Origin of the sequence: Glycomyces xiaoerkulensis, assembly GCF_002798405.1 — a bacterium.
Taxonomy (GTDB): domain Bacteria; phylum Actinomycetota; class Actinomycetes; order Mycobacteriales; family Micromonosporaceae; genus Glycomyces; species Glycomyces xiaoerkulensis.
On sequence record NZ_PGGV01000029.1, the window covers coordinates 167724 to 283066 of the forward strand.

At 70.5% G+C, this 115343-nt stretch carries 100 protein-coding genes and 4 pseudogenes (2 of these 104 cut by a window edge); 65 read left to right on the forward strand and 39 right to left on the reverse strand.

Features of this window, described 5'->3' with window-relative positions; all coding sequences use genetic code 11:
- The 4 genes in view from CUT39_RS11415 to CUT39_RS11430 are tightly spaced (at most 4 nt apart) and all read right to left on the reverse strand, a layout consistent with a single transcriptional unit that may run on beyond the window.
- Nucleotides 1–151, reverse strand: partial view of an ROK family protein gene (locus CUT39_RS11415; protein ID WP_100446611.1) — the beginning only. The gene continues 941 nt to the left of window position 1, outside the view; 151 of the gene's 1092 nt are visible here — the first part of the coding sequence; its start codon is at nt 149–151; the stop codon falls past the left edge of the window.
- Nucleotides 152–154: 3 nt separating this feature from the next.
- Complete coding sequence (locus tag CUT39_RS11420; RefSeq protein ID WP_232805711.1) at nt 155–1432, reverse strand: sugar ABC transporter permease; 1278 nt, start codon at nt 1430–1432, stop codon at nt 155–157.
- Nucleotides 1429–2202, reverse strand: coding sequence for an ATP-binding cassette domain-containing protein (locus CUT39_RS11425; protein WP_100447098.1), 774 nt, complete (start codon nt 2200–2202; stop codon nt 1429–1431). The genes CUT39_RS11420 and CUT39_RS11425 overlap by 4 nt, the downstream gene beginning before the upstream one ends.
- Before the next feature lie 4 nt (nt 2203–2206).
- On the reverse strand, nt 2207–3301 hold the full coding sequence (locus CUT39_RS11430; protein WP_100446613.1) for a sugar ABC transporter substrate-binding protein: 1095 nt from the start codon (nt 3299–3301) through the stop codon (nt 2207–2209).
- 167 nt (nt 3302–3468) lie between these two features.
- On the opposite strand from CUT39_RS11430, the gene glmU reads away from it, so the two are divergent.
- From glmU to CUT39_RS11480, 10 genes and pseudogenes are all read left to right on the forward strand, one after another.
- Nucleotides 3469–4908, forward strand: coding sequence for a bifunctional UDP-N-acetylglucosamine diphosphorylase/glucosamine-1-phosphate N-acetyltransferase GlmU (gene glmU / locus CUT39_RS11435; RefSeq protein WP_100446615.1), 1440 nt, complete (start codon nt 3469–3471; stop codon nt 4906–4908).
- Between the two features lie 98 nt (nt 4909–5006).
- On the forward strand, nt 5007–5990 hold the full coding sequence (locus CUT39_RS11440) for a ribose-phosphate diphosphokinase (RefSeq protein ID WP_100446617.1): 984 nt from the start codon (nt 5007–5009) through the stop codon (nt 5988–5990).
- 237 nt (nt 5991–6227) lie between these two features.
- Nucleotides 6228–6833 (forward strand): 50S ribosomal protein L25/general stress protein Ctc, encoded by a 606-nt coding sequence (locus CUT39_RS11445; protein WP_100446619.1) that lies wholly within the window; start codon nt 6228–6230, stop codon nt 6831–6833.
- Between the two features lie 16 nt (nt 6834–6849).
- Nucleotides 6850–7437, forward strand: a complete 588-nt coding sequence (gene pth, locus CUT39_RS11450; RefSeq protein WP_100446621.1) for an aminoacyl-tRNA hydrolase — start codon at nt 6850–6852, stop codon at nt 7435–7437.
- A gap of 76 nt (nt 7438–7513) precedes the next feature.
- Nucleotides 7514–9016 carry a sugar transferase gene (locus CUT39_RS11455; protein ID WP_100446623.1) on the forward strand — a complete coding sequence of 501 codons (1503 nt, stop codon included), beginning with the start codon at nt 7514–7516 and terminating at the stop codon, nt 9014–9016.
- Nucleotides 9017–9099: 83 nt separating this feature from the next.
- Nucleotides 9100–9918 carry a 3'(2'),5'-bisphosphate nucleotidase CysQ gene (locus CUT39_RS11460; protein ID WP_100446625.1) on the forward strand — a complete coding sequence of 273 codons (819 nt, stop codon included), beginning with the start codon at nt 9100–9102 and terminating at the stop codon, nt 9916–9918.
- Nucleotides 9919–9978: 60 nt separating this feature from the next.
- Nucleotides 9979–10884 (forward strand): annotated as a pseudogene (gene cysD / locus CUT39_RS11465) (sulfate adenylyltransferase subunit CysD); the annotation flags it as partial.
- Nucleotides 10884–12170: a sulfate adenylyltransferase subunit CysN gene (gene cysN / locus CUT39_RS11470; protein WP_100446629.1), complete on the forward strand. Its 1287-nt coding sequence runs from the start codon at nt 10884–10886 to the stop codon at nt 12168–12170. The pseudogene cysD and the gene cysN, both read left to right, overlap by 1 nt.
- A 453-nt stretch (nt 12171–12623) precedes the next feature.
- Nucleotides 12624–14711: a glycine betaine ABC transporter substrate-binding protein gene (locus CUT39_RS11475; protein ID WP_100446631.1), complete on the forward strand. Its 2088-nt coding sequence runs from the start codon at nt 12624–12626 to the stop codon at nt 14709–14711.
- 115 nt (nt 14712–14826) lie between these two features.
- Nucleotides 14827–17034: a glycine betaine ABC transporter substrate-binding protein gene (locus CUT39_RS11480; RefSeq protein WP_157930626.1), complete on the forward strand. Its 2208-nt coding sequence runs from the start codon at nt 14827–14829 to the stop codon at nt 17032–17034.
- Nucleotides 17035–17038: 4 nt separating this feature from the next.
- On the opposite strand, the gene CUT39_RS11485 is transcribed toward CUT39_RS11480, so the two are convergent.
- The 4 genes from CUT39_RS11485 to CUT39_RS11500 form a co-directional block, all read right to left on the reverse strand.
- Entirely contained in the window at nt 17039–17386 is a 348-nt protein-coding gene (locus tag CUT39_RS11485; protein WP_100446635.1) for an MmcQ/YjbR family DNA-binding protein, read from the reverse strand.
- 62 nt (nt 17387–17448) lie between these two features.
- Entirely contained in the window at nt 17449–17943 is a 495-nt protein-coding gene (locus CUT39_RS11490) for a hypothetical protein (protein WP_100446637.1), read from the reverse strand.
- A 9-nt stretch (nt 17944–17952) separates the two neighbouring features.
- A complete protein-coding gene (locus tag CUT39_RS11495; RefSeq protein WP_100446639.1) occupies nt 17953–18567 on the reverse strand; it encodes a DUF305 domain-containing protein in 615 nt (204 codons plus the stop codon).
- A gap of 5 nt (nt 18568–18572) precedes the next feature.
- Nucleotides 18573–19379, reverse strand: a complete 807-nt coding sequence (locus CUT39_RS11500) for a DUF3105 domain-containing protein (RefSeq protein WP_100446641.1) — start codon at nt 19377–19379, stop codon at nt 18573–18575.
- Between the two features lie 206 nt (nt 19380–19585).
- On the opposite strand from CUT39_RS11500, the gene argS reads away from it, so the two are divergent.
- The 23 genes from argS to CUT39_RS11615 all read left to right on the forward strand — a co-directional run bounded on the left by argS (nt 19586) and on the right by CUT39_RS11615 (nt 45395).
- Complete coding sequence (gene argS, locus CUT39_RS11505; RefSeq protein WP_100446643.1) at nt 19586–21235, forward strand: arginine--tRNA ligase; 1650 nt, start codon at nt 19586–19588, stop codon at nt 21233–21235.
- Nucleotides 21235–22632 (forward strand): diaminopimelate decarboxylase, encoded by a 1398-nt coding sequence (lysA, locus tag CUT39_RS11510; RefSeq protein WP_100446645.1) that lies wholly within the window; start codon nt 21235–21237, stop codon nt 22630–22632. The genes argS and lysA overlap by 1 nt, the downstream gene beginning before the upstream one ends.
- Before the next feature lie 57 nt (nt 22633–22689).
- The gene (locus tag CUT39_RS11515; RefSeq protein ID WP_100446647.1) at nt 22690–23970 is read left to right on the forward strand and encodes a homoserine dehydrogenase; all 1281 of its coding nucleotides are present in this window, start codon (nt 22690–22692) and stop codon (nt 23968–23970) included.
- Between the two features lie 7 nt (nt 23971–23977).
- On the forward strand, nt 23978–25057 hold the full coding sequence (gene thrC / locus CUT39_RS11520) for a threonine synthase (protein WP_232805714.1): 1080 nt from the start codon (nt 23978–23980) through the stop codon (nt 25055–25057).
- Nucleotides 25058–25112: 55 nt separating this feature from the next.
- Nucleotides 25113–26003, forward strand: coding sequence for a homoserine kinase (gene thrB, locus CUT39_RS11525; protein ID WP_100446651.1), 891 nt, complete (start codon nt 25113–25115; stop codon nt 26001–26003).
- 542 nt (nt 26004–26545) lie between these two features.
- A complete protein-coding gene (rho, locus tag CUT39_RS11530; protein ID WP_100446653.1) occupies nt 26546–28540 on the forward strand; it encodes a transcription termination factor Rho in 1995 nt (664 codons plus the stop codon).
- A 207-nt stretch (nt 28541–28747) separates the two neighbouring features.
- Nucleotides 28748–28978 carry a 50S ribosomal protein L31 gene (gene rpmE, locus CUT39_RS11535; protein WP_100446655.1) on the forward strand — a complete coding sequence of 77 codons (231 nt, stop codon included), beginning with the start codon at nt 28748–28750 and terminating at the stop codon, nt 28976–28978.
- A 111-nt stretch (nt 28979–29089) separates the two neighbouring features.
- Complete coding sequence (prfA, locus tag CUT39_RS11540) at nt 29090–30166, forward strand: peptide chain release factor 1 (RefSeq protein ID WP_100446657.1); 1077 nt, start codon at nt 29090–29092, stop codon at nt 30164–30166.
- Nucleotides 30167–30203: 37 nt separating this feature from the next.
- A complete protein-coding gene (gene prmC, locus CUT39_RS11545) occupies nt 30204–31046 on the forward strand; it encodes a peptide chain release factor N(5)-glutamine methyltransferase (RefSeq protein ID WP_198587068.1) in 843 nt (280 codons plus the stop codon).
- Complete coding sequence (locus tag CUT39_RS11550) at nt 31043–31762, forward strand: L-threonylcarbamoyladenylate synthase (RefSeq protein ID WP_100446661.1); 720 nt, start codon at nt 31043–31045, stop codon at nt 31760–31762. The genes prmC and CUT39_RS11550 overlap by 4 nt, the downstream gene beginning before the upstream one ends.
- Nucleotides 31759–32355: an arsenate reductase/protein-tyrosine-phosphatase family protein gene (locus tag CUT39_RS11555; protein ID WP_100446663.1), complete on the forward strand. Its 597-nt coding sequence runs from the start codon at nt 31759–31761 to the stop codon at nt 32353–32355. The genes CUT39_RS11550 and CUT39_RS11555 overlap by 4 nt, the downstream gene beginning before the upstream one ends.
- Nucleotides 32352–32753 (forward strand): hypothetical protein, encoded by a 402-nt coding sequence (locus CUT39_RS20300; protein WP_100446665.1) that lies wholly within the window; start codon nt 32352–32354, stop codon nt 32751–32753. The genes CUT39_RS11555 and CUT39_RS20300 overlap by 4 nt, the downstream gene beginning before the upstream one ends.
- Nucleotides 32754–32864: 111 nt before the next feature.
- Nucleotides 32865–33101 (forward strand): AtpZ/AtpI family protein, encoded by a 237-nt coding sequence (locus CUT39_RS11565; protein WP_100446667.1) that lies wholly within the window; start codon nt 32865–32867, stop codon nt 33099–33101.
- A 13-nt stretch (nt 33102–33114) separates the two neighbouring features.
- Complete coding sequence (atpB, locus tag CUT39_RS11570) at nt 33115–33924, forward strand: F0F1 ATP synthase subunit A (RefSeq protein WP_100446669.1); 810 nt, start codon at nt 33115–33117, stop codon at nt 33922–33924.
- 88 nt (nt 33925–34012) lie between these two features.
- On the forward strand, nt 34013–34222 hold the full coding sequence (locus CUT39_RS11575) for an ATP synthase subunit c family protein (protein ID WP_100446671.1): 210 nt from the start codon (nt 34013–34015) through the stop codon (nt 34220–34222).
- Nucleotides 34223–34241: 19 nt separating this feature from the next.
- On the forward strand, nt 34242–34784 hold the full coding sequence (locus CUT39_RS11580; protein WP_408611139.1) for a F0F1 ATP synthase subunit B: 543 nt from the start codon (nt 34242–34244) through the stop codon (nt 34782–34784).
- Nucleotides 34784–35605 carry a F0F1 ATP synthase subunit delta gene (locus tag CUT39_RS11585; RefSeq protein WP_100446675.1) on the forward strand — a complete coding sequence of 274 codons (822 nt, stop codon included), beginning with the start codon at nt 34784–34786 and terminating at the stop codon, nt 35603–35605. The genes CUT39_RS11580 and CUT39_RS11585 overlap by 1 nt, the downstream gene beginning before the upstream one ends.
- A 45-nt stretch (nt 35606–35650) precedes the next feature.
- Nucleotides 35651–37285: a F0F1 ATP synthase subunit alpha gene (gene atpA / locus CUT39_RS11590; protein ID WP_100446677.1), complete on the forward strand. Its 1635-nt coding sequence runs from the start codon at nt 35651–35653 to the stop codon at nt 37283–37285.
- A gap of 2 nt (nt 37286–37287) precedes the next feature.
- Nucleotides 37288–38226 carry a F0F1 ATP synthase subunit gamma gene (locus CUT39_RS11595; RefSeq protein ID WP_100446679.1) on the forward strand — a complete coding sequence of 313 codons (939 nt, stop codon included), beginning with the start codon at nt 37288–37290 and terminating at the stop codon, nt 38224–38226.
- 2 nt (nt 38227–38228) lie between these two features.
- Nucleotides 38229–39656: a F0F1 ATP synthase subunit beta gene (gene atpD, locus CUT39_RS11600; protein WP_100446681.1), complete on the forward strand. Its 1428-nt coding sequence runs from the start codon at nt 38229–38231 to the stop codon at nt 39654–39656.
- A gap of 124 nt (nt 39657–39780) precedes the next feature.
- Nucleotides 39781–40959 (forward strand): hypothetical protein, encoded by a 1179-nt coding sequence (locus CUT39_RS11605; protein ID WP_100446683.1) that lies wholly within the window; start codon nt 39781–39783, stop codon nt 40957–40959.
- A 166-nt stretch (nt 40960–41125) separates the two neighbouring features.
- Nucleotides 41126–43240: an acyltransferase family protein gene (locus tag CUT39_RS20785; RefSeq protein ID WP_100446685.1), complete on the forward strand. Its 2115-nt coding sequence runs from the start codon at nt 41126–41128 to the stop codon at nt 43238–43240.
- Nucleotides 43241–43250: 10 nt separating this feature from the next.
- A complete protein-coding gene (locus tag CUT39_RS11615) occupies nt 43251–45395 on the forward strand; it encodes an acyltransferase family protein (RefSeq protein WP_100446687.1) in 2145 nt (714 codons plus the stop codon).
- On the opposite strand, the gene CUT39_RS20310 is transcribed toward CUT39_RS11615, so the two are convergent.
- From CUT39_RS20310 to CUT39_RS11625, 3 genes are all read right to left on the reverse strand, one after another.
- Nucleotides 45379–45525: a hypothetical protein gene (locus CUT39_RS20310; protein WP_157930627.1), complete on the reverse strand. Its 147-nt coding sequence runs from the start codon at nt 45523–45525 to the stop codon at nt 45379–45381. The genes CUT39_RS11615 and CUT39_RS20310 overlap by 17 nt on opposite strands.
- A gap of 159 nt (nt 45526–45684) precedes the next feature.
- The gene (locus tag CUT39_RS11620) at nt 45685–46590 is read right to left on the reverse strand and encodes a glycosyltransferase family 2 protein (protein ID WP_100446689.1); all 906 of its coding nucleotides are present in this window, start codon (nt 46588–46590) and stop codon (nt 45685–45687) included.
- Nucleotides 46587–47630 carry a sulfotransferase gene (locus CUT39_RS11625; protein ID WP_232805715.1) on the reverse strand — a complete coding sequence of 348 codons (1044 nt, stop codon included), beginning with the start codon at nt 47628–47630 and terminating at the stop codon, nt 46587–46589. The genes CUT39_RS11620 and CUT39_RS11625 overlap by 4 nt, the downstream gene beginning before the upstream one ends.
- A 211-nt stretch (nt 47631–47841) precedes the next feature.
- On the opposite strand from CUT39_RS11625, the gene CUT39_RS11630 reads away from it, so the two are divergent.
- From CUT39_RS11630 to CUT39_RS11640, 3 genes are read left to right on the forward strand one after another with little or no spacing between them, the layout of a single operon-like run.
- The gene (locus CUT39_RS11630; RefSeq protein WP_232805716.1) at nt 47842–48579 is read left to right on the forward strand and encodes a WecB/TagA/CpsF family glycosyltransferase; all 738 of its coding nucleotides are present in this window, start codon (nt 47842–47844) and stop codon (nt 48577–48579) included.
- Nucleotides 48580–48609: 30 nt separating this feature from the next.
- Nucleotides 48610–48858, forward strand: a complete 249-nt coding sequence (locus CUT39_RS11635) for a toxin-antitoxin system protein (RefSeq protein ID WP_100446693.1) — start codon at nt 48610–48612, stop codon at nt 48856–48858.
- The gene (locus tag CUT39_RS11640; RefSeq protein ID WP_157930628.1) at nt 48855–49175 is read left to right on the forward strand and encodes a type II toxin-antitoxin system PemK/MazF family toxin; all 321 of its coding nucleotides are present in this window, start codon (nt 48855–48857) and stop codon (nt 49173–49175) included. The genes CUT39_RS11635 and CUT39_RS11640 overlap by 4 nt, the downstream gene beginning before the upstream one ends.
- Before the next feature lie 4 nt (nt 49176–49179).
- Here CUT39_RS11640 and CUT39_RS11645 read toward each other — a convergent pair whose 3' ends face one another.
- The 6 genes from CUT39_RS11645 to CUT39_RS11670 are packed head-to-tail and all read right to left on the reverse strand — an operon-like array spanning nt 49180 to nt 56522.
- On the reverse strand, nt 49180–49911 hold the full coding sequence (locus CUT39_RS11645) for a methyltransferase domain-containing protein (RefSeq protein ID WP_100446698.1): 732 nt from the start codon (nt 49909–49911) through the stop codon (nt 49180–49182).
- A 9-nt stretch (nt 49912–49920) separates the two neighbouring features.
- A complete protein-coding gene (locus tag CUT39_RS11650; protein ID WP_100446700.1) occupies nt 49921–51393 on the reverse strand; it encodes a lipopolysaccharide biosynthesis protein in 1473 nt (490 codons plus the stop codon).
- Entirely contained in the window at nt 51381–52253 is an 873-nt protein-coding gene (locus CUT39_RS11655; protein WP_100447102.1) for a sulfotransferase family protein, read from the reverse strand. The genes CUT39_RS11650 and CUT39_RS11655 overlap by 13 nt, the downstream gene beginning before the upstream one ends.
- Before the next feature lie 56 nt (nt 52254–52309).
- Nucleotides 52310–53518, reverse strand: coding sequence for a protein kinase family protein (locus CUT39_RS11660; protein ID WP_100446702.1), 1209 nt, complete (start codon nt 53516–53518; stop codon nt 52310–52312).
- Nucleotides 53515–54867, reverse strand: a complete 1353-nt coding sequence (locus CUT39_RS11665) for a hypothetical protein (RefSeq protein ID WP_100446704.1) — start codon at nt 54865–54867, stop codon at nt 53515–53517. Before CUT39_RS11665 ends, CUT39_RS11660 begins: the two co-directional genes overlap by 4 nt.
- Nucleotides 54864–56522, reverse strand: a complete 1659-nt coding sequence (locus CUT39_RS11670) for a hypothetical protein (protein ID WP_100446706.1) — start codon at nt 56520–56522, stop codon at nt 54864–54866. The genes CUT39_RS11665 and CUT39_RS11670 overlap by 4 nt, the downstream gene beginning before the upstream one ends.
- 204 nt (nt 56523–56726) lie before the next feature.
- On the opposite strand from CUT39_RS11670, the gene CUT39_RS21485 reads away from it, so the two are divergent.
- Nucleotides 56727–58424: a glycoside hydrolase family 26 protein gene (locus CUT39_RS21485; RefSeq protein ID WP_100446708.1), complete on the forward strand. Its 1698-nt coding sequence runs from the start codon at nt 56727–56729 to the stop codon at nt 58422–58424.
- 21 nt (nt 58425–58445) lie between these two features.
- On the opposite strand, the pseudogene CUT39_RS11680 reads toward CUT39_RS21485, so the two are convergent.
- The 3 genes and pseudogenes from CUT39_RS11680 to CUT39_RS11690 form a co-directional block, all read right to left on the reverse strand.
- A pseudogene (locus tag CUT39_RS11680) lies at nt 58446–58997 on the reverse strand (DNA-3-methyladenine glycosylase); the annotation flags it as partial.
- Nucleotides 58994–59533, reverse strand: coding sequence for a DUF3515 family protein (locus tag CUT39_RS21205; protein ID WP_157930629.1), 540 nt, complete (start codon nt 59531–59533; stop codon nt 58994–58996). The pseudogene CUT39_RS11680 and the gene CUT39_RS21205, both read right to left, overlap by 4 nt.
- Nucleotides 59534–59541: 8 nt before the next feature.
- Entirely contained in the window at nt 59542–59775 is a 234-nt protein-coding gene (locus tag CUT39_RS11690) for an Lrp/AsnC ligand binding domain-containing protein (protein WP_100446712.1), read from the reverse strand.
- Nucleotides 59776–59922: 147 nt separating this feature from the next.
- Here CUT39_RS11690 and CUT39_RS11695 point away from each other — a divergent pair, with 147 nt between their 5' ends.
- Nucleotides 59923–60870: a thiamine-phosphate kinase gene (locus CUT39_RS11695; protein ID WP_100446714.1), complete on the forward strand. Its 948-nt coding sequence runs from the start codon at nt 59923–59925 to the stop codon at nt 60868–60870.
- 75 nt (nt 60871–60945) lie between these two features.
- On the opposite strand, the gene rpmB is transcribed toward CUT39_RS11695, so the two are convergent.
- On the reverse strand, nt 60946–61137 hold the full coding sequence (gene rpmB, locus CUT39_RS11700) for a 50S ribosomal protein L28 (protein ID WP_100446716.1): 192 nt from the start codon (nt 61135–61137) through the stop codon (nt 60946–60948).
- Nucleotides 61138–61441: 304 nt separating this feature from the next.
- On the opposite strand from rpmB, the gene CUT39_RS11710 reads away from it, so the two are divergent.
- The 9 genes from CUT39_RS11710 (at nt 61442) to rnc (ending at nt 69812) form a co-directional block, all read left to right on the forward strand.
- Entirely contained in the window at nt 61442–62530 is a 1089-nt protein-coding gene (locus CUT39_RS11710; protein ID WP_157930630.1) for a hypothetical protein, read from the forward strand.
- 55 nt (nt 62531–62585) lie between these two features.
- On the forward strand, nt 62586–64169 hold the full coding sequence (locus CUT39_RS11715) for a DAK2 domain-containing protein (RefSeq protein ID WP_100446722.1): 1584 nt from the start codon (nt 62586–62588) through the stop codon (nt 64167–64169).
- A complete protein-coding gene (gene recG / locus CUT39_RS11720) occupies nt 64166–66370 on the forward strand; it encodes an ATP-dependent DNA helicase RecG (protein WP_100446724.1) in 2205 nt (734 codons plus the stop codon). Before CUT39_RS11715 ends, recG begins: the two co-directional genes overlap by 4 nt.
- A 28-nt stretch (nt 66371–66398) precedes the next feature.
- Nucleotides 66399–66956 carry a 16S rRNA (guanine(966)-N(2))-methyltransferase RsmD gene (rsmD, locus tag CUT39_RS11725; protein ID WP_100446726.1) on the forward strand — a complete coding sequence of 186 codons (558 nt, stop codon included), beginning with the start codon at nt 66399–66401 and terminating at the stop codon, nt 66954–66956.
- Entirely contained in the window at nt 66953–67447 is a 495-nt protein-coding gene (gene coaD / locus CUT39_RS11730) for a pantetheine-phosphate adenylyltransferase (RefSeq protein WP_100446728.1), read from the forward strand. Before rsmD ends, coaD begins: the two co-directional genes overlap by 4 nt.
- Before the next feature lie 62 nt (nt 67448–67509).
- Nucleotides 67510–68022, forward strand: coding sequence for a hypothetical protein (locus CUT39_RS11735; RefSeq protein WP_100446730.1), 513 nt, complete (start codon nt 67510–67512; stop codon nt 68020–68022).
- Between the two features lie 114 nt (nt 68023–68136).
- Nucleotides 68137–68712 (forward strand): YceD family protein, encoded by a 576-nt coding sequence (locus CUT39_RS11740; protein WP_100446732.1) that lies wholly within the window; start codon nt 68137–68139, stop codon nt 68710–68712.
- Nucleotides 68713–68739: 27 nt separating this feature from the next.
- Nucleotides 68740–68913 (forward strand): 50S ribosomal protein L32, encoded by a 174-nt coding sequence (gene rpmF / locus CUT39_RS11745; RefSeq protein WP_100446734.1) that lies wholly within the window; start codon nt 68740–68742, stop codon nt 68911–68913.
- Nucleotides 68914–69095: 182 nt separating this feature from the next.
- Entirely contained in the window at nt 69096–69812 is a 717-nt protein-coding gene (rnc, locus tag CUT39_RS11750) for a ribonuclease III (RefSeq protein ID WP_100446736.1), read from the forward strand.
- A 4-nt stretch (nt 69813–69816) separates the two neighbouring features.
- Here the strand turns inward: rnc and mutM are convergent, their stop codons facing one another.
- From mutM to CUT39_RS11765, 3 genes are all read right to left on the reverse strand, one after another.
- A complete protein-coding gene (gene mutM / locus CUT39_RS11755; protein WP_100446738.1) occupies nt 69817–70647 on the reverse strand; it encodes a bifunctional DNA-formamidopyrimidine glycosylase/DNA-(apurinic or apyrimidinic site) lyase in 831 nt (276 codons plus the stop codon).
- Between the two features lie 7 nt (nt 70648–70654).
- The gene (locus CUT39_RS11760) at nt 70655–71296 is read right to left on the reverse strand and encodes a helix-turn-helix transcriptional regulator (protein ID WP_100446740.1); all 642 of its coding nucleotides are present in this window, start codon (nt 71294–71296) and stop codon (nt 70655–70657) included.
- Nucleotides 71297–71524: 228 nt separating this feature from the next.
- A complete protein-coding gene (locus CUT39_RS11765; RefSeq protein ID WP_100446742.1) occupies nt 71525–72238 on the reverse strand; it encodes a CAP domain-containing protein in 714 nt (237 codons plus the stop codon).
- A 319-nt stretch (nt 72239–72557) separates the two neighbouring features.
- On the opposite strand from CUT39_RS11765, the gene CUT39_RS11770 reads away from it, so the two are divergent.
- From CUT39_RS11770 to CUT39_RS11785, 5 genes and pseudogenes are all read left to right on the forward strand, one after another.
- Nucleotides 72558–72746: a hypothetical protein gene (locus tag CUT39_RS11770; protein WP_100446744.1), complete on the forward strand. Its 189-nt coding sequence runs from the start codon at nt 72558–72560 to the stop codon at nt 72744–72746.
- A gap of 209 nt (nt 72747–72955) precedes the next feature.
- Nucleotides 72956–76534, forward strand: coding sequence for a chromosome segregation protein SMC (gene smc / locus CUT39_RS11775; protein WP_100446746.1), 3579 nt, complete (start codon nt 72956–72958; stop codon nt 76532–76534).
- Nucleotides 76535–76624: 90 nt separating this feature from the next.
- A pseudogene (gene ftsY, locus CUT39_RS21800) lies at nt 76625–77719 on the forward strand (signal recognition particle-docking protein FtsY); the annotation flags it as partial.
- Between the two features lie 402 nt (nt 77720–78121).
- Nucleotides 78122–78553: pseudogene (locus CUT39_RS21805) on the forward strand (phosphotransferase); the annotation flags it as partial.
- A 371-nt stretch (nt 78554–78924) separates the two neighbouring features.
- Nucleotides 78925–79515, forward strand: a complete 591-nt coding sequence (locus CUT39_RS11785) for a TlpA family protein disulfide reductase (RefSeq protein ID WP_157930631.1) — start codon at nt 78925–78927, stop codon at nt 79513–79515.
- A gap of 28 nt (nt 79516–79543) precedes the next feature.
- On the opposite strand, the gene CUT39_RS11790 is transcribed toward CUT39_RS11785, so the two are convergent.
- The 3 genes from CUT39_RS11790 to CUT39_RS11800 all read right to left on the reverse strand — a co-directional run bounded on the left by CUT39_RS11790 (nt 79544) and on the right by CUT39_RS11800 (nt 84710).
- Entirely contained in the window at nt 79544–80320 is a 777-nt protein-coding gene (locus CUT39_RS11790; protein ID WP_100446752.1) for a cytochrome c biogenesis CcdA family protein, read from the reverse strand.
- Between the two features lie 1410 nt (nt 80321–81730).
- Nucleotides 81731–83134: a cellulase family glycosylhydrolase gene (locus tag CUT39_RS11795; protein WP_100446754.1), complete on the reverse strand. Its 1404-nt coding sequence runs from the start codon at nt 83132–83134 to the stop codon at nt 81731–81733.
- 148 nt (nt 83135–83282) lie between these two features.
- Nucleotides 83283–84710, reverse strand: coding sequence for a cellulase family glycosylhydrolase (locus CUT39_RS11800; RefSeq protein ID WP_198587070.1), 1428 nt, complete (start codon nt 84708–84710; stop codon nt 83283–83285).
- A gap of 495 nt (nt 84711–85205) precedes the next feature.
- On the opposite strand from CUT39_RS11800, the gene CUT39_RS11805 reads away from it, so the two are divergent.
- Nucleotides 85206–86018, forward strand: coding sequence for an AfsR/SARP family transcriptional regulator (locus tag CUT39_RS11805; RefSeq protein ID WP_198587071.1), 813 nt, complete (start codon nt 85206–85208; stop codon nt 86016–86018).
- 17 nt (nt 86019–86035) lie between these two features.
- Entirely contained in the window at nt 86036–87034 is a 999-nt protein-coding gene (locus tag CUT39_RS11810) for an aldo/keto reductase (protein ID WP_198587072.1), read from the forward strand.
- Here the strand turns inward: CUT39_RS11810 and CUT39_RS11815 are convergent.
- Nucleotides 87021–88049 carry a glycosyltransferase family 2 protein gene (locus CUT39_RS11815; protein WP_157930632.1) on the reverse strand — a complete coding sequence of 343 codons (1029 nt, stop codon included), beginning with the start codon at nt 88047–88049 and terminating at the stop codon, nt 87021–87023. The two genes, CUT39_RS11810 and CUT39_RS11815, sit on opposite strands and share 14 nt — an antisense overlap.
- 304 nt (nt 88050–88353) lie before the next feature.
- Here CUT39_RS11815 and CUT39_RS11820 point away from each other — a divergent pair, with 304 nt between their 5' ends.
- The 5 genes from CUT39_RS11820 to CUT39_RS11840 are packed head-to-tail and all read left to right on the forward strand — an operon-like array spanning nt 88354 to nt 94052.
- Nucleotides 88354–89766, forward strand: a complete 1413-nt coding sequence (locus tag CUT39_RS11820) for an aspartate aminotransferase family protein (protein WP_100446762.1) — start codon at nt 88354–88356, stop codon at nt 89764–89766.
- Nucleotides 89760–90896: an NAD-dependent epimerase/dehydratase family protein gene (locus CUT39_RS11825; RefSeq protein WP_408611138.1), complete on the forward strand. Its 1137-nt coding sequence runs from the start codon at nt 89760–89762 to the stop codon at nt 90894–90896. The genes CUT39_RS11820 and CUT39_RS11825 overlap by 7 nt, the downstream gene beginning before the upstream one ends.
- Nucleotides 90838–91788: a UbiA prenyltransferase family protein gene (locus tag CUT39_RS11830; RefSeq protein ID WP_100446764.1), complete on the forward strand. Its 951-nt coding sequence runs from the start codon at nt 90838–90840 to the stop codon at nt 91786–91788. Before CUT39_RS11825 ends, CUT39_RS11830 begins: the two co-directional genes overlap by 59 nt.
- A gap of 3 nt (nt 91789–91791) precedes the next feature.
- On the forward strand, nt 91792–92919 hold the full coding sequence (locus CUT39_RS11835; RefSeq protein ID WP_100446766.1) for an endonuclease/exonuclease/phosphatase family protein: 1128 nt from the start codon (nt 91792–91794) through the stop codon (nt 92917–92919).
- Nucleotides 92916–94052: a glycosyltransferase family 4 protein gene (locus CUT39_RS11840; protein WP_100446768.1), complete on the forward strand. Its 1137-nt coding sequence runs from the start codon at nt 92916–92918 to the stop codon at nt 94050–94052. The genes CUT39_RS11835 and CUT39_RS11840 overlap by 4 nt, the downstream gene beginning before the upstream one ends.
- Here CUT39_RS11840 and CUT39_RS11845 read toward each other — a convergent pair.
- From CUT39_RS11845 to CUT39_RS11880, 8 genes are all read right to left on the reverse strand, one after another.
- Nucleotides 93977–94948: a lysylphosphatidylglycerol synthase domain-containing protein gene (locus CUT39_RS11845; RefSeq protein ID WP_157930633.1), complete on the reverse strand. Its 972-nt coding sequence runs from the start codon at nt 94946–94948 to the stop codon at nt 93977–93979. The two genes, CUT39_RS11840 and CUT39_RS11845, sit on opposite strands and share 76 nt — an antisense overlap.
- Nucleotides 94945–95937: a glycosyltransferase family 2 protein gene (locus CUT39_RS11850; protein ID WP_100446772.1), complete on the reverse strand. Its 993-nt coding sequence runs from the start codon at nt 95935–95937 to the stop codon at nt 94945–94947. The genes CUT39_RS11845 and CUT39_RS11850 overlap by 4 nt, the downstream gene beginning before the upstream one ends.
- A gap of 84 nt (nt 95938–96021) precedes the next feature.
- A complete protein-coding gene (locus CUT39_RS11855; protein WP_100446774.1) occupies nt 96022–97056 on the reverse strand; it encodes a LacI family DNA-binding transcriptional regulator in 1035 nt (344 codons plus the stop codon).
- Nucleotides 97057–97095: 39 nt separating this feature from the next.
- Entirely contained in the window at nt 97096–97983 is an 888-nt protein-coding gene (locus tag CUT39_RS11860) for an ABC transporter ATP-binding protein (RefSeq protein WP_100446776.1), read from the reverse strand.
- 1 nt (nt 97984) lies between these two features.
- Nucleotides 97985–98938 carry an ABC transporter ATP-binding protein gene (locus CUT39_RS11865; RefSeq protein ID WP_100446778.1) on the reverse strand — a complete coding sequence of 318 codons (954 nt, stop codon included), beginning with the start codon at nt 98936–98938 and terminating at the stop codon, nt 97985–97987.
- 2 nt (nt 98939–98940) lie between these two features.
- The gene (locus tag CUT39_RS11870; RefSeq protein WP_100446780.1) at nt 98941–99822 is read right to left on the reverse strand and encodes an ABC transporter permease; all 882 of its coding nucleotides are present in this window, start codon (nt 99820–99822) and stop codon (nt 98941–98943) included.
- Nucleotides 99819–100814 carry an ABC transporter permease gene (locus tag CUT39_RS11875; protein ID WP_100446782.1) on the reverse strand — a complete coding sequence of 332 codons (996 nt, stop codon included), beginning with the start codon at nt 100812–100814 and terminating at the stop codon, nt 99819–99821. The genes CUT39_RS11870 and CUT39_RS11875 overlap by 4 nt, the downstream gene beginning before the upstream one ends.
- A 61-nt stretch (nt 100815–100875) precedes the next feature.
- A complete protein-coding gene (locus CUT39_RS11880; RefSeq protein ID WP_100446784.1) occupies nt 100876–102594 on the reverse strand; it encodes an ABC transporter substrate-binding protein in 1719 nt (572 codons plus the stop codon).
- Nucleotides 102595–103093: 499 nt separating this feature from the next.
- On the opposite strand from CUT39_RS11880, the gene CUT39_RS11885 reads away from it, so the two are divergent.
- Complete coding sequence (locus CUT39_RS11885; RefSeq protein WP_100446786.1) at nt 103094–105526, forward strand: glycoside hydrolase family 2 protein; 2433 nt, start codon at nt 103094–103096, stop codon at nt 105524–105526.
- A gap of 133 nt (nt 105527–105659) precedes the next feature.
- Here CUT39_RS11885 and CUT39_RS11890 read toward each other — a convergent pair whose 3' ends face one another.
- Complete coding sequence (locus CUT39_RS11890) at nt 105660–106685, reverse strand: nicotinate-nucleotide--dimethylbenzimidazole phosphoribosyltransferase (RefSeq protein ID WP_100446788.1); 1026 nt, start codon at nt 106683–106685, stop codon at nt 105660–105662.
- A gap of 51 nt (nt 106686–106736) precedes the next feature.
- On the opposite strand from CUT39_RS11890, the gene dapF reads away from it, so the two are divergent.
- Complete coding sequence (dapF, locus tag CUT39_RS11895; protein ID WP_100447108.1) at nt 106737–107534, forward strand: diaminopimelate epimerase; 798 nt, start codon at nt 106737–106739, stop codon at nt 107532–107534.
- On the opposite strand, the gene CUT39_RS11900 is transcribed toward dapF, so the two are convergent.
- Nucleotides 107531–108919 (reverse strand): NAD-dependent malic enzyme, encoded by a 1389-nt coding sequence (locus tag CUT39_RS11900; protein WP_100446790.1) that lies wholly within the window; start codon nt 108917–108919, stop codon nt 107531–107533. The two genes, dapF and CUT39_RS11900, sit on opposite strands and share 4 nt — an antisense overlap.
- Before the next feature lie 204 nt (nt 108920–109123).
- On the opposite strand from CUT39_RS11900, the gene hflX reads away from it, so the two are divergent.
- Both hflX and CUT39_RS20315 read left to right on the forward strand, forming a co-directional pair.
- A complete protein-coding gene (gene hflX / locus CUT39_RS11905) occupies nt 109124–110533 on the forward strand; it encodes a GTPase HflX (RefSeq protein WP_100446792.1) in 1410 nt (469 codons plus the stop codon).
- Between the two features lie 71 nt (nt 110534–110604).
- The gene (locus CUT39_RS20315; RefSeq protein ID WP_157930634.1) at nt 110605–112308 is read left to right on the forward strand and encodes a hypothetical protein; all 1704 of its coding nucleotides are present in this window, start codon (nt 110605–110607) and stop codon (nt 112306–112308) included.
- A gap of 43 nt (nt 112309–112351) precedes the next feature.
- Here CUT39_RS20315 and lexA read toward each other — a convergent pair whose 3' ends face one another.
- Nucleotides 112352–113008, reverse strand: coding sequence for a transcriptional repressor LexA (lexA, locus tag CUT39_RS11915; RefSeq protein WP_232805719.1), 657 nt, complete (start codon nt 113006–113008; stop codon nt 112352–112354).
- A 371-nt stretch (nt 113009–113379) separates the two neighbouring features.
- On the opposite strand from lexA, the gene nrdR reads away from it, so the two are divergent.
- Together nrdR and CUT39_RS11925 are read left to right on the forward strand one after the other, a co-directional pair.
- Nucleotides 113380–113844: a transcriptional regulator NrdR gene (gene nrdR / locus CUT39_RS11920; RefSeq protein WP_100446796.1), complete on the forward strand. Its 465-nt coding sequence runs from the start codon at nt 113380–113382 to the stop codon at nt 113842–113844.
- A gap of 51 nt (nt 113845–113895) precedes the next feature.
- Nucleotides 113896–115343 carry the beginning of a vitamin B12-dependent ribonucleotide reductase gene (locus CUT39_RS11925; RefSeq protein WP_100446798.1) on the forward strand. Its footprint extends 2596 nt past the window's final position, so 1448 of the gene's 4044 nt are visible here — the first part of the coding sequence; its start codon is at nt 113896–113898; its stop codon lies beyond the right edge, outside the window.

Below are 115343 nucleotides of genomic sequence, written 5' to 3' on the forward strand. Positions count from 1 at the left end.
ACAGGTCGGTGGCGAGCGCGCCGATCGTGGACCGGTTCAGGCCCAGGGCCTCGGTCAGTTCGGCGCGCGTCTGCGGACCGCGGCGGTGGAGCTGGTCGAGGAGGGCGCTGCGGTTGCGTCGGCGCAGTTCCTCCGTTGCTGGTCGGGCCACCGGTCAATGCCTGCCGAAGAACGAACCCCGGCCTCGGGAGAGGGCGTCGACGCCTGCCGCCAGCAGCAGCACCAGCCCGGTCACGCCGAAGCGGACCCCGGCGCTCAGGCCCATCAGGCCCATGCCGTTGTTGATGATCGCCACCACCGCACCTCCAAGCAGGGCCGCCCGAGCCGATCCCTTGCCACCGAACAGGCTAGCACCACCGATCACAGCCGCCCCCACTGAAAGCAGCAGCACATTGGAACCGCCGGTGTTGGGGTCGACCGAGGCGGCCCGCGAGGCCGCGACGATGCCGCCGACGGCGGCCATCGAGGAGCAGATCACGAACGCGGTGATGCGGACCCGGTCGACCGCGACGCCGGCGCGGATCGCCGCTTCCCGGTTGCCGCCCACGGCGTACAGGTGGCGGCCGAACCTGGTGCGCCGCAGCACGAACGACCAGAGCACGAACAGGGCGCCCAGGAGCACGACCACGATCGGGACGCCGGTGAGCGAGACGAGCTGCGGGTTGGCCGAGCGCTCGAGGTTGAGCAGGAACACCGTCGCCGTCAGCAGCCCCCCGAGCGCGACGATCCGGGCGGTCACGACCGCCAGCGGTTCGTGCGAGAGTCCGCGCCGGACCCGCCGGCGCCAACGCGAGACCTGGAGGGCCGTGTAGCCGCCCACGGTCACCGCCAGCAGCAGCCAGCCCTGCCAGCGCTCCAGGTTCTCGCCGGCGATGGCCTTGACCGTCTCGTTGTGGATGGAGATGTTGGTGCCCTCGTCGAGGATGATCAGCGCCAGGCCCTGGAAGGCCAGGAACCCGGCCAGGGTCACCACGAACGAGGGGATGCCGACTTTGACCACCAGCGTGCCGAGGGTGAGTCCGATCAGAACGCCGGTGGCGATGGCCGCGGTGATGCCGACCGGCCACGGCATGCCCCATTCGGTCAGCAGCACCGCCATGATGGCGGCGGCGACGCCCGAGGCGAAACCGGCCGACAGGTCGATCTCGTTGGTGATGAGGACGAAGACCAGGCCCATGGCGATGCAGGCGACCGCCGCGCCCTGGCCGAACAGGTTCGCCAGGTTGCCCACCGACAGGAACACCGGCTCGGCGAGGCCGAAGAAGACGCAGAGGGCGATGATGCCGGCCACCGCCGGCAGCGCGCCCACCTCGCCGGAGCGCACTTTGGACAGGTAGCCGCGCAGGTGGTCCAGGACGGCCTTCACGGGCCCGGGCTCGGCGGATGCGGTCGCCGGTTCGACCGGGGCTTGGGTGCTCACGTCCGGGCTCACGACTGGACTCCGTTCGGGTCGGGGAGGCCGACGGCGCCGCTGCGCCCGCTGGTGATCAGCTCCACCACCTGGGACTGGGTGGCGTCGGCGGCGTTGACGACGCCCGCCATGCGACCGAGGTAGAGGGCGGCGATGCGGTCGGCCACGGCGAAGACGTCGTTGAGGTTGTGGCTGATGAAGAGGACGGCCAGGCCCTGGTCGGCCAGGCGCCGGATGAGTTCGAGGACCTGGCGGGTCTGGGCCACGCCGAGTGCGGCGGTCGGCTCGTCGAGGATGACCAGCCGGGAATTCCACAGCACCGCTTTGGCGATGGCCACGGTCTGGCGCTGGCCGCCGGAGAGGCTGGCGACGTTCTGGCGCAGGTCGCGGAGGGTCCGCACCGCCAGGGAGTCGAGCGTCTCGGCCGCGAGCTGCTCCATGGCGTCGTCGTCGAGGACGACGCCATGGAGTTTCTCCCGTCCCAGGAACAGGTTCTCGACGACGTCGAGGTTGTCGCACAGGGCGAGATCCTGGTAGACGACCTCGATGCCGAGCGCGGCCGCGTCGCGCGGATCGTGGATCTCCCGGGGCGCGCCGTCGACGGCGATGGTCCCCGAGTTGATGTCGTGGATTCCCGCGATGCATTTGACCAGCGTCGACTTGCCGGCGCCGTTGTCGCCGACGAGGGCGCAGACCTCGCCGGCGTCGACGGCGAGGTACACTTCGGAGAGGACCTCGACGGGGCCGAAGCTCTTGGAGATTCGGGAGAGTTCGAGCAGCACCTTGGCTATTTCCTTATCCCTGGAGTCCGGCTTCGTCGCACAGGTCGGCGAAGTCGCCGGAGCACAGTTCGTCGTAGGCGGTGTAGCCGTCGTCGATGACGACCTGGATATTGTCACGGGTGATGGCGACCGGCTCCAGCAGGACCGCCGGGATCTCCTCCTCGCTGACCGGGTCGGTCACGGTGGCCTCGGCCTCGGGCACGTCGCCGGAGGCGAGGGAGGCGGCGAGTTCGGCGGCGGCGTCGGCTTCCTGCTCGATGGCCTTGTAGACGGTCATGCACTGGTCGCCGGCGAGGATGTTCTGCAGGCCCTGGAGGGTCGCGTCCTGGCCGGTGACCGGGACGGTGCCGTTGAGGCCGTTGCGCTCCAGCACGGTGATCACCGCGTGGGCGAGGCCGTCGTTGGCGGCCAGGACGCCGTCGATCTCGGCGCCGGTGTCGGTCATCATCTGGTCGAAGACGGTGCCGGCCTGCGCGTTGTCCCAGTCGGGCACCCACTCGTCCGGGCCCTTCTCGAACTCGCCCGAGTCGTAGAGCGGGTCGAGGACCGAGTCGTAGCCGTTCTTGAACAGGGTGGCGTTGTTGTCGGTCGGCGAGCCGTTGAGTTCGGCCACCAGCGGGGTGTCGACCCCTTCGAGGCACTCGACGAGGGTCTCGCCCTGGAGTTGGCCCACCCGCTCGTTGTCGAAGCTGACGTAGTAGTCGGCGCCGCCGCCCTCGGTGAGGCGGTCGTAGTCGATGGTCGCCACGCCCTGGTCCTTGGCGTTCTCGATCACGGTCGCGCCGGTGCCCGAGTCGAGGTTGACCGTCACCAGCACGTTGACGCCGCTGGTGAGCATCTGGTCGGCGATGGTCTGGAAGTCTTCGCGGCTGCCCTGGGCGTTCTGGATGTCGTAGCGGACGCCGGCCTCTTCGAAGGCGGCTTCGAGGAAGGGCCGGTCGGCGGTCTCCCACCGGTCCGACGAGGCCGAGTCGGGGAGGATGACGCCGATGAGCGGCGCGTCGCCGTCGCCGTCGCCGCCGTTGCCGTCGTCTTCGCCGCCGCATGCCGCGGTGAGGAGGAGCGCGGACGCGGCGCCGGCGGCGAGCGAGGTTCTGAGGATCTTCATAGGGGTACCTCCGATGTTTGTTGTTGTCCGCAACATATGACGGGTGACAGAGATCGCACAAGTCTCGCGAGCATGGTAATGACGTTTCATCGGTAACGATTCGGTAATGGTGCGCAGCGGCGGGTCTGGTCCGTTCATCCCCTCGACACGGTCTAGCATCGTGGATCATGAGCAGTGAGCGTTCGGCGATCATCCTGGCCGCGGGCCTGGGGACTCGCATGAAATCCTCGAAACCCAAGGTCCTCCACGAGCTCCTCGGCCGGTCGCTGGTCGGCCACGTCCTCCGGGCCACCAAGACCGTCGCCACCGACCGGCGCATCGTGGTCGTCGGCGCCGCGGCCGACCAGGTGCGGACCCACCTCGCCGAGCACGCCCCGGGCGTCGAGACCGTCTATCAGGCCGAGCAGTTGGGCACCGGCCACGCCGTCCGCATCGCCTTGGAGGCCCTCCCGGAGCTGGCCGGCACCGTCGTCGTCGCCTGCGGCGACGCCCCGCTGCTGCGCGCCGACACCCTCGACCGCCTGGTCGAGAGCCACGAGAAGGCCGGACAGGCCGCCACCGTGCTCACCGCCGTCGTCGACGACCCGACCGGCTTCGGACGCATCGTCCGAGACGAGGCCGGCAACGTGCTGCGCAACGTCGAGCACCGCGACGCCGACGAGACCGAGCGCGCCGTCCGCGAGATCAACTCCAGCATCTACGCCTTCGACGCCGCCGTCCTGCGCGAGCAGCTCGCGAAGATCACCACCGCCAACGATCAGGGCGAGGAATACCTGACCGACGTGCTCGAACTGGCCCGGGAGGCCGGACACGCCGTCGGCGCGGTGGTCGTCGACGACCCCACCGAGGTCCTCGGCTGCAACGACCGCGCCCAGCTTGCCGGGCTGCGGCGGATCCTGCGCGACCGCATCAACACCGAGCTCATGCGCTCCGGGGTCACGCTCGAGGATCCCGAGACGACCTGGATCGACGCGACAGCCCAGGTCGGGGCCGACGTGCTCATCCGCCCCGGCTGCCAGCTCAAGGGCGCCACCGCCGTCGACGAGGGCGCCGAGATCGGCCCCGACACCACCCTGACCGACACCATCGTCGGCTCCGACGCGGTGGTGATCCGCAGCCACGCCGACCAGGCGACCGTCGGCGAGTCGGCGACGGTCGGACCGTTCTCTTACCTGCGCCCGGGCGCCAAACTCGGCGAGGACGCCAAAGTCGGCGCCTACGTCGAGGTCAAGAAATCCGAGATAGGCCCGGGGGCCAAGGTCCCGCACCTGTCCTACGTCGGCGACGCCACCGTCGGCGCGAAGGCCAACGTCAGCGCGGGCGTCATCGTCGCCAACTACGACGGCGTCGCCAAACACCACACCGTCATCGGCGAGGGCTCGTTCGTGGGCTCGGACTCGGTCCTGATCGCACCGGTCGACATCGCCGACGGCGCCTACGTCGCCGCCGGCTCGGCGATCAACGCCGACGTCGCGCCCGGCGAGCTCGCGATCGCGCGCGGCCGCCAGGCCAACAAGCCCGGATGGGTCGCCGCCAACCGCCCCGGCACCGTGACCGACGGAGCCGCCGGGCGAGCGGAGGACGAACGCCGGCCCGCCGGAGAGTAACGGCACATTGAATGCCCCCACCGGTGCGCGTTCGGAGTTCGGCCGGGGGACACTTGAGGCATCGAGGTTCAGGTGAAGACTATGGGGGATCCATCGCCATGGCGAGCATGTCCGCTGTCAACTCCAAGATGCTCATGCTGTTCTCCGGGAGCTGTTACCCGGAGCTGGCGGAGGAGATCGGCAAGCACCTAGGGGTGGCTCCGACCCCGACCAGTTCCTATTCGTTCAAGAACGGCGAGCGCTTCGTCCGCTACCAGGAGTCGGTGCGCGGCAGCGACGCCTTCGTCGTCCAGGCCATGGCGACGCCGATCAACGACTGGGTCATGGAGACCCTGATCATGGTCGACGCGCTCAAGCGGGGATCAGCCAAGCGCATCACCGTCGTCCTGCCGTTCTATCCGTACGCGCGACAGGACAAGAAGCACCGCGGCCGCGAGCCGATCTCGGCCAGGCTCGTGGCCGATCTGCTGCACACGGCCGGTGCCGACCGCATCCTCACCGTCGACCTGCACACCGCCCAGATCCAGGGCTTCTTCGACGGACCGGTCGACCACCTGTTCGCCATGGGGACCCTCGCCCGGTACGTCGAGGAGCAGTACGCCGACCGCGAACTGGCGGTCGTCTCGCCCGACACCGGCCGGGTGCGACTGGCCGAGCGCTGGTCCGACCGGCTCGGCGGCTGCCCGATCGCCTTCGTGCACAAGACCCGCGACCCGCTCAAACCCAATCAGGTCGTGGCCAACAAGGTCGTCGGCGACGTCGACGGCCGCACCTGCCTGGTCATCGACGACATGATCGACACCGCCGGCACCATCTGCTCCACCGCCGAGCTGCTCCAGGAGGAGGGCGTGGAGGACATCGTCGTCGCCTCCACCCACGGGATCATGTCCGACCCGGCCGCCGAACGCCTCGCCGCCGCGCCGGTCAGCGAGGTCATCGTGACCAACACGCTGCCGCTGCCCGACGAGGTGGCCAGGCTCGAGAAGGTCACCGTCCTCTCGATCGCGCCGCTGGTCGCCAAGGCCATCTGGGAGGTCTTCAACGACGGCTCGGTGACGACCCTGTTCGGCGGGCTGTCTTAGGGATCCGGCCGCCCGCGGCCGTCGCCGCCGCGGGGATCACACCGCCGCGCCCGCGGCCGGTGGCCGGGGGCGCCGGGTGTAAGCTGGTGGGGTTGCCGACGGCGAGGGTGTCCCTCCAGACGGGCGCCGTTATCGACGCGAGGGCGAAGGTCTTTCAGGACGGGTCCGTCCTTCTGATGCCGACGTGAGCGTCGAGCGCCGTGTGAAATTTTTGCTTGAGAAGCAGGGAGTATTTCCGTGTCCGAAGTTCGTATCAGCGCAGAGTCTCGCACTGACTTCGGGAAGGGCGGTGCGCGCCGTACACGCCGGGCCGGAAAGGTTCCGGCCGTGGTCTACGGCCACGGCGAGAAGCCTCGTCACATCTCCCTTCCCTCGCTCGAGTTCGCCGCGATCCTCCGCAAGGGCGGCCTGAACCAGCTCATCGAGGTCGAGGTGACCGACGGCAGCCGCGAACTGGTGATCCCCAAGGACATCCAGCGCGACGCGCTCAAGGACCACATCGTCCACGCCGACCTGCTGATCGTGCGCCGCGGCGAGAAGATCACCACCGACGTGCCGATCCACTGGACCGGTGAGGTCGAGAAGGGCGGCCTGGTGGTCCACGAGCACGACATGCTCAGCGTCGAGGCCGGCGCCTCCTCCATCCCGGAGTCCATCGAGGTCTCCCTGGAAGGACTGGCGGTCGGTTCGCAGCGCCTGGCCAGCGAGGTCGAGATGCCCAAGGGCGTCACGCTGCTCACCGATCCGGAGACGACTCTGGCGTCGGTGACCATTCCGCGCGCCGAGGCCGTCGCCGAGGAGACCGAGGAAGAGGCCGAAGCCGAAGCGGCCGCGACCGAATAGCGGAGAGATCGCATTCATGTCCGACTCGACGACGCTCGTGGCCGGCCTGGGCAACCCCGGTCCGAAATACGCCGCGAACCGTCACAATGTCGGCTTCATGGTCGCCGATGTGCTGGCAGGTCGCGTCGGGGGGCGGTTCGCGGTGAGCCGCAAGGCCCGCGCCGAAGTCTGCGAGGCCCGCTTGGGGGTAGGCGGGCCTCGCGTCGTACTGGTCAAGCCCCTCACCTTCATGAACCTCTCCGGCGAGTCCGTCGGCCCCCTCGCGAGGTATTTCGGCATCGCCGCGGAGTCGGTGATCGCCGTCCACGACGAGCTCGACCTGCCCTACGGTCGGCTGCGGCTCAAGCGCGGTGGCGGCGAGGGCGGCCACAACGGCCTGCGCTCGCTGTCGAAGGCGCTCGGCTCCAAGGACTACGCGCGGGTGCGTTTCGGCGTCGACCGCCCGCCCGGCCGCCAGGACGCGGCCGGTTACGTCCTCAAGGACTTCTCCAAGGCCGAACGCGCCGAGCTGGACCTGAACCTCGAACTGGCCGCCGACGCGGTCGAGGCCATCATCGAAAAAGGCCTCGAAGCGGCGCAGAACACCTTCAACGTCGCAAAGTGACGCCGCGTCCGATGCCCGGCGGCGCCGGAAGGTAACCCGGCCGTCACCCTTCGTTCCGTCGCTCGTTAGATGCGTTGTGACGGTTACAGAGGCACACGGGGAAGCGCGGTCCCCGCGGCAGGTCCGCTCCGAAGGCCAGGTCTACTCGATCAACCCGCCAGGGCACCGCTACAGCTCCCCTCCGGCTTGGCAGCGCAAGTACTTCGCCGGGATCGTCGCCAGCGACGTCGCCGGCGGGGTCGTCGGGGCCGCGGTGGCGTTCTTCGCCCGCTTCGGGAGCCTCAACGACCACAGCCAGATCTACGCGCTCGGCCTGGTCGCCATGCCCTTGGTGTGGATCGCCGTCCTCGGACTGTCGCGGGCCTTCGAGAGCCGCTACCTGTTCGTCGGCACCGAGGAGTACCAGCGGGTCGTCCACGCCGCGGTCGCGCTCACCGCGGCCGTCGCCCTGGTCTCCTACGGCCTCGAGCTGCCGACCTCGCGGGTGTTCGTGCTCATCGCGATCCCGACAGCCGCGTTCACCTCGATCGCCGCGCGGTTCGCCTGGCGCAAGTGGCTCCACCGCATGCGCCGGCAGGGCCGGTGCATGAAGCGGGTGGTGCTGGTCGGGCACGAGTCCGCGGTGGCGGCCCTGATCGTGCAGTTGCGGCGCGAGCACTACCACGGGCTCAACGTGGTCGGCGCCTGCCTGCCGACCGAGCGGGCCCAAGGGGCGCTCCTGGAGTTCGACACCCGCGTCCGCGGCTCGTTCGACCGCGTCGCCGAGGCGGTCGCGGCCGAGCGGGCCGACACGGTGATCGTGCTGTCCTGCCCCGAGATCGACGGCACGGCGCTGCGGCGGCTGGCCTGGAAGCTGGAGCGGTCCGAGGTCGATCTGATCGTGGCCTCGGCGCTGGTCGACGTCGCCGGGGACCGGACCACCGTCCGCCCGGTCGACGGGCTGCCGATGCTGCACCTGGACCACGCCAACCTCACCGGCGCCCGCCGCTGGGCGAAGAACACCGTCGACCGCCTGGGCGCGGCGGCGCTGCTGCTGGCGCTCTCGCCGCTGCTGCTGGGCGCGGTCCTGATGATCCGGTGCACCTCGCCGGGCCCGGCGCTGTTCCGGCAGGAGCGCATCGGCAAGGACGGGCAGCCGTTCACCATCTGGAAGTTCCGCACCATGTACGTCGACGCCGAGCGCCGCCGGGAGCAACTGCGGCACCTCAACGAGAGCGACGGCGTCCTGTTCAAGATGAAGGACGACCCGCGGGTGACGCCCGTAGGCAAGTACCTGCGGCGCTTCTCGATCGACGAGCTGCCGCAACTGGTCAACGTGCTGCGCGGTGACATGAGCCTGGTCGGGCCGCGCCCGCCGCTGGCGACCGAGGTCGCCGCCTATGAGACCGACATGCGCCGCCGCCTGGTCGTCAAGCCCGGGATGACCGGGCTGTGGCAGGTCTCGGGCCGCTCCGACCTGCCCTGGGAGGAGGCCGTCCGCCTCGACCTGCGCTATGTCGAGCACTGGACGCTCTCGCTCGACTTCGTGATCATGCTGCGCACGGTCACGGCGGTGCTGCGGCCCCGCGGCGCGTACTGACGCGCCCGGACATGTGTCCTGCACACCGGGAAACCGCCGCCCAATATTTGGGCGGCGCTGCGGCGCAGCGTAGACTGCCGACTATGACCGACGCCCCCGCCTCCGCGGCCGGAGAGCCCACGGCCACGCCCGACGCCGCCGACCCCGAGGACACGGCGCTCGCGGCCGAGCTCGCGACCAGCGCGGGGGAGCTGCTCCTCAAGATCCGGGACCGGCACGGTTTCGACGACCCCCGGGCCCTCAAGGCCGCCGGGGACGAGGAGGCCAACGGCTTCCTGCTCGGCCGCCTCGCGGCCGACCGGCCCGGCGACGCGGTCCTCTCCGAGGAGGGCAAGGGCGAATCCGGCCGCATCGGCACCGCCCGCCTGGACGCCGGCCGGGTCTGGATCGTCGACCCGCTCGACGGCACCCGCGAGTTCTCCGAGAACGGCCGCGACGACTGGGCGGTGCACGTCGGCCTCTGGCAGCGCGGCCTCGGCCTCACCGCGGCGGCCGTGGCACTGCCGGCCCAGGGTGTGACGTTGCGCACCGACCAGCGGTGTCCGGTGGCCGGGGCGCGCCCCGAGCGCCCCCGCATCGCCGTCTCCCGCACCAGGCCCCCGGCCGAAGCCCACGCCGCGGCCGAGGCGGTCGGCGCCGAACTGGTGCCGTGGGGCTCGGCGGGAGCGAAGGCGATGGCCGTCGTCACGGGTAGAGTGGACGCCTATGTGCATGCTGGCGGGCAGTACGAGTGGGACTCGGCCGCTCCGGTCGCGGTGGCGCTCGCCTCCGGCTGGCATGCGACGCGGATCGACGGCGGGCCCCTGCGGTACAACAACCCCGATCCGTACCTGCCAGACTTGCTGGTCTGCCGCCCCGACCTGGCCGAGCCGCTGCTCGAGGCCGTGCGCGGGGCGCAGTAGAGCCCTCAAGAGGAAACCGAACCGAGCCCCGCCCGGGCTCGGGCTGAGAGGAGTGTTGCGCCGGTGAGCGACTACCGTGTCAGCCATCTCGCCGCGCTGGAGGCGGAGGCGATCTTCATCTTCCGGGAGGTCGTGGCCACCTGTCAGCGCCCCGCGCTGCTCTTCTCCGGGGGCAAGGACTCGATCGTCATGCTCCACCTGGCGCGGAAGGCGTTCGCGCCCGCGCCGATACCGTTCCCGGTCATGCACGTCGACACCGGGCAGAACTTCGACGAGGTCATCGACTACCGCGACCGCCGCATCGCCGAGACCGGCGTGCAGCTCGTGGTCGCCTCGGTCCAGGACGCGATCGACCGCGGCCTGGTCAGCGAGCCGCCGAACGGCACGCGCAACCGCATCCAGACCCCGGTGCTCCTCGAGGCCATCGAGAAGTACCAGTTCGACGCCCTCTTCGGCGGCGCCCGCCGCGACGAGGAGAAGGCCCGCGCCAAGGAGCGCGTGTTCTCCTTCCGCGACGACTTCGGCCAGTGGGACCCCAAGAACCAGCGGCCCGAGCTGTGGACCCTGTTCAACGGCCGGGTCCACCCCGGCGAGCAGATCCGGGTCTTCCCGCTGTCGAACTGGACCGAGCTCGACGTGTGGCGCTACATCGGCGATCAGGACATCGAACTGCCGCCGGTCTACTTCGCCGCCGACCGCGAAGTCGTCGAGCGCGACGGCATGCTGTACGCGGTCAACCGGTTCATCAAGCCACGGGACGGCGAGCGGGTCTTCACCGAGCGGATCCGCTACCGCACCGTCGGCGACGCGAACCTCACCGCCGGAGTCAGGTCCGAGGCGGCCACCATCGACCAGATCATCGCCGAAGTCGCCGCCACCCGCATCACCGAGCGCGGGGCCACTCGCGGCGACGACAAGACCTCCGAGGCCGCGATGGAAGACCGGAAACGGGAAGGGTACTTCTGATGACGGATGCTCAGACCTTGGCACCGGCTGCCGAAGAGGCCACCGAGCTGCTCCGCTTCGCCACCGCCGGCAGCGTGGACGACGGCAAGTCGACCCTCATCGGGCGGCTGCTGTTCGACACCAAGACGCTCTTCGAGGACCAGTGGGAATCGGTCGAGGCCGTCAGCGCCGGCCGCGGGGACGAGTACACCGACTTCGCGCTGCTGACCGACGGTCTCCGCAGCGAGCGCGAGCAGGGCATCACCATCGACGTGGCCTACCGCTACTTCGCCACGCCCCAGCGCAAGTTCATCATCGCCGACACGCCCGGCCACATCCAGTACACGCGCAACATGGTCACCGGCGCCTCGACCGCCGACCTGGCGCTGATCCTGGTCGACGCCCGCAAGGGCCTGGTGGAGCAGTCGCGCCGCCACGCGTTCCTGTGCTCGCTGCTGCGGGTCCCGCACATGGTCCTGTGCGTCAACAAGATGGACCTGGTCGACTACGACGAGGACGTCTTCAAGCAGATCGAGAAGGACTTCACCGCCTTCGCGACCAAGCTGGAGGTGCCGGACCTGACCGTCGTTCCGATCTCGGCGCTCAAGGGCGACAACGTGGTCTCCCGTTCGGAGCGGATGTCCTGGTACGAAGGCCCGAGCCTGCTCCATCATCTGGAGAAGGTCCACATCGCCTCCGACCGGAACCTGGTGGACGTGCGCTTCCCGGTGCAGTACGTGATCCGGCCGCACTCGGGCGACCACCACGACTACCGCGGCTACGCCGGCCAGGTCGCCTCGGGCGTGATGAAGCCCGGCGACGAGGTCATGGTGCTGCCCAGCGGCTTCACCTCCCGCATCGCCTCGATCGACACCGCCGACGGCCCCGTGGAGCAGGCGTTCCCGCCGCTGAGCGTGACAGTCCGCCTCGAGGACGAACTGGACGTCTCGCGCGGCGACATGCTGTGCCGCCCGCAGAACCAGCCGCGCGCCTCCCAGGACGTGGAGGCGCTGGTGTGCTGGATGGACGAGTCCCGTCCGCTGCGCCTGCGCGGCAAGTACGCGATCAAGCAGACCACCTCGGACGTGCGCGCGATCGTCAAGGACGTGCAGTACCAGCTCGACATCAACACGCTCCACCGCGACGAGTCGGTGAACGAGCTGAAGCTCAACGAGATCGGCCGCGTCAAGCTGCGCACCACCAAGCCGCTGCTGTGCGACGACTACCGCCGCAACCGCACGACCGGAGGCTTCATCGTCGTCGACGAGTCCGACAATCGGACGGTCGGCGCCGGCATCATCGTCTGAGCCCGGACGCGAACGCCGTGGGACCGGACCCGAAGGGTCCGGTCCCACGGCGTTCGCACGGACAGGCAGGGCGTTGACGCGGCTCCCTACAGTGGTTGACGTCCTCCCCTCCCTCAAGGGAGTGGATTCCGACCGAGGTGGCCCGGCCGGGCAGTAATCCCTCACGGTTTCCTGCTGGTTCCTGATTCACCGGCGATCGCACCGGCAACCCGGAAAGGGGTGCCGATGTCTTACATGGCCTCCACAGGCTTCACATGCCGCCAGTCCGGCGGTAGGGCCGCTGTGCTTGGTTTTCGCGGCGCGGCCGCCAGTACCGTAGCAGTGATCGAACCGGGTTTCGGTAGCGGGGCGGTGCGGAAACCGCGCAGCGGTTTCCGGTCGCTGGCCTGCTCCGCAGGAGTTCGATTCCTCCCGGGCCTGCAGGCCCGGGTTTCCTCGAAGGAGATTCGATGAATGCCCGAGCTCACGCCCCGCATCGCCTCCATCAGTATCGATTTCGGAACGTCCCATACGGTCGTGACGGTGCGCCGCGCCGACGGCCGTATCCACCAGCAGTGGTTCGACGGGTCGCCGCAACTGCCGTCGGCGGTGTTCCTGAACGACGAGGACGGCCTGGTGGTCGGAGCCGACGCCGTCCACAGCGGTCGCCGCAAGCCGGAGCGGTTCGAGCCCCACCCCAAGCGCCGCATCGATGCGGGCGCCGTCCTGCTCGGCGAGCGAGAGATGCAGGTCACCGACCTGATCGGCGCAGTCCTGTCCCGGGTGGCCCGGGAATGCGAGCGGACCCTCGGAGGCCTCGGGCCGGTCACGGTCACCGTCCCGGCGTCGTGGGGGCCGACCCGGCGGCACGTGGTCGCCGACGCCGCGACCGCCGCCGGACTCGGCAACGTCGAGCTGGTGCCCGAACCGGTCGCCGCGGCAGGCTACTTCGTGGAAGTCCTCGGCAACGACGTGCCGGTCGGCTCGGGTGTGGTCGTCTACGACCTCGGGGGAGGCACGTTCGACGCCACGGTGCTGCGCCGCACGGCTTCGGGGTTCGAGGTGCTGGCCGTGGACGGAGCAGGCGACCTGGGCGGCCTCGATTTCGACCAGGCTTTGGCCGAGCACCTGGCCGGGAGCGTCCGGCCCGACGACGAGCGCTGGTCCGCCCTGAACTCGCCCGAGAGCCGGGCCGACGCGCGCCACCGCGCGGCGTTCTTGGAGGAGGTCCGCCAGGCCAAGGAGCGCCTCTCCCGGAATGCTTCGACCGATCTGACCGTCCCTCTGCTCGACATCGACGCCCACCTGACTAGGCAAGAGCTGGAGTCGGTGGCGGCGCCGCTGCTGGAGCGGACGGTGCGCATCACCCGGGGCGTGATCCGCGAATCGAGTCTCCCCGGCGAGCAGATCGCGGGCCTGTTTCTGGTGGGCGCGGCAAGCGGGATGCCGTTGGCGGCGACCATGCTGCACCGGAAACTCGGGATCAGGCCCGCCGCCATCGAGCAGCCCGAACTGGCCGTATCCGAAGGAAGCGTTCCGGCCCAGGCGGTGACTTCCTCGCCGCCGGAACCGGCCCCGAGTCCGGCGCTGCCGCCCCGGACCGCCTCGACCTCCCCGCCACCCGCACCACTGCCACCACCGCCCGCCGGTGCGTCCGGCCGGCTGAAGTCCAAGCGCGGCTTGGCGACCATCGGCGCCGGACCGCTGGCGCTGCTGCTGGTGGTCGCATTGCTGGTGTCGATCCCGCTGCTGCAGGGCGGCGACGAATCCGCTTTGCCCGAGGGCGAAGGGCACCTCACCATCGGTCTCGTCCCCTGGGAGGAGGCCAGGATCGTCACCGAGATGTGGCACCAGGAACTGGAGTCCGCCGGATACACCGTGGACGTCGAGGAGTTCGACGAAGTCGCGGAGCTGTTCCACAGCCTGGCCAGGAGCGAGGTCGACCTGTTCTTGGAGGGCTGGTTGCCGGTCGCCCACGACACCTATATGGACCAGTACGGCGACGGGATCGAGAATCTGGGCGACTGGTACGGCGACGCGCGGCTCACCGTCGCGGTGCCGGCCTATGTCGACCAGGTCGATTCGCTCGAGGACCTGAACGACCACGCCGACCTGTTCGACGGCCGCGTCGTCGGCATCGACGACATTTCGGACATGACCGCGGCCGCGTCGGGGCGGTCGAACCCCGACTACGGCATCGAGGACCTGACCCTGGATGCGCGCCCGGCCGCCGGGATGCTCGGCGAGCTCAGTTCGGCGATCGAGGCCGAGAGACCGATCGTGGTGACCCTGTGGCAGCCGCATTGGGCCTACGACGAGTACGACCTGAAGAACCTGGAGGACCCGGAGCTGACCCTCGGCGAGAGCCAGACGATCAACGTCCTCGCCCACGGCGGCTTCAGCGAGGACCACCCGGACCTGGCCGACTCCCTGGGGGCGTTCGCCATGAGCGAGGAAGAACTGGCCGAGGCGTGGAACACCGCGTTCCACGAACACCGGGATGCCGAGGCGGGCGTGGCCGTCTGGCTCGAGGACCACCCGTTCGCGGATCTGCTCGCCTGACTCCGTCCAGGGATCGGGCCGGACGACGACGCGGAGCGGTCTCGCGGCCTCGGCCGGAGCCGATCGCGGACCTACGATCGGTCGTGAGTAGACGCCGTTACCTACCGTGGTGTGCATGTCCAATCACTACCTCCGGAACGGCGCGATCAGCGTCGACTTCGGCACTTCCCATACGGTCGTCGCCATTCGGCGGGCCGACGGCCGCATCCACCAGCAATTGTTCGACGGCTCGCCGCAACTGCCGTCGGCGGTGTTCCTGAACGACGACGGCGTGCCGGTGGCCGGTACCGACGCCGTCCACAGCGGCCGCCGCAGGCCGGAGCGGTTCGAGCCCAATCCCAAGCGCCGCATCGACGACGGCGAGATCCTCCTGGGCGATCGCGAGATGCCGGTGACCGACGTCGTCGCCGCGGTGCTCGGTCGCGTCGCCCGGGAATGCGAGCAGACGCTCGGCGAACTCGGACCGGTGACCATCACCGTGCCCGCCGTATGGGGGCCGACCCGGCGGCACGTGGTCACCGACGCGGCCGCGGCGGCCGGATTCGGCGAGGTCACACTCGTGCCCGAGCCGGTCGCGGCCGCCTCCTACTTCGTGGAATCGCTCGGCAACGAGGTACCCGTAGGGTCGGGCGTGGTCGTCTACGACCTCGGGGGAGGCACGTTCGACGCCACGGCCCTGCGCCGCACGGCTTCGGGGTTCGAGGTGCTGGCCGTGGACGGCGCAGGTGATCTGGGCGGCCTCGATTTCGACCAGGCACTGGCCGAGCACCTGGCGGCGAGTGTCCGGCCCGACGACGAGCGCTGGTCCCGCCTGATCTCGCCCGACAGTCCGGCCGACCTTCGCCACCGCGCCGCCTTCCTGGAGGAGGTGCGGCAGGCCAAGGAGCGCCTCTCCCGGAACACCGCCACGGATCTGACGATTCCCCTGCTCGACGTCGACGCCCACCTGACCCGGCGGGAGCTGGAGTCGGTGGCCGCGCCGCTGCTGGAGCGGACGGTGCGCATCACCCGGGGCGTGGTCCGCGAATCGGGGTTGTCAGCCGACGAGATCGCGGGCCTGTTCCTGGTGGGTGCGGCGAGCCGGATGCCGCTGGCGGCGACCCTTCTCCACCGTGAGATCGGGATCAGGCCGGCGGCGATCGAGCAGCCCGAACTGGCCGTCTCCGAAGGCGGCCTGCCGACTGAGGCGGCGGCGTCCTCGCCGCCGGAACCGGCCCCGAGCCCGGCGCTGCCGCCCCGGACGGCCACGACCCCGATGCCGACCGCGCCGTTGCCGCCACCGCCTGCCGGTGCGTCCGGCTGGATGAAATCCAAGCGCGGCTTGGCGACCATCGGCGCCGGATCGCTGGCGCTGCTGCTGGTGGTCGCGCTGCTGGTATCGATCCCGCTGCTGTGGGAGGCCGAAGGGGACGACGGGGGCGGGGCCATGGAGGCCGGCCAGCGGGACGACGGTCCAGGGGGCGAAGGTTCTCGCAGCGCGGGCGAGGAGGTGCGGTCCACCATGCCCGAGGTGAGCGAGGAAACGGGGCCCGCCCTGCCCGAGGGCGAAGGGCACCTCACCATCGGTCTCGTCCCGTGGGAGGAAGCCATGATCGTCACCGAGATCTGGCGCCAGGAACTGGAGGCCGCCGGATACACCGTGGACGTCGAAGAGTTCGAGCAAGTCGGTTCCGTGTTCGAGAGCCTGGCCGAGGGCGAGATCGACCTGTATCTGGACGGCTGGCTGCCGAACACCCACGAGACCTTCATGGACAAGTACGGGAACCAGCTCGATGACCTCGGGGACTGGTACGGCAACGCCCGGCTCACCGTCGCGGTGCCGGCCTATGTCGACCAGGTCGATTCGCTCGAGGACCTGAACGACCACGCCGACCTGTTCGACGGCCGCATCGTCGGTATCGACGACACCTCGGGCCTGACCACAGCCGTGCGGGACCACGCGATGCCGACCTACGGCATCGAGGACCTGGTCCTGGACACGGGCCCGGCCGCCGACATGCTCGAGGAGCTCGGCTCGGCGATCGAGGACAAGGAACCGATCGTGGTGACCCTCTGGCAGCCGCATTGGGCCTACGACGAGTACGACCTGAAGAACCTGGAGGACCCGGAGCTGACCCTCGGCGAGACCGAGACCATCAATGCTCTCGCCCACGGCGGCTTCAGCGGGGACTACCCGGACCTGGCCGACTCGCTGGGGGCGTTCGAGATGAGCGAGGCCGAGATGGCCGATGCGTGGAACACCGCGTTCCACGAGCACGAGGACGTCGAGGCGGGCGTGACCGCCTGGCTCGAGGACAATCCCTTCGGCGGGTTGCTCGCTTGACGACTCAGCCGGAAGCCTGCTCGCGGGCCCTGCGGACTTTGGCCGGGGCCTTGATCGACCAGGCGTCCTCGATCAGCTCGGTCAGCCGGGCCCGTTCGACCTTCGCCAGGTCGATCAGGATCAAGTTGTACCCGTCGTAGTGCGGCGTGGTGAAGAACGCTTCGTCGCCCGACGCCAGCAGCGCGGCCTTCTCGCTCGGGTCGCACGCGATCGCGAGGGCGCCGTCGGCCTCGGTGCGCAGTCGCGCGAGAAACCGGCCGGCCACCTTCAGCGACGGCGTTCGCCAACTGGTGGTCTCCTCGACCGCCGGGTAGCGTTTCGCGATCGCGACCACGTCGTCCCAGGTCTCCATTCGGACTCCTTTCGACGCCTCCATCCTCGCGCGCGGGTGCGACGTACCGGAGCCGATCGGGGTCAGGGATTGAGCCAGGCGGCGATGTAGAGCAGGCTCGCGGCCGACAGGCCCAGGACCGCCAGGCTCACCACCGCCGCGGCCAGGAGCCGCAGCGGCGTCTGCGTCCAGTCGGGGCCCATCTGGCGCCGCTGCACCGGCATGTTGCGGCCGGCGGCGGCGTCCGGGCGCGCCGACTGCTCGGCCGGCGGTGCCGGGGCGTCGGGCACGATGCGGGGCAGGAGCGTGGTGTCGCCGCGGGCGCCCGCCTCGTCGGGGGAGGCGGGAACGCGGTCGATCTGGACCGTCAGCGGCCCGACCGTGCCGCGGCCGTCGCCGACCCGCGCGAAGCCGCCGGTGCCGCCGCGCGCGACCCGCCACAGGTCGGGATCGGTCGCGGCGTCGACCTGCAGCGTGTCGATCTCCCCGGTGCTCCTGACGCCGTCGCCGACCCGCGGCAGCTCGTTGGTGGTCGGGTGGGAGGGATCGCCGTAACCGGGGCCCCAGCCGTCGCTCATCGCCGCCCGCTACCCCTCGACCTCGGACTCGATGCGGGACAGGTGCGCCTCCATGTCGGTGATCTCCTTCCGCTGGACCTGCACCATCCGCGTGGCCGCGTCCGCGACGGTCGGATGGTCGCCCACGTCCAGGTAGGCCTCGGCCATCTCGATCCCGCCGATGTGGTGCTCGATCATCAGGTTCGCGAACATCATGTCGGCCTCGGCGCCCTCGAGGGTCTTCAACTCGGCCATCTGCTCGCGAGTGGCCATCCCGGCCATCGTCTCGTCCTCTTCGGGATCGTGGACGTGCTCGTCGCCGGCCCAGGCCATCTGCTCAGCGGAGGACATCGGGACGTCCCAGTCGGTCAGCCACGAGCGCATCATGCCGATCTCGGCGCTCTGCGCGGTGGCGATGTCGTAGGCGATGGCGCGCATCGCGTCGTCCTCGCCGTTCAACCACTCGTACATGCCCATCTCGACGGCCTGCTGGTGGTGGGTCTGCATGTCGCGAGCGAACCCGGCCTCGGGGGAGTCGTCCCCGGGGGCCGCCCCGCCGGCGACCCAGCCGACGGCGAACCCGGCGGCGAGCATCAGCACCGCGGTGATCGCCACCAACAGAGCGGGCCTGCGCCACAAGCTCATGCGATCTAGCCTTCCTCCTCGGGAGGTTCGACGTCCTCAAGGTCTTCCAGGTCGACCGGTGCCTCGCCGCCGCCGCCGTCGGCGGTCGTGGTGGTGACGCCGCTCGAGCAGGTGGCGTTCATCTCCGCGAGGTTGTCCGAGTTCTGGATCGCGAAGGTGAGGTACTTGTCGATACCGTCATGGTACGGGTCGTCGGTCTGCCAACGAGTCCCCCAGGACTGCACCGACACTTCCGTCCCCTGGCCGGGGTACGGGCTCATGAAGCTGAAGTTCCGGCCTTCGATCTTCTCGGCCAGGTGGTCGATCGCGGCCTGGTCGACCAGATCGGGGTCGTAGGTCAGCCAGGCCGCGCCGTGCTCGAGCGAGTGGACGGCGTTGCCGTCGGCGATCGGGGCGTCGTAGACCACGCCCTCGCAGTTCTGCCAGTTGCTCAGGTGGTTGCCGCCGGCCGGCGGGGTGATCTCGTACTCGGGGACGGCGGTCGGGTCCTGGCTGTCCACGTGGTTCTGCTGCAGCACCCACGGGTTCTCCAGCTCGTCCTCGGTGGCGTCGCCTTCGCCGAGCGCCTCCTGGGCCTCCTGGTACGACTCGTAGGGCGCGTAGAAGTTCTCGATCCCCTGGGGCGGCTGCCCGCGGTCCCAGACGACGAACGCGGCGGCGGCGATCAGCCCGATGGCCACCACGCCGACAGCGGAGAAGGTAAGGATCAGCCCCCAGGGCTTGGACTGCTTGACGGGAACAGTGCGGTTCTTGCGTCCCGCGTTCTTCGCGGGCTGCGAGGAGGACCGCTGCTTTTTCTTCTTCGATGCCATTTCGCGCGGAGTGCCTTATTCGTCGACTTCGTGATGGGCCTGGGCGCAATGCCGGGACACGCCCGATGAATCGCGCTCGCGTACGTCACCTTACCCCTTCCGGTCCGCGGACCGTATAGGAGAGACCTCCGCAACACCCCGCCGCGGCGGGCCACATCGCGGTTCGTCGCTCGCGACCGGCTCGGCCGGGCGTTTAGGATTGCACGGTGACTCCTGAGACGCTCGCAGAGAAAGTGCTGTCCGCCACGCGCGCGGCGTTCGCCGACCTCGGACTCGACGCCGCCGCCCTCCCCGCCAAGACGACCGTGGAGCGACCCCGCAACCCCGAGCACGGGGACTACGCGTCCACGATCGCCATGCAGGTGGCGAAGCGGGCCGGCACCGACCCGCGCGCACTGGCCCAGGAGATCGCCGGCAGGCTCGCCGACGCCGAAGGCGTCGCCGAGGTCGACATCGCCGGCCCCGGTTTCCTCAACGTCACCCTGGAGGCGGCCGCAGCCGGCGAGATCGCCCGCCGGATCGTCGCCGCCGGCACCGCCTACGGCTACAACGAGTCGATGGAGGGCCGGCAGGTCAACCTCGAATTCGTGTCGGCCAACCCGACCGGACCGGTCCACGCCGGCGGCACCCGCTGGGCCGCCGTCGGCGACGCGCTGGCCCGCGTCATGCGCGCCTCGGGCGCCAAGGTCGTCTCCGAGTACTACTTCAACGACGCCGGCTCCCAGATCGACACCTTCTCCGCCTCGCTGCTGGCCCGCGCCCAGGGCGAGCCGGTCCCCGAGAACGGCTACGGCGGCGCCTACATCGACCGGATCGCCGCCGAGGTGCTCCGGCGAAGCCCCGACGCGCTGGAGGCCGCCGACCCGCGGGAGGTGTTCCGCGTCCACGGGGTCGAGCTGATGTTCGACCAGATCAAGGCCACGCTCGCCGAGTTCGGCACCCACTTCGACGTGTACTTCAACGAGAAGGAGCTCCACGACAAGGGCGAACTCGACGACGCCGTCGAAAGGCTCTCCAAGGAGGGCCGCGTCTTCGAGGCCGACGGCGCGCTCTGGCTGCGCACCTCCGACCTCGGCGACGACAAGGACCGCGTCCTCAAAAAGAGCGACGGCTCGTGGACCTACTTCGCCGCCGACTGCGCCTACTACCTCGACAAGCGCGAGCGCGGTTTCGACAAGGTGGTGATCATGCTCGGGGCCGACCACCACGGCTACATCGGCCGCATGCAGGCCATGAGCCGGGCCTTCGGCGACGAACCGGGCACCCTGGAGATCCTCATCGGCCAGATGGTCAACCTGATGCGCGAAGGCAAGCCGGTCCGGATGTCCAAGCGGGCCGGGACGGTGGTGACGCTGGGCGACATCATCGAGGCGATCGGCGTCGACGCGACCCGCTACGCGCTCACCCGCTACTCGGCCGACTCGTCGATCGACCTCGACATCGACCTGTGGACCAGGCACGGCAACGACAACCCCGTCTACTACGTGCAGTACGCGCACGCCCGCATCGCCGGGGTCCTGCGCAACGCCGCCGAGCTGGGGCTGGACCGCGGCGGCGACTACGACGCCGCGCTGCTGTCGCACCCGCGGGAGAACGAGCTGCTCAAGGCCCTCGCCGAATTCCCCGCCGTCGTCGCCTCGGCCGCCGAGCTGCGCGAACCGCACCGGATCGCCCGCTACGCCGAGGACCTGGCCGGCGCCTACCACCGCTTCTACACCGACTGCCGCGTGCTGCCCTACCCCGGCGAAGACCTCTCCGAGACCGGCCGGGCCCGGCTGTGGCTGGTCGAGGCCACCCGCGTCGTACTCGCCAACGCGCTCGCCCTGCTTGGCGTCACCGCCCCGGAGCGCATGTGATGCACATCCACGAAGCAGGCGCCATGCACGGCGATTTCGCCTCCCTGCGGCCGTCCTGGCTGGGCGTGCCCGACAACGTCAACGCCCTCCTCCCGCGCCTGTGGGCGCGCGGCGTTGAACGCGCCGACGACGGTGTGCTGCACGTCGGCGGCCTGCCGGTCGAGCACCTCGCCGCCGAGTTCGGCACCCCCGCCTACGTGCTCGACGAGGACGACTTCCGGGCCCGCTGCCGGTCCTGGTCCGAGGCGTTCGGCGGCGACGACGTCTACTACGCGGCCAAGGCCTTCTGCTCCAAGGCCGTGCTGCGCGCCGCCGCCGAAGAGGGCCTGATGGTCGACGTGTGCACCGCCGGGGAACTGGCGGTGGCGCTGGCGGCCGGGATCGAGCCGCGCCGCCTGGGCTTCCACGGCAACAACAAGTCCGAGGCCGAGCTGCGCGAGGCGGTGGACGTCCGCGTCGGGCGGATCATCGCCGACTCCTACACCGAGATCGAGCGGCTGGAGGCGATCGCGGCCGAGGCCGGCATCCGCCCCCACGTGATGGTCCGCGTCAACGTCGGCGTCGAGGCCCACACCCACGAGTACATCGCCACCGCCCACGAGGACCAGAAGTTCGGCTTCTCCCTGTCGGACGGCGACGCCTACGAGGCCGCCCGCCGCGTCGGCACCTCGAAGCACCTGTATCTGGCCGGCCTGCACTCCCACATCGGCTCCCAGATCTTCGACACCTCCGCGTTCGAGGTCTCGGCCCTGCGGCTGGTGCGCCTGTTCGCCCGGCTCCAGGAGGAGCTGGACGAGGACATGGCCGAACTCGACCTCGGCGGCGGCTTCGGCATGGCCTACACCAGCCAGGACGACCCGCTCCCGCCGGCCGACATCGCCGCCTCGCTGCGCAAGATCGTCGAAGAGGACTGCGCGGCCGCGGGCATCGCCGTCCCGAGGCTCTCGGTCGAACCCGGCCGCGCCCTCATCGGACCGGCCGTGTTCACCCTCTACCAGGTCGGAACGGTGAAACCGGTCACATTGTCGGCGGGTGCCTCGCGCCTGTACGTATCGGTCGACGGCGGCATGAGCGACAACGTCCGCACCGCCCTGTACGATGCCACCTACTCGGCGACCCTCGCCTCCCGCGCCTCCACCGCCGCCCCGGCGCTCGCCCGCGTAGTGGGAAGGCATTGCGAGGCCGGGGACATAGTTGTTAAAGATGAATTCCTGCCGGCCGACGTCGCCCCGGGCGACCTGCTCGCCGTGCCGGGCACCGGCGCCTACTGCCGGTCGATGGGCTCGAATTACAACCACGTGCCCCGACCGCCCGTCGTCGCGGTCCGCGACGGCGAAGCCCGCGTGATCCTCGCTCGCGAGACCGTAGACGACCTCCTGCGTCTCGACGTCGGCTAGGACCAAAGAGGCCGGACCCCGCCCGGGGCCGGGAACCGGACAGAAAGGCGACCAGCGATGAAACTCGCGCTCCTCGGATGCGGCACCGTCGGCAGTGAAGTCGTGCGCCTCATGCGAACGCGCGGGGAAGAGCTGGCCGCCCGGGTGGGCGAACCGGTGGAGATGGCCGGCATCGCCGTCAGGCGCACCGGCCGCGACCGCTCGCACCTGGGCGTGGACGCCTCCCTGTTCACCACCGACGCGCTCAGTCTGATCAAACGCGACGACGTCGACATCGTCGTGGAGGTCGCCGGCGGCATCGAACCGGCCCGAAGCTGGATCACCGCCGCCCTCGGCGAGGGCAAATCGGTCGTCACCGCCAACAAGTCGCTGCTGGCCGAGGACATGCCCGCGATGGCCGCCGCCGCCAAGGCCGGAGGCGCCGACCTGTACTACGAGGCCGCCGCCGCGGCCGCGATCCCGCTGATGCGCCCGCTGCGGGAGTCGCTCCACGGCGACACCATCACCAAGGTGCTCGGCATCGTCAACGGCACCACCAACTACATCCTCACGCAGATGTCGCAGCAGGGCGTCAGCTTCGGGGAGGCCCTGGCCTCGGCCGGCGAACTGGGGTACGCCGAGGCCGACCCGAGCGCCGACGTCGACGGCTACGACGCCGCCGCCAAGGCCGCGCTCATCGCCTCCCTGGCCTTCCACACCCACGTCGACCTCGCCGACGTGCACCGCGAGGGCATCACCGCAGTCAGCCAGGCCGACATCGCCTCGGCCGCCTCCGAGGGACGCGTGGTCAAGCCCCTGTGCATCGCCGGCCGCGAGGCCGACGGCGGAGTCTCGGTGCGGGTCCACCCCGCGATGATCCCCGCCTCCCACCCGCTGGCCAACGTCAACGGCGCCTACAACGCGGTGTTCGTCGAGGCCGAGGCGGCCGGGCGGCTGATGTTCTACGGCGCCGGAGCCGGCGGGACGGAGACCGCCTCGGCCGTGCTCGGCGATATCGTGGCGGTGGCACGCAACAAGCGCGGCGGGATCACGGCGTTCCCACCTGAGGCCGCCTACTCGGACCTGCCGGTGAGACCCATCGGCGAGGCCCGCACCCGCTACCACGTCAGCCTCGACGTCGTCGACGAGCCCGGCGTGCTCGCCCGCGTGGCAGCCACCTTCGCCCACCACGGCGTCAGCCTCGCGACCGTCCACCAGTCCGGCAGGGACGACGAGGCCCAGCTCGTGGTCGTCACCCACACCGCGGCCGACGGCCAATTGTCGGACACCGTAGAGGAACTTTCGCAGTTGGCGTCGGTCCATCAGGTCACCAGCGTCATGCGCGTCGAAGGAGAATAAGGACGACATGTCCGAATCTGGCATGCGCCCGCCCTACCGGGGATGGCGTGGACTGATCGAGGAATTCGGGGACCGGCTGCCGGTCACCGACGCCACCCCCGCGGTGACGCTGCACGAGGGCGGAACACCGCTGGTGCCCGCCCCGGTGATATCCCAGCGCACCGGCTGCGACGTCTACCTCAAGATCGAGGGTCTCAACCCGACCGGGTCCTTCAAGGACCGCGGCATGACCGTCGCGGTCTCCAAGGCCGTCGAGGAAGGCGCCAAGGCCGTCATCTGCGCCTCCACCGGCAACACCTCGGCCTCCGCAGCCGCCTACGCCGCCCGCGCCGGGATGACTTGCGCGGTGCTCGTCCCGGCCGGCAAGATCGCCCTCGGCAAGCTCGCCCAGGCCCTGGTCCACGGCGCCAAACTCATCCAGCTCGAGGGCAACTTCGACGACTGCCTCGCCATCGCCGACAAGCTCTCCCAGGAGTACCCGGTGGCGCTGGTCAACTCGATCAACCCGCACCGGATCCAGGGCCAGAAGACCGCCGCGTTCGAGATCGCCGCCGTCCTCGGTGACGCCCCGGACGTGCACTGCCTGCCGGTCGGCAACGCCGGCAACATCAGCGCCTACTGGATCGGCTACAACGAGGACTTCGAAGCCGGCAACACCGAGCGGCGGCCCCGGATGCTCGGCGTCCAGGCCTCCGGCGCGTCCCCGATCGTCTCCGGCCACGTCGTGGAGGAGCCCCAGACGATCGCGACCGCGATCCGCATCGGCAACCCCGCCTCCTGGACCAAGGCGCTCGACGCCGAGAAGGAGTCCGGCGGGAAGATCGTCGCCGCCACCGACCGCGAGATCCATGCCGCCTACATGCTGCTCGCCCGCCACGAAGGCGTCTTCGTCGAGCTCGCCAGCGCCGCCAGCGTGGCCGGCCTGCTCAAGCAGGCCGAGTCCGGCTGGCTCGAGCCCGGCCTGACCGTGGTCTGCACCGTGACCGGCAACGGGCTCAAGGACCCCGACTGGGCCGTCTCCACAGCCCCGCAGCCGCAGACCGTCCCGGTGGACGTGGTCAAGACCGCGGCGGCCCTTGGACTGTGATGGGGAGCGTAGCGACCGCGATGTCGGGTGGCGGCGGGAGACGGGAGGGATTGTTATGGGGAAGTTGAGCAGGGCGACGGTCCGGGCTCCGGCGAGTTCGGCGAACCTCGGGCCCGGCTTCGACTGCCTCGGACTCGCCCTCGGCCTGCACGACGAGGTCTCCGCCGAAATCACCGGGTCGGGTGTTTCGGTCGAAGTGGAGGGCGAGGGCTCCGGGAGCGTCGCCACCGACGAGCACCACCTCGTAGCCGCGACCATGCTGCGAACGTTCGAGGAGTTCGGACTCGAGCCGCCGGGTCTGAGGCTCAAGTGCCGCAACCGCATCCCGCACGCCCGCGGCCTCGGTTCCTCCTCTGCGGCCATCGTCGCCGGGATCATGCTGGCCGACGAGCTGGCCGAGCGCCGGCTGAGCCGGCCCGACAAGCTCGCGCTGGCGTCCGAGATCGAGGGGCATCCGGACAATGTGGCTCCGTGCCTGCTCGGCGGCCTCACCATCGCGTACACCACAGAGGACCGCGCGCGGGCGGTGAGCGTGGAACCGTCGCCCCGGATTCGGCCGCGGTTGTTCGTGCCCACCCGGCAGGGGCTGACCGCCGCCGCCCGGGCCGCGCTGCCCGAGCGGGTGGGCTACGAGGACGCGGTCTACAACCTGTCCCGGGCGGCCCTGCTGGTCGACGCGGTCACCCGCAAGCCGTCCCGGTTGTTCGACGCCACCGACGACCGGCTCCACCAGTCCTACCGGGCGGAGGGAATGCCGGAGAGCGCGGAGTTGTTGAGACGATTGCGTTCCACCGGGATCGCCGCGGCGATCTCCGGAGCGGGGCCGACCGTCATCGCCCTGTGCGTGGACGGCGCGCCCGTGCCGGCCGAGCCGGAGGGTTTCGAGGTCATGCGCCTCGAAGTGGTCTCGGGCGCGGCGATCGTTACCGACCGGGAGCCCGAGTGATCCTCGGGTCCGTTGGTGAGAATGGGGAGGATGCGCTATCATTCCCAGTAGACGACCACCCGGTGTCGTGACTGCTTGAAGCCTTGATTATGCTTGTAGTCACAACAGCTGCGGCGCATCCAGCGCACGCCTGATCTCTTGTTTGGGTCATCACCCTCAAATGGATTTGTGACTTTGCATAGCTCCAGCGCACCATGGCACAGCTCTGACTTCGCTCCAGTGAAGTTCTCCGTGCAGCGTCGGCGCGTCGGCACCGTCGGGGATCGCAATCACGCGTCGCACCGTGCGCGTCTGGCTTCCATCGCGGGCCGTCGAGTCACAGGACCTGAGGCCTCGCCTCCAACGGGAGTGCCCGCACAGCGGACCATCCCGGGGTGTACCCGGCACCTGCTGTTGCACCACAACCACCGTTGCCAGTCGAGTAGCGCGCGGTGGGCGACGCGATGGCGGGACGCAAACCAGAACATCGGCATTGCGGCTATTTGAAAGACGCGGAAACTCCTCGAAGACCATTCGAAGTTCTCCGCCAGGGAAGGAATCCATTGAGCGACACCACCGGCACGACGTCGGACCGGAACAGTGCGGCGTCGGCTCCGGACACTGTGCCGGAGACCAAGAAGCGCCGCCGGGCAGGAACCGGTTTGGCATCCATGCTGATGCCCGAGCTCCAGCAGATGGCGCAATCGCTCGGCATCACCGGCGTTGGCCGGATGCGCAAGAGCGAACTCATCGCGGCCATCCAGACACGGCAGGCGGACAGCTCGGAGTCCGGCGGTGCCAGCGCAGAACAGGAGGCCCCGCCAGTGCCTGACTCCGAACACACACCGACCACCGAGGCCCCGACGACGGCCGCCGAAACACCCACCGAATCAGGTGCCGAGACCGGCGCCGAATCAGGCGCCGAGGCCGATCAGAACGATGCTGCGGCCCGCCGCGCCACGCGACCGGCCGGACCGCCGCAGCCGCGCCGCCGGGGATCCGAGCCCGAGCAGGGCCGCCAGGCCCCGGCCGAGAGCGCGGAGGAAACCGCCGGCACCGAGGCGAAGACCGCCGAAGAGCCCGCGGACGACCGCCCGGTCCGCCGCCGCCGCGTCCGCGGCGGCGAGCGCTCCGAACAGCAGCAGGGCGAGCGGTCCGAGACCGACTCGGGCGAGACCGACAAGCCCCGGAAGCAGGGCTCGGAGTCCCGCGGCGACCAGCAGCGCGACCGGCAGCGCGGCGACCAGCAACGCGATCAGCGCGATCAGCAGCGCGGCGACCAGCAGCGTGACCAGCAGGGCGAGGGCGGCGGTCGGCGCCGCAAGCGCCGCGACCGCTCCGACCGGCGCCGCTCGTCGGGCAACCGCGGCGGCGACGACTTCGACCGCGGCGGCAACAACGACGAGTCGCTGGTCCCGGTCGCGGGCATCCTGGACATCCTGGACAACTACGCGTTCATCCGCACCACCGGCTACCTGGCCGGACCGGAGGACGTGTACGTGTCGATGTCGCAGGTCCGCAAGCACCGGCTGCGCCGCGGCGACGCGATCACCGGCGCGGTCAAGCCCGGCCGCGACGACAACGGCGGCGGAGGCGGCGGAGGCAAGCAGCGCCGCGAGAAATACAACCCGCTGATCCGGCTGGACACCGTCAACGGCATGACCCCCGAGGACGCCAAGAGCCGGGACGAGTTCTACCGGCTCACGCCGCTGTACCCGCAGGAGCGCCTGCGGCTGGAGACCGAGCCGAATGCGCTGACCACCCGGATCATCGACCTGGTGTGCCCGATCGGCAAGGGCCAGCGCGCGCTGATCGTCTCCCCGCCCAAGGCCGGCAAGACGATGGTGCTTCAGGCGATCGCCAACTCGATCACCACCAACAACCCGGAGTGCCACCTGATGGTGGTCCTGGCCGATGAGCGGCCCGAAGAGGTCACCGACATGCAGCGCTCGGTCAAGGGCGAGGTCATCGCCTCGACGTTCGACAAGCCGCCGTCGGACCACACCACGGTCGCCGAGCTGGCGATCGAGCGGGCCAAGCGGCTGGTCGAGCTCGGCCACGACGTGGTCGTCCTGCTCGACTCGATCACCCGACTGGGCCGGGCGTACAACAACGCCTCGCCCGCCTCGGGCCGGATCCTGTCGGGCGGCATCGACTCGACCGCGCTTTACCCGCCGAAGCGCTTCCTCGGCGCGGCTCGGAACATCGAGCACGGCGGTTCGCTGACCATCGTCGGCACGGCCCTGGTCGAGACCGGCTCGATGGGCGACACGGTCATCTTCGAAGAGTTCAAGGGCACCGGCAACGCCGAGCTCAAGCTCGACCGCAGGATCGCCGAGAAGCGCACCTGGCCGGCCATCGACGTGCACGCGTCGAGCACCCGCAAGGACGATCTGATGATGAGCGCCGAGGAGCAGGCGGTCATGCTGCGGCTCCGCCGGGTCCTGTCCTCGCTCGAATCGCAGCAGGCGATCGACCTGCTGCTCGACCGGCTCAAGAAGACCAAGACGAACGCCGAGTTCCTGATGCAGATCGTCAAGACGATGCCGAGCGAGTAGCGCTCCGCCGGTGAGGCCGCCCTGGTTGAGAGCGGCCTCACGACCTATTATTGAGCGTTGGTGCGCAGGTCGCGCACGAATCCGTGGCGAAGCTCGCTAGCCACGGCTGGACACAGCCAAGAGCCCCAGTCCCTGGGGCCCGATGCGGTTCCGGTTCACGGCCCGGGAACCCGGGCCGACCCGGCGACCAGTTAGAGAGGGAAACCCATGCAACAGGGTATTCACCCTGAATACGTCCTCACGGAGGTGACCTGCTCCTGCGGGAACAGCTTCACCACCCGTTCGACGGTGAGCAGCGGCAAGATCCAGGCCGCGACCTGCAACAAGTGCCACCCGTTCTACACGGGCAAGCAGCGCATCCTCGACACCGGCGGCCGCGTCGCCAAGTTCAAGGCGCGCTACGCCAAGGTCAAGGACAAGGCCAAAGGCGGCAAGTAGACCCATGGCGAAGCTTGCGAGCCATGCGTTAGCCCGGAAAGCGCGGCGCTCGTGTCCCGGACACGGGCGCCGCGCTTTCGTCTCCGCCTCCGGCCTTTCGAAAGGACCACCATGACCACCGTCGCCGACAACCGACTGGCCTCGCTGCTGGCCGAGTACGCCGACCTCGAGGCCCAGATGGGCGACCCCGAGCTGCACGCCGACCCGGCGCAGGCCAAGCGGGTCGGCCGCCGCTACGCGGAGCTGACCCCGATCGCGAAGACCGCCGCCGAGATCGAGGACGCCAAGGGCGACCTCGAGACCGCCGAGGAGCTGGCCGGGGAGGACTCCGAATTCGCCGAGGAGGCCGAGCGGCTGCGCAAGCTCGTCCCCGAGCTCGAATCCAAGCTCGGGGAGCTGATGATCCCGCGCGACCCCGACGACTCCAAGGACGTCATCATGGAGATCAAGGCCGGCGCGGGCGGCGAGGAGTCGGGCCTGTTCGCCGACGACCTCATGCGCATGTACCAGCGCTACTTCGAGCGCCGGGGCTGGGCGGTGGAGACTCTCGAGAAGGTGCCCACCGACCTGGGCGGGATCAAGGACTCCTCGATCGCGGTGCGCACCAAAGGCACGCCCGAAGGCGGCAACGGCGTGTGGTCCCGCATGAAGTTCGAGGGCGGGGTCCACCGCGTCCAGCGCGTCCCGGTCACCGAGTCGCAGGGCCGCGTCCACACCTCGGCCGCGGCCGTGGTGGTCATGCCCGAGGCCGAAGAGGTCGACGTCGAGCTGAACATGCACGAGGTCCGGATCGACGTCTACCGGTCGTCGGGACCGGGCGGCCAGTCGGTCAACACCACCGACTCGGCGGTCCGGCTCACCCACGAGCCGACCGGCATCGTCGTGACCTCGCAGAACGAGAAGAGCCAGCTCCAGAACAAGGAGGCCGCCCTCCGCGTCCTGCGCGCCCGCCTGTTCGCCAGGCAGCAGGAGGAGGCCGAGGCCGCCGCCGGCGAGGCCCGCCGGTCCCAGGTCCGCACCGCCGACCGGTCCGAGCGCATCCGGACCTACAACTTCCCGCAGAGCCGGATCACCGACCATCGCATCGGGTTCACCGCCTACAACCTCGAGCAGGTCATGAACGGCGAACTCGACGAGCTGCTCGACGCGCTCGCGGCCGCTGACCGGGCCGAGCGCATGGGCACATGAGGGCCGCCCCCAGCCGGGTCCCGGGCCGGTGGGCCCGGTGACCGGCCCAGGCTGGCCCGAGGTCATCGCCGAGGCGGCCCGGCTCCTGGAGCGGGCCGGAGTGGCCTCCCCCCGCGTCGACGCCGAACTCCTGGCCGTCCATGTCTCAGGCCAGGCCCGTGCGGTCCTGCTCGCCGCCGACCCGCCCGACCCGGAGCGGATCGCCCGGTTCGAGGCGCTGGTCACCCGCCGCTGCGAACGCGTCCCGCTCCAGCACCTGACCGGCTCGGCGCCCTTCCGCTACGGCGAGATCGCCGTCGGACCGGGCGTGTTCGTGCCCCGACCCGAGACCGAGCTGCTGGTCGACTGGGCCCTGGAGCACCTGCCCCGAGGCGGTCTGGTCGTCGACGCCTGCTCCGGCTCGGGCGCCATCGCCCACGCCGTCGCCACCGAACGGCCCGACTCGCTGGTGTGGGCCGTCGAGCACGACCCCGACGCCTTCGAGTGGACCGAGGCGAACCTGCACGATACCGGCGCGACCGCCGTCCTCGCCGACGCGGTCGCCGCCGCCACGCTCGCCGAGGTCGACGGCACCGTCGACCTCGTGGTCGCCAACCCGCCGTACGTGCCGTTCGACATCGAGGTCGCCCCGGAGGTCAGATTCGACCCGTCGGGCGCGGTGTACGCCGACGAGGTCGGCCTGGCGGTCATCCAGCCGCTGGCCGTGCGCGCCGCCCGCTGGCTCAGGCCCGGCGGCTGGTTCGGCTTCGAACACGACGACTCCCACCACCGGGCCGCCCCCGAGATCCTGCGAGTCTCGGGCTTCACCGACGTGGCCGTCCACGAAGACCTGGCGGGCCGACCGCGCTTCTCAACCGGAAGGCTAGGCTTGTCGCCGTGAGGCTGTTCAACTGCACGAAGACCAAAGACCGCACCACCGGGCTCAGGTCCGCCGCCCGGGCCGTCAACGGCGGCAAGCTCGTGGTGCTGCCCACCGACACCGTCTACGGCATCGGCTGCGACGCGTTCAGCCACGCCGGCGTCCGCGCGCTCCTGGCCGCCAAGGGGCGGGGCCGCGACATGGCCCCGCCGGTGCTCATCGGCTCCAAGCGGGCCCTCGACGGCATCGCCTCGGACCTGTCGGCGGCGTCCAAGGAGCTCATCGAGGCCTTCTGGCCCGGGGCGCTCACCGTCGTCGTGCGCTACAACCCCACCCTGACCTGGGACCTCGGCGACACCGGCGGGACGGTGGCGGTGCGGATGCCGCTGCACCCGCTCGCCCTCGAACTGCTGAAGGACACCGGCCCGATGGCGGTGTCCTCGGCCAACAAGTCCGGGCGGCCGCCGGCCGCGACCGCCGCCGAGGCCAAGGAGCAGCTCGGGGCGGACGTCACCGTCTACCTGGAGGCCGGCCCCTCCGAGGAGAACGTCCCCTCGACCATCGTCGACTGCGTGGCCGAGCCGCCGCAGGTCCTGCGCGAGGGTGCGCTGACGGTCGAGCAGATCCGCAAGATCGTTCCCGAGGTCCGCGACTCCGACGGCTACGGCCCGGGGGAGCGGCCCGAGGACACCGAGCCCGAGGAGTTCCCCGAGGAGGAGCTGGGGGGCGAGGGATGAGCCCGTCTCCCGCCGCCGCCCCCACCGGAGTGAACGCTGTGTTTTGTGTCCTGCACGTCTGCACCGGCAACATCTGCCGCTCGCCGATGTCCGAGCGCATCCTCGACGGCCTCACCGGCGACGAGGTCTACAACCACGGCGTCGGCACCTCCGACTTCCACCAGGGCGAGTCGATGCACGCCAACTCCCGCCTCGAACTGATCGACCGCGGCTTCGAACCCGACGGCCACCGAGCCCGCCGCATCGAACGCGAGCACGTGGAGAGCTCGGACCTCATCCTGGTCGCCACCGCCGGCCACCTCGAATACATCGCCGAACGCTTCCCGGAGGCGCTCGACCGCACCTTCCCGGTCCGCCAGTTCGGGCGCATCGCCGCGGACGCGCTGCAGCGCCGCACCGCCGACCCGGCCGGCGGCGACCTCCAGACCCGCGCGAAGGCCCTGGTCGCGGAGGCCGCACAGCGGCGCGGCGAGTACCCCGAGGAGGACCTGGCCGACCCCTGGGGCCTGGGCAGGGCCAGCTACACCGACATCGCCGACCAGCTCACCGCGGCCCTCGAACCGGTCGCCGAGGCCCTCGAAGAGTCCCGGTGAAGACCTCCCGCGGCTTCCTCAAACCCTGCTTCGCCGTCTCGGGCGCCGCGCTGCTCGCCGCCGCCGCCATCGGCCTGATCCTCGACGGCGCGGACGCCGCCGCCGGAGCCGCGTCCGGCGTCGCACTCGCCGCGCTCGGCTTCGCCGGGTCGGTATGGGCCGTCATCGGCGCCGAGAAAATTGATATTCGTCTCACCCTGCCCGTGGCCTTGGTCACGTACGTGGTCAAGCTGATGCTCTTCGCAGCGGTCCTCGGAGTGGTGCGGTTCAGCGGATGGGAGGCGCTGTGGCCGATGGCGTTCGGCATCATCGGAGGCGCCGTCACCTGGCTGACGACCCAGGGAATCTGGCTTTATCGGGCCAAAATCCCCTATATCGAACTCGACGAGCGCGCCTGATCGCCTTGCGGGCGTTGTTTCATTGAGGTTGACAAACCCGCACCGGTGCTGCTCACCTGTGCGAGCCCGGCGGGCGCTTTCCGCCCAGTTCCTGTTAGAGTTCATCGCGACATGGCCGACAGGAAATCCCCGGATGATCAACCCCAGCCCGACGGCACGGAAATGGGTTGGCGTGCGCTGGGATATCTCTTGTCCGGCATCATCTTCTGGGGTGGTGCCGGTTATCTCGTCGACCTGTGGCTCGGACTGCCCAAAGTCGGGCTGATGGTAGGGATGCTTGTCGGTGCTGCAGCGGGTATGTACCTGCTGATCAAGCAGATGTCGAAGTTATTGACCGACATTGACTGAGAGGCGTGACTCGGTGACCGACTCAGCCAAGGTGCTGGCCTCAGACCTCCACTTCCCCCCGGGAACGGACAGCTTCAACTTCCGGGACTGGTTCGCGGGCTTGAGCGACACCGCGCTGGCCAACGTGTTCACGACCATCACCTTCGCGGTATGGCTCACCGTCGCCATCCTCATCGTGTTCTTCCTGTGGGCCTACCGCAAGCCCCGGATCGTGCCCACCAAGCGGCAGTGGCTCGCCGAATCGGCCTACGGCTTCGTCCGAAACACGGTCTCCATCGAGGTGCTCGGCAAGCGCCACGGAGTGCGCTTCGCCCCTTATCTGACGACCCTGTTCCTGTTCATCATCCTGATGAACTTCTGGGCCATCGTCCCGGCCGTGCAGATCTCCCCGAACTCGCACATCGCATTCCCCGCCACGCTCGGCATCCTGTCCTGGGCGATCTACAACTGGGTCGGCGTCAAGAAGCACGGCTTCCTCGGCTACCTGAAGGCGACCTGCGTGCCGCCCGGGGCGCCGGTGTTCATCTACCCCCTGCTGATCCCGATCGAGTTCCTGCAGAACCTCATCCTGCGGCCGGTCACGCTGGCCCTGCGACTGTTCGCGAACATGTTCGCCGGCCACCTCATCCTGCTGGTGTTCACCCTCGGGGGATTCGTCCTGCTCCAGTCGGACAACCTGCTCATCCAGAGCGTCTCGGTCGTGTCCTGGGCCTTCGCCATCGCGATGACCTTCTTCGAGCTCATCGTCATCGCCCTGCAGGCCTACGTCTTCACCCTGCTGACGGCCCTCTACATCCAGGGATCCCTCGCGGACGAGCACTGAGGGCTCGCACCGCCCCTACGTGAAGTTTTCGAATTGAACAAATCGTGCGCGTGACGGTCACGCCACGCTGACACCTAGGAGAAAAGCCATGGAAGGCAGCGTCAACGTCATCGGTTACGGCCTCGCCGCGATCGGCCCCGGTATCGGTGTTGCCCTCGTCTTCGCCGCGTGGATCACCGCCACGGCCCGGCAGCCCGAGTCGGCCGGCATCACCCGCCCGATGCTGTTCATGGGCTTCGCGCTGGTCGAGGTTCTGGCCCTGTTCGGCCTGGTTCTCGCCTTCGTCCTGCCCGTATAGCCGAACCTTAAACGGAGCGATCATGATTCACGCCGCCGAAGGAGGGGCCGGGATCCTCATCCCGGTCTGGCAAGAGATCGTCGTAGGGGCGATCGCCTTCGGTCTGCTGTGCTACGTGCTGATGAAGTTCGTCTTCCCCCGTATGGAGAAGACGTTCGAGGCACGGGTAGACGCGATCGAAGGAGGGATCGAGCGGGCCGAGCGGGCTCAAGAGGACGCCGACCGCACCCTCGAGGAGTACCGCCGCAAGCTCGCCGGCGCCCAGGAAGAGGCCGCGGCCATCCGCGACGAGGCCCGTGCCGACGCCGTCGCCGCCAAGGAGGAGATCCTGACCGGCGCCCGCGAAGAGGCCAACCGCATCATCGCGGCCGGACACGCCCAAGTCGAGGCCTCCCGCCAGCAGCTCGTCCGCGAGCTGCGCAGCGAGGTCGGCAACCTGGCCGTGGACCTGGCCGGGAAGATCATCTCCCAGCGGCTGGCCGACGACGACTCCGTGGAGCGCACCGTCGACCAGTTCCTCGCCGAGATGAGCGATGAGCCCGAAGCGAGCGGAGCGCGCTGATGTCGACGACTGGACGCGAAAGCATCGAGGCCGGCCGCGCCACCCTGGAGGCGTTCGCCGCCGGGGCCGGGGCCGAGCAGCTCACCGAGTGCGGCGAGCAGCTGCTGGAAGTGACGCGGTTCCTCGTCGACCAGCCTCGGCTGCGTCGCGCCCTGTCCGACCCCGCCCGTGAGGCGGACGACCGGGAGGGCCTGGCCCGGCGACTGCTCGCCGACCAGGTCGGCGAGGCCGCGGCCGACATCGCGGCCACGCTGGTGCGAGGCCGCTGGGGCACGCCCGCCGAACTCGTCGACGGATGCGAGCAGCTCGCCGTGGCGTCGCTGCTGTCCGCCGGCTCCAAGCAGGGCGCGCTGGCCGACATCGAGGACCAACTGTTCCGATTCGGGCGCCTGGTTGACGGTGATGCCGAACTGTCGTCAGTATTGGATGCGACCGGATCCGACCCGCGGGGCCGGGCCGTCCTGGTCGAGCGCCTGCTCGACGGCAAGGCCGAACCGGTGATGATCGAGTTGGCGGCCGCCGCGTGCTACGGCATCGGCGGACGCAGCTTCCACGCTTCGCTGGACCACCTGGTCGAGGCCGCCGCTGCGGCCCGCGATGAGGCAGTGGCCTACGTCACCGTGGCGGTGCCGCTCGACGAGCCCGGGGAGCGCAAGCTCGCCGCCAAGCTCAGTCTCATCTACGACCGCCCGGTCGGAGTGAAGGCCACCGTCGATCCGGAGATCGTCGGCGGCATCCGGGTCCAGGTCGGATCGGACCTGTGGGACGGCACCGTCTCCCGCCGCCTCGACGAGGCCCGCCAAGCTTTGGCCGGACGCTGAGATCCAGCCGGTAACTGAGAAGAAAGAATTGAGGGATACGTTCAGATGGCTGAATTGACCATCTCCTCCGATGAGATCCGTAGCGCGCTCGACGACTACGTCTCGTCGTACCGGCCGGACGTCTCGCGCGAAGAGGTCGGTACCGTCACCCGCGCCGGCGACGGCATCGCCTTCGTCGAGGGCCTGCCCTCGACCATGGCCAACGAGCTGCTCGAATTCGAGGGCGGCGTGATGGGCCTGGCCCTGAACCTCGACGTCCGCGAGATCGGCGCCGTCCTCCTGGGCGACCCGGTCAAGGTCGCCGAGGGCCAGACGGTCAAGCGCACCGGCAGGGTCCTCTCCGTGCCGGTGGGCGACAAGTTCCTCGGCCGCGTGGTGGACGCACTGGGCAACCCCATCGACGACCTGGGCGAGATCGAGGCCGAGGAAAGCCGCGAGCTCGAGCTCCAGGCCCCCGACGTCATGAGCCGCCAGCCGGTCGAAGAGCCGGTCGAGACCGGCATCAAGGCCATCGACTCGATGACCGCGATCGGCCGGGGCCAGCGCCAGTTGATCATCGGCGACCGCAAGACCGGCAAGACCCAGGTCTGCATCGACACCATCATCAACCAGCGCGCCAACTGGGAGTCCGGTGACCCGAAGAAGCAGCTTCGCTGCATCTACGTGGCCATCGGCCAGAAGGGTTCGACCGTCGCCGGCGTCAAGGCGATGCTCGAGGCCCACGGCGCGATGGAGTACACCACCATCGTCACCGCCAACGCGGACGAGCCGGCCGGTCTGAAATATCTGGCCCCCTACACCGGGTCGGCCATCGGTCAGCACTGGATGTACCAGGGCAAGCACGTCCTGATCGTCTTCGACGACCTGTCGAAGCAGGCCGAGGCCTACCGGACGGTGTCGCTGCTGCTGCGCCGCCCGCCCGGCCGCGAAGCCTTCCCCGGCGATGTGTTCTACCTGCACTCCCGCCTCCTGGAGCGCTGCGCGAAGCTGTCTGACGACATGGGCGGCGGCTCCCTCACGGGGCTGCCGATCATCGAGACCAAGGCCGGCGACATCTCGCAGTTCATCCCGACCAACGTCATCTCGATCACCGACGGCCAGGTGTTCCTGGAGGAGGGCCTGTTCAACTCGGGCGTCCGTCCCGCGATCAACGTGGGCACGTCCGTCTCCCGTGTCGGCGGCTCGGCCCAGCCCAAGGGCATGCGGTCGGTCGCCGGTTCGCTGCGACTCGACCTGGCGCAGTACCGCGAGCTGGAGGCGTTCTCGGCCTTCGCCTCGGACCTGGACGCGGCCTCCCGGGCCCAGCTCGACCGCGGCCTCCGCATGGTCGAACTGCTCAAGCAGGGGGCGGCCGAGCCGCTCCCGATGGGCGAGGCGACCGCCTCCATCTGGGCGGGCGTCGCCGGCGAGATCGACGACATCCCGGTGGGCGAGGTCCGGCGCTTCGAGACCGAGTTCCTCTCCTACCTGCGGTCCAACCACGCCGACGTCATCGCCACGCTCGGCGAGGGCAAGACCAAGGTCGAAGGCGACATCGAGCAGTCCCTCAAGAGCGCGATCGCCAAGTTCAAGCGGATGTTCAAGGCCGCGGCCGACGACGTCCACGTGAGCGACGAGGCGGAGGACGCGCTCGAGGGCGAGGTCGACGTCGAGACCGTCAAACGCGTCAAGAAGGGTTAGCCATGTCAGCGCAGCTTCGAGTGCTGCGGCAGCGGCTCAAGTCCACCCAGTCCATCAAGAAGATCACCAAGGCGATGGAACTGGTGGCCACGAGCCGCATCGCCAAGGCGCAGGAACGGGTGGAGGCGTCGATGCCGTACGCCCGCGCGATGACGGGCGTCATGACGTCCCTGGCGTCCAACGCCTCGATCGACCACCCGCTGCTCCAACCGCGCAAGAACCCGCGGCGCGCCGGCGTGCTGCTGGTGACCTCCGACAAGGGCATGTGCGGGGCCTACAACGCCAACGCGATCAAGACCGCCGAGCAACTGGTCACCCGCCTCACCGAAGAGGGCAAGGTGCCGGTCCTGTACGTCACCGGACGCAAGGGCGTGGCGTACTACCAGTTCCGCGACCGCCCGATCGAGGCGTCGTGGACCGGGTTCTCCGAGCAGCCGAAGGTCGCCGACGCCCGGGAGATCACCCGGACCCTGCTCGAAGCGTTCATGGCCGGCGCCGACGACGAGGGTGACGATCCGGGCGAAGACGGTATCCTCGGAGTGGACGAACTGCACATTGTCCACACCCGCTTCGTGTCGCTGCTGACGCAGAGCCCGGAGCCGCGCCGGATGGCGCCGCTCGAGGTCGAAGAGGTGGAGCAGCACGAGCTCGACGAGCACGTGCTGCTGCCGGACTACGAGTTCGAGCCGAACCCGGAGGCACTGCTGGACGCGCTGCTGCCGAAGTATCTGACGACTCGCATCTACGCGGCGCTCATCGACGCCGCCGCCAGCGAGTCGGCGTCGAGGCGGCGGGCCATGAAGGCCGCGACCGACAATGCCGATGAGATGATCAAGACCCTGCGGCGGAGCGCGAACGCGGCGCGGCAGGCGGCGATCACGCAGGAGATCAGCGAAATCGTGGGTGGGGCCAGTGCCCTTTCCGCCGCAGGAAGAGAGTGACGATGACTGACACTGATGGAGTGGGGCGCGTCGTACGGGTCATCGGGCCGGTCGTCGACGTAGAGTTCCCGCGCAATGCCATGCCGGAGATCTTCAACGCGCTGCACGTCGACATCGACTACGGCGGCGAGAAGAAGCAGCTCACCATGGAGGTCGCCCAGCACCTGGGCGACAACCAGGTCCGCGCGATCTGCATGGCGCCGACCGACGGCCTGGTCCGCGGCACCGAGGTTCGCGACACCGGCGGCCAGATCTCGGTCCCGGTCGGCGACGGCATCAAGGGCAAGGTCTTCAACGCCATCGGCGACTGCCTCAACCTCAAGGAGGGCGAGGAGCTGCAGGCCGAGGACCGCTGGGAGATCCACCGCCACGCGCCCGAGTTCGCCGACCTGGAGCCGAAGACCGAGATGCTGGAGACCGGCATCAAGGTCATCGACCTGCTCGCCCCGTACGTCAAGGGCGGCAAGATCGGCCTGTTCGGCGGCGCCGGCGTGGGCAAGACGGTGCTCATCCAGGAGATGATCATCCGCGTCGCCCAGAACTTCGGCGGCTCCTCGGTGTTCGCCGGCGTCGGCGAGCGCACCCGCGAGGGCAACGACCTCATCCTCGAGATGGACGAGTCGGGCGTGCTCGACAAGACCTCGCTGGTGTACGGCCAGATGGACGAGCCTCCGGGTGTGCGTCTCCGCGTGGCCCTGTCGGCGCTGACGATGGCCGAGTACTTCCGGGACGTCAAGAACCAGGAAGTGCTGCTGTTCATCGACAACATCTTCCGGTTCACCCAGGCCGGTTCCGAGGTCTCGGCCCTGCTGGGCCGCATGCCCTCGGCGGTGGGCTACCAGCCGACCCTGGCCGACGAGATGGGCGAGCTGCAGGAGCGGATCACCTCGCTGCGCGGCAAGGCCATCACCTCGATGCAGGCGGTGTACGTCCCCGCCGACGACTACACCGACCCGGCGCCGTTCACCGCGTTCACCCACCTGGACGCGACCACGAACCTGGAGCGGAAGATCTCCGACAAGGGCATCTACCCGGCGGTCGACCCGCTGGCGTCGAACTCCCGCATCCTCGAACCCGAGGTGGTCGGCAGCGAGCACTACTCCGTGGCCAGCCAGGTGAAGCAGATCCTGCAGAAGTACAACGAGCTGCAGGACATCATCGCGATCCTCGGCATGGATGAACTGTCTGAAGAGGATAAACTGACGGTGGGCCGGGCGCGCCGCATCGAGCGGTTCCTGTCGCAGAACACCTACGCCGCGAAGCAGTTCACCGGCATGGAGGGCTCCTTCGTCCCGGTCAAGGAGACCGTCGAGGCCTTCAAGAAGATCGCCGAAGGGGAGTACGACCACTTCCCCGAGCAGGCCTTCTTCATGTGCGGCGGCCTCGAGGATCTGCACCGCAACGAAGAGCAACTCCGCAAGAAGTCCTGACCCTCGCGGAGCGAGCGTTCCGGCCCCCGGACCCCGACGGTCCGGGGGCCGGCTTGGCTCCGGGGCACTCCGGTCCGGCCGCGGCCTCCGTGTTCACCTGGTGTTTTCCTGCTAGCCTCGGCTGATGCGCGACCACCTTCCAAACCCCGAGGCAGGGACTCCCATCGCGCCGTTCCCGCCCGCCACCAGCGTCGTCCACGTCGGCCCGCACAAGACCGGCACGACCGCCGTGCAGGCCTCGATGCACGCGGCCAGGGAGCGGCTCGGCGAGCACGGCGTCCGGCTGCCCAGCCCGAAGCGGAACCCCGTCGACGAGGTACGAGAAGGGGTCGGTTCCAACCCCCGGGACCCGGCCCGACCGGCCTGGTCCCGCCTGGTCGCGCAGTTCGCCGAGAACGACGACCGCGTCGACGTCGTCAGCAGCGAATTCTTCGCCGACGCCGATGACAGGGCCTGCCGGCGCGTGGTCTCGGATCTCGGTGGTCCGCAGGCCCACGTCCTGATCACGCTGCGGCCCCTGGCCAAGATCATGCCCTCCCAGTGGCAGCAGCACGTCCAGAGCGGCATGCACACCCCCTACGAGGAATGGCTGGCCGAGCTGCTGCGCCCGGACACCGACGACCGGGCCTCCGCGATCTTCTGGCACCGGCACCGCCACGACGCCTTCGTCGAACGCTGGACCGCCGCGGCCGACCCCGAGCGGGTCACCGTCCTGGTCGTCGACGACTCGAAGCCCGAGAGGCTCCTGCGCGACTTCGAGGCGATGCTCGGCCTGCCCGAGGGGACCCTCCGCAACGAGAAGAACGCCACCAACCGGTCCCTGACCGCCGGCGAGACCGAGGCGATCCGGCGGACCGCGGCCGCCTTCGAGCAGCGCCAATGGCCCAAGGAGCTGTTCCGCGAGTACATCCGCTACGGCGTGGTGCCCCGCATCAAGACCAACCGCAAGCCCGGCCCCGGAGAGGCCAAGATCGCCACGCCCGCATGGGCGCTCGACCGGGCCGCCGAGATCGGCGCGGAGATGGCCGACCGCATCGCCGCCTCCGGCGTGCGGGTGATCGGCGACCTCGGTGTGCTGCGCGGCGACGACATCAAGGCCGCCGAGCCCGGCGAGCCGCTGATCGACCCGGAAGCCACCGTCCAGGCGATCGTCGCCTGCATGAACGTCGCGATGAAGCACTACGACGCCACCGCGCCGCGGCCCGAGGCCGAACCGGAGCCCGGGGGCGCCCGGGACTCCCTGCTGCGCATCGTCACCCAGCGGGCCCGAGGCCGCCTGTCGCGGAACCGAGCCAAGCGCTGACGGCGGCCCGGCGCCCTTCCTCGATTCGGTGGGGCCGCATCCGAACGATCGGCGAACGAGCCGCGAAACGTCCGTTAAATGCCAAGTTCGTAGTGGATCCCGCTCGTAAAATCTCGCGGGTGAAGGATGCGCTTCGATATCCGCCACGAGCACATCCGGGAGACCTGTGAGCATCGCAACCGGGAGTCATGCCACCGAGTCCCGAGTGCCCCCGAACATCACGCCGTCGGTGGAGCCGAAGCTCCCGAAGTCGGCGTTCCGTCCCGACATCGAGGGCCTGCGTGCAATCGCGGTCGGCTTGGTGGTGCTCGGGCACGCCGGGTTCCCGTATCTGGACGGCGGATATGTCGGTGTCGACGTCTTCTTCGTGATCTCGGGATTCTTGATCACGTCGCTGCTGCTGCGGGAGCTGGCCGATACCGGGCGGATCTCGGTGGCCGGGTTCTACGCCCGCCGCGCCACCCGATTGCTGCCGATGGCCGCGACCGTCATCGTCGCCACGCTGGCGGCCTCCTGGCTCTGGCTGGCACCGACCCGCTTCCAGGCGATCGTCGGTGACGCCCTCTCGAGCTCCCTGTACTTCGTGAACTACCGGTTGGCGTTCGAGGGGACGCAGTATCTGAACGCCGATGAGGCGCCGTCGCCGTTTCAGCATTTCTGGTCGCTGGCGGTCGAGGAGCAGTTCTACCTGATCTGGCCGCTGCTGCTGATGGCGGTGGCGCTGATCCTCCGCGACCGGCGGGAGCTGATCCGCGACGGTCTCGCCGTAGTGCTGATCGTGATCACCGGCGCGACGTTCGCGGCCGGCGCGGTCCTGACCGAAGCCGATCCGGTGTGGTCGTACTTCGGGCTGCACACGCGCGGCTGGGAGTTGGCCATCGGTGCGCTCGTCGCCGTTGCCGCCGGTGTCCTCGTCAAGACCCCACGTACCATCGCGGCGCTGCTGATGTGGGGAGGCCTGGCGGCGATCGTCTGGGCGGCGTTCAACTACGGAGATGCAACGATCTTTCCCGGGATCGCTGCGGCGGTGCCGGTGCTGGGGACGGCGGCGGTGATCGCGGGCGGCTGCGCTGCCCCGCGCCTCGGCGCGGGCGGCATGTTGAGCCTCCCGGCGTTCCAGGTGCTGGGGAAGCTCTCGTACGGTCTGTACCTGTGGCACTGGCCGGTGCTCATGATCGGCCCGGCCGCGCTCGACATGCAGCCGACCGTGCGCCTCAACCTGGTGCTCGCGGCGGCGGCGCTCGGCATCACCGCCGTCACCTACGAGGTGGTCGAGAACCCGGTGCGGTTCGCGAAGTTCCTCAAACGCCGACCTCGACGCGGCATCGGCCTCGGAGCGGCCCTGACAGCATGCACGGCCGCCCTGGCGCTCACGGCCGGAGCGTTGCTCGCCCCCCAGAACCTCGGCGACGGCGAACCGGTCGCCACGCCGGAGGTCGACACGGTCGAAGAGCTCAACGATCTGATCCGGGAGTCGGCCGCCTACCACGGCACACCGTCGAATCTGACCCCGCCGCTCGAGGCCGCCGACGACCTCGCCGAGATCTACGAGAACGGCTGCAACACCTACATGCGGGACACCGAGGTAAAGGCCTGCAAGTTCGGCGAAGTCGGCGCCGACACGAAGGCTGTGCTGTTCGGCGACTCGCACGCCGCCTCCTGGTTCCCGGCCTTGAACCTGCTGGCCGAGGACAACGACTGGGAGCTGACCCTCCACACCAAGAGCGCCTGCCCGGCCCCCATGGTCGCCAAGAACGTCTCGGACCTGGGCGGCCGGTACCACGAGTGCGATCAGTGGCGCGACGACGCGATCGACCGCATCCTCGCCCAGAAGCCGGACCTGATCGTGGTGGGAACCAGCGAGAGCAACAACCCGGTCACCCCGGAGGGCGGCGACTCCGAACAGGTGTGGTTGGACGGATGGCGGGAGACCCTCGAACTCCTGGCGGGCAGCGGCGCCCGGATCGTGCTTCCGTCCAACCCGCCGAAGTTCGAATCGTCCGTGCCCGACTGCGTCTCGGCGAACCTCGACGATCCCTCGGTGTGCGGCGGCGCTGCGAGCGAGTTGATCGTCAACCGCGGACGCGAGCAGCGGGTACTGGAGATGGCCGAGAGCCTCGGCGTGCATACGATCGACACCGAGGACTGGTTCTGCGCCGACGACTTCTGCCCGGTCATCGTCGGAAGCATGCTGGCGTTCCGGGACTCCCACCACTTCAACACCACCTACTCCGAGTACCTGGCCCCGGTCCTGGCCGCGGAGCTGCCCGAGATCGAATAGGGAAGCGTGAATGGCCGTCTCAACCTCCACCCAAGCCGCCGAGACCCGGACCGGGCGCGATCCGGAACCGCCCCGGCGACCGAGCAAGTCGGCGTTCCGTCCCGACATCGAGGGCCTGCGTGCGGTCGCGGTGGGCCTGGTGGTGCTCGGGCACGCCGGGTTCCCGTATCTGGACGGCGGTTATGTCGGTGTCGACGTCTTCTTCGTGATCTCGGGGTTTCTGATCACGTCGCTGCTGCTGCGGGAATTGAACGGGACGGGCCGGATCTCGGTGGCCGGGTTCTATGCCCGTCGCGCCACCCGATTGCTGCCGATGGCCGCGACGGTCACAGTCGCGACCCTGGTCGCCTCGTGGCTCTGGCTGGCACCGACCAGGTTCGCGGCGATCGCCGGTGACGCGCTGGCCAGTTCGCTCTATTTCGTGAACTACCGGTTGGCGTTCGAGGGCACCCAATACCTGAATGCCGATGAGGCGCCGTCGCCGTTTCAGCATTTCTGGTCGCTGGCGGTCGAGGAGCAGTTCTATCTTGTATGGCCGCTCCTCCTCATTGCGGTGGCGCTGGTCCTGCGCGCGCGCCGCGACCTGATCCGCGACGGGCTCGCGGTCGTCCTGATCATGATCGTCGGCACCACCTTCGCCGTCAGCGCGCTGCAGACCCAAGCCGATCCGGTGTGGTCGTACTTCGGGCTGCACACGCGCGGCTGGGAGCTGGCGATCGGAGCGCTCGTGGCGGTCGCGGCCACCGCGCTGGCGCGAACACCGCGGCCGCTCGCGGCGCTGCTGATGTGGGGCGGCCTGGCGGCGGTCGTGTGGGCGGGGTTCAACTACGGCGACTCGACCGTGTTCCCCGGGATCGCTGCGGCGGTGCCGGTGCTGGGGACGGCGGCGGTGATCGCGGGCGGCTGCGCAGCCCCGCGCCTCGGCGCGGGCGGCATGTTGAGTCTGCCGCCGTTCCAGGTGCTGGGGAAGCTCTCGTACGGGTTGTATCTGTGGCACTGGCCGGTGCTCATGATCGGCCCGTCCGCACTCGGACAGGAACCGTCGGTCAGACTCAACCTGGTACTCGCGGCGGCGGCGCTCGGCATCACCGCCGTCACCTACGAGGTGGTCGAGAACCCGGTGCGGTTCGCGAAGTTCTTCAAGCGGCGGCCCTGGCGCGGCATCGGCCTCGGAGTGGCGCTGACGGGCGGTTCGGCCGCGATCGCCATCGGAGCGGGTCTGCTCTTCGCCCCGCAGGCCACCGGCGGCGCGGACCCGGTCGCGACCCCCGAGGTGGACACCGTCGAGGAACTCAATCGGCTCATCGGCGACTCGCTCGAGCGCGAGGGCACGCCGTCGAACCTGGCGCCGCCGCCCCTCGATGCCAAGAGCGATCTGCCCGAGGTCTACGCGACCGGCTGCCACGCCGAGACCGAGCAGACCGAGGTCGACCCGTGCGTCTACGGTCATGCGGGCGCCGATACGCGGGTCGTGCTGTTCGGCGACTCGCACGCCGCCTCCTGGTTTCCGGCGCTCCGGGAGCTGGCCGAACGGAACGGCTGGGAGCTGACCTCGTACACCAAGAGCGGGTGCCCGGCGCCGATGATCATCAAGAACGCCCGCGATCTCGGTGGCCGGTACCACCAGTGCGAAGGGTGGCGAGAGGCCGCGATCGAGCGGATCGTCGGCGACCGGCCGGACCTCGTCGTCGTCGGGTCCAGCGAGGGCAATACGCCCATCACAGAGGACGGTGAATCGGTCGCCCAAGCCTGGGTGGACGGCTGGAGGGCCACGCTCGAACGGCTCCAGGAGAGCGGGGCCGAGATCGTGCTGCCGTCGAACCCGCCGAGCTTCGGAGTGAACGTGCCCGACTGCGTCTCCGAGAACCTCGACGACCCGTCGGTGTGCGGGGGACCGGCGAACGAACTGATCCGCCGCGGCGAGCGCGAGCAGCGGGTACTGGAGATGGCCGAGAGCCTCGGCGTGCACACGATCGACACCGAGGACTGGTTCTGCGCAGGCGGCACCTGCCCGGTGATCGTCGGCAACATGCTCACCTTCCGCGACTCGCACCACTTCAACGCGACGTACTCGGAGTTCCTGGCCCCGGTCCTGGCCGGAGCGCTGCCCGACATCGACTTATCGCAATGCCGTTCAGTTAGGGGCCGGCGATGACGCTGATGTCGAGGGTGGCTTTGTAGGTTCGGCGGTCGACCGGGCCTTTGGCTCGGTGTTTGGAGATCGCGCGTTTGACCACGCGGGGCGCGGTTCGCAGCCTGCGTCCGGGCAGCAGGTACTGGTGCACCTGCCGCCCGATCAGGCCGGTGAGGTCGATGGCCTCGTCGTCGACGATGTTCTCGGCTCGGGTGAGCTGGTCGCGTGCGGCCTCGACACCCGGCCCACAGCCCTAACTGAACGACATTGCCGCTAAGCGGCGCATAAAAGGGGCGCTCGAGACTACGGATCAGATGCCGCGTCCGCGCCGGTGGAGGGCGGACATGACGGCGGGGACGCCGACGATGCCGGCCGCCGCGGCGGCGGCGACCGCCGCGCGCGGTTCGCTCGGGTTCGACCTGGTCGCCCGTAGCGCCCACCGCAGCGCCGCCCGGCGGTCGCCGATCGCGGCGTGCCAGCAGGCGAGCTGGCCGTAGACCCGGGCCGCGCCCTCAGGGCTGCCGTGGATCTCCGGGTGCCGCGCCAGGATCCACCGCAGCGAGGAGATCTTGGTGTCCCAGCGGGTCTCGAAATGCGAACCGGCCCAGTTGATGAGCGCGTACGGGGTGTCCACGTGCGCGATCGGGCGGCGCCTGGCCGCCCGCAGCAGCATGTCCCAGTCCTCGTTCTGGCTGCCGGGCGCGTCCTCGGCCACCAGTCCCAGCCCGCCCATGAGGGCCTCGCGCCGGAACAGGAAAGTCGAGGAGTGCAGCATCATCATCCGCGACCGCAGCAGGTCCGCGTGCCGCACCGTCGCCTGCCCGGCCACTCGCGAGTTCCGGCGCCCGCGGTAGTCGACCTCGATCGCGGCCGTGCACATCTCGGCCTCGGTGCCGAGGGCCGCGACCTGCGCGGTGAGCTTGCCCGGCAGCCATTCGTCGTCGTCGTCGAGGAAGGCGATCAGTTCGGTGCCGAGCTCGGCGATGCCGGTGTTGCGGGCCCCGGCCAGGCCGGGAGTGCGTTCGTTCTTCATCACCTTGACCGGCCGCTGTCCGCCGGAGGCGAGCTCCTCGTCGGGGGCGGCGCGGTCGAAGACGACGACCGTGTCGAGCTCACCGGGGTAGAACTGGGTGACCACCGAGCGGAGCGCCTCGCGCACCTGCCGGGGCCGGTCGTGGGTCGGGATCACGACTCCGACCGAAGGCCAGTCGCTCATTCGCCGCCTCCCTGCGAGTGCACCCGGCAGGCGTCGTCCGGGGCCGACCGCCCGTCGTCGGGTGCGGGTTCGTCTTCGTTGAGATAGCCGTAGCGGCCCAGCAGCGGCCGGGTCAGGGTCGACACCATCCGGCGGGTGCTCTCCGGCAGATCCTCGGCCCACGCCTCGTCGGTCCGGATGGGGATGCGGCCGACGGTGAACCGCATCGGGTTCCCGGCCGCCGAGTGGCTCGGGCCGAGGTCGGCCCAGCCCTCGCCGATGAAATTCAGGTCGGACTCGGCCAGGTCGAGCCCGCAGAACCGGGCGAGGGAGGCGATCACCTTGCGGGGGCGCTCGATGATGCGCTCGTAACGGACCCGCCGCACCGGCACGCCGCGCCGCGCCAGCAGGCTGAACGCGGCGTTCTGGGCGTTCCAGAGCATCGCGGCCTTCGTGGGGGAGTAGCGGGTCATCTGCTCGCCGGTGGGCGACTCGGGCCGGCGGACCTTCTTGGTCCAGGAGTAGGCCACGCCGCGGGAATCGCGCACCACGTGGAGGATGCGCAGGTCGATGTTCGGCGACCAGCGCAGGCAGTAGGCCAGCGAGGCGTGCTTGGAGGAGTCGACCACGACCCGGGCGTTCGTGTCGGCCGCCGCGGCGGCGTAGACGCGCTCGAAATAGGAAGCGTACTCGCGCACGAGCCGGTGCTGGTCGGTCGCGAGCTTCTTCCCGGCCAGCACCGGGATGTGCCGGGTCCGGTCCACGGTGGCTTTGAGGGCGGAGAGCCGCTCCACGTCGACCCGGTCCCAGGATCCGAAGGCGGCCTTGCCGATGCGCTGCCAGAACTCGCAGTGGGAGAAGGTCGCCCCGCAGGCGCACATCTCGTCGGCGACCAGGTCTCGTTCCCACAGGTGGGTGATCTCCCCCAGGGGCATGACGCCCGGCAACTGCCCGAGCAGGCGTTCCAGGAGCGTCGTGCCGCTGCGGCCCAGACCTCCGATGAACACCACCCGGACGGGGTTCTCGGACTGCTCGGCCGTGTCGGCGATCTTGGCGCTCACTGGTCGCTGCTCCCCGTTCTCGTCGTCGGTGCTCGTATGGGTAACGACTCTGGGTGGGGTGGGGGACACGCCCTGAGGTGAAAAATCCCGGAAAAGGCGGCGGATCGCCCTACCGTCTGATGGCATGGAGCGTTACGGCCCGATGCGGCTCGCTTGCCCGGACCGCCGGATGGAATCCCGGATCCGCGTGGGCGGCGTACGACTCGATCCGGTGACCGAACCCGAAGCCGTGGCCCGGGTGATGGCGGCCCTGGAGACCGGCCGCGGCGGCCACATCGTGACCCCCAACGTGGACATCGCCGCCGCGGCGAGGAAGAGTGCCGACCTGCGCGCACTGATCGACGCCGGCGATCTGGTGACCGCCGACGGCGCCCCGCTGGTGTGGGCCTCCAGACTGGCGGGCACGCCGCTGCCGGAGCGGGTGGCCGGGTCCGACCTGGTGTGGAGTCTCGCCGAGGCCGCCGCCGAGCGGGGCCTGCGGCTCGCGCTGCTGGGCGGCACTCCGGACAACGCGGCCCGGCCGACCGAGCGGGCCGCGACGGTTCTCGAACACCGCTTCCCGGGCCTGAAGGTGGTGGGCGCCTGGTGCCCGCCGATGGGCTTCGACCGTGACGACTCGCAATGGCGGTCCCTCGTCGCCCGCTTCGAGGCGGCCGCGCCCGATCTGGTCTACGCGGGCCTGGGCTTCCCGAAGCAGGAGCGCGTGATCGCCCGCCTCCGCGAGGCCGCGCCGCGGACCTGGTTCCTCGGCTGCGGCGCCGGCATCGACTTCCTGGCGGGCTACCGGCGCCGCGCCCCCGAATGGATGCGGCGCACCGGCACCGAATGGACCTACCGCCTGGCCTCAGAGCCCGGGCGCCTGGCCCGCCGGTACCTCCGCGACGATGTCCCCGAAGCGCTCCGGCTCCTGGCCGAGGCCGTCCGCGCCCGCCGCGCTGGCATTTCGTAGCCCATTCGGTCTACTGAAGGTATGAATGCAATGACTACCATCAAGGTCACCACGGATCTGCGAGACCGGATCGCGAGATTGGCTGAAAGTCGGCACTTGACGATGGCCGGAGCCGTCGAGCGCGCGATCGACGTGGGTGAGGAGGAAGAATTCTGGGCCAGGGCGAGGGCCGTCATGGGTACCGCCGCCGCTCGTGCGGATCTCCGGCGAGAAAACGAGCGGTTCGCGACGGTGCTGGAAGATGAACTCGAGCCGGAAGACTGGAGCGACCTGCTGTGAACCGAGGCGACATCTACCTGTGCGATTTCGGAGATCCGCTCGGACACGAGCAGGGCCACATGCGGCCCGCCGTGATCGTCTCACGTGATGAGATGGCGAGTTTCGGTATACCTGTAGTCGTACCAGTATCGAGAACCCGGAAGGAGTATCCGACCCATGTAGAGCTGGAGGAGGCCCTACCGGTCACGAGCTACGCCCAGTGCGAGCACCTGCGCACCGTTTCTACACGGCAGCTCATCAAGCATGCCGGCGCGGTCGACGGCGTGCAGATGCTCAAAATTGAACTCATCCTGCGCCGAATTCTCGGTCTAACGTGAGCCCTCAGCGCCGCCGGGCGATGTAGACGACGTCGGTCGCCCACTTCGACAGCGGCGAGGCCAGGGCCGCATCGACACCCCTGGCGAGCCACGAGACCGGTCGGCGGTAGCAGCCCCGGGTGAACAGGGAGAAGCCCTGTACTCCCACCAGATCGAAGCCGTGGCGGTCCAGCAGCTCGCGCATCTGCTCGTGCGACAGCTCCTGGAACCAGGTGCTCGTGTCCAACCGCCCGAACGTCTTCCGCAGGTGGCGCAGGGAACCGGCGTTCCCGTGGTTCTCCACCACCAGCAGCCCCGCGTCGGCGTCCGGCAGCGCGGTCGCGGCGAAGTCCATCAGCCGGTCCCGCAGCTCGTCGTTCACGTTGAGCACGAACCGGAAGGCCGTCACCAGCGCCGGACGGCTCGGCACCACCTCCGGGACCGCCTCGGCCGGACCCACCAGGTGCGCCATCCCCGGCGTGCCCAGTTCGCGGCCCTTCGCCAGCATCGCCTCCGAGGTGTCGTAGCCGTGCGAAACCGCCACCAGGCCCGCCAGCATCCGCGCCACCCGACCGGTGCCGCATGCGAAGTCGTGATGGACCGGCGGCACTTCGAACGCCGCGGGCACGAGCCCGCGCAGCCATCCGGCCTGACGGGAGCTCACGATCGACGAGAACGTGCCGGGCGCGTAGGTGCGCTCGGCGTACTTCTCGACCGCGTCCGGGTCCTGGAACACCTCGGTGTAATGGGTCGCCAACGGATTCCCCTAGTTCTCGATCCTGCGTCGATAGCGCAGCAGCGCCGCCGTCCACACTGCTCCCGCCGCCCCCAGGGCGGCCGGTGTCCACGGGGCGCCCAGCAGTCCGGCCGCCAGCGGCGCCGCGCCGAAGCCGACCGCGCAAGCGGCCAGCGAACGTCTGGTCAAAGCGCCGAACGGGTGCAGTCCGTAGGTCCGCCACAACTGCGCGAGTGGAATCAGATTATTCACCAGAACCGCCGCCGACCATGCGATCGCCGCGCCGACGACGCCGAGGGAAGGAATCAACGCCAGATTCAACGCCACGTTGACGGCGAGTGAAATCGAGACGTCGACCATCTGCCACCCGGTCCTGCCCGCCATCGCCAGCATCGAGTCGACCACCCCGCACGCCGAGGCGATCATCATGGCCGGCACCAGGATCCACACCACCGCGCGCGCCTGGCCGGTCACGTACTCGGAGCCGAACAGCCGCAGGTACCAGTCGGCGCACAGCCCCACCCCCAGGTATACCGGCCAGGTCAGGGCCACGATCCAAGCCGTGGACTCCTGGTAGATCCGCACCGCCGAGATCGGTTCCCCGTTCGACATCGCCGCGGCCGCCCGCGGCTGCACCGCCTGCCCGAGCGCGCCCGAGACGAGCTGGCCGACGATCACGAACCGCGTCGCCACCGTGTACACCGCGGCCGGACCGAGCCCGGCCAGCGCCGCCACCAGCACGATGTCCAGCCGCTGGAGCGCGATCTGGGCCACCCCGGCCGCCGCGCGCGGGGCGGTGAACGCCCAGAACGCCCGGGCGTCGATCCGGTCGGGGAAGCCGGGGTAGGCCGCCGGCATCAGCCGGTGCCGCCGGTGCAGGTACCACCCGGCGGCCGCGGCCGCCGGCAGGTACGGCAGCACCCACGCGGCGGTGACGGCGGTGGACGAGGCGGAGCCGCTGAGGGCGACCGCGATGAGCGCGGCCAACTGCGTCAGCGTGCGGCCCAGCTTGTCGATGGCGACCGTCGGCCCCATCAGCCGGTAACCGCGGGTCGCGGCCAGGAACGCCTCCATCGCCACCGCCGCCGGTACGAACCCGGCCACCAGTCGCACCAGGTCGGGCCTGGCGGCCATCGGAGCCGCCGCGAACAGCGCCGTCGCGGCCGCGCAGGAGGCGATCACGGTCGGCCACAACCCGATGCGCAGCGCCGATTCGATCGCCGCCTCGCGCCCCGCCCGGTGGAGCCTGGCCACCCAGTACACCAGCCCGGTGGGGGTGCCCAGGCGGGCCACGGCCCCGGCCACCAGGAACACCGACGTGACCGCGAAGAATCCGCCGGCCTGGGCCGGGGAGAGCACGACCGCGACCAGCCAGGTGATGACCAGGCCGCTGCCGCCCGCGACGGCGGCGCCGACCAGGTTGACCAGGCCGCCCCGTGCGGTCCCCCTCATGTCGGCGGCCGCGGTCCGCTCGCGCGGTCGGGCCGCTGTCAGCGCCTCCAACTCGGCGTCCCGCCCAACCAGTCGGCCAGCCGCGCGTCGTACGGCTCGAAGTGGTCGGTCAGGCGCCGCCGCAGCGCGTCCGGCATCGGGGACGGCCGGCCGCGGGCGTTGTGCCGGGAGAAGGCGAATTCGCCGATCCACGGCAGCCCGAGGAACCGCAGCACGCGCTCGAAGGCGTCTTCGGGGCGGGAGAAGAACTCCCCGGAGTCGAGCACCAGGAGCCGGTCGCGGCCCACCTGGTCGGCCAGCGGCTCCAGGTAGTCGGTGTAGCGGCCCCGTGCGAGGTAGGCGTGGTGCTGGTGGTCGAAGCTGTAGTGATCCGCGTCGGCGCGGAGCCGCTCCTCGACGCCGAACAGCCGGTCAGGTTCGGCTCCGATGGCGGTCTCGAAATCGTCGATGTCCTCGAATTCGCGGGCGATCTCGTGGGCGTGGTGGGACCAGGCCCGCTCCACCGGGTCGCGGACGAGCACGATCACCTTGACGCCCGGCAGGTCGCGGGCGAAGCGCGGCGCGGCCAGCGGGTGGTAGAGGTAGTACGGGCTCGACTCGAATCCGACCGGGACGAGTCCGGTGTGGTCGGCCGCGCGCTGCGCGGCGGCCTTGGTGGGGAAGTGCGCCCGGTACCAGGACAGGCCCCGCCGGTAGCCGGTGTCGAAGTAGTGGACTCCTTTGTGGAACACCGGCTTGAGCATGGCCGGATGCTGCGACAGGGCGCGGTACAACGACGTGGTGCCGCACCGCTGTCCGCCGCAGATCAGCAGCCCGGGGAGGATGCGGGAGGCCGCGGTCAGCCGCCCGAGGGTCCGGCTGGACCGGCCGACGACGGCCCTGACGGGAGTGGGAACCCGTTCTCTGATCATCCGCTCGCTCAATCGATGCTCCTAACAGTCCATAATGCTGATCGGTGGGTGCGGGGTCAGGTTTCTCGTTGCCTGGCGATGTGCCGCAGCAGGGTCGGCAACAGCCACTGGCCGAGGGCGCCGAGGGCCGCACCGGCCTGCTCGGCCCGGTCGCTCATGTAGCGCGCCGCGAGCTCCACCAGGTACAGCAGGCATGTCGGTTCCGATTCGGACGGCGCCACGCCCATCGGGGCCAGCACGGACGGCGCCCGCGCGACCAGCAGCAGCACCGCGGTGGTGGGGTCGACCCGGTGGGTGACGATGTCGTCCTGGAGCCGGTAGTGGACCGCGTCGAATCCGTACGGCACGCCGGTCTCGAACCGCTCCAGGTCCCACAGGTAGACGGCCTCGGCCGCCTCGCAGGTGTTCCAGGGCGTCCAGTCCCCGTGCCACGACCCGAACGTCAGCTCCAGGGCGCCGTATCGGTCCAGCAGGGTCTGCCCGGCCGCGCTCAGGGTGGCGGCGTCGGGTTCGCCGCGCAGGCCGAGCCGTTTGAGGCGCTCGCGCAGCCGGGCGGCGTAGTCGGACTCGGCCAGCGGTGAGCGTTTGAGCCGGTCCACCGCGGCCAGTTCCCGCATCGCCTCGACGCGCCGGGCCGGGCTGGAGTCGACCGGCTCGGTCCAGGCCGGGAGCGCGGAGGTGACCATGAGGCGGTGGCCGCGCCAGGCGCCGGCGTGCACCAGCGACGGCACCCGCAGCCGCTCCAGGCGGCGGCCTTCGCTGAGCCGCCGGGTGGCCGCGGTCTCGGCCTCCACCAGTTCTCGGGTGAGGTCGTTGACGCCCAGCTTGGCGAACGCGACCGTGCGCGCCTCGCCGTCGAGGATCTGGAGCACCGGCTTCCGATTGGCCCGCGCCGGACCGATGTGGACGCTCAAGTGGACCTCGTGGCCGAGCACGGCGCTGAGATGCTCGTCGATGCCCTCGGCGGCCGCGACCTCGATGCGGTGGGGCAGCAGCAGCCGGTCGAGTCCGAGCTTGAGGGCCCACACGGCCGCGTCGCGCTTGGCGCGGGCGGTGCGGGCGGACGGGCGCGAGTAGCGTGCCAGCGCCCCGGCGGCGATCCGGCGGTCGCCGGCGGGAATGAGGACTCGGGGCTTCCGCCGGTTGGGCACGACTATGTACGGGCGGGTGCCCCCTCCCGGGCCCGGATAGAGCTGGTCGACGACCTCGGTGAGATAACTCGCGCGTCTGCGCAGGTCGTCGGTGGTCTGCAGGCCTCGGCTCATGCTTTCTCCACGGGTCTGTTGGCGGCAAGGACGACGTAGCTGAGGAGCGTGAGCAGCAGGGGGGTCACCAGGGCGTTGTAGTAGAGCATGGACAGCAGGGACAGCCCCAGCACCGCCGAGCCGGCGATGCCGATGGGGGAGTGGTCGGATCGGAAGCGCCACAGCGCGGCGCACATGAAGCCGAGGTAGGCGGCGGTGCCCGCCAGCCCGTGGGCGAACAGCACCTGCCAGAGCTGGCCGTTGCCGCCGAGCGTGCGGCCCCCGCAGCGGGGGCATTCGGGGGTGGGGCCGATGGCGATGGAGTCGCCCGACCCCAGGGTCTTGCGAGTGGAGCCGAAGCCGAGCACCGGCGAGTGCTCGACGACGAGCTCGGTGGCGCGTTCGGTGGCGAAGGCGCGGCCGTCGTCGGAGTGGCCGTTGTCGAGCCGGGCGGCCACCAGAGTGCCCAAGGGGGTGAGGGCGACCAGCAGTGCCGCGGCGCACCCCGCTCCGGCCAGTGCCGCCACCCCGCCGGGCCGGCCGGACAGGAGCAGCCGCAGCGCGGCGAAGACGGCGACCGCGGCCAGGCCGAGCCACAGGCCCCGGTTCATCGAGTGCACGGCCGGGATCAGCGAGAGGGCCAGTACCGCGGCCGCCGCCACGCGCCAGCGGGTCGCGGTCGGCAGGCAGAAGGCGGCCACGACCAGCCACACCGAGGTGATGGCGAAGTTGTTGCCCCAGGTGTTGGTGTAGCCCCAGGGCGCCGACGGTCGCGGGGTCTCGTAGCCGAGGAAGGTCATCGTCTGGGCGGCCGAAGGGTGGACCAGCGACCGCACGAAGCCGTCGGCGGCCACCGACTCCGGCAGCAGCGCCTCGACCGGCGAGGTGTACTCGAACCCCCCGGCGAAGGTGCCGAGCAGGCCCCCGGCGACGGTGACGGTGAACAGGTAGGCGAGCAGCCGGATCAGCCGCACGGCCGGGTAGCGGCCGTCGTTGGCGAGGTTGTAGGCCCACAGGGCGATCAGCGTGAGGCAGCAGTAGAAGCCGATCCGGAAGGCCGCCCCGGGCAGGTTCGCCGTCCAGGGGCCGGGGACCGTGCCGGGCGGGTCGACGCCGAGATTCGCCAGGCTCATGGTGACCGCCAGCAGGAACAGCAGCCACCACCCGAACGCCGGCGGGACGGCGACGGTGCGGCGGCGCAGCAGCCCGACCGCGGCCAGGGCGGCGACCAGCGGGATGGCCAGCACGCCCATGCCGAGCGCCCACCACACCGGGTAGCCGGCCAGCAGCCAGGTGAGGGCCGCGCCCTCCCCGGTCGCGGCGCCGTCCCGGTCTCGTCGCGCCCCGGGGGCCGCATCGGCGAGGGTCATCGGCTCTCGGCCTGCGTGCGGTCGGTCCGGCCGGTCTCGTCCTGAGCTTCGACCACGTCGAGCGCGTCGGTGGGGGTCTCGTCGGCCGCCATCGGCCGCGGGACGCGGGTGCGTGCGGGCGGGGACTCGGTCTCCGCGGCGCCGGGCAGCGGGACGTCGCCCATCGGCCCCAGTGAACCGGGCAGGAGCACGGCACCGAGCAGCGGCGTGTCGATCTGCCGCATGGCGGTAGCGGCGGCGGAGGTCTCGGCGAGCGTGTCGCGCTGGGCCTGGACGGCCAGGATCACCGCGTCGGCATGTCCGGCCAGGAGCTGTGCGTCGGCCGAGCAGGACAGGGGCGGGGCGTCGACTACCACGAACCGGCCGGCCTCGGCGAGCTTGGTGAACGTCTCGGCGGCGGCTTCGCTGGTCGGACCGGTGGCGCGGGCCGCGGCGCCGGGGCCGACGACCGAGAGTGTCGGTTGCCGCGGCGCGCCGTGCAGCGCCGCGGCCAGGTCGAGGCGGCCCGACCACACGTCGGCGAGGCCCGGGACGGGGTCGGTGCCGAACAGCTCCGGCAGGCCCACGGTGGTGCTCGGATTCGCGGCCACGGCCGTGACCCGGTCGCCGGCGCGGGCCATCGCGGTGGCCACGTTGGCGGCGGTGACGCTCGCGGCCGGACCCGGCGCGACTCCGGCCACCACCACGACCCGCTGGCCGTCGCCGAGCCGGGAGGCGATGACGTTGCGCATCTGCGAGTAGATGCGCCCGCCGGGGCTGTAGGCGCCGAAGACCTCGCGGCGCTGGAATTTCACCGACTTGGGCACCGAGCCGAGCACGTCGAGCTCGCAGCGGTCGATCAGGTCCGAGGCGAAGGCGACCCGGCGGGCCAGGCGGTGGCGGGCCCAGGCGAGCATCAGGCCCAGCGGTAGGCCGGCCCCGACCGCGGCGGCCAGGTTGAGCAGCGCATTCGGGGCGGCCGGGTCTTCGGGCAGCGGGGGCCGGTTGATGATCCGCCCGGGCGTGACGGCCTCCTGCTCGGCTTCCAGGGCCGCGATCTGGGATTCGACCCCGTCGGCCCGGTTGACCAGATCCTCGAGCTCGGACTCGACGGTGGCGCGGTCCCCGTCGAGCGGAGCGAGGCGCGCCAGCTCGGCCTCGGTCGCCTCGATCTGGGATTCGAGCGACTCCAGGCGGTTCACGGCCCCGGCGATGGCGTTTTCGATCGAAACGGTCGCGGCCGCGCCGCGGTGGTCGAGGTACGCCTCGCTGAAGGCGATCGTGCCCGCCCGAGCCGCCTCGGGGCCGCCGGCGCGGAAGCTGATCTCCAGCACCGAGGTGTTCGGGGGCACCGAGACCGACACCTGCTCGGCGAGCTCGGTCGTGGACGGTGCCGACAGCCGCTCGGCGGCGGCCTGTGCGACCTCTGTGGACTTGACCAGTTGCGCCTCGGTGTCGAGATTGACCTGTCCGGCCGTGCGCGCACCGGCCACGTCGGTGTCGGATGCGGTCGGCAGCACCAGGACCGAGGCGGTCGATTCGTATACCTCGTCGGTGGTCGCGGTGTGGACGAGCCCGGCCGCCACCGCGGCGGCGACGGCGCCGGAGATGATCCACCAGGAGCGGCGGGCGATGACGCCGTAGTCGGCGAGCGTGCGGGCGGTGGGGGTCCTCAACGCGAATGCCTTTCTGGTTCACGGGCTTTCGTAGGGATAACGAGTCACCGGCCGACCAGGTGACGGCTCCCGGGCTCCGTGCCCTCCACCGACGGAGCGCGAGCGGAGCTCGTGCGAACAATCGGGCAAAAACCACGATCGCGACCATTATGATGATTCGCAGGATTCAGGTGCACCATCACAGTAGACCCGCGAGGTGGCGAGATGAGCGAATCGGACGGACGGACCGGCCTCCCCATCACCTCGGGCCGCGGGCTCGTCACGCTCCTGGCGGTCGCCCCGCTCGTCCTGGCCGGCTTCGTGGTCGGCTACGGCGTCGGCGTCGAACACGAACGCGGCACCCCCACCGTCGCCGACGCCGCCCGGGAACGGACCGGGTCCGAGGCCGACTACGCGCCGTCCACCGCCACCTTCACCGCCACCGGCCTCGACGAACCCGCCCCCGACGCACCGGCCGCCCTCCCCGTCGGCACCTCCCAGGACCTGGGCATCACCGTGCCCTACATCCAATTCGCCGTCGACGAGTCCCACACCGGCCCCCACCACACCGCCGAGCTCCGCCTGCCCGTCCTGGTCCCGCCCGAAGCCGACCGGATGATGATCGAGGTCGCCTCGGTCCGCCCGGTCGGCTGCACGTGCGAGCTAACCGCCGACGCGCCGCCGCCCTACGGGCGCGTCTGGGACACCGCCTTCGTCGGCCCCGACACCGGCGAAGCCGCCCTCGACGTCACCGGCGCCCTCGACGCCCCCGGACGCTACGCCTTCGCCGTCACCGCCCACGAACCCGAGTCCTATTTCGAATTCGAGGGAGTCCGGTACACCGAGAGCGGCCCGGTACTGCGCACCGTCACCACCCCGCCCTCGGCCCCGAGCCCGCCGCCCGCCCCGAGCCCCACCCCGACCGACCCGGTCGGACCGGACCGGCCGGCCCCCGAGGCGGGCCAGGCCGAGACCACCCTCGACACCTGCCGGGCCCGCCGGCACCTCGTCCCCTCCTGCGGCACCCTCGTCGGCGCCGCCGCCGGGGCCCACACCAACCGGTCCAAGGAGCAGGCATTCCTCGAATTCGAGAGGACCGCCGAGCGAGGGCAGCACATCTACCACGCCTACGAGCGCGCCGACCGGCGCCTCTTCCCCACCGAAGAACAGATAGCGCTCGCGACCGATCCGCAGCAGCCCCGCACCCTGTTCATCAACTGGAAGCCGCGCATGGCGACCTGGGGGGAGATCGCCGCCGGAGACCCCGAGGTGGACGAGTACCTGGAACGCCTGGCCGACCACATCAAGACCAATTTCGACCAGCCGTTCTTCTTCACCGTCCACCACGAGCCCGAGAACGACGTCATCGACCGGCCCGGCTCGGGCATGGAGGCCACCGATTACCCGGCGATGTTCCGCTACGTGGTCGAGTTCCTCCGGGAGCGCGGGGTGGACAACCTGGTCACCGTCATGAACTACATGGGCTACCTCAAGTGGGTCGAGACGCCCTGGCACGACCGGCTCTACCCCGGCGACGACGTGGTCGACTGGATCGGCCTGTCGGGATACGGCAACTCCCTCGCCGACGACGGCCACTCCGACTTCACCGAGATCGTCAACGAGGCCGAGCCCGAGGCCGGCTGGCCCGGCTTCTACCACTGGACCGGGGTCAATTTCCCCGACAAGCCGGTCATGCTCGCCGAATGGGGCGTGTTCACCAGGGACGACTACCCGCACCACCAGGAGACGGTCTTCGACAGCGCCGACGAGCAGTTCGCCTACTACCCGCGGCTGAAGGCGATCGTCTACTTCTCCTCGCCGGACGCCGAGGGCCGCGACTCCGAAGTCGACAACGATCCGGGCGCACTGCGGGCGTTCCGCGACCTGATGGCCGCGCCGCGCTTCGACGTCGAGCTCGAATAAGGACACCGACGGCGCCCTCGGATGCCGCTTGTACGGCGAGACGAACCGGTCCCCGGCGATCCAGAACCGCCACGGCACCTCCGCGGCCTTCGAGACCCCCGTCCGCGGACCGGCCTCCACCGCGAATCCCCGCTCGCCGGGCTCGACCTCGCCGACCATATCGGCGCCGTCGTCGCCGCGGTCCCAGCCCAGCGCCCGGGCCAGCCGCGCCGGGCCGCGCGCCAGATCCCGGGCCGGCGCGCGATCGCCGCGCCGCAACCGCGCGCGTTCGACCCCGTCGACGACCTCGCCGGCCCGCAGCAGCACCGCCGCACCCGCTCCCTCCGGACGACAGGTCAGGTTGGCGCAGTAGTGCAACCCGTAGGTGAAGTAGACGTACAGATGCCCGGCCGGGCCGAACATCACCGCCGTGCGCGCGGTGCGCCCTCGGAAGGAATGGGAGGCCGGATCATCCTCGCGGTAGGCCTCGACCTCGGTCAGCCGCACCGTCACCCCGTTCGCGGCCACCAGGCAGCCGAGCAGCTCCGGCGCCACCAGCACCGGGTCGCGCTCGAAGAAGGCCCGGTCGATCACGAGCACCCGGTCGGCGCGTCCTCGGCCGCCGGCACCTTCTGCTCCAGCACCACCGACAGCTCGTTGAGGAGGTCGGCGGCCTGGTGGTCTCCCGGCACCGCCACGCCCACCGGCACCCGGCGGTCCACCGTGACCCATTCGGAACCGCCGCCGTCCTCCTCCGAGAACCAGCAGACGCCGTTGAGCCGGAACACCGCCGCGGTGTCCTCGACCTCGACCGGCTCGGCGCCGCAGGTCGCCACCACCGCCGGATCGCCGTAGGCGAGCACGAACTCCGAGGCGTGCCGACCGCCCTCGACCGGACGCGACGGCAGGTCCGCGAGCTCGGCCGGGGCGGTGGCCGTCACCGCCAGGCACACCACCGCCTGCTCGTCGGTCAGCTCCGGCACCGCCACTGTCACCGGCGAGAGATCCTGCTCGAAACGCGAATCATCGGCCGCCGGCGCGAACACGTTGAACGCGACGATCCCCGCCGCGACCGCCACCGGCACCGCCACCGCCGTCGCGACCACGGCCGGAAGCCTCGACTTGCGCACGGCGCTCCTCAAAGTTGCAGGATCGAACACGTGAGAGTGCGGGTAATGCCCGCCACCCGCTGGACTCTACTCACCACGAACTCCCCGAGATCGTCCACGGTGTCGGCCTCGGTGAGCACCACCACGTCGTAAGGCCCGGTGACCGCATCCACCCGGACCACACCCTCGATCTCGGAGACCGACCCGGACACCTCCTGCGCCGTACCGACTTCAGTCTGGACCAGAATGTACGCCTGCACCATCGACAGGACTCCCTCGCTCACGGGCACTCAGGGGGTGCGGAGGCCGAAACGCGACACCGGGCGGGCCTGACCGGCTCTCGGTCACCGTTGAGCGAAGATTACGCAGTGAGTATCGAAGCGTCAACTGTTCGGGGGACGGGACCAACCGTGAGCGAAACCGTGGCCGAAGTCGGCGAATTCAACCTCATCGCACGCTTCAGCAGACACTTCACCACCACCGACGCCGTCGAACTCGGCCCGGGCGACGACGCGGCCGTCGTCGCCGCGCCCGACGGCCGGATCGTCGCGTGCACCGACATGCTCGTCGAAGGCAACCACTTCCGGCGCGACTGGTCCTCGGCCGCCGACGTCGGCCACAAGGCCGCCGCCGTCAACCTGGCCGACCTCGCCTCCATGGGCGCCCGCCCCACCGCCCTGCTCGCCGCCGTCTCAGCCCCGCAGGACACCCCCGCCGAATGGCTCGAAGGACTCGCCTCCGGCCTGGCCGCCGAGGCCGCGGCAGCAGGCGCGGCCGTCATCGGCGGCGACACCACGCGCGGCGATCAGCTCACCGTCGCCGTCACCGCCCTCGGCGACCTCGAGGGACGCGCACCCGTCACCAGGGCCGGAGCGCGCCCCGGCGACCAGCTCGCGCTGGCGGGCAAGGTCGGCTGGTCCGCCGCCGGGCTCAACGTCCTCACCCGCGGCTTCCGCTCGCCCGGGGCGCTGGTGGGTGCCTACCGGCGCCCGCAGCCGCCGTACTCGGCCGGACCCGACGCGGCTCTGATGGGCGTGCACGCCATGATCGACGTCTCCGACGGGCTCCTGGCCGACCTCGGACACCTCGCCGCCGCCTCTGGGGTGACGATCGAGGTCGACTCGGGCGCCCTCGACGTGTCCGAACCGATGGCCAACGCCGCCGAGGCGCTCGGGACCGACGCCCGCAAATGGCTCCTCACCGGAGGCGAAGATCACGCCCTGGCCGCCGCGTTTCCGGCCGGTGCGATCCTGCCCGAAGGCTGGCGGCGCATCGGCGAGGTCGGCGAGGGCGCCGGAGTCACCGTCGACGGCGCGCCCTGGCGCGGCCCGGCCGGCTGGGATCACTTCCGTGAATGAGGCCCCGGGGCACGACGAACGCCGCCGGGGCTCGGCCCCGGCGGCGTGGAAGCTTCTGCGTCCCGGCCTACGCGCTCAGCGCGCGACCTTGCTGGCCTTGATGCACGAGGTGCAGACCTTGGCGCGGCGCTTGTTGTCACCGGAGCCAGTCGCGATGCGAATGGTCTGCAGGTTCGGGTTCCAACGGCGACGGGTCTTCTTGTGGGACCACGGGACGTTGTTGCCGAAGCCCGGGTGCTTGCCGCAGACTTCACACACGCTCGACATATTCCAAACTCCTGCGTTGACGGTAAATCGCCCGCCGCTGCGACGGGCTGGACACTGGGCTTCGCCAAGCGCCCGATTCTGAAGCACGGCCCACCGCGCGGCAGGCAACCCGGCAATTCTAACGGACCTGAGCAGCGCCGACGCACCCAGGTCGAGCGGCCCGTGTCACACCCGCTCCGAAGCCGTGTGCAGCGGCGGCTGCCGCAGGCCGCCGCCTGCGCTGACTCTAGGATTGGTGCAGATCCCGTACGCTACCCACATACAGTGATCACCCGATGCCCGTCTTCCCTTTGGTGAGCCGATCATGAGCAACCCCCAGCAGCCGCCTGCCGACGGCTGGCAGCCGCCCCCTCCCCCCGAGGAGGGGCAGCCGGTCTACCGGCCGAACGAGCAGCCTCCCACCGAGGAGTCGCCGCCGTGGTCGCCCGAGAGCCGGCAGGCGGCCTCCTCCTCACCACCCGACCAGGAGCCCCCGGTCGAGGACGACGGCACGATCAAGTACACCAGCGCGCCGCCGAGCCAGCCGCAAGGCCGGCCGCAGGCGCCCTTCGGGCCGCCGCCCGGCGTCCCGGTCTCCCCGTTCGACTCGCCCGCCCCGCCCCCGGGCATGCCGCCCGGCGGCCCGGCCCCCGGCATGCCGCCGGTCTCCTCCGCCCCCGCCTCCGGGATGCCCGTCTCGCCCGGCCAACAGGGACAGCAGGGACAGTTCGGCCCCCAAGGCGGCCAACTGGTGCCGCTGTCCGGCCCGCCGGGCGGCCAACCGTGGGGCGGCGCCCAGCCCGGCCGGATCCGGCGCAAGAGGAAGGGCAGCAAGACCCCGCTGTGGATCCTCCTGGCGGGCATCGTGGTCATCGCCGGCGCGCTCGGCGTCGGCGGCTTCATCCTGTTCAACCCCGCCGACCCAGGAGGATCCGACGAACCCACCGGCACCATCGAGTCGCCCGAAGCCGCCGAGCCTGTGGTCAAGCGGGACGGGGCCTCGGGCCTGAGCTTTCTGGCCGATGGGTCGTGGACCGAGTCCTCCGACGCCCCACCGGTGTTCACCGAGTCCACCGGCAGCGCCGCCGAAGACGGCTCGGCCGCGTTCGTCGGCACCCTCGATGCCGAGGCGCTCGAGATCGACGAGGACATGTCATTGGGCGACATCGGCGCTGCCCTGGACACGCAGGTGGCCACATTCCTCGAAGCGGAGATCGAGGGCGATGTCACCGCGACCGCCTATCGGGTCGACGGCCGCACGGCCGAGTTCCGCACCTTCACCATCGCCGACTGGACCGTCCTGACGGCCGTGGTCGCGACCGATGAGGGGCACGCCGCCTTCACCGGCTTCGCCACCGCCGACCAGACCGAGGCGCTGGAGGCCGCCCGCCACTCCCTCGGCTTCGGTGAGTGAGGCGCCGGGACTGAGGCCGTGCCCCGGCATCGGCGGGCGCGTATCCTGAGGTGCCGTGGCTGACGACATCCCTGAACCGGGCCCGCAGGCCCTCGACGCCGCCGCCGTCCGCGAATGGGCCGCGCGCGCGATCGACACGCTGACCCGACACCGGCGCGGCGTCGACGAGCTCAACGTGTTCCCCGTGGCCGACTCCGACACCGCCACCAACATGCTCGCCACCCTCCAGGCGGCCTTCCAAGGGGCGAGCCCGGATCTGCCGCTGCCGGCGCTGCTGGACGAAGCCGCCGGAAGGGCGCTGCTGGCGGCGCGCGGTAATTCGGGGGTCATCCTCGCTCAGATGCTGCGCGGCCTGGCCGACGCCTGGACGGCCGAGGCCGTCGACGCCCGCGGCTTCGCCGCCGGATTCCGCGCCGCCACCGACGCCGCCACCGCCGCGGTCGCCGTGCCCACGGCGGGCACGATCCTCACCGTCGCCGAGGCCGCCGCCTCCGCTTCCGCCAAGGCCGCCCCGTTCGGACTGGTCTCGGCCGTGCGCGCGGCCGCGGAGACCGCCGCCGACGCCGTCGCCGCCACGCCGGGGCAACTGCCGGCGCTGGCCCGGGCCGGTGTGGTCGACGCCGGCGGCCTGGCCCTGGCCCTGATGCTGGAGGCCCTGGTCGAGACCCTCACCGGCAGCTCCTCGACCGGGGCGCTCGACCTGCTCGAGAGCCACCGCACCCGCACCAGCGCGCCGCTGGAGGAGGTGCCGCGCGAGACCGGCTCGGAGGCGTTCGACTACGAGGTGCAGTACCTGCTGGAATCCTCGGCCGGGGGCGCCACTGACCTGCGGCATAGGCTGACCGAGCTGGGCGATTCGGTGGTCATCATCGGTTCGCGGGCGGCCAAGGACGTCACCACCTTCAACGTCCACGTCCACGTCAACGACATCGGCGCGGCCATCGAGGCCGGACTCGAGTGCGGCCGGGTCCACCGGATCTCGGTGACCCGCTTCGACGACGCCTACTCCCGCCCCTACGGCCCCGACCTGGACCGCGCGGTCGTGGCCGTCACCTCCCTGACCGAGCTGCGGACCCTGCTGGAGAACGAGGGCTGCCGGGTGGCCGGCTCCGGTGGCGTCGACGACGTCCTGTCGGCGATCCGCGCCGGCGGCGGCCCCAACGCGATCGTCCTGGTCGACGCCGCCGGCGCGATCGACGCGGTCCGCGAGGCCGCGCACGCCGCCCGCGGCGACGGCTACCGGGTCGCCACGATCCCCACCCGTTCGATCATGCAGAGCCTGGCCGCGTTCGCCGTCCACGACGCCGACCGGCCCTTCGACGACGACGTCATCTCGATGGCCGAGGCCGCCGCCTCCTGCCGCACCGGCGAGGTCCGGTTCTCCGGCGGCGAGGCTCTCGGCCTGGTAGACGGCGATGTCGTCCACACCGGATCCGACCCGGCCGTGGCCGCGCTGGATCTGGTCGACCGGCTCTGTTCGGCTGGGGCAGAACTCGTCACGCTGCTGCCCGGGGCCGCGTCGGACCCCGAGACTGTCACAGCCCTCGGCGATCATGTCGGCAAGGCGTGGCCGCTGGTGGAACTCCAGCAGTTGCCCGCCGGCCAAGAGGAACCGCTGCTGCTGATTGGAGCGGAATGACCGTCGAGTTGGGGACCCGGCTGCGGGAGGTCGTCGGCGCCGGGACCGCCGCCGCGCTCGACCGGGGACTGGGACTCCGGACCGCCGCCGACCTGCTGGGGCACTACCCGTTTCGCTACGCCCAGCGGGGCGAGCCGGCCGATCTGGGCGCCCTCCGGATCGGAGAGGAGGTCACCGTCTTCGCCCAGGTGCGGGCCGCCAACACCCGGGAGCTGCCGCGCAAGCCCGCCAAGCGCGGCAAGGACGGCAAGAGCGGCAAGCGGCCGCCCCGCCGGATGCTGACCGAGATCGTGGTGGCCGACGAGGCCGGACGCACGCTGACGCTGACCTATTTCAATCAGCCGTGGCGGGACAAGAAGCTCACCCCCGGCACGTGGGGGCTGTTCGCGGGGAAGGTCGCCCAGTTCCGCGGCCGGCTGCAGTTGAACTCGCCGCAGTACCAGCTCCTCGAAGGGGAGGGCGCCGACGGGGCCGAGGCCGTCGAGGAGTTCGCCGGCGCGCTGATCCCGGTCTACCCGGCCACCGCCGACCTGCCGACCTGGAAGATCGCCAAGTGCGTGCGCATCGCGCTCGACACGGTCGCCGACCCGCCCGATCCGCTGCCGGCCGCCGTGCGGTCCCGGCGGCACCTGATGGACTACGCCACCGCGCTGCGCCAGATCCACCGCCCCGACTCCTTCGAGTCGCTCGGCGCGGCCAAGCAGCGCCTCAAGTGGCAGGAGGCGCTGGTCATGCAGGCGGTGCTGGTGGGCCGCAAGGCCGAGGCCGCGCTCGAGGCGGCCACGCCTTACGGGCCGGGCGGGCCGATCCTCGAGCGCTTCGACGCGTCGCTGCCGTTCAAGCTGACCGCCGGGCAGCGGGAGGTCGGGGAGGAGATCGCCGCCGAACTGTCCCGGCCGCACCCGATGCACCGGATCCTCCAGGGCGACGTCGGTTCGGGCAAGACCCTGGTCGCGCTGCGGGCCATGCTGCAGGTGGTCGCCCACGGCGGACAGTGCGCGCTGCTCGCGCCCACCGAGGTCCTCGCCGCCCAGCACCACCGGTCGATCGCGGAGATGCTCGGCGAGCTGGCCCGCGGCGGGGAGCTCGGATCCCCGGACGAGGCCACCCGCGTCGTGCTGCTGACCGGTTCGGCCACCGCCGCCCAGCGCCGGGACATTCTGGATGACGTGCGGTCGGGTGCGGCCGGGATCGTGGTCGGCACCCACGCCCTCCTCTACGACGGCGTGGACTTCGCCGATCTCGGCCTGGTCGTGGTCGACGAGCAGCACCGGTTCGGGGTCGAGCAGCGCGATGCCTTGCGCTCCAAGGCCGAGCGACCGCCGCACACCCTGGTCATGACCGCCACTCCGATCCCGCGGACGGTGGCGATGACCGTCTACGGCGACCTGGAGACCAGCCGTCTGACCGAGCTGCCGGCCGGCCGCGGCTCCATCGACACCCACGTCGTGCCCTACCGCGACCGCCGGTGGATGGACCGCGCCTGGGCCCGGGTCCGCGAGGAGGTCGCAGCCGGGCGCCAGGCCTATGTGGTCTGCCCCAGGGTCGGCGGGGACGAGGCCGACGACCAGGCCGGCGACGAGGAGCCCCGCCCGCCGCTGGCAGTCACGGACGTGTTCGACGAGCTGCGCGCCGGTCCGCTCCGCGGACTGCGCCTGGGGCTGCTGCACGGTCGGCTCGAGCCCGACCGGAAGGACCGGGTCATGCGCGCCTACGCCGCCGGTGATCTCGATGTGCTGGTCGCGACCACCGTGATCGAGGTCGGCGTGGACGTCCCGTCCGCCACGGCGATGGTGATCCTCGACGCCGAGCGCTTCGGCATCTCGCAGCTCCACCAGTTGCGCGGCCGCATCGGCCGCGGGCGCCACCCGGGACTGTGCCTGCTGGTCAGCGAGGCCGCCGAAGGCAGCACCTCCAGGGACCGGCTCGACGCGGTCGCCTCCACCACCAACGGGTTCGCCCTGGCCGAGCTCGATCTGGAGCAGCGGCGCGAGGGCGATGTGCTGGGCGCGAGCCAGTCCGGTAGGAAGTCGCACGTCAAGCTGCTGTCGCTGCTGCGCGACGCCGACATCATCTACGCCGCACGGCGCGAGGCGACCGAACTCGTCGAGTCCGACCGGGGGCTGGATTCAGAGCCGCGTTTCGCCGCCCTGGTCGGCGATCTCGCCGCCGACCGGGGCGACTACCTGGAGAAGGGCTGACCGGGCGCCGCTGCACTAGACTGGCCGGGTGACCAGGATCATCGCCGGCGCCCTCAAGGGCCGCCGCCTCGCCACGCCGCACGGGGACCGCACCAGACCCACCTCGGACCGCGTCCGGGAGGCGCTGTTCAACGCCCTCGCCCCGGGCGGCGATCTCGAAGGACTCCGATTCGCCGACCTCTACGCCGGTTCCGGCGCGGTCGGACTGGAGGCGCTCTCGCGCGGCGCCGCCGACGCCCTGCTCGTCGAGTCCCGCTCTCAGACCGCGAAGGTCTTGCGGCGCAACATCGACCAGTTGGGCGCGACCGGGGCCCGGGTGATCTGCGCCCCGGTCGAGAAGGTCCTCGCCTCGGCGCCCGCCGAGCCCTACGACATCGTCTTCGCCGACCCGCCGTACGAGGTCGCCGACGAGGCGGTATCGACGATGCTGAAGGCCCTGGTGGCGCACGACTGGTTGGCGCCCGGCGCCGACGTGGTCGTCGAGCGCTCCGGCAAGGGCGCGACCGTCCCGTGGCCGGCCGGGATCGCATCGGACCGCGTCCGGCGCTACGGCACCACCGCCCTTTGCTACGGTTCCCGGCTGTGAAACCTGAAGCTCGGCACGCCGTCTGTCCCGGTTCGTTCGATCCGGTGACCTACGGTCATCTCGATATCATCGGCCGCACCTCACAGTTGTACGATGAGGTCTGGGTCGCGGTCTTCCACAACGCCTCGAAGAGGAATGCGGTGTTCAGCGTCGAGGAACGGGTGGAGCTGCTGCGCGAGACCACCGGTGACATGCCGAATGTCAGGGTGGCCTCGTTCCGCGGGTTGGTCGTCGACTTCTGCACCGACCACGGCGTCGGCGTCATCGTCAAGGGCGTGCGCGCGGTGTCGGACTTCGACTACGAACTGCAGATGGCCCAGATGAACTACGGGTTGGGAGGCGTTGAGACGGTGATGATGCCCACCAATCCGCTGTACTCTTTCCTTTCGTCCTCCATGGTCAAAGACGCGGCCAAGTGGGGCGGGGACATCTCGCCGCACGTGCCGGAGGTCGTCCAACGACGACTGGTGGAACGCATGCGCCGGGATTGACGGTGAAACCGGCCCCAATACGGGACAATAACCCCATGACAGATATCGACGGGAGCAAATCGGTGGGTCCGCTCGACAGGATCGAAGAGATCATCGCCTATGTGGAGGCGGCGAAGGCCGTCCCGATGTCCCGAAGCTGCAAGATCGATCGCGCCGAGCTCATCGCGCTGGTGGAGGAGCTCCAGAACGAGCTCCCGGCGGACATCCGCCGCGCCGAGGCCATGCTGCAGGAGCGAGACAAGATCATCGAGGCAGGCGAGCGGGAGGCAGAGCGCATCATCGCCGAGGGCGAGGCCGAGCACGCGCGGCTCGTCTCACGCCACGAGGTGACGGTGTCGGCCGAGCACGAGGGCAACCGCATCATCAACGAGGCCCGCGGCGAGGCGCAGCGGCTGCGCGACGAGGTCGACGAGTACGTGGACACCACGCTCGCCAACTTCGAGCAGTTCCTGCACCGCGCCCTGTCGGGCGTCGAACGCGGCCGGGACAAGATGCACACCCTGCGGGAGATCGGCACCTTCACCGCGCCGCAGGAAGCGCCCGAGGAAGAGGAGAAGCCACTGCCTCAGTTCTGACCGGCTCCAACGCCCGGCGGGCCTCGTTTGGGGAGGTCGGACCCGCTGGGGTAGCATTGTCGGTCGGCCTCGATCGAGGCATGTCTCCCTGAAGGTTAGGACCGCAGTTCAGCGATGACGAACACCGCTCTGGATCCCGCCGCCCCGCTGGTGGTCGACACCGCGGAGCTGGGGCGCAGCGCCGGCGCGACCGTCGAGGTCGTGCGCGAGGTCGTCGCGCCCGAGGCGTTCGGGCTCGAGGTGTACCGCGTCCCCGAATCCGCGCCCCTTGCGATCGATCTCCGCCTCACGGCCGTCACCGAGGGCGTCCTCGCCAACGGCGAGGTCGAGGCGCCGGTCTCGGGCGAGTGTGCGAGGTGCCTCGCACCGATCGAGGACACCGTCAGGGTCCCGGTGCAGGAGCTGTACGCTTATGAAGGCTCCGTCACCGAAGAGACCACTGACGCAGACGAGATTCTGCGGCTCCAGGGGGATCTGCTCGATCTGGAGCCTGCGGTTCGGGACGCGCTGGTGCTGGCGATGCCGGTCACCCCGCTGTGCCGGCCCGATTGCCCGGGGCTGTGCGCCGATTGCGGCGTCCCCTGGGACGAGCTGCCCGCCGACCACCGGCACGAGTCGGTGGATCCGCGATGGGCGGCATTGGAGAAATTGCGGTTCGTCGACGCCGAAGGCGACGACGGATCGAAGTAGCACAGCGGAAAAGTATGGAGTACTGAAGTGGCTGTTCCCAAGCGTCGTATGTCGCGCAGCAACACCCGGCACCGCCGGTCGCAGTGGAAGGCCGCCCCGGTGCGGTTGGTCGAGTGCCCGCAGTGCCACGCCCAGAAGCGCGGCCACCAGGTCTGCGAGGTCTGCGGAACCTACAAGGGCCGCCAGATCCTCGAGACCTAGAGGGCCCGAATGGGCCCTTGTGGCCCGGGTGGACCGCCTCAGAACAATCCGAGCGGCGGCTGGACTCGCCGCGAGTACGCTCCGCAAGCTCCGCAGACGTACCGGCTCCTCACCGGCCCGGTCGGATTGGCCCGGAGACGGCCCCACTGACGCCCCGATCGGTAAGCCTGAGTGGGAGACTTATGGGCGACAAGGCAGTACAGCATTTCGAAGCGGTGTTCGGGGTCAGCGATGTCGACCCCGAACTGCTGCGTCTCGCCTTGACCCACCGCTCCTACGCTTACGAGCACGGCGGCATCCCCACCAACGAGCGCCTCGAGTTCCTCGGGGACTCGGTCCTCAGCCTGGTGATCACCACCGCCCTGTACCGCAACCACCCCGACCTTCCCGAGGGGCAGTTGGCGCGGCTGCGGGCGTCGGTGGTGAACATGAAGGCGCTGGCGGGCGTCGCCCGCCGGATGGGCGCCGCGGGGATCGGCCCCCACCTCTACCTCGGCAAGGGCGAGGAGTCCTCGGGCGGCCGGAACAAGAACTCGATCCTGGCCGACGCGGTGGAGGCGCTGCTCGGCGCGATCTACCTGCAGTACGGGATCGAGACCGCCAAGCGCGTCATCCACGACTTCTTCGACCCGCTGATGGAGCGCGCCGCCGGCCAGGGTGCGGCCCTGGACTGGAAGACCAGCCTGCAGGAGCTCACCGCCGACTCCGGCCTCGGCGTGCCCGAATACCGGATCTCCGAATCGGGCCCCGACCACGCCAAGCGGTTCACCGCTTGGGCCGTGGTGGCGGGGGAGGAGTTCGGCGAAGGGACCGGCGGCTCGAAGAAGGACGCCGAGCAGATCGCCGCCGAACTGGCCTGGCGCGTGCTCTCCGAGCGCCTGGGCGTCAGGCAGCGGTAGTGCCTCAGCGCTGGCAGTCCGGGCAGAAGTGGGCCGATCGGTCCCCGATGACCTCTCTGCGGATCGCGGTGCCGCACCGGCGGCACGGTCGGCCCGCCTTGCCGTAGACGGCCAGGTCCCGTGAGAAGTGGCCGGACTCGCCGTTGACCCGCACGTACAGTTCGTCGAATGAGGTCCCGCCCGCCTCGATCGCCTCGGCCAGCACCGCCTCGACGCAGCGCAGCAGCTCGGCGGCCTCGCGCTCCGAGACACGCGCGCCCGGGCGCCGGCCACGGATGCCCGCGCGCCACAGCGCCTCGTCGGCGTAGATGTTGCCGACCCCGCTGATCCAGGTCTGGTCGAGCAGCGCCTTCTTCACCTCGATGCGGCGCGAACGCAGGCGCGCGGCGCACCGCGCGGGGTCGAACTCGGGCTCGAACACGTCGGGCGCGATGTGCCCGAGCGTCTTCGGTACCGCGCCGTCCAGGTCGGCGACCTCCAGGCACCCGAAGGTCCGCTGGTCTACGAACCACAGCTCCTGCTCGTCGGCGAACCGCAGGCGCGCCCGCAGGTGCCGGTGCGCCTCGGCCCCGGCGTCCTTCACCAGGAACTGGCCGCTCATTCCCAAGTGGCACACCAGCGCCCGTCCGTCGTCGAGGTGCAGCCACATGAACTTGCCGCGTCGCCCGCTGCCGTTGACGGTCAGTCCGGTCAGCGTCGCGGCGAAGTCGTCGGCGCCGGGGAGGTGGCGGCGCACCGACCGCGGGTGGTGGACCTCGACGGCGCTGATGCGTCCGCCGCGGATCGCCGCGTCGACGCCGCGGCGGACGGTCTCTACTTCGGGGAGTTCCGGCACGGACCCATTATGGGGCCGAAGGCGCCGAGCTCAGTTGCGGGCTCCCGTCGTGCACCGTCTCGAGGCCGTAGTTGATCGCGAAGGCGACGGCGCCCAGCCGGGAATTGACCCCGAGCTTGCCGAGGACGTTCTGGACGTGGGAGCGGACGGTCGAGACCGACACGCCCATCGCGGCGGCCATGTGGCTGGTGGGCTCGCCCCGCACGATGCGGCGCAGGACGTCGTCCTCGCGGGGGGTGAGGTGGTCGGCGAGTTCGTGCGCGTCGCGGGCGCCGAGCAGGGGGGCGGGCTGGAGGGCGGCCCGGAGGAGCCGCGGGTCGTAGTAGGGCGGGTCGGTCATGCTGCGGTCGACGGCGACCAGCAGGTCCTGCGGCATGATGTGGGTGTTGGCGATCCCGCGGGCCGACATCGAGACGGCCTTGCGCAGGACCGCGCCGTCCTCGCGGTCGGTGATGAGGAACACCGGCCGTCTGCAGTCGGTGAGTATCCGGTTTCTGGATACCGCCTCGAGGGCGACCAGGCAGCAGTCGACCCGGTCGTCGTCTGAGGCGAGCGCCTTGGGGCTCCCGGCGTCGACGGTGATGTCGCCGCGGCGGTGGAGCAGGGGTCGGATGCTGGCTGAGAACACCTGATTGGGGTCGTACAGCATGACACGCACGGTTGGCACCTCGTCCTTCGAGTTTCTGCTCGCCTCCCCGGTCGCGCGCCCTTTCGGGCGGCGATCTCAGAATGACTGTTTGTAATCGCCGAGTCCAGGTCTGAGTCGGATGGCCGACAGAAGGGGGTCACCTCGGGGTGGGAGCTGCGATAATGCTGGTCCTGCCGCAGCGGCGGTAACCGAGGTTCGACCGCCGCGGTTCGGTCGTGCCGTCCTGTCTCAACCGAAGTTCTGGACCCAGTAGATGGTCCCGTCGCGGTCGGCGGTGCCGACGCCCAGGACGTTGTAGCCGCAGTTGAGGATGTTGGCGCGGTGGCCTTCGGAGTTCATCCAGCCCTCCATGACCGACGCCGGGTCGGGGTAGCCGTAGGCGATGTTCTCGCCGACGCCGCCCTCGTAGCCCTGCTCGGCGGCCCGGTCGGTCGGGCTGCGGCCGTCCTGCGAGGTGTGGTCGAAGTAGTCGTTCGCGGCCATGTCCTCGGCGTGCAGTCGGGCAGCGGTGTCGAGCCGCGAGTCCGGTTCCAGCGGGCCGCAGTCGGCGGCCGCGCGCTCGTCGTTGACGAGGGCCAGGACGGCTTCCTCGCGGGTCCGGTCCGGCGCTCCGCCGCCGTCGTCCCCGCCGCTCGGCTCGGAGTCCTCGCTCTGCTCGTCCTCGTCGGGCGCGGGGGAGGCGGACTCCTCCTCGGCGTCCTGGGCCCGGACCGAGGCGTCGTCTATGTCGAGGTCGGGCAGTGCCTCGGCCGAGGCCGGGGCGTCACCCAGCCGGGTGGAATCGACGCCGCCGGCGGCGGTGCGCCGGTCGCCCAGTGGCGAGTCGAGCGCCCAAAGTGAGATCGTCGCCGCGAGCAGAGCGCAGGCCAGGATGATCGCCAGGAACATCCGGCGCCGGCCTTCGGCGGGATTGCGATGGCGCCCGCCTCTGGGTCTGGTCATGAGGGTGCGGCGACCTCGTTACACGGAGTTACATGATGAATATTCCGGTTTGTCGGGCACCATATCAGGTCGCGAAGGGTGACGGGGATCGCCGGTTGTGACCCCCGTCGAAAGCGGAGGGCAAAGGATGTGTAAAGCTTGACGAGGACCGCCGCTCGGGCGGATGATGTTCAGAGACGATCAGTGTTCACGAGCCGTGCTCCACTGGTCCAGGCCGGGGTAACTGGCCCTGGCTGCCAAAAATTCACTCAGCTACATGCGACGTTATTTATGGTGCGTACACCACCGTCACCAAACGACGCGATCGCAAGGAGAAACTATGGCGAAAGCCCTCTACGGCCACGTCGGCCAGGCGCCGAACAAGCGCCTGCTTGAAGAAGTGGTCCAGCTACGTGCGCGGGTACGCAGCCTCGAGACCGAACTCGCCGAGCTTCGCGCCCGGGAGAACGAGGTTCAACACGAAGAAGCCGAGGAGTTGATGCGGCTGTCCGAGCCCGCGTTGACTTAGCGTCACTCGCGCACAGAAGAACACGGCGCGCCTGCTGCACGACAGCCGGCGCGCATTGTTGTGTCCGGCCCCGTTCGGCGACCCCCGCACCGGGGTAGATCCGCACCGTTCGCGCGGGTGACCGGCACGCGATATGCCTGCCCCGGTCGGTGCCGCCTTGTAGTCTTGACCAACCTCAGCACGTCCAGACGCGTACCGGAGTTGACCCGTTGTACCTCAAGAGCCTCACGCTGAAGGGCTTCAAGTCCTTCGCCTCGGCCACGACCCTGCGCTTCGAGCCGGGCATCACCTGCGTCGTCGGCCCCAACGGCTCCGGTAAGTCCAATGTCGTCGACGCCATCGCCTGGGTCCTGGGCGAGCAGGGCGCCAAGTCCCTGCGCGGCGGCAAGATGGAGGACGTCATCTTCGCCGGCACCACCGGCCGCCCCGCCCTCGGACGTGCCGAGGTCACCCTCACCATCGACAACGCCGACGGCGCCATCCCCATCGACTACACCGAGGTCTCGCTCACCCGACGCATGTTCCGCAGCGGCGAGGGCGAATACGAGATCAACGGCGACCGCTGCCGCCTGCTCGACGTCCAGGAACTCCTGTCCGACGCCGGCATCGGCCGCGAAATGCACGTCCTGGTCGGCCAGGGCAAACTCGACTCCTACCTCCACGCCCGCCCCGAGGACCGCCGCTCCTTCATCGAGGAGGCCGCCGGCGTCCTCAAACACCGCAAGCGCAAGGAGAAGGCCCTCCGCAAGCTCGAAGGCATGCAGGGCAACCTCGACCGCCTCTCCGACCTCACCGCCGAACTGCGCCGCCAGCTCAAACCCCTCGGCCGCCAGGCCGAACTCGCCCGCCGCGCCCAGACCATCCAGGCCGACCTGCGCGAGGCCCGCCTGCGACTGCTGGCCGACGACCTGTCCGTCCTGCGCGGCAACATCGCCAAGGACCTCGCCGAGGAACAGGACCTGCGCGAACGCAAATCCGTCCTGGCCGAGGAACACGAGCGGCTCTCCGCGCAGATCACCGAGATCGAGACCGCCCACGCCGCCGACAAACCGCGCCTGGCCCGCCTCCAGGAGACCTGGTACCGGCTCCAGGCCGTCGCCGAACGCCTCCGCTCCACCGCCCAACTGGCCGCCGAGCGCCGCCGCTACCTCTCCGAGGACGCCGGCGACGACCGGCCCGGCCGCGACCCCGAGGTCCTCGAGACCGAAGCCGAGCGCATCCGCGAGCAGGAGATCGAACTGCGCGAGGGCATCGCCGAGGACTCCGAGCGCCTCGCCACCGCCGTCGAGACCCGCGAGCGGGTCGAGGCCGCGCTCGCAGAAGCCGAGCAGCGCATCGTCGGCGCCGTCAAGGCCGCCGCCGAGCGCCGCGAAGCCCTCGCCAAACTCCGCGGCCGCGTCGACTCCCTGCGCAGCCGCACCGCCGCCGCGACCGAGGAGCTCGAACGCGCCGACCTCGCTCTCGCCGAGGCCCGGGAGCGGGCCGAGGCCGCCGCCGAAGCCGAGGCCGAAGCCGAGGCCGAAGGCGAGACGACCGAAGCCGACGTCGAACTCGACGAGCGGCTCGCGGCCGCCGCCGCCCGCGTCGACGCCGCCAAGGCCGAAGTCGACCGCCTCACCGCGGCCGAACGCGAAGCCGACCGGGAGTCCTCGCAGTGGTCGGCCCGCGAGGAGGCCCTCGCGGTCGGGCTGCGCCGCAAGGACGGCGCCGCCGCGCTCCTGGCCCGCGCCTCCGACGCCTCCGGCGCGCCCGACGAGGCCGCACCCTCCTCGGACCGGATCCTCGGCAGCGTCGCCGCCCTGCTGACGGTCGAACCGGGCTACGAGGCCGTCCTCGCCGCCGCGCTCGGGCGCCTGGCCGACGCCGTCGCCGTCACCGACGCCGACAGCGCCGCCGCCGCGCTGCGCTTCCTGCGCGACGAGGACGGCGGCCAGACCGGACTCCTCATCGCCGGCGCCGCCGCGCACGACCCGGCCCCGCCCGGGTACATGCCCGTTGCCGACACCGTCACGGCCCCGTCCGAACTGGCCGGCACCGTCCGCGCCGTCCTCTCCGGCATGGTCGTCGCCGACGACCTCGACGCCGCCCGCGCCATCGTCGCCGCCCACCCCGAGCTCACCGCCGTCACCCGCGAGGGCGACGTCCTCGGTGCCGCCACCGCCCACGGCGGCTCTGCGGCCACGCAGTCCTACATCGAGGTCCAGGCCGCCGTCGACGAGGCCCGCGACCGCAAGGTCGGGGCCGAATCCCGGGCCGCCGAACTGCGCGAGCAGCTCGAACAGGCCCGCGGCGCCCTCACCGAGGCCGAAGCGGCCGCCGACGAGGTCCGCGGCGCCCAGCGCCAGGCCGAGGCCGCCCACAACGCCGTCACCCGCCGCCTCGCCGAGCTCGGCGCCGCCGCCCGCAGCGCCGAGGCCGAAGTCACCCGCCTCGCCCGGGCCAAGGAGCGCGCCCAGGAAGCCCGCGAAACCGACACCGCCGGGCTCGCCGACCTCGAGGCTCGGCTCGAGACCCTCGAAGCCGAACCCGAGATCGAAGAGCCATCCACAGAGGAACGAGACGACCTGGGGCGCGAACTCGAAGCGGCCCGCCGGAACGAGATGGAGACCCGGCTGGCCGTCCGCACCGCCGAAGAGCGCGCCTCCGCGCTCGCCGGGCGCGCCGACGCGCTGGCCCGCCAGGCGCGGTCCGAGCGCGCCGCCCGCGACCGCGCCGAGGCCCGCCGCGCCGCCCGCGCCCGCGGCGCCGCCGTCGCCGCCGTGGTGTCCGAGGCCGCCGAGTCCGCCGGAGTCAGTCTCACCGACTCGTTGGAGTCGGCCGCCATCGAGCGCGACCGGATCGCCGCCGAGCAGGCGCGCCGCGAGGCCGCCGTGACCGAACTGCGCGAGCGCGCCGCCACCACCGCCGCCGAGCTGGAGCGCATCACCTCGGCCGCCCACCGCGACGAGGTCGCGCGCGCCGAGCAGCGCCTGCGCATCGAGCAGCTCGAGGAGAAGGCCGGTGCCGAGTTCGGCGTCGACATCGAGACCCTGCTGAACGAGTACGGACCCGAGCGGCCGGTCCCGCCCACCGCCGAGGAGGTCGCGAAGGCCGAGGACAAGGGCAAGGCGGCCCCCGAGCCGGCGCGGTTCGACCGGGCGATCATGGAGAAGCGCGCCGCCCGCGGCGAGCGGGAGCTCAAACTCCTCGGCAAGGTCAATCCGCTCGCCCTGGAGGAGTTCGCCGCCCTGGAGGAACGCTACAAGTTCCTCAACGAGCAGCTCGAGGACGTCCAGCGGACCCGGGCCGACCTCCAGACGGTCGTCAAGGAGGTGGACGACCGCATCCAGGACGTCTTCGCCGAGGCGTACGCCGACACCGCCCGCGAGTTCGAGCACGTCTTCCAGACCGTCTTCCCCGGCGGCGAGGGCCGGCTGGTCCTGACCGACCCCGACGACCTGCTCCACACCGGAGTCGAGGTCGAGGCCCGGCCGCCCGGCAAGAAGGTCAAGCGGCTCTCGCTGCTCTCCGGCGGGGAGCGGTCCCTGACCTCCCTGGCGCTGCTGTGCGCGATCTTCCGCGCCCGGCCCAGCCCGTTCTATCTGCTGGACGAGGTCGAGGCGGCACTCGACGACGTCAACCTCGGCCGCCTGCTCGAGCTGCTCAAGCAGCTTCGCGAGAACTCCCAGCTCCTGGTGATCACCCACCAGAAGCGCACGATGGAGGTCGCCGACGCGCTCTACGGGGTGACCATGCGCTCGGGCGTGACGCAGGTGATCAGCCAGAAGTTCTCCCGCGACGAGGACTGATCCGGTGGTGGCGAAGCTCTCGGGCCGCGCCCGGGCTCCGGTCAGTATGGTGGTCGTGCACTAGAGGCTTGGAGGAATCTCGTGGACAACCTGTGGATCTGGCTGGTGGCCGCGGTCGTGGTGGCCGCGGCGGTGATCGTCGGGGTGCTCGTCGCGCGCTCGCGCTCGAAGGTCGAACCCGGGCCGGCCGAACCCCAGGTCGAGACCCGGCCCGAGGCGAGGCCCGAGGCCGAGCCCGAGGCGCCCGGGATCGAGGTCCCGGCGCCGACCGCGGGCCGCCTGGTACGGCTGCGCTCGCGCCTGTCCCGCTCCAACAGCGCCCTCGGCAAGGGCCTGCTGGCGCTGCTGTCCAGCGACAGGCTCGACGACGACACCTGGGAGGAGATCGAGGACACGCTCATCGCCGCCGACGTGGGCGTCACCGACACCACCCAGATCGTCGGGCGGCTCCGCGAGCGTGTCAAGGTCCTCGGCACCCGCGGCCCCGGCGAGCTCCGCGAGCTCCTGGTGGAGGAGCTGACCGCCGCGCTCGAGCCCGATCTCGACCGGTCCCTGGCGACCTCCCCGCCCTCCGGCGAGGGCCCGGCGACGGTGATGGTCGTCGGCGTCAACGGCTCGGGCAAGACCACCACCTGCGGCAAGATCGCCCGGGTGCTCATCGCCGACGGGCACTCGGTCATCCTCGGCGCGGCCGACACCTTCCGGGCGGCCGCGGTCGACCAGCTCGAGACCTGGGGCGGTCGCGTGGGGGCCAGGGTGGTCCGCCGCGACGAGGGCGCCGACCCCGCCTCGGTGGCCTTCGACGCGGTCAGGGCCGGCGCGGACGAGGGCGCCGAGGTGGTCCTGGTCGACACGGCCGGGCGGCTCCAGAACAAGACCGGTCTGATGGACGAGCTCGGCAAGGTCAAGCGCGTCATCGAGAAGCAGGGTCCGGTGGCCGAGACGCTCCTGGTCCTGGACGCGACGACCGGCCAGAACGGGCTTCAGCAGGCGAAGATCTTCGGTGAGGTCTGCCGGATCTCGGGCGTGGTGCTCACCAAGCTCGACGGGACCGCCAAGGGCGGTATCGTCATTGCGGTGCAAAGGCAGTTGGGGGTACCGGTTAAGCTGGTCGGACTCGGGGAGGGTCCGGACGATCTGGCTCCTTTCGAGGTCCGCGAGTTCGTCGACGCGATCGTCGACGGCTCCGGCGACTTATCGAGGAAACTGCGGCATGCACAGCGGGGACCGGTGAGCCAAGACGAGATTCCGCTTGTTGGCGGCAACACGAGTACAGTGACCCGGCTGGGAGACACGGTCCGGCGCAATACCGGACCGTGGACGCCGGCGGTTCACTCGCTGCTGCGGCACCTCCGCGCGGCAGGTTTCACCGGTGCGCCGCGGCCGCTGGGGATCGACGAGCACGATCGCGAGGTCCTGTCGTTCGTCGAGGGCGAGCCGGGCAAGTATCCGCTCGGGTCGCATTGGACGACCGACGAGACGCTGTGCGCGGTGGCGAAGATGCTGCGGATGTTCCATGACGCCCAGTACGGTTTCCAACCGCCGCCGTCCGCCACTTGGCGGTCGTTCGGACCGCCGCCGCCGGACACCGAGGTCATCTGCCACCACGACGCCGCCCCGCACAACGTGGTGTGGCGGCCCGACGGGACGCTTTCGCTGATCGACTTCGACCTGGCCAGCCCGGGTGCGCGCATCTACGACGTGGCGTACGCGGCCTGGACGTGGGTGCCGGTCTTCACCGACCGGGATTCGATGACGCTGGGCTGGAAGAAACCCGACCGTCCCCGCCGGCTCCGCATGTTCGCCGACGCCTACGGGCTGTCCGAACGCGACCGCGCCCGGTTCATCAAGGTCATCCGCAAGCGCATCGTCGACCACATCGAGGGCATCCGGCGGATGGCGCAGGCCGGTGACCCGGCCTTCGAGCGGATCGTCCGCAAGGGGCACCTGCGGAGGCCGGCGCGCGATCTGCGGCTGCTGGACGCCGAGCGCTACCGGCTGGACGAGGCGCTGCGGTAGGGAGGCGAGGGGCCGCCGACGAGCCGGGGGCCGACGGACACCCTCGCCATGGACCGGGGTATCGCACCGGAGTACCGAGTCGAAGCGCCGCAAGATAGCTGGAGCGCTCCCAGTCCGGTGGCGAAGCCCGGTGGTGTTGGGTATCGGGGGATTTTGAGGGATTCGGAGCCCAACCTACCCGGCGAACGCTTTCATGTCAATGAATTGGCATACATAAATATAAATTGCCCGTTCGGATCCCGGATGTCGCCCGACGCGCCGGTCGGCGATCCTCGCAGAGTTCACTGGACCGTAAGGCCCGATCCCGAGGCCGTCGGTCGGACCGCGCGGGACGATGGAGCGGTAGAGGAACCCTTGAAAGGAACGCACCCTTGCGACGCACCGCGATCGGCATCTCCGCGGCGGGGCTGGCCGCCGCATTCGCACTGAGCGCCTGCGGCTCGGACCGGGCACCGGCCGAGGACGAGTCCACCGAGCCCGAACCGACGGCCTCCGAGACCGGCGGCGAAGAGACCACCGAGGCGCCCGCCGAGGAGGACGCGGCCGTGCCCGAACTGCTCGACTTCACCGCCGCCACCGTCGACGGCGACGACTTCAGCGGCGCCGAGCTGGCCGGAGACCCGACGGTGCTCTGGTTCTGGGAGCACGACTGCCCCATCTGCCAGGGCCAGGGCGGGACCGTCTCCGGCCTGCACGGCGAGTACGGCGACGCGGTCGACGTCGTCGGCGTCTCGGGAGCCGGCCTGTACGCCGCCTCGAGCGATGCGGACCGCCGGGACTTCGTCGACCGGACCGGCACCGCCGATCTCGTCCACCTCGAGGACGAGGACTACCGGATCCGGAACTCCTTCGGCGTGGTCACTCAGAGCACCTTCGTCGTCCTCGACGCCGAGGGCGGGATCGTCGAGAGCGGGTCGCTCGGCGAAGACGAGCTCCACGAGGCCGTCGGCGGCCTGCTCTAGACCCGGAGCCGGGCCGCCCGGCCGGGCCTCACCGGCCGAAGACCGACTTCACCGTCTCCTCCAGGAACCGCTGCACCGACAACGCCGCCTCGATGACCGGGTCGCTCGGGTCCCCGCCGCCCAGGACCCGCAGGTCCCACCAGCCGTAGTAGGCGACGTAGAGCCCGGCGACGACCAGCAGCACCCCCACGATGCGCATCACCCGGGGGAACTGCCGCTTCAACCACGCGAGCATTCCCTCGCGGGCCAGCGCGATCGCCAGTGAAACGGCCCCGATCACCAGCGTCATGCCCAGGGCGTAGGCCAGGAACACCGCCGTGCCGCCCAGCACCGACTGCGACCGGAACGTCTGCGCCACCAGCGCCAGGAACGGCGCGATCGTGCACGAGAGCGAGGCCAGCGCGAAGAACAGCCCGAAGGCGATCATCGAGCCGAGTGACCGCTTGACCTCCCGGCCGCCGAGCCGGGGGATGAACGTCGGCAGCTCCCGCCCCAGCAGTAGCCAGACCCCGGCGGCGGCCACGACGATGCCGACGACGATGGTCACCCACGGCAGGAAGGAGGTGACGCCCACCGCCGCGGTCGAGATCAGCAGTCCGAAGGCGCCGAAGACGGTCACGAAGCCGATGGTCATGGCGAGGGTGAACAGGCCCGCCCGGCCGAAGGCGCGCGTGCGCGAGACCTGCTCGGCCGCTTCGCCGTTGATGAGGAATCCGGCGTAGATCGGCAGGAGCGCGAATCCGCAGGGGTTGACGGCGGCGACGGCGCCGGCGACCAGCGCGAGGGCGAACGGGACTTCTTGCATGCCTCGAGTCTGCCCGCGGCTGCCGGTTCGGAACGGGCGCCGGCTCGTATATCGGCCTTACGGTGTTCTAAATTCGCGATCCAGCGCAGTTCGCGGGGGGTCAGCGTCCCGTACGGGGTGACGGCCGCCAGTTCGGCCCCGTGTTCGCCGGGGGTCGGGTCGAGCTTCCAGGCTCCTTCGGTGTTCGGCTCGCCGCGCATGGCGCCGCCGACCGCGTACGGGTGGGTGGGGACGACCTTGACGGCCGGTTCGCCGTCGATGGAGGTCACGGCCACGCCGATGTCGGACAGGCGCGGGTAGGCGTCGGCCGGGTCGCGCAGGAGCCGGTCGGTTTCGACCACGAACCGGCGCTGGAAGTTCGGCATGAACCCCTGCGGGGCCCAGGCGGCGCCGGTGACCGAGGCGTGCCGGAAGTAGGCGGACCACAGCTCGGGGTCGTCTATGCCGCCTCGCGCGCCCACGCCGATCGGTTTGGCCGGGTGCTCGCGGGCCTGCAGTTCGGGCAGGCTCAGCGGCCGGGACGCCTCGTCGATCCAGTAGACGCCGTGCTGGCCGTCGAGCACCACCCAGGAGTCGAGGTCGTCGATCCACGCCTCGGCGACCGCGTGCCCCTTGCCGACCCCGTCGTGGTAGTCGTCGCGTCGCAGGTCGGCCTTGCGGGCGGGGATGCCCAGGGCGTTGAGGCTCTGGGCGAGGACGAGGGAGTATTCGACGCAGGAGTAGCGCGCTCCGATGGCGACCTGTTCGAGGATGTCGAGCGCGTCGCCGGCGTTGATCCGGGCGTTGGCGTGTCGCCAGAGCCCGTTGGTCCAGGCCAGGGACGTGCGGGTGGTCTCCCAGGCGGTGGTGCAGGGGCCGGGCAGGCGGCGGCGGAGCGCCGCTTCCCGGTGGGGGGTGATGCACTCCAGTTCGAGCGGGGCCGTCGGTGCGGGCTCGGGCCAGTCGATCAGGCGCAGCGGCGGGCCGGGGACGTTGTGCCTGGCCCGCTCGGTCAGCTCGTCCCAGTCCGGGTCGCGTCCGAACGCCGCCGAGATCTCGGGTTCGAAGAGGTCGAGCTGGTGGAACCCGGCGTCGACGGCCTCGTCGAGGCGGTGGCGGGCCGCGGGGAGCCCGACCTTGTGGGCGGCGATGGCGAGGCTGGGGGCCCACAGGTCCCGCCAGAATTCGGTGTCGGCCCGGAGGGTCCGCTCGAGGTCGAGCAGCGTCCACCATCGCCCGCCGCGCATCGCGTCCTGTGCGATGGTCCGCACGCGGGCGAGCTTGGCGGGACGCGGAGTGTTCATGTTGTATGAGCTTAGTCACGATTTCTGGAGAAGCAAAGTCCGCTGCCCCGCCGGGGCGGGCGGCGGGCGCTCCCGAACCGGACGGGCGGCGGGGCGACTCCGCCGCCCGTTCTCAGTTCCCCGGGGTTCAGGCCGCGCTGCAGGTCACCTCGGGGCTGGCCGCGCCGTTGTCGGCGATGAAGCCGAAGACCCGGCGGCTCTCGCCGTCGGCGATCGAGCCGTTCCAGCCGACGTCGCCGGCGGTGACCTGGCTGCCGGACTGGTTCAGGTCGGCGTTCCAGTGGCTGCTGATGGACTGGCCTCCCGGCCAGGTCCAGGTCAGCGTCCAGCCGGAGAGGTCGCCCTGGTCGGCGGCGACGGTGACGTCGCCCTGCCAGCCGGAGCCCCAGTCGTTGACCACGTCGATCTCGGCCGAGCAGTCGCCTTCCCCGCCGGGAGTGGTGGTCGGGTCGTCCGGACTGGTGGTCTCGTCCGGGGGAGTGGTGGTCTCCGGCGGCTGGTCGCCGAAGACGCTCGCGCGCTCGGCGGTGTTCCCGATCCCGTACCGGCTGTCGAAGACCCGCTCGCCCCAGGTCGTCATCTGACCGGGGTCGAAGTCGAGCACCTGGTCGAGCTCGCCGTCGGAGTTGCCCGAGTAGGACCAGGCGATCCAGCCGATGCCGCGTTCCTGAGCCTCGGCCTGGACGGTGTCCCACGGGACCGACTCGCCCTGGAAGACGTCGCCGTACTCGCCGATGATGAGCGGCAGGCCCTTCGCCTCGAATGCGTCGAGGTAGTCGACCACGGTCTGCGGGTCGGAGTAGACGGCGTACATGTGGATCGAGAAGAGGGTGTTCGCGTCCTGGTCGGCTGCGAAGACCTGCTCGGCGTCGTCGAGCATGATCTGCTCCCAGTCCTGGCCCCAGTTGGGGGCGTCGACCACGAGGGTGTGTTCGAAGCCGATGTCCCGCATGCGTTCGATCGCGTCGACGGTGGCCTGGGTCCAGCCGGCGGTGTCCTCGTTGCCCCACGGCTCGTTGCCGATGTTGATGAGCGTGTAGGCCTCCTCGCCGTCGAGCACGTCGTACATGCCCTCCCAGAAGTCGACCGCCTGGTCCAGGCTGGCCGCGCCCTCCTGCTCGCCGTAACCGGTGGTGTCGTGGACCTCGAGCACGCAGATGACCTGCTGGGCCTTGCACTCGTCGACGATCGTCCGCAACCGGTCGGGGGTGGTGACGCCCCAGTCGCGTTCGCCGGAGCCGAGCACGACCCGGATGGTGTTGGCCCCCAGGTCGCTGATCTCGGCGATGCTCTCGAACTCCTGCTGGAACCAGACTTCGGGGTGCGAGGTGCCGCGCATGACGAACGGTTCGCCGTTCGCGTCGACCAGTTGAGTGCCGTCGATCTGGAAGCCGCCCTGCTGCTGCGCGCCGGCCGGCGCCAACTGCCAGAGGCCGGCGAGCGCGACGATCAGCGCCGACGCCGCCGCGAGCAGCCAGTTGCGGGCCGACCGATGCCGGGCCGGTCGGCCGCTGGATGTGCTGTTGTGCATGTTGATCCTTCTATCGGTGGGTCAATCGGTGCTTCCCAACCTCAAGACAGGGAAGCACAGATATCGATCGGTATCAACATTAGTTGGGACGGTAATTGAAACGGGCGGCGGAGGTGACCTCCGCCGCCCGTCCTCGTGCGTGGTGCGGTTACGCCGCGCTGCAGGTCACGGCCGGACTGGCCGCGCCGTTGTCGGCGATGAATCCGAACACGTCCCGCGTCTGACCGGAGGCGACGGACCCGTTCCAGCCGACGTCGCCGGCGGTGACCTGGCTGCCGGACTGGTTCAGGTCGGCGTTCCAGTGGCTGCTGATGGACTGGCCTCCCGGCCAGGTCCAGGTGAGCTGCCAGCCGTCCAGCCCGCCGCCGGTGGCGGTGACGGACACGTTGCCCTGCCAGCCGGAGCCCCAGTCGTTGACCACGTCGATCTCGGCCGAGCAGTCGCCCTCCCCGCCGGGAGTGGTGGTCGGGTCGTCCGGACTGGTGGTCGGGTCGTCGGGGCTGGTGGTCTCGTCCGGGGGAGTGGTGGTCTCCGGCGGCTGGTCGCCGAAGACGCTGGCGCGCTCGCCGGTGTTGACGGCGCCGTACTGGCTGTTGAACACGTCGTCGCCCCAGGCGGTCAACTGGTTCGGGTCGAAGTTCAGCACCTGGTCGAGGTTCTCGGCCCCGCCGCTGTTGCCCGAATAGGACCAGGCGATCCAGCCGATGCCGCGGGCCTCGGCCTCGCTCTGCACCGTCTGCCAGGCGACGGCCTGGTCGTTGTGCTCGTGGCCGTACTCGCCGACGATGAGCGGGAGGTTCATGGCCTCGAATGCGTCGAGGTAGTCGATGACGGTCTGCGGGTCGGAGTAGACCTCGTACATGTGGACCGAGAACACGGTGTTGCCGTGGCTGTCGGCGGCGGCGATCTCGGGCGCGTTGTCGCGCATGATCCCCTCCCAGTCCTGGCCCCAGTTGGGGGCGTCGACCACCAGGGTGTGGTCGAATCCGGACGAGCGCATCTCCTGGACGGCGGACCTGGTGGCCTCGGTCCACCCGGCGGTGTCCTGGTTGCCCCACGGCTCGTTGCCGATGTTGATCAGGACGTAGGCCTCCTGGCCGTCGACGGCGCTCTTGACGCTCTTCCAGTACTCGACGGCCTGGTCGAGGCTGGCGGCGGCGTCCTCCTCGCCGTAACCGGTGGTGTCGTGGACCTCGAGCACGCAGATGAGCTGGTGCGCCTTGCACTCGTCGATGATGTCGGCGACCTCGGATGCCGGGGTCGGCCCCCACTGCTGGCCGGAACCGAGGACGACGCGGACGGTGTTGGCGCCCAGGTCGCTGAGTTCGCCGTAACTGTCGAACTCGCTCTGGTACCACACGTGCGGGTGGCTGGAGCCGCGCATGACGAACGGGTTGCCGTTGGCGTCGATCAACTGCGAGCCGCTGACGGAGAAGCCGCCCGTCTGCGCTCCGGCCGGCAGCAGGGCCCACATCCCGGCGACGGCGACGGCGAGCGCGGTGCCGGCGGCGAGCAGCCACCTGCGCCACGAGCGCCCGCCGCGTGCCGGGCGGTCGCTGGGTTGCTCAGTACTCATTTTGGATCCTTCGATCTGAGGTGAATCGGTTAATCCCAACCTGAACATAGACAACCATATATATAGATCGAGGTCAACAACCGGTGGGCGCCTCCGAATCCCCGATGCATTCGGCTGCGTGGCGGCTCTGCGGCTCGCGACCACTGGGCGCAACCCTGAACCGGTTTACGCAGTGGCCTAAATCATATGGAAAGGCGCAGGGTGTCCGAGATCAAGGAGTGCCGGTGGAAGAGTCCCAGCTCGCACGCCGTATCCGTCCATGTCGGGCGGTCGAATTCGCAGAGTCGTGGAGCGATCACCTTGTTATAATGGACAGACCTCTATGGACCACACCCCTACCGCCCTTCACGTATCCCGGCCCACGGGCCGAGTCGGCGGACTGCGCCCTTCGCGCGGGCCGTGCCCATGGGAGCGCTATCAAAGGTGATCGGCCCCCTCGAGCCCTCCGTTCCCGCCGACCATCGACCCGAACACCCTTCGAACCGGAAGGAAAGCATGCGAGCAAGCCCGACCGCCGTACGCCTGCTGGGGCCCATCGGCGCCGCCCGCGACGGCCGCGAGATCCACTTGGGGCCGTCCCGCGAACGCGAATGCTTTGCCGCCCTGGTCCTGCGCTGCGGCGCCCCGGTCCTGGTGGAACAGCTCATCGACGACCTCTGGGACGCCGAGCCCCCCGCCAGCGCCGTCAACGTCGTCCACACCTACGTCAGCCGCCTGCGCGGCCGCCTGGTCGCCCCCGAGTCCCGCGACCACGCCCTCGTCCGCTCCCTCCACCCCGGATACTCGATCGCCCCGGACGCCGTGGAACTCGACGTCCACGAGTTCGAGTCCGAGCGCCGCAGCGGCATGGCCCTGCTGTGGGCCGGGCACCTCGATCAGGCGCACGAGGCGCTGCGGCGCGCCATCGACCACTGGTCGGGCACGATCGCCCTGCACGGAGCGGTCGGCCCCCTCGCCTGCCGGGAGCGCCAGCGACTGACCGAGCACTACCTCGACGCCGTCGAACACTGCCTCGCCCTGCAGATGAAGGAGGGCCGCGGACTCGACACCATCGCGGAACTGACCGCACTGGTCGGCAAGCATCCGTTCCGGGAGCGCCTGTGGATGCTGTTCATGCTCGCCCTGGCAGTCGCCGACCGCCGGGGCGAGGCTTTGATCGCTTACCACGACCTGCGCCGCCGCCTCAACGAGGACCTGGGCATCAACCCGTCCCAGCGCGTGCAGCGCTTGTTCGGCGACCTGGTCTCGGAGAAGCCTCCCGGCGAGGTCTGGGACGACCACTTCCGACTGACCACGCAAAACAGATGAACCGAGAAAGGAAAGCGATGCGCAAGCACGTCATGACCCCCTCCCCGCGCGCCGACGGCGAGGCCGACCTCGAAGTCTCGCGGCTGTGCCTGGGCACCATGGACTTCGGCACCAAGACCGGCCGCGACGAGGCATTCCGGATCCTCGACCGCTACGCCGAGGCCGGCGGCAACCTGCTCGACAGCGCCAACTGCTACGCGTTCTGGGCCGAAGGCGGCACCGGCACCGACAGCGAGCGGCTCATCGGCGAATGGCTGGCCGACCGCGGCATGGCCGGGCGCATGCAGGTGGCCACCAAGGTCGGCGCGGATCGGGCCCGGCCCGAGGAGCCCTACAGCGGCCGCAACCGCGAGGGGCTCGCGGCAGAGCGCGTCCGCGAACAGGCCGAGCAGAGCCGGGACCGGCTCGGCGTGGAGTCGATCGACCTGTACTACACCCACGTCGACGACCGGTCCACCGACCAGGCCGAGACCGTCGAGGCCCTCGGTTCCCTGGTAGCCGACGGCACCGTCAAGGCGCTGGCCGCCAGCAACCACACCACCTGGCGGTTCCACCGGGCCCGCGCCATCGCCGCCGAGCGGAACCTGCCGGCCTACCGGGCGATCCAACTGCGCTACACGTACATGTACCCGCGCCCGTCGACGGTCCCGGTGCCCGAGGCGATCCAGTTGCCGGCCACCGACGAGCTGCTGGACTACGCCGAGTCCGAGAACGTGGCCGTCTTCGCCTACTCGCCGCTCTCCGGCGGCGCGTTCGACCGCGAAGACCGCCGGCCGCCGCCCGAGCCGGTCGACTACGATCACCCCGGGTCGGAGGCGCGCATCGCATTCGTCCGGAAGGTCGCCGCCGAACTGGGCGCCACCCCGGGGCAGGTGGTGCTGGCCTGGCTGATGGCCCACCGCGCCGCCGTCGTCCCGGTCATCGGGGTCAGCTCGGTCGCCCAGCTCGAACTGGCCCTGGGCGCCCTGGAGATCGAGCTGGACGCCGAGACCCTCGCCCGCCTCAACGCGGCCTGAGCCGCACCCGCGGGCGGCGTCCGGGACGCGACCCGGACGCCGCCCGCCCCGCCAGTCCCACCGCGATGCCGCAGACGGTCACCGCCAGCACCGACAGGTGGATCAGGGCGAAGCCGCAGGCTGCCGGCAGACCGTAGTTGGCGCGGGCGAATCCGAGCAGTCCGCGCTCGCCGACCAGCGCCACGACCAGCGCCGCGGCGGTGACGAGGAGCAGGGGCGGGTAGAGGACGGCCGCCGCGGTCGCGGCGATCGCCGCGGCGATCGCGGCCAGCGTGGACAGCCGGTTCATCCGCTCGAACTTCATGTGCTTGAAGCGGGCGGCGATCTCGGGCAGCGGCACCGACCGTCGCCACATCATCGCCAGGGCCCGCAGCAGATTCGGCTCGCCGTCGTGGCGCACCCGGAGGTCGGCGGCGATGGCGATGGCCGCGTCCCCGCCCAGCCGGGCGCTGTACTCCATGTCCTCGCAGTCTCGCAGGCCCTCGTCGAAGCCCCCGAACCGCTCGAAGACGGACGGGCGCGCCGCGGCCACCGAGAACCGTGCGAGCCGGGCCGGGCCGACCGAGCGGTGCAGCAGATGGGATTCGCGTCCGACCAGGTAGCGGCCGACGGCGCCGCTGCCCGGCAGGGGATGCGGGTCGAGTACGCCGTGCACGATGTCGAGGTCGGGGTCGCGCTCGAACGCCGCTACGGCGCGTTCGACGGCGTCGGGGTGCGGTTCGATGTCGGAGTCGAGAAAGAACAGCAGATCGCCGAAGGCGGCCGCGATGCCCCGGTTGCGGGCGGCCGAGACGCCCCGGTTGCGCTCCTGCCGGATGATCCGGCAGCCGAACCGGGCGGCCACGGCGGCCGAGGAGTCGGTGCTGGCGTCGTCGACGACGATCAGCTCGTCGGGGGGCCGGCTCTGGGCCTTGACGGCCTCCAGGCACAGCGGCAGCGCGTCCTCGTCGTTGAAGCACGGGATGATGACGCTGACGCTGGTGGCGGGGTGGGTCGGGTCCGGGGTCGTTTCCACGCTCTGCTCCAAGTGGTCGCGGCGGTTTCGGACCCACGGTAGGCACCGGGCTTTGACGCGGCCCCGATCGCGCATGGAGCCGATCTGGACTACCCGGCGTCACCTCGCCGATGCGCCGATGGCGTCTTCATTGGAATGTCCTGACCGGAAGTCACCCGGTGGGCACGGTGGGTGGTTAAGGCGGGCTCTAGGTCAAGTCGAGTCCGGTTCCAGTACCGCCGCCTACGTTCGGAGAAGTGACCCTGACCAGTGGAACGAGGCCCGTCCCGGGACCCGTCCCCGGCGTCCGATCGGAGTTCCGGCCATGCGACTGATTGACATCGAAGAAGCCGAGCAGCTTTCGCTCAAGGAGGTGCAGCAGCTCTACCGCGAATACGTCAACTCCAGCCAGGTCTCGCTGATGCGCTCGTTCGGCTTCGGCCGCGAGCTGGTCGAACGGGCCGAGGGCTGCTATCTGTACCTGAAGGACGGTCGGCGCATCACCGACCTCACCGGAGGGGTGGGGGTGCTCAACCACGGGCACAACCACCCGCGCATCCTCGAGGCCCGCCGGCGCTTCGCCGAGCGCCGGCGCATGGAGGTCCACAAGACCTACTTCTCGCCGTACCTGGCGGCGCTGAGCCACAACCTCGCCCAGATCCTCCCCGGAGACCTCGACCACGCCTTCTTCCCCAACTCCGGCGCCGAATCCATCGAGGGCGCGGTCAAGTGCGCCTACAAATACCACCGCGGCAAGCGCGGCACCGTCCTGCGCGCCACCACGGCCTTCCACGGCAAGCTGCTGGGCTCGGGCGGACTCACCGCGGCCCAGGGGCACAGCTTCAGCTTCCCGACCATCCCCGGCATCGCCGACTTCGAATACGACGACCTCGACTCGGTGCGCGAGGCCGTCGCCGCCCACAGCGGCGACGTGTACGCCCTCCTGATCGAGCCGTTCAGCGCCTCCACGATGCGGCAGTGCTCCGAGGAGTTCCTGCTGGGGCTGCGGGCGCTGTGCGATCAGGAGGACATCGTCCTGATCTACGACGAGATCTACACCGGCTGGGGCAAGACCGGGAGCATGTTCCACTTCACCCGGTACGAGGGGCTGGTCCCGGACATCCTGTGCACCTCCAAGGCGCTCGGCGGCGGGAAGTCCTCGATCTCCGGATTCGTGGTGCGCGGTCCGGTCTACCGCAGGGCCTACGACAACCTCGGCGACGCGCTGCTGCAGACGACCAGCACCACCTACTACGGCTTCGGCGAGGAGAACGCGACCGCCATTGAGGCCGTCCGCATCGCCGTCGAGGACGACTACCCGGCCCGCGCCCGCGACATCGAGGCGATCCTCGCGCCCGGTCTGGAGCGGATCGCCAAGGCGTTCCCCGACGACGTCGCCGACGTGCGCGGCTCGGGTGCGCTGTGGGGCCTGTTCCTCCAGGGCAATCCCGGCCTGGTCGAGTCGATGCTCAAGCTCGTGCCCGGGGGCCTGTCGAAGGACCCCGGATTCCGCAACAAGCTGCTGGCCTCGGCCTTCCTCCAGGCCATGTACGAGGACCACGGGATCTACCTGTACTACACCCTCAACGGCGACCATCCGGTGGTGATCGGGCCGCCGCTGGTGACCCCGCCGGACGAGATCCGTCGCTGCCTGGAGGCGATCGAGGCGACCCTGTCGATCGGCGTCGGGAAGCTGGTGCGCCGCTTCCTCAAGCAGAAGGTGAGCCACCTGTGGTGAACGCGCTGCCCTCGCCGGTCCTGGTGACCGGCGCCGCCGGGGTCCTCGGCTCGAACCTGACCGACCGCCTGCTCTCGGCGGGGGCCGAGGTGGTTGCCTACGACCGCCGCGAGGTCCCGCCGGCCGACCGGCTCCGCGCCGTCACCGGCGACGTGCGCGACCGCGGCGAGCTGACCCGGGCCGCCTCGGGCTGCCGGGCCATCGTCCACTGCGCCGCGGCCCTGCCCTCCTACCCCAGGGCCGAGATCCGCTCGATCACGGTCGGCGGCGCCGAGTCGGTGCTGGAGGCGGCCGCGGCCGCGCGCGCGGAACGGCTCGTCCACATCTCGTCGACGGCGGTCTACGGCTTGCCCGAACGCGTCCCCACCCCCGAGGACCATCCGCACGAGCCGGTCGACGCCTACAGCGCCGCCAAGGCCGAGGCCGAGCGCGCCGTCGCCGCCCGAGCCGCCGAACGCTGCACCTCGATCGTGCGGCCCAAGACCTTCCTGGGGCCGGGCCGCCTGGGCCTGTTCGGCATGCTGTTCGAGTGGGCCGAGGAGGGACGCGACTTCCCGATCATCGGCAAGGGCGACGTCCGTATCCAGATGCTCGACCTCGGCGACCTGGTCGAGGCGGTCGCGACCGTCCTGGCCGCACCCGACGAGACCGCCGCCGACACCTACAACATCGGAGCGGCCGACTTCGCCACCATCCGGGAGGACTTCCAGGCGGTCCTGGACGCGGCCGGGCACGGCCGGCGCGTCAGGTCCCTGCCGACCGGGCCGGCCGTGGCCGCCCTGCGCCTGGCCTCGGCCGCGGGGTTGTCACCGGTCTACGACCGGCTGGTCCGCAAGCTCAAGGCCGACTCCTATGTCGATATATCCAAGGCGCGCGAACGCCTCGGTTTCACGCCCCGCCACTCCAACCGCGAGGCCGTCCTGCGCACCTACCGGTGGTGGCGATCACTGCCGCAGTCCGACCCCGGCGCGGCCGGGGCCACCTCCGCCGACCGGTGGAAACAGGGCCTTCTCGCGAGCGCGAAGGTCTGCTTCCCCGCGCGAGCCAAGGGAACCGTCAAAGGGAGAGCCCATGACCAGCATCAAGACCGAGGCACCCTCACCGGTCGCGACCGCGCTGGACCGGCCTAGCCGACCGAAGCGGGCCGGCGCCGCACTCGCGCTGCTGCGCCCGGTCCAGTGGGTCAAGAACCTCGCGGTCGGCCTGCCGCTGGTCGACCCCCGACTGTGGGCCCTCTCCTCCGGAGACGAGCTGGCCCTGGCCGTCGCCGCCTTCGCGGCGGCCTCGGCGATGGTATACGCGGTCAACGACATCGCCGACCGCGAACGCGACCGCCACCACCCGGTCAAGCGCCACCGCCCCGTCGCCTCCGGCGCGGTCTCGGTCCCGCGGGCGTGGATCCTGGCCGCCGTGTGCGCCGCCGCCTCGCTCGCCGCCGTGGCCGCGGCACCGATCCTGGCCGCCCCGGTCGCGGCGTACGCGGCGATCAACTTCGCCTACAGCCGCAAACTGCGCGAGATCCCCGTGCTCGAACTGTTCAGCGTCGCCTCCGGATTCCCACTGCGGGCCGTCGCAGGCTACCTCGCGCTGGGGGCCGCCCCTTCCGGCCTGGTCGTACTGTCGGTCCTGTTCGCCTCGCTGCTGCTGGTGCTCGGCAAGCGCAGGCGGGAACTGGTCGTCGCCGGAACCTCCCACCGATCGGCCCTCTCGGGCTACACGCCGACCCTGATCGACCAGTACGTCTCGATCACCGCCGGGCTCGCGACCGCCACGTTCCTGCTGTTCGCCCTCCACGGCCCCGGATCGCCCGGCGATGCGGGGCCGCTGCCGCTGCTGGGGGTTCCGCTGCTGGTCGCCGGCCTGTTCCGCTACCTGCAGCTCCTCACCGTGCGCGGGGGCGACGGCGACCCCACCCGCATCCTGCTGCGCGACCCGGTACTGGTGGCCGTCGCCGTCTCCTGCGTGGCGCTGATCGCCGCCTACACCGCGATCGACCCTGCTCTGTGGACAGAAGGAAGATGAACCGTGACCGGACTGCTGGAAGACCGGCCCGCCGCCACCGAATCCCGTCGGCGCTGGTGCTGGGGGACCCGAATCGTCGTCGCCGCGGCGTCGGCCTGGACGGTGTTCCTGATCGCCCACCTGCTGCTGACAGGCGAAGTCTGGTGGTGGTCGGCCATCGAGATGACCCCGCCGCCGGCCTTGGCCCTCCCCCCGGCGGTCCTGGCCGTCGGCGCGCTGTGGGCCGCCCGCGGCGTGCGCTGGCGGGTGGAGGTCGTCGCCGCCACCACCGCCCTCATCGTCGCCCCCATGACCGGTTTCAACCCGGCGGCGCTGCTCGAGGACGGTGAGCCCGACGGTGAGGCCGATCTGAGGGTGTTCTCGTGGAACACCGACTACTGGCACGTCAGGTTCGACGACCCGGAGGCGTTCTACGACCACCTGCTGGAACAGGACGCCGACGTCTACCTGCTCACCGAATACCTCACCCGGACGAACATGGTGGTGCCCATCGACGACGAAGCGGCGCTGCGCGAGCACTTCGAGGGCTGGCACATCTCCATCGCCAGCGAGATGGTCACCATCTCCCGCCATCCGATCGTCGAGCAGCGCGCCATCGACACCACCGGCGTGATCGGCCCCGACGATCCGGGCGCCCCCGGCGAGGGCGACTGGGAGGAGTACTGGACCACCAAGGTCCTCCGCACCGACGTCGAAGTGGACGGCCGGATCGCGTCGCTCTACAACCTGCACCTGGCGGTGCCGGTCCCCACCGAAGGGTCGAGCCCCTTCGGCGGCGAGTTCTGGGGCCACGTCCGCGCCCAGTACCAGCGCCGCTCCGCCCAGGTCGACCTGCTCCTGGAGGACCTGGCGGGCAATCCGCACCCGGTGCTGGTTGCCGGGGACCTCAATTCCTCCGCACTGAGCGGGGCGGTCACCGCTCTGAAGAACCGGCTGGACTGCCCCGATCCCGACGGCGAATTCCTCCCCACAAGCTGGCCCCAGCGCCGCTTCGGCTTCCCCCAACTGTGGAGGCTCGACTGGGCCTGCACCGGCACCGGAGCCTCCATCGCCGGATACGGCTTCGGCACCGCCGCCGGCATGTCCGACCACAAGTCCCAGCACATCGACCTGGTCCTGGGGGAGGCGTGACCGAACGATTCGACGCCTGCGTCGTGCTCAACTACTACGCCCCCTACATCAGCGGACTCACCCAGGTCGCCCGCGACGTCGCCGAGTCCCTGGCCGGGCGCGGCCGCCGGGTGGCCGTGGTCGCCTCTCGGCACCACCCGGACCTGCCCCGCCGCGAGGAACTCGGCGGCGTGCACGTCTTCCGCTCCCGCGTGGCCGCCCGGATCGGCCGCGGTGTCATCAGTCCGGAGTTCATCGGGCTGGCCGGGCGCGTGGCGCGGCGATCGGCCGTGGTGAACCTGCACCTGCCGATGCTGGAGGCCGGACCGGTCGCCCGCGCGGCCGGGAACACCCCGATCGTGTGCCACCACCACGACGACGTGTGGCTGCCCGGCGGCGCCCTGGCGTCGGCCCAGATCGCCGTGGTCGAGCGCTCGGTGGCCGCGTCGCTGCGCCGCAGCGCGGGCGTGGTCGTCTCCAACCTCGACCACGCCCGGGACTCGCGGCACTGGCACCTGATGCGGCGCCGGAAGGTCCACGAGATACCGCCGCCGTGCCGCCGGCGCGGCCTCGGTCGGCCGTCCTTCCGCGACGGGCCCGGCCCGCACGTGGGCTTCCTCGGCCGCATGGCCCCCGAGAAGGGCCTCCACCACCTGGTGGCTGCGTTCGGCCACTGGCCCGACCCCGAGGCGCGGCTGCTGCTGGCCGGGGAGGAGTCCGGCGTCGCCGGCGGCGGAGTCGCGGCCGAACTGCGCCGCCTCGCCGACGACGACCGGCGGGTTCGGTTCCTCGGGCGACTCGACGAGGCCGAGTTCGGCGACTTCCACGCCTCCATCGACGCCTTCGCACTGCCGTCGGTCGCCGAAGAGTCGTTCGGGATCACTCAGACCGAGGCGCTGATGGCCGGAGTCCCGGTCGTCGCCAGCGACCTGCCCGGCATGCGGGTACCGGTGCGCACCACCGGATTCGGTGAGCTCGTGCCCGCCGGCAGCCCCGAGGGCCTGGCCGCGGCGCTGCGGAGGGTGTGCGCCTGGGGGGATGAACGCCGCGTCCGCGGCGCCGAAGCCGCCCGCGACACCTACTCCATGGAATCGACCTTGGAGTCGTATGCCGAGGCGCTCGACGAGGCCGCCGACCGCGCGGCCCACAGGTAGACCGCCAGGGCCGCCAGCAGCTCGCACACCGTGGCCACGACCCGGCTGGTGATGGCGACCGCCGCGGCCATCGGCAGCGGTACCACCAGCGTGAGCGTCGCGGTCAGGATGCCCTCGCGCACCCCCAGGCCGTCGGGGACGATCAGGACCAGCGCCCCGACCACGGTCGCGAGCCCGAACAGGCCCACGCACAAGGCGTACGACTCGAGCGGGTCGGCGCCGGCGGCCACCACCAGCGCCCACAGGTGGTGCCCGCCGACGATCCACGACCCGGTCTGGAGCCCCAGCGCCCTCCGGATCGAGCCCGGCCCGTAGTCCAGCTCCACCGGCGAGCGCCGGAACAGCCGGCACACCAGGCGCATCGCGACCTCCACCAGTTGCGGACGCGCGAACAGCACCAGAGCCGGCAGCGAGGCCGCGGCCACCCACGCCCACCGGTCACCGAAGGCGGTCCGGGCCGCCAGCAGACCCACCAGCATGCCGGTCGCGACCATGACCACGATGTTGAGGAAGTACACGCCGGTCATCCGGGAAGCGGGGATGCCCGCGCCCGCCCCCATCCGCAGATTGACCAGCAGCGTCCACAGGCGACCCGGCAGGTACTTCACCAGCATGCCCGCGAAGTAGATCTTCGCCGCCTCCGGAAGAGCCACCCGCGATCGGCCCCCGTCGGCCAGCGCGTGCCACGACAGCATCGCCAGCCCCAAACCCACCACGTTGACCGCCCCGGACACCGCGATGAGCGGCAGATGCTCGGCGTCGGCGAACGCCGCGGCCTCGCTCCAGTCCTGGCCGCGCATGGCCGTCCAGATCGCGACCGCCACCGCGACCATCACCGCCGCGCCCGAGACCCGCCACAGGATCCGGCGCACCCGCGCCCACCGGTTGCCACTCACGGCCGCACCGTCCAAACCGCCGGGCGCAGAACGCCGACCAGGGCGGCCAGACCGGCGGTAGCCACGTACAGCAGATGCAGGCCGAACACCGCCGCGACCCATCCCGGCCCCCGGACCGCCGCGCCCCGCAGCAGGCCGGTGTTGGCGACGCCGAACACCGCCGCCGCCGCAGGCGGCACCACCGCCAGCGGCGGCCACCACATCGCCAGCGGCAGCCCGGCCACCACCAACGCGCACGACAGGACCGTGACCGGGCCGAGCGAGACGGTGCGGACCGACTGGCCCCCCTCGGCCGATCGCCGGGAGCGGATCAGCAGCTCGGCGAACCGCAGCGAGCGCTGCCACTGCTCGGCGAGCAGCCCGCCGAGCGTGTCGACGTCGTCGTGGCGGCCCCGGACGGCCGGATCGGTGCGGACGGTCCAGCGCGGCGGGAGGCGGGTGCCCAGTTCGACGTCCTCGCCGTCGCGCAGCGACTCGTCGAACCCGCCGGTATCGGCGAACGCCTTGGCGCGGATAGCGGTGAGCGCGAAGAGCGTGGCCGAGCCCGTCCCCGCGGCCCGAACCCGCCAGTGGTGTTCGAACAGGACCTTGTACCGCTCGACCGGACCGTCGTCGACCAGCGGTTCGGGAGCGTAGACGCCCTGCACGACGCCGGTGTCCGCGTCGGCCTCCAGCGCGTCCGCCGCCCGCTCGAGCGCGTCGGGCTCCAGCGCCAGATCGCTGTCGAGGAAGAACAGGACCTCGCCGGCGGCCGTGGCGGCGCCGAGGTTCCGCGCCGCCGCCGGACCCCGGTTCGGCCGCTGCTCGACCACGCGGCATCCGAACTCGGCGGCGATCGCCGCCGAGCCGTCGGTACCGGCGTCGTCGACCACGATGACCTCGCCCGGCGGGGCGGTCTGCGCGAACACCGACTCCAGGCACCGGCGCAGCGTCTTGGCCGCGTTGTGGCAGGGGATGACGACCGACCATTCGGTGAGCGGTGTGGACATGCCCCGATCCTGGCGCAGGGGTCTGGAGGCGGCCCATATTCGGCCTGGATCGCAACGCCACCGGCCCCGATCCGGCCGGCCGCCTCAGCCGGAGGCGGGGCCGGTGGAGCCGCGCGGCGACAACTGCGCCGCCGGGCTCTGGATCGAGGGAGGCTCCTCGTCCGGCGCGCGCTCCCCGGCCATGAGCGACAGGAGCAGCTCGGCCGCCCTCGAACCGTAGGCGGGGATGTCCCGGCTGAAGGCCGTCAGCGAGGGATGGGTCAGGCGGCACAGCGGCGAGTCGTCCCAGGCGATGATCGAGAGCTGATCGGGCACCGACAGCCCCAGTTCGTGGGCGACGCCGAGCCCCGACACGGCCATGACGTCGTTGTCGTAGACCAGGGCGGTCGGGCGCGACCGGGAGGTCAGCAGGCGCCTGGTCAGGCGCGCGCCCTGCTCGCCGGAGTAGTCGCTGTGGAGGGACTCGAACGCCTCCAGCTCCAAGCGCTTGGCCGCCTCGCCGAAGGCGGCGTCGCGGACGGTGGTGTGCAGCAGCCGCGGCAGCCCCGCCACGCGGGCGATGCGGCGGTGGCCGAGCGCGTAGAGGTACTCCAGCACCTCGCGGCACGGTTCGGCGTCGTCGTGCCAGACCGACGGGATCGGAGCGTGGTCGATCGGGCCGCCGACCGCCACCGCCGGCAGCCGCAGCTTCGCCACCGACTCCAGCCGCCGGTCCTCGGCACCCAGGTCGCACAGCAGTACGCCGTCGACCCGCCGCTCGGCCCACCAGCGCCGGTAGACGTCGAGCTCCTCCTCGACGGTCCCGACGATCTGCAGGGTGAGGCCGAGCGAATGCGACGACAGGGTCGCCTCGATACCGCTGATGAGCTCCATGAAGTACGGCTCGATGCCGAGCGTGCGGGCCGAGCGCCGCAGGGCGATGCCGACCGCCTCCGCCGAGGAGACCGACAGGGACCGGGCCGCGCGGTTGGGCACGAAACCCAGTTCGGCGGCGATGGCCAGGATCCGTTCCCGGGTGGCGTCCGAGACGCCGGGCCGCCCGTTGAGCGCATACGAGACCGCGCCCTTCGACACCCCGGCGGTCCGGGCGATGTCGGCGATGGTCGGCCGTCTGCTCATGTCGTCTCGTCTCCTCGTAGCCTCGGCCGCCGGCCCGGTTCAGGCCGCCGCAGCCACCCAGTGGTCGGCGCCCACGCGGGCGAGCGGCGCCGGGTCGGCTTCGCGATCGCCGTCGGGTTCGAGATCCTCGAACTCGGTGGCGGCGTCGGACCACTTGCGATGGAGCTGCGGGACCGAGGCCAGCAGGTTCCTGGAGTAAGGATGCCTGGGGTCCCCGAAGACCTTCCCCGTGGCTCCCATCTCGACCACGGCGCCGTGCCGCATGATAATGACCCGTTCGCTGATGTAGTTCGCCAGCGAAAGGTCGTGGGTGACGAAGAGGACGCCCAGGCCGCGCTCCTTGAGGGCGCCGAGCAGGTTGAGCACGTCGATCCGGGTCGAGGCGTCCAGCATGCTGATGATCTCGTCGGCGACCAGCAACTCGATGTCGAGCAGCAGCGCCCGCGCGATGAGCATCCGCTGGAGCTGCCCGCCGCTGAGCTGGTGCGGGTACTTCCGCAGGACCGCGCCGGGCTCCAGCCCGACCGACGTGAGCGACCGGTCGACCTTGTCCTGCCATTCGGCCCGCTTGAGCCCGGGGAAGAAGGACTCGCGCACCGCATCGAAGACCCGGTCGGCCTTGAAGATCGGGTTGTAGCTGCTGAACGGGTCCTGGAACACGCCCTGCACGCGCCGGTAGTAGGCCTTCCGGTCGGAGTGCCGGCGCGCGGTGACCTCGCGGCCGTCGAGCCGGACGGCGCCCCGCGTGGGCGGGATCAGTTGCAGGACCATCTTGCCGATGGTGCTCTTGCCGCTTCCGGACTCGCCGACGACCGAGAGCACCTCGCCGCGGGAGACCGAGAAGCTGACGTCCCTGACCGCGGTGAGCTTCTTCGAACCGAGCGCGCCGACCCGGTAGGACTTCCAGACGTTCTGAAGTTCGAGCATGTCAGTCCACCACCTTCCAGCACGAGGCCGTGTGGTCGGGGGCGAGGTCGACCGCCGGCGGGTCCTCGATGCACCGATCGTGCGCCAGCTCGCAGCGGTCGCGGAAGCGGCACCCGGTGGGCGGGTTCAGCAGTTGCGGCGGCTTGCCGGGGATGCTCTTGAGCCGCCTGTCGCCGTATTCGAGTCCGACCTCGGGCAGCGCCTCGATCAGTGCCCGGGTGTAGGGGTGCCGCGGGGCGTTGATGATGGTGTCGGCCGGGCCCTTCTCGACGATCCGGCCGGCGTACATGATCATGATCGAGTCGGCGATCTGGTAGACCAGCGACAGATCGTGGGTCACCACGACCATGCTCTTGACGAATCCCAGCTCGCGGAACCGCACCAGCGTCTCGGCGACCGCCTTCTGGTTCGACACGTCGAGCGCCGAGGTCACCTCGTCGGCGATGAGCAGGCTGGGGTCGAGCAGGGTCGACAGCACCATGACCATCCGCTGCTTCATGCCGCCGGACAACTCGATCGGGTAATTGTCGAGCACCTGCTCGGACAGCCCCACCAGCTCCAGCCGCCGCACCAGCTCCGGACGCAGCTCCCGGAAGGACTCGCCCTTGGCGCGCAGCAGGTCGGCGGTGAGCTTGCCGATCTTGCGGGTCGGGTTCATCGCGCTCATCGAGTACTGCGGGATGATCGAAACGTCCCGGTAGCGGCGCCGGTTCATGGCCTTGTCGTCTGCGATCGGCAGCTCGCCGCCGTCGAGCACGGCCCGGCCGCCCACGTGCCGCATGCGGCCGTCGAGCCGGATCAGGCTCTTGCCGAGGGTGGTCTTGCCGCAGCCGGACTCGCCGGCCAGCCCCATGATCTCACCGTCGGCGAGGCCGAACGAGACCCCGTCCAGGGCGCGCACGTCGCCCCGGAGCGTCCGGTAGTGGACGCGGAGGTCCTCCACTTCCAGTGCCATGGCTACATCTCTCTCAGTTTCGGGTTGAAGACCTCGTCGAGTCCGACGTTGGTGATGTACAGCGCTCCGACGATCGCGGTGATCGCCAGGCCGGGGGGGACGAACCACCACCAGAGTCCGAGGTGGATGGCGGCCCAGGCCATCGACTGCTGCATCATGGTGCCCAGCGAGACCGCGTTGGTCGGGCCCAGGCCGATGAAGTCGAGCATCGAGGCGAACAGGATCGCGCCGCCGAACAGCAGGATCATCGACATCAGCAGGTAGGAGGCCATGTTCGGCATGACCTCGCGGACGACGATCTGCGGGGACCGCTTGCCGGTCAGCCTCGCCAGGTCCACGTAGTCGCGGTTGCGCAGGGTGAACGTCTGGGCCCGCACGGCCCTGGCCACCCACGGCCAGGAGAACAGCCCGATGATGACCCCCTGCGTGACGACCCCGCGCACCTCCATGTAGGAGCTGATGACGATCAGGACCACCAGCGCCGGCAGCACCAGGACCACGTTGGTGAGCATGTTGAGGAATTCGTCGGTCAGCCCGCCGCGGTAGCCGGCGGTGAAGCCGATGGTCAGGCCGATCACGAACGCGATGCCGCCGCCGAGGAATCCGACCAGGTAGGACGAGCGCAGCCCGTGGGCGAACTGCACGAACACGTCCCGGCCGTGGACGGTGGTGCCGAACCAGTAGTCGGCCGAGGGCGCCTCGGACTTGGGGCCGACGTATGCGGTCGGCGACGAGGACAGGAAGAGCGGGCCGATGAGTCCGAGCAGGAGCAGGCCCAGCACGATCGACAGCCCGATGACGACCTTGGGGTTGCGCAGCGCGAAGTACAGGTGCTCGTTGCGCTTGCCGATGACGTCGGCGTTGAGGGCGGCGTCGGTGGTCACGACTGTCCTCCTTCGAGTCCGAGGCGGGTGCGCGGGTCGACCAGGACGAAGGCGACGTCGGCCAGGAAGTTGAACAGCAGCACGCCGATCACGATGAACAGCAGGATGCCCTGCAGCAGGAAGAAGTCCTGGTTGTTGATGGCGTTGAGCAGCAGGCTCCCCAGTCCGGGGTAGGCGAATACCACCTCGGTGACCAGGGCCCCGCCGACGACGACCCCGAGTTGGAGGGCCAGGCCGCTGATCTGCGGGAGCATGGCGTTCCGGAAGGCGTAGCGCCGCACCAGCCGCCGGGGTGCCCCGAGCGCCTGCAGGTAGTTGCTGTAGTCCGATTCGAGCTCGTAGATCACCAGGTTCCGCATGCCGATGGCCCAGCCGCCGAGGGCGACGATGAACAGCGACAGGAACGGCAGGAACCAGTGGTGGACCAGGTCGACGAAGAACGCCCAGCTCAGGTTCGGTTGCATGGACAGGCTGTAACCTCGGGCGGCGGGGAACCAGTCGAGCAGGACGCCGCCCGACCAGACCAGTAGGATCGCCAGCCACATGTAGGGGACGGCGGTGAGCAGGTAGCCCAGCGGCAGGACGCTGTTGTCGAGCCACTTGCTGCGGGCGGCCATGGCGCCCAGGCCGTTGCCGACTATCCAGCTCAGCAGGATCGCCGGGACCAGCAGGCCGATCGTGTAGGGGAGGGCGTCGAGCACGACCGAGGAGACCGGGGACGGGAACGCGAAGACGCTCACGCCCAGGTCGCCTTGGAGCAGCGCCGTCCAGTAGTTGAGGTACTGCTGCCACAGCGGCACGTCGAAGCCGAACACGTCCTCGAAGTAGGTGCGCAGCGCCGCGGCCGATTCGGAGTTGGACACCGAGTGGCGGTTGAGCATGCGCGCCACCGGATCCCCGGGCATGAGCCGGGGGATCGCGAAGTTGATCGTCACGGCGATGAAGAAGGTGACGCCGTAGATCAGCAGTTTGCGCCGGAAATAGCGGCCCATCAAGACTCCTCGCGGGTCGGGCGGGGTCCCGCCGCCGGGAGGCGGCGGGACCCCGGGGCGGCTACTGGGCGGGTTCGAGCTCGGTGAGCATCAGGATCGATCCCATGCGCCACATCTCGTTCCAGGTGGACGGGTAGGCGTTGGGGGTGTCGGAGCCCTCGGACGGCCAGTTGGTCCACACGGCGTTGCTGGCCTGGGCCCAGACGCCGTTGTACCAGATCGGGATGGCCGGCAGCTCCTCGAGCGAGACGCGCTGGAGCTCGGACAGGAGCTCCTCGTAGCGCGGGTCGTCGGCGGCGGTGGCGGCGAGCTCCTGGGTCAGCGCCCAGCCTTCCTCGCTCTCCCAGCGGGAGAAGTTGGCCTCGTGCTGTTCGTCCTGGACCGGCTGCTGGAACAGGTACTGGTAGTGGCTCCACGGCGAGTGGGTCATGCCGCTCCAGTTGTTGATGATCAGCTCGAAGTCGCCGGAGACGCGGGCGTCGTCGACGGCGGCGGCGTCGATGAACTCCTCGGTGACGTTGATGCCGATGTCCCGCAGATCGCTGCTGATCGAGCGGGCCGCTTCCTCCCAGTCGCTCCATCCGGCGGGGACGTTGAGGGTCATCTCGACCGGCTCCCCGTCGAGGGTCTCGACGAAGCCGTCGCCGTCGGAGTCGGTGTAGCCGGCTTCGGCGAGGATCGACTCGGCCTCGGACGGCTCGAACTGCCAGCCGAGGTCGTTGAGGACCTCCTGGTCGTAATAGCGCTCCCAGATCGGCAGCAGGCCGGTGGGACTCGCCTCGGCGACGATGCCGTCGTAGACGGTGTCGACGATCTCGCCGGGGCTGATGGCGAAGGCCATGGCCCGGCGGAACGCGGGGTCGTCGAGCGGCGCGATCGTGGTGTTGGGGATGAGCATGGCCGCGTTGGCCGGCAGCATGTACGGCGGGCCGTCGAAGTAGGTCGACAGCTCCGGGCTGCCCTCGATGAGGTCCCCGATGCCGGGCAGGAAGTTGTTCGACAGGTCGATGTCGCCCTGAGCCAGCATGTTGAGCGTGACGTCGTTGCTGGAGTTGACGATGTCGACGATGTAGGTCGGTGCGACCTCGAGGTCGAGGTGCTCGGTGGCCCACCAGTCGTCGCGTTTGACCCAGGCGATGCGGTCCTGGTCGTAGCTGTGGACCGTGTAGGGGCCCGACACCACCGGGTCCTCGTTGGCCCCGGTGAGGATCTCCTCCTCGGAGCGGTCGGAGTAGATGTGCTCGGGCACGATCTGGTTCCAGTAGAGGAAGTTGTCCCACTCCTGGTGCCGGGCGTCGGAGAAGCTGACCCGGACGGTGAGGTCGTCCACGGCCTCGACGCCGTCGACCCAGTTCCAGATGTTGGAGTACGGGACCTCGTCGACCTGGCCGAGTTCGATCGTGTACTTCACGTCGTCGGCGTCCAGTTCCTCGCCGTCGCTCCAGGTGATGCCCTCGCGGAGGGTGAGCTCGTACTCCAGCTCCCCGGTCCACTCGCCGGACTCGGCCAGCCAAGGGGTCAGTTCGACCGCGTTGGGGTCGAACAGGAAAAGAGTCTCGTATCCGAGGCCGTTGAGTCCGGTCACCTGCCCCGGGATGATCGGGTTCCAGTCGCCGGGGGGCTCCCAGGCCGATCCGGTGGTGTAGAGGGTCTCGCTGCGCGGGAACTCGTCGATCTCGCGGTCTTCGGGATCTTGGTCGTCGGCCCCGTCGTCGGTGCAGGCCGTCACCGCCAGCGCGGTGCCGGCCATGAGGGCGATGAGGTTTCGCCGTTTGGTCATGTTCAGCTCAACTTTCACATCGAGGGATGCTCGGACCCCGGTGCGGTGGATGCCCGTTCGCCTGTGAAGTGTGCCGGAACTGTGACGCGAGGCATCTTAACCGGGTCAGTAGCTGACACTGAACCATGCGAGAATTTCACTGTCAAGTGGGAGCGCGGCCCCCACCGGGCCGCGGGACGGTTGAAATAACCCCTCCAGAAACGGCACGATGCAGCCTTTGTGCTGGTGAAACACAGTGCTAACGGATTCTGGATTAACCATTGTCGATATTGACTGTTGCGATTTCGTCACGGAAAGGGCAAGGTATTGACTCAGACGGGCCCGGAAGCTAGATTCAAGTCACTTATACGGTTAAGTACCCGATCGAACGCACCCGTCCCGGCGAGGCGCCGCGAGCTCGGGTGCGGGTCGCGTCGGCGGTCGCCCCATCACCGCCCGGCGAGCTTGCACCGAGGGCACCGTCCTGTCTGGAACCAAGGTAGAAGAACTAGGAGTCTCATTGAGCGCCAAGCGAACCCTCCACGAAGGCTGGACCGTCGCCGCGGTCGGCGGCGGCCGCGCGGAGGTCGGGACCGTGCCGGCGAGCGTGCCGGGCTGCGTGCACACCGATCTGATGGCGGCCGGCCTCATCGGTGATCCGTACCTGGACGACGCCGAGCGGGAGCTGTCGTGGATCGGGCGTACCGATTGGGTCTACCGGACCTCCTTCGAACACCACTCCGGGGTGCACGACGGCGTCGACCTCGTATTCGACGGCCTCGACACCGTCGCCCGCGTCAGCCTCAACGGGCGGGTGATCGGCGAGAGCGCCAACATGCACCGCCGGTACCGCTTCGACGCGCGCGAGGCGATCCGCGAGGGCGCCAATGAGCTCGAAGTGGCCTTCACCTCCCCGTACGAGTACGCCGAGGGTCATCGCGAGCGGCTGGGCGCCAGGCCCAACGCCTACGATCCCGAGCCGGGCAACTTCATCCGCAAGGCCGCCTGCGACTTCGGCTGGGACTGGGGGCCCAATCTGGCCGGGGCCGGGATCTGGCGGCCGGTCCGGCTGGAGGAGTGGGACACCGCCCGCATCGACCAGGTGGTACCGCGGGTCGACGTCGTGGACGGGCGCGGCGTGGTCGACCTGGCGGTCCGACTGCACCGGGCCGCGGCCGCCGACCTCGAACTGGTGTGCTCAGTGGACAGTGTGGAGTGGACTGTCCGAGTGGACGCCGGGTCCGACGGCGCCGACGTCCGCATGGAGGTGGAGGACCCGCGGCTGTGGTGGCCGCGCGGCCACGGCGACCAGCCGCGCTACGACGTCTCGGTCTCGCTGCGGTCTCGCGGCGCCGAGCTCGACGCCTGGAACCGGAGCATCGGATTCCGCACCGTCGAACTCGACACCGAACCCGACGGCGAAGGCCGGCCCTACACGCTCAAGGTCAACGGCGAGCCGATCTGGGTACGGGGCGTCAACTGGATCCCCGACGACGCCTTCCACGCCCGCGTCGACACCGCCCGCTACGAGCGCCGCCTGACCCAGGCGGCCGAGGCGAACGTCAACTACATCCGCGTCTGGGGCGGCGGCCTCTACGAGGCCGACGAGTTCTACGACCTTTGCGACCGGATGGGCCTGATGGTGGCCCAGGACTTCCTGTTCGCCTGCGCGGCCTACCCCGAGGAGGAGCCGTTCTGGTCCGAGGTCGAGGCCGAGGCGCGCGACAACCTCGCCCGCCTCGCCCCGCACCCGAGCCTGGTGACCTGGACCGGCAACAACGAGAACATCTGGGGCTGGCACGACTGGGGCTGGCAGCCGGACCTGGCCGGCGGCAGGACCTGGGGCGAGGGCTACTACCTGGATCTGCTGCCCAAGCTGGTCGCCGAGGTCGACGGCACCCGCCCCTACTGGCCCGGCAGCCCCTACTCGGGCGACCCGGCCCTGCACCCCAACGACCAGGCGAACGCCTCGAGCCACATCTGGGACGTGTGGAACGAGAAGGACTACGCCCACTACCGGGACTGGAGGCCGCGGTTCGTCGCCGAATTCGGGTACCAGGCGCCGCCGTCCTGGGCGACGGTGCGCCGCATGGTCACCGACGAGCCGCTGCAGGCGGAGACGCCGAACATGCTCTGGCACCAGAAGGCCGACGACGGCCAGGCCAAGCTCCAGCGCGGCCTGGACGCCCACCTGCCGGCCCCGCGGGACTTCGACGACTGGCTGTACTTCACCCAGGTCAACCAGGCCCGCGCGATGCGGCTGGGCATCGAGTACTTCCGCTCGCTCCAGCCGTACTGCACCGGCGCGGTGATGTGGCAGCTCAACGACTGCTGGCCGGTGACCTCTTGGGCCGCCGTCGACGGCGAGGAGCGCCGCAAACCGCTCTGGTACGCCCTGCGGGACGCCTTCGCCGACCGGATCGTCACCTTCCAGCCCTCCGGCGGCGGCGTGAAACTGGTGGCGGTCAACGACTCCGCCGAGCCCTGGAACGAAACGATCGGCTTCTGGAAGTGCGACCGGCGGGGCCGGATCCTCGGCCGCGCCACGCTCGGTCTGGAGATCGGCGCCCGCGCCCGCGACGAGGTCGAGCTGTCCGGGGGGAGCCTCCCGGCCGACGGCGAGTTCCTGACCACCGGTGCCGAGGACTTCCCGCGGGCGCTGTGGTTCACCGCCGAGGACCGGGACATGGACTGGCCGGAGGCCCGCTTCGAGGCCGAGACCGAACCGGTCGCCGGGGGAGTGGCCGTGACCGTCACCGCCGAGACGGTGCTCCGGGACCTGTGCCTGTTCGCCGACCGCCTCGACCCGGACGCCGTGGTGGACCGGGCCCTGGTGAACCTGATCCCCGGCGAGCGAGCGACCTTCACCGTCCACAGCGACCAGATCAAGGACTCGGCGGCATTGACTCGCGCCCTAACCGAGAAGCCGGTCCTGCGGTCGGTCAACGACTGACCCGGGGCCACCGGGCCACCACTGGATGAGGGAGCCGCGGGCCCCCGCCGGCCACCGGCGGGGGCCCGCGCCGCCGAGGTGATCTACCGGCCTTGAGCCCCACCCGCCGAAGTCGGTTGCGGCCCGGAGGCCCTCAGTCGCCGGATCCGGACGATTCCTCCGACTCCCGCTCGGCCATCGGCAGCGCCGCCGAGATCCGCAGGGACTGCTGCAGCAGGTCCCAGCCGACCAGCAGCCCCGGGCCGTCGCCCAGGTCCAGGCTCAGCCCGAAGTCCTCGGCCAGCCCGCCCTGCTTGGTCAGCTTCGCCACCACCGCGTGCGACGACCGGTTCGGCGCGTAGCACCACTTCGGGGCCGCCAGGGCGAAGTCGCGGGCGACCATCATCGCCGCCACCGCCGCCGGGCCGTCGATCAGTACCGGGACCGACCGGGACGCCGCGGTCACGATCGCGGCCGACATCGTGCCGATCGCCCCACCGGCCAGGCGCGTCACCAGCGCGTCCCCCTTGCGCTTGAAGCCGCGATTGAACGCCAGATGGTCCCGCAGCGCCGCCACCCGCGCCATCCACGAGGCGTCGTCGACCAGTCCGCCCGGGGCGTGGAGCTGCGGCATGAACGCGGTGACGTCCTCCTTGGCGATGAACGAGCACACCGCCACCGCCGCCGACGCCGCCCCCGCGCCGAGCCCGGCCACGAGCAGGATGTCGGCCCCGCCGTCGATCGCGCGGTCGGCCGTCTCGCGGCCCAGCGCCAGCGTCCGGGTCAGCGACGTCCCGTCCAGCAGCGGCCCGTCCTCGCCGAGACTCGCCCGGGTCTGCACGACCTCCACCGGGATGCCGGCCCGGGCGGCCTGCTCGCCGAGCAGGCCCTCGTTGCGCTGGGCCGCCAGCACCTGCTCCGGCAGCTCGACGGGCTCGCCGGCCGCCCAGTCGTCGGGGTACTCCCCGGCGAACAGCAGCATCCGCGGCGAGGCGAACGGCCGCGGGTCGTCGGTGCCCTGCATCCGCGCCGCCCACCCGACCGCGGGCCGGAGGTTCCCCAGGCCGGAGCCTTCGATCAGGGCGTTCTGGAGCCGGGTATTGGCTCGCGTGGTCCACACCCCGTTGGGGAATTTCGCCTTCAGGTCGTCGAGAGGTCCCGCATCGGTCGAATCTGTCACGCGATAAGGCTAACGCGGCGCCGATGCGGCACAATTGCGGACGTGACCACGATCGAGTTCGCCAAGGGGCACGGCACCGGGAACGACTTCGTCATCGTCCCCGACCTCGCCGACGAGCGCCCCCTCCGCGCCGACCAGGTGGCGGCCCTGTGCGACCGCCGCTTCGGCGTCGGCGGCGACGGCCTCCTCCGCGTGGTGCCCTCCGCCGAGCCCGGCGCCAAGTGGTTCATGGACTACCGCAACGCCGACGGCTCGGTCGCCGAGATGTGCGGCAACGGCGTGCGGGTGTTCGCCCGGTACCTCCTCGACCACGGCCTCGCCGACGGGCCCGAGATCCCCGTCGCCACCCGCGGCGGCATCAAGCACGTCGCCGTCGAAGGCGACCGCTTCAGCGTCGACATGGGACCGGCCGAGCTCGGACCGGCCTCCCGGGCGAGCCTCGGCGGCTCCACCTGGACCGGCCGGGCCGTGTCGATGGGCAACCCGCATCTGGTGTGCCACCTCGGCGACGACGAACGCCTCGACGAGCTCGAACTGTGCCACCGGCCGGAGCACGACCCCGCGGTCTTCCCCGACGGCGTCAACGTCGAGTTCGCGACCGGCACCGCCCCGCACGTGCGCATGCGCGTCCACGAGCGCGGCGTCGGCGAAACCGCCTCCTGCGGCACCGGCGCCTGCGCCGTCGCCGCGATCGCGCTCCGCCGAGACGGCGCCGGAACCGGTGTCTGCGAGGTCGAACTGCCCGGCGGCACCCTGACCGCCACCGTCACCGACCGGACCGTCCACCTGGCCGGCCCGGCCGTGATCGTCGCCGAAGGCACCGCCCGGATCCCCGGCGGCCGCTCCTAGCGCGTCGCCTGCTTGACCGCGGCGGCAACCGCCGGGGCCACGTGGGAGTCGAACACGCTCGGCACGATGTAGGTCGCGTTGACCTTGTCCTCGCCGACGCAGTCGGCCAGCGCCACGGCCGCCGCCAGCGCGGCCTCATCGGTCCAACCGCGCGCCTGCGCATCCAGCAGGCCCCGGAACACGCCCGGGAAGGCCAGCACGTTGTTGATCTGGTTCGGCGTGTCCGACCGCCCGGTCGCCACGATCGCCGCGTACCGGGCCGCCTCCGAAGGGCTGATCTCCGGGTCCGGGTTCGCCAGCGCGAACACGATCGGGTCCTTGGCCATCCTGCCCACGTCCGAACCCTTGAGGATGTTCGGTGCGCTCACCCCGATGAACACGTCCGAGCCCTCCACGGCCCCCGCCAGGTCCCCCGAGTAGTTCTCCTTGTTGAACGCCGAGGCCAGCCACTGCCAGGTCTCGTTGTCGGTCTCCATGCCCTCGTGGAGCGCCCCGTCCCGGTCGACCGGCACGATGTCGCCGATACCGGCCTTGGCCAGCAGCCGCATGATCGCCGTTCCGGCCGCCCCGCAGCCGACCACCGTGGCCCGCGCCTTGCCGATGTCCTTGCCGACCACCCGCAGCGCGTTGGTCAGCGCCGCCAGCACCACGATCGCGGTGCCGTGCTGGTCGTCGTGGAACACCGGGATGTCGACCCGCTCGCGCAGTCGCTTCTCGATCTCGAAGCAGCGCGGCGCCGCGATGTCCTCCAGGTTCACGCCGCCGTAGGTCGGGGCCATCGCCGTGACGATGTCGACGATCTCGTCGGTGTCCTGGGTGTCCAGGCACACCGGCCAGGCGTCCACGTCGGCGAACTTCTTGAACAGGGCCGCCTTGCCCTCCATCACCGGCATCGCCGCCGCCGGGCCGATGTTGCCCAGCCCGAGGACGGCCGAGCCGTCGGAGACCACCGCGACGGTGTTGCGCTTGATCGTCAGGCGCCGGGCGTCGTCGGGGTTGTCGGCGATCGCCATGCACACCCGAGCCACGCCCGGGGTGTAGGCCATGGACAGGTCGTCGCGGTTCTTCAGCGGCACCTTCGGCCGGACCTCGATCTTGCCGCCGAGGTGCAGCAGGAACGTCCGGTCCGAGACCTTTTTGACCTCGAAGTCCGGCATCGTCTCGAGGATCTGCGTGATCTGCTCTCCGTGGACGGAGTCGGTGGTGTCGCAGGTGAGGTCGACGACCATCCGCCTGTTGTCGGAGGAGACCACGTCCAGCGCGGTCACGATCGCGCCGGCCTGCCCGACCACGGTCGCCAACCGCCCGGCGGCGCCCGGATCGGCCGAGAGCGCCAGGCGCACCGTGATGGAGAAACCGGCGCTGGTCAGTCGCGCTGCAGTCATGCCACTCCTTGCTGGACGGCCACGGCGACGCGCACAGAGCCCGGGGACCGGCCACGTCGTCGTGGACAAGCGGAACGAATACCTGTGATTCTGCCACCATCCCGCGTCCCCCCGCCCCCGGCCGGACCCGCCCCCGGCCGCCGGAGGTCCGCGGCGCCGAATATTCGCTTCTGTCGGCGCCCGAGACGTGTCAAGCTTGGGGTAATGCTGAACCACGAACCACCCACCGGGTCCCCCTCCACCGGGGAACTGGACCTCGAGGCGCGACAAGCGCTGCGGCGCGTCTCCGGACTCGCCTCCACCGAGCTGGCCGACGTCACCGACGCCGAGTACCGGCGCCTGCGCATCGAGCAGGTGGTCCTGGTCGGCGTGTGGACCGAGGGCACCCCCGAGGACGCCGAGAACTCCATGGCCGAGCTGGCCGCGCTCGCCGAGACCGCCGGCGCGCTGGTCGTCGACGGGCTGCTCCAGCGCCGCTCCAAGCCCGACGCCGGCACTTTCATCGGCGCCGGCAAGGTCCGAGAGGTCACCGAGACCGTCGAGGCGCTCGGCGCCGACACCGTCATCTGCGACGGCGAGCTGTCGCCGGGCCAACTGATCGCCCTGGAGAAGGCGATCAACGTCAAGGTCATCGACCGCACCGCCCTGATCCTGGACATCTTCGCCCAGCACGCCAAAAGCTCCGAGGGCAAAGCCCAGGTCGAGCTGGCGCAGCTCCAGTACCTGCTGCCGCGTCTGCGCGGCTGGGGCCAGGCGATGAGCCGCCAGGCCGGCGGCCGCGCCGGAGGCGGCACCGGCGGCGTGGGCCTGCGCGGCCCAGGTGAGACCAAGCTCGAGACCGACCGGCGCCGCATCCGCGCCAGGGTCGCCAAACTCCGGCGCGACCTCGCCAAGCTGACGGTCACCCGCGAGACCAAGCGCGATTCGCGCACCCGCAACCGCGTCCCGGGCGTGGCGATCGCCGGCTACACCAACGCCGGCAAGTCCAGCGTCCTCAACTCCCTGACCGACGCCGGCATCCTGGTCCAGGACGCCCTGTTCGCGACCCTCGACACCGCCACGCGCCGCTCGCGCACCTCCGAGGGCCGCGAATACACCCTCTCCGACACCGTCGGCTTCGTCCGCCACCTGCCCCACCAGTTGGTCGAGGCATTCCGGTCCACCCTCGAGGAGGTCGCCGAGTCCGACCTCATCCTCCACGTGATCGACGGCTCCCACGCCGACCCGGTCGGCCAGGCCGACGCGGTCCGCGAGGTCCTCGCCGAGGTCGGCGCCGACGAGGTCCCCGAACTGCTGGTGGTCAACAAGGTCGACGCGGTCGAGCCCGACCTGCTGCTGCAGTTGCGCTCCGACTGGCCCGACGCGGTGTTCGTGTCCGCCCGGACCGGCGAAGGCGTCGACAAACTGCGGGACGCCATCGAGCGGACCCTCCCGCAGCCGGACGTCACGCTCGAAGTGTGCGTGCCCTACGTCCGCGGTGACCTGGTCTCCCGCGTGCGCTCCCGCGGTGAGGTGCTCTCGACCGAGCACCGGGGCGACGGGACGGCCATGACCGTCCGCGTCGACGCCGCCCTGGCGGGCGAATTGCGGCCGTTCGTCCGCCAATCCGACTGAATATTCGTGGTCCCGAACATGTCTCGCAGGGGTCTCGGCGCCTGCCCGCCGTGTTCTGGAACACTTGCCTGATGCGAGAACGCCCTCGGGTATCCCCCACCTGGATGAAGCTGCGTATCGCCGCACTCGCGGCCTGCGCCGTCCTGGCGTCGACCGCATCCCCGGTGCTCGCGCAGGAAGAGGACGAGGACGAGCCCAGCGGAGAGAAGCTCTGCGACCTGCATGACAACCGGCTGCAGGAGGCCTCCGGCATCGCCGCCGACCCCGGCGGCGACGGCTGGTGGATCCTGCCCGACGGCGCCAGCGACCAGCAGGTCGGCGGGATGTGGATCTTCCGGGTCGGCGCCGACTGCAACGTGCGCGACTCCGAGAGCATCTACCTCGACCACCCGCCGCTCGACCCCCAGGCGCTGGCGGTCGACTCGGGCGGGTTCGTGTGGGCGGCCGACCTCGGCGAGCACGACGGCACCCGAACCACCGTGGCGATCACCCAGATCGAACCGGGGAACACCGCCAACAACGTGATCTTCCGCCTGGCCTATCCGGATGGACTCAAGCACGGCGAGGCGTTCATCCTGCTGCCCGACGGCAAGATCCCGCTGGTGATCCCCTCGGTCGAGGGCCAGGCCCCGATCTACATGCCCACCACCGAGAAGCAGAGCCAGAACACCCCGACCCGACTGGCCGGCACCGTGCAGTTGACCGAGGGCGGCACCGTCACCGGCGCGGCCCTCAACGCCGACGCCACGAAGGTGGTCCTGCGCACCGCCACCCACGCCTACGAGTGGGAGGTCAAGGACGGCGACCCGGTCCAGGCGATGACCGACACCGAGCCGCTCATCACCGAGCTCGGCGCCGAATCCCGGGGCCAGGACATCACCTACGGGGCCGACGGCGAGTTCGTCACCCTCGCCAAGTCCGACGAAGCGGGCACCTTCGCCACCATCACGCGGTACACCCCGGCCGAGCCGGAGCCCGAGGAGCCGGCCGAGGACGAGGGCGGCGACGAGGCCGCCGCCGAGGGCGACGACGAGGGCTTCGTCGACTGGCTGCTGGGCCTGGGCTTCACCACCATCGTCAGGATCCTGACCGGCATCGCGATCTTCGGCTTCCTGATCATGCTGGCGGGCATCCTCGTGATCCGCAAGCACCGCCGGGAGCACCGCGAAGCCGAAGCGGACGACGAGCCCGGCTTCGCCCGCGAGGAATCGGCCTTCGGCGACGTCGGAGACGACCCCCTCCCGCCCGATCCGGTCGACCTCGGCATCGACGCCGGCCAGCCCGACCCGGAGGTCGGGCAGCTCGCGCAGAGCGCCGGCTCGGTGTACGGCGGCCCGCAGGCCGAGCAGGGCGGCAACGTCTACGGCGCCCCCGCCGCGGAGGAGCCGTCGGGCACCGTCTACGGCGCGCCGAAGCAGGAGGCCCGGCCCGGTCCGGTCGGCCCGGTCTACGGCGCTCCCCGGCAGGAGCCCCGGTACGGCGCCTTCGAGGGCGCCGGACACGGCAGCATCTACAACGACGTCGGCGAGTCCTTCGCGGTCGAGCCACCGCCGCCGCCCCCGCCACCGGCGCCCGCCCCTCCCCGGCAGGCGGCACCCTCGCCACCGGCCCCGCCCGCGGGCGGGGGCCACGGTGCGCCGCGCGAAGAGGGCGGCAGCGTATACGGAGCGCAGCAGGAACCGGGCGGAACGGTCTACGGCGCGGGGAACCGGGAACGGACCCCGGAGCAGGACGACGACTACTGGGGCCCGCCCCAAGGCGGCCGGGGCCGCTAGGCCGCACCCACTCACCGGTGCGGCCGCGGAGGTGCGTACCGGGTCAGATTCTGCGGAGGACGGCCACCACGCGCCCCAGGATCTCGGCCTCGGTGGCGTCGATCGGATCGTAGAGCGCGTTGGCGGGCATCAGCCACGGCTGGCCGCTCTTGCGCTTCCAGGTCTTGACGGTGGCCTCGCCGTCGATCATGGCGGCGACGATCTCCCCGTTGAGCGCGTCGGGCTGCTGTCGCACCACCACCCAGTCGCCGTCGGCGATGGCCGCCTCGATCATCGAGTCGCCCTTCACCCGCAGCAGGAAGTGGACGCCTTCGCCCACGAACTCGGCCGGCAGCGGCATGACGTCGTAGTCGCGCTCCTCGGCCAGTATCGGCTGCCCCGCGGCGATCTCGCCGACCATCGGGACGTAGCGCGGCCGCGGATGCTGCGAGCAGGTCTGGACGCCCCCCGGCGTGGCCTGCTTGACGCCGACCGCGCGCGGGCGCCCGGCCAGCCGGTTGAGGTAGCCCTTCCGTTCGAGCTGCTTCATCTGGTAGGCGACGCTGGAGGCCGACGCCAGCCCGACTTCGGCGCCGATCTCGCGGACGCTCGGCGGGTACCCCTTGTTGTTGATGAATTCCTCGATGTACTCGAGGACTTGCTGTTGCCGGCGAGTCAGCTTGCGCGTTTTCGTCCGGACTGAAGTGGTCTCGATAGCCACAGGATGCTCCTGTAAGACAAATGGGACGGTATGTCTGATTCCGACAATGTAGCTCAGGCTCTGTGTCAAGTCAAACATTCGTGCGACTTCGGCGTGTCGCGGGGCGTGTCCTAAGGGCGTACGACCTTGCTTACCACGGCCACCGGAGGCTCCCGCGCGCCGCACCGAACGCACGGACGGGTGAAATCGAGCTAGGATCAAATCAACATCTAGTGGTTTGCTGTATGGTTAGTCACTAGGTATTGGGGTTCCGGTGCCGTCCGCCGGGCCGCAGGGCACACTGGGCCCCACGGCGCGCGACCGCCGGACGCGATCGCGGCGACCGAGCCTGTCGGACCCGGGCGGGAAGATCGCCCTGAAGGAGAATAGCTATGCGATGCCCTTACTGTCGCCATCCCGACAGTCGTGTGGTCGACTCCCGTGAGGGCGAGGACGGCAAGCTCATCCGTCGCCGACGAGTCTGCCAGCAGTGCGAGAAGCGCTTCACCACCGTCGAGGAGTCGGTCCTCGCGGTCGTCAAGCGCAGCGGGGCCACCGAGCCGTTCAGCCGCGAGAAGGTGGCCCAGGGCGTCATGAAGGCCTGCCAGGGCCGGCCGGTCGACGCCGACGACGTCCAGAAGCTGTCCCAGCAGGTCGAGGACGAGATCCGTTCCCGCGGCGTCGCCGAGGTACCGAGCAACCAGGTCGGCCTGGCGATCCTGGAGCCGCTGCGGCGGCTCGACGAGGTCGCCTTCCTGCGCTTCGCCAGCGTCTACCGCAGCTTCGACTCGCTGGAGGACTTCGAGGCCGCCATCCAGCAGCTGCGCGAGCAGCACGCCGCCAACCACAGCGGCTAGATCCCCCTCTCAACCAGCCAGGAAACGACGAGCAGACAAGGGCGAGGAGACATGCCGAAGACCAGCACCAAAGCCGGCGGCACGGCGAAGCGGGCGGCCGCGGGGCCGACCGGCGACAAACTGCGTATCGAACGGGTGTTCACGACGGAGGGTGTGCATCCGTACGACGAGGTGAAATGGGACCGCCGCGACGTGGTCATGACCAACTGGCGCGACGGCTCGGTCAACTTCGAACAGCGGGGCGTGGAGTTCCCCGAGTTCTGGAGCCAGAACGCCACCCAGATCGTGACCTCGAAGTACTTCCGCGGCGCCGTGGGCACCGACCAGCGCGAATCGAGCCTCAAGCAGCTCATCGACCGGGTCGTCCACACCTACCGGAAGGCGGGGGAGGAGCACGGCTACTTCGCATCCGGCCAGGACGCCGGGATCTTCGCCGACGAACTCACCTGGCTCCTGCTCCACCAGTACTTCAGCTTCAACTCGCCGGTCTGGTTCAACGTCGGAACCGAAGCGGCAGAGCAGGTGTCGGCATGCTTTATCCTAAGTGTAGACGACACAATGGAATCCATTCTGGACTGGTATAAGGAAGAGGGGATGATCTTCAAGGGCGGCTCCGGGGCCGGGGTCAACCTCTCGAAGATCCGCGCCTCGGCCGAACTGCTCTCCAGCGGCGGCAACGCCTCCGGCCCGATCAGCTTCATGCGCGGGGCCGACGCCTCGGCCGGCACCATCAAATCAGGTGGGGCCACCCGCCGGGCCGCCAAGATGGTCGTGCTCGACGTCGAACACCCCGACATCGAGGAGTTCATCGACACCAAGGCCCGGGAAGAGGAGAAGATCCGTGCCCTGCGCGACGCCGGCTTCGACGTCGACCTCGGCGGCGCCGACATGTTCAGCGTCCAGTACCAGAACGCCAACAACTCCGTGCGCGTCTCCGACGAGTTCATGCGCGCGGTGGAGGCCGGCGGCGACTACGCCCTGACCGGACGTCTGGACGGCAAGGAGATCTCCCGCCGCGACGCCCGCGAGGTCTTCCGCAAGATGGCCGAGGCCGCCTGGGAGTGCGCCGACCCCGGCATCCAGTACGACGACACCATCAACGACTGGCACACCAACCCGAACACCGACCGCATCTACGCGTCCAACCCGTGCTTCCCGGGCGACCAGCGTGTCGCGACCGACAAGGGCCTGATCAAGATCGGGGACCTGGTGCGGCGCTCCGCCGAAGGCGAGACCTTCGCGGTGTTCACCAACGACGTCACCGCCGAGAACGACGCCGCCGACCGGGTCGTGGCGACGAACCCGGTGCGATACATGGTCACCGGCACCAACGAGATCATCGAACTGCGGTTCTCCGACGGCTCGCGCCTCCGCTGCACACCGAATCACCGGGTCTGGACGAAGAACCGCGGCTGGGTCCACGCCGACCGGCTCGAGCCCGAGGACCGGGTCGTGCGGTCGAACCAGTACGCACCGCGCTCCTCGGCGAGCACCGCGGT

Coding starts and splice junctions, on each gene's coding strand:
- CUT39_RS11795 (WP_100446754.1), bottom strand. CDS start 83,134: ATGCACAACAGCACATCCAGCGGCCGACCGGCCCGGCATCGGTCGGCC.
- prfA (WP_100446657.1), top strand. CDS start 29,090: ATGACCACCGTCGCCGACAACCGACTGGCCTCGCTGCTGGCCGAGTAC.
- cysN (WP_100446629.1), top strand. CDS start 10,884: ATGACGGATGCTCAGACCTTGGCACCGGCTGCCGAAGAGGCCACCGAG.
- CUT39_RS11555 (WP_100446663.1), top strand. CDS start 31,759: ATGAGCCCGTCTCCCGCCGCCGCCCCCACCGGAGTGAACGCTGTGTTT.
- CUT39_RS11805 (WP_198587071.1), top strand. CDS start 85,206: ATGCGAGCAAGCCCGACCGCCGTACGCCTGCTGGGGCCCATCGGCGCC.
- CUT39_RS11485 (WP_100446635.1), bottom strand. CDS start 17,386: ATGGAGACCTGGGACGACGTGGTCGCGATCGCGAAACGCTACCCGGCG.
- CUT39_RS11515 (WP_100446647.1), top strand. CDS start 22,690: ATGAAACTCGCGCTCCTCGGATGCGGCACCGTCGGCAGTGAAGTCGTG.
- hflX (WP_100446792.1), top strand. CDS start 109,124: ATGCTGAACCACGAACCACCCACCGGGTCCCCCTCCACCGGGGAACTG.
- CUT39_RS11655 (WP_100447102.1), bottom strand. CDS start 52,253: ATGATCAGAGAACGGGTTCCCACTCCCGTCAGGGCCGTCGTCGGCCGG.
- CUT39_RS11490 (WP_100446637.1), bottom strand. CDS start 17,943: ATGAGCGACGGCTGGGGCCCCGGTTACGGCGATCCCTCCCACCCGACC.
- CUT39_RS11765 (WP_100446742.1), bottom strand. CDS start 72,238: ATGACCAGACCCAGAGGCGGGCGCCATCGCAATCCCGCCGAAGGCCGG.
- CUT39_RS11595 (WP_100446679.1), top strand. CDS start 37,288: ATGTCAGCGCAGCTTCGAGTGCTGCGGCAGCGGCTCAAGTCCACCCAG.
- CUT39_RS11615 (WP_100446687.1), top strand. CDS start 43,251: ATGGCCGTCTCAACCTCCACCCAAGCCGCCGAGACCCGGACCGGGCGC.
- CUT39_RS11430 (WP_100446613.1), bottom strand. CDS start 3,301: ATGAAGATCCTCAGAACCTCGCTCGCCGCCGGCGCCGCGTCCGCGCTC.
- CUT39_RS11460 (WP_100446625.1), top strand. CDS start 9,100: ATGACCGACGCCCCCGCCTCCGCGGCCGGAGAGCCCACGGCCACGCCC.
- CUT39_RS11440 (WP_100446617.1), top strand. CDS start 5,007: ATGGCGAGCATGTCCGCTGTCAACTCCAAGATGCTCATGCTGTTCTCC.
- atpD (WP_100446681.1), top strand. CDS start 38,229: ATGACTGACACTGATGGAGTGGGGCGCGTCGTACGGGTCATCGGGCCG.
- CUT39_RS11850 (WP_100446772.1), bottom strand. CDS start 95,937: ATGTCCACACCGCTCACCGAATGGTCGGTCGTCATCCCCTGCCACAAC.
- CUT39_RS11810 (WP_198587072.1), top strand. CDS start 86,036: ATGCGCAAGCACGTCATGACCCCCTCCCCGCGCGCCGACGGCGAGGCC.
- CUT39_RS11665 (WP_100446704.1), bottom strand. CDS start 54,867: ATGACCCTCGCCGATGCGGCCCCCGGGGCGCGACGAGACCGGGACGGC.
- CUT39_RS11860 (WP_100446776.1), bottom strand. CDS start 97,983: ATGCTCGAACTTCAGAACGTCTGGAAGTCCTACCGGGTCGGCGCGCTC.
- CUT39_RS11500 (WP_100446641.1), bottom strand. CDS start 19,379: ATGGCATCGAAGAAGAAAAAGCAGCGGTCCTCCTCGCAGCCCGCGAAG.
- thrC (WP_232805714.1), top strand. CDS start 23,978: ATGTCCGAATCTGGCATGCGCCCGCCCTACCGGGGATGGCGTGGACTG.
- pth (WP_100446621.1), top strand. CDS start 6,850: ATGTCCGACTCGACGACGCTCGTGGCCGGCCTGGGCAACCCCGGTCCG.
- thrB (WP_100446651.1), top strand. CDS start 25,113: ATGGGGAAGTTGAGCAGGGCGACGGTCCGGGCTCCGGCGAGTTCGGCG.
- CUT39_RS11585 (WP_100446675.1), top strand. CDS start 34,784: ATGTCGACGACTGGACGCGAAAGCATCGAGGCCGGCCGCGCCACCCTG.
- CUT39_RS11865 (WP_100446778.1), bottom strand. CDS start 98,938: ATGGCACTGGAAGTGGAGGACCTCCGCGTCCACTACCGGACGCTCCGG.
- rnc (WP_100446736.1), top strand. CDS start 69,096: ATGGGCGACAAGGCAGTACAGCATTTCGAAGCGGTGTTCGGGGTCAGC.
- CUT39_RS11855 (WP_100446774.1), bottom strand. CDS start 97,056: ATGAGCAGACGGCCGACCATCGCCGACATCGCCCGGACCGCCGGGGTG.
- CUT39_RS11660 (WP_100446702.1), bottom strand. CDS start 53,518: ATGAGCCGAGGCCTGCAGACCACCGACGACCTGCGCAGACGCGCGAGT.
- CUT39_RS11790 (WP_100446752.1), bottom strand. CDS start 80,320: ATGCAAGAAGTCCCGTTCGCCCTCGCGCTGGTCGCCGGCGCCGTCGCC.
- CUT39_RS11820 (WP_100446762.1), top strand. CDS start 88,354: ATGCGACTGATTGACATCGAAGAAGCCGAGCAGCTTTCGCTCAAGGAG.
- CUT39_RS11830 (WP_100446764.1), top strand. CDS start 90,838: ATGACCAGCATCAAGACCGAGGCACCCTCACCGGTCGCGACCGCGCTG.
- CUT39_RS11690 (WP_100446712.1), bottom strand. CDS start 59,775: ATGGTGCAGGCGTACATTCTGGTCCAGACTGAAGTCGGTACGGCGCAG.
- CUT39_RS11710 (WP_157930630.1), top strand. CDS start 61,442: ATGAGCAACCCCCAGCAGCCGCCTGCCGACGGCTGGCAGCCGCCCCCT.
- CUT39_RS11495 (WP_100446639.1), bottom strand. CDS start 18,567: ATGAGCTTGTGGCGCAGGCCCGCTCTGTTGGTGGCGATCACCGCGGTG.
- CUT39_RS11875 (WP_100446782.1), bottom strand. CDS start 100,814: ATGGGCCGCTATTTCCGGCGCAAACTGCTGATCTACGGCGTCACCTTC.
- CUT39_RS11770 (WP_100446744.1), top strand. CDS start 72,558: ATGGCGAAAGCCCTCTACGGCCACGTCGGCCAGGCGCCGAACAAGCGC.
- glmU (WP_100446615.1), top strand. CDS start 3,469: ATGAGCAGTGAGCGTTCGGCGATCATCCTGGCCGCGGGCCTGGGGACT.
- CUT39_RS11575 (WP_100446671.1), top strand. CDS start 34,013: ATGGAAGGCAGCGTCAACGTCATCGGTTACGGCCTCGCCGCGATCGGC.
- CUT39_RS11635 (WP_100446693.1), top strand. CDS start 48,610: ATGACTACCATCAAGGTCACCACGGATCTGCGAGACCGGATCGCGAGA.
- rpmE (WP_100446655.1), top strand. CDS start 28,748: ATGCAACAGGGTATTCACCCTGAATACGTCCTCACGGAGGTGACCTGC.
- recG (WP_100446724.1), top strand. CDS start 64,166: ATGACCGTCGAGTTGGGGACCCGGCTGCGGGAGGTCGTCGGCGCCGGG.
- CUT39_RS11475 (WP_100446631.1), top strand. CDS start 12,624: ATGCCCGAGCTCACGCCCCGCATCGCCTCCATCAGTATCGATTTCGGA.
- CUT39_RS11620 (WP_100446689.1), bottom strand. CDS start 46,590: ATGAGCGACTGGCCTTCGGTCGGAGTCGTGATCCCGACCCACGACCGG.
- nrdR (WP_100446796.1), top strand. CDS start 113,380: ATGCGATGCCCTTACTGTCGCCATCCCGACAGTCGTGTGGTCGACTCC.
- CUT39_RS11480 (WP_157930626.1), top strand. CDS start 14,827: ATGTCCAATCACTACCTCCGGAACGGCGCGATCAGCGTCGACTTCGGC.
- CUT39_RS11740 (WP_100446732.1), top strand. CDS start 68,137: ATGACGAACACCGCTCTGGATCCCGCCGCCCCGCTGGTGGTCGACACC.
- atpA (WP_100446677.1), top strand. CDS start 35,651: ATGGCTGAATTGACCATCTCCTCCGATGAGATCCGTAGCGCGCTCGAC.
- CUT39_RS11565 (WP_100446667.1), top strand. CDS start 32,865: ATGGCCGACAGGAAATCCCCGGATGATCAACCCCAGCCCGACGGCACG.
- CUT39_RS11760 (WP_100446740.1), bottom strand. CDS start 71,296: ATGCTGTACGACCCCAATCAGGTGTTCTCAGCCAGCATCCGACCCCTG.
- CUT39_RS20315 (WP_157930634.1), top strand. CDS start 110,605: ATGCGAGAACGCCCTCGGGTATCCCCCACCTGGATGAAGCTGCGTATC.
- CUT39_RS11800 (WP_198587070.1), bottom strand. CDS start 84,710: ATGAGTACTGAGCAACCCAGCGACCGCCCGGCACGCGGCGGGCGCTCG.
- CUT39_RS21485 (WP_100446708.1), top strand. CDS start 56,727: ATGAGCGAATCGGACGGACGGACCGGCCTCCCCATCACCTCGGGCCGC.
- CUT39_RS11605 (WP_100446683.1), top strand. CDS start 39,781: ATGCGCGACCACCTTCCAAACCCCGAGGCAGGGACTCCCATCGCGCCG.
- rpmB (WP_100446716.1), bottom strand. CDS start 61,137: ATGTCGAGCGTGTGTGAAGTCTGCGGCAAGCACCCGGGCTTCGGCAAC.
- lysA (WP_100446645.1), top strand. CDS start 21,235: ATGCACATCCACGAAGCAGGCGCCATGCACGGCGATTTCGCCTCCCTG.
- CUT39_RS11900 (WP_100446790.1), bottom strand. CDS start 108,919: ATGACTGCAGCGCGACTGACCAGCGCCGGTTTCTCCATCACGGTGCGC.
- CUT39_RS11880 (WP_100446784.1), bottom strand. CDS start 102,594: ATGACCAAACGGCGAAACCTCATCGCCCTCATGGCCGGCACCGCGCTG.